This window comes from Flavobacterium solisilvae (assembly GCF_012911605.1).
Classification (GTDB): domain Bacteria; phylum Bacteroidota; class Bacteroidia; order Flavobacteriales; family Flavobacteriaceae; genus Flavobacterium; species Flavobacterium solisilvae.
Genome location: NZ_JAAMPT010000205.1, coordinates 1 through 115,343, shown reverse-complemented (window position 1 = coordinate 115,343; position 115,343 = coordinate 1). Strand labels below are relative to the sequence as shown.

The window sequence follows — 115,343 nt, the reverse complement described above, 5'->3', positions numbered from 1 at the left end:
TTTTATAACCAGCAATAAAATCCGCTCCTAACTCAGTCTTATTGATATATTGCGGATCCAATACTTTTTTACCTGACTTATAGTCATCATAATAATTATTAATCTCATCGTGTCCTGCTGGAATAGTATCAATATATGTAAATGTTGAAGCCATATCACCAATTGATTTTTTTATATTAAAATAATCATCGGCATATACTTCGGTAATCTTACCATTTTTAATATTTTTTACTAAAACGTCAAATAATGATCTTCTATCTTTACCTACAAATGCAGTATCAATAGGATAATATAATGGAAAATTGATTCGCTCATCGATATCGATAAATTCCCATATCGTTTTACCCATCAATACATCTCTATCATGCACATAACCATAAGGCAGTGGTTTGTCATTATCAGAGTTTAACTGCGCCTCTGTTTTCTTACCAATCTCATCAGGAGTTTTGGCATTCAACAGATTTGACTGAGCTGAAACAGTTAAAGAACCAGCTAGTACAAAAGCAACGAATAAAAGATTTTTAATTTTCATGTTTTTAATTATAAGTTATTTAAGTAGGTAATACTAACTCAAATTATTATTGTATTTCATAAATTACTGGTGCAGCGGTTGGAATAGAAATATTTGCTCCAACAAGTTTAGTCTTGATATCAGAAATTGTAACTTGATCACCACGTGTAACTCTTGCCAAAGCTGCTTTACATCTACCGTCTACTCTATCTCCATTAACTACAATTGCAGCTTGTCCTGGAACTTTAAAAGTAAATTGAGTAACTTGGAAATTTAAGTCATATAAAAAGTCTTCTAATTTAGCCGAAACCTGAGAAACTTCTAAACGAGATTTTGCACCTTTTTGCACTCCTGTTCCACCTCCAATTGCACCAGCTGGTGGAGGAATATTTTTAATTCTAAATACTTTCTTATCAGTAACTGTTTTACCGTCAGTCATTTTTCCACTTACAGAAACCGTAACTTCAGTACCACTCTGAGGTTTTAAGTTATATTTACCATTACCACCTGCTTTCACTAAACCTGGAGCAGAAGCGTTAACAAAGTTATCACCAATCCCAGCAAAGGAAATAGTCATTGGATTATCTAAACCTCTATATACTACGTTCATTTTATCAGCAGAAATATTTGCTGAATTTGGACGAGGAACAACTACATATTTTCCTTGGAATTTTAAAGGAATCGTTTTCCCATCTTCCACAAATGTAAATTGACCGTTAATAGATTGCTCTCCGACAGCTCCAGCAGTTAAAGATATAACAGCTTGTCCATTCACTAATTTACCTGGACCTGAGAATGAAGTTGGTTTAGTATTTTCATCATAACGACCTAAAACAACTTTACCAGTTACAGGTTCACCTTGAAAATAAACGTTTTTATCTAAAGCAACAATTGCTTGATAGTTGCTATAAGAAGCAGCTTGAACAGCAGCTTTTCCTAAAGCAGCACTGATTACATCAGACTCTGCTTTTTTAGCATCATTTTGCCAAGCCGATAACTTAGCTAATGAAGCGATTGCCGGGAAACCTTTAAAATGATAATCTAAAAATTTAATTTTAACACCTTCTTTATTTGCTACATCTGCTAAATCAAATTTAGCATTAATTTCATTTAAAATTGGAGCGTATTTTTTATCACTTAATGCTGATTTTAAATCAGATTTATAAGTTTCAATAGCTGCTAAAACTTCTTTTCCTCTTGCAGTATAACCATCACCTGTAAACCAGCTGTGATCAAGATTATCTGCCTTATCCATTGCTTCGTATGGTAATTTACCATCTTCAGCTTCTACTCCTTTAAGAACTTCTTCTTTTAAAGTTCCAACGAAATCGTAGAATTTTTTTGTAGCTGCTTCTACTTTATGAGCTGTAGCTGCTGCCCCAATAAATTCTCCCTTTGCTTCTGCTGCTTTCGCATCTAAAGCCTGAAGCATTTGCTCATTATTAGCTTTAGCTGAATTAGTAGCACCTTCAAATCTTTCGTTCATCAAGCCAAAAGCCGAAAGAACTTCTTTTGACATATTCATTGCCAACATTGCGATGAAAACCAAGTACATCAGGTTAATCATCTTCTGTCTAGGGGTTAATTTTCCTCCTGCCATTTTTTCTTAATTAGTTTATTAGTATTTTGTTAGTAAAATATAGTTAAAAAACTAATTATCTATTACTCATTGCAGACAACATTCCACCATAAACATTGTTCAAAGAAGACAAGTTTGATGTTAGTGATTGCATTTGATCTTTTAATTTTAAATTGTTTTCAGCAACTTCATTGTTGATTGCTGCATTTCTTTCAGCACTTTGCAATTGAACTTGGTATAAACCATTTAAAGTTTCTAATTGTGTAGCTGCTTTAGTCATTTCTTCTGCATATTTTTTAGTAGAAGCAACTGAGTCAACTGTTGGAGAAATAGCTTTTGCTGCTCCTTCAAAGTTTTTGATGCTGTTTCCTAAGCTTTCCATTAATTGACCATCAATTTTAGCTTCTTTCAACATGTTGTCTAATTTTTGAGACAATAAACCTTGAGCATCTGCTGGATCTTCTTTTTTCTTGTCTCTTGGTTTAGCTTCTCCTCCAGCTAATTCTGGATATACTAATGACCAATCGATTTCTTTTGCTGGAGCTTCAAACGCAGAAATTGCGAAAATCAATGCTTCAGTTACTAGTCCTATAGTTAACATCACAGTACCTGTCAACGGTCCAAACTCAAAGTGAGCAATTTTAAATAAAGCTCCGATGATTACAATTGCCGCACCCATACCGTAGGCGAAGTTCATTACTTTTGGTGATAATAATGCCATAATAAAAAAAATTTAGTTAGTTAAGTTAATATAATTAAGTTGGTTAATTTACTATTTTCTAGGAGCTTTTCCTGTTACTTGAGTTCCCATATAATCTTGAACAGTTCTGAATCCGATGTAGCTTCTTGCTGTATCTGCGTATTCAAAATCTCTTGTTGAAACTTGCAAGAAATACGAAACGTCTTTCCAAGAACCACCACGAACCACTTTTCTCATGTTCTTGTTATCCGGAACATTTGGATTCATAGAAGAAACATATTCATAAGCTGCAGCATCATACGACGAATCTGTCCACTCTGCAACGTTTCCTGCCATATTATAAAGATTATATCCGTTTGGATCATACGATTTTGCTTCTACTGTATACAAAGCTTCATCGGCTGCATAATCTCCTCTATTTGGTTTGAAGTTAGCCAAGAAACAACCTCTATCGTTTTTAGTGTAAGGTCCACCCCAAGGATATGCTCCAGATTCTAAACCACCACGAGCAGCATATTCCCATTCTGCTTCTGTTGGTAATCTAAAGGTATTAATTAAATCTTTTTTCTTCTTTTTAGATTTAATGTAAGCATTTTTATTCAAAGTTCTCCAGGCACAAAATGCTTTTGCTTGTTTCCAACTCACTCCAACTACCGGATAATCCCCATAAGCTTGATGCCAGAAATAATCATTATGCATTGGCTCATTATATGAGTAAGCAAAATCTTTAATCCATACTGTTGTATCAGGATATATTTGTGCTTTTTCTGTTTTAATAAATTTACTTCTTTTACCCACTTTTGCTTTTGCAGCAGCTTGAATATCCATGTAAGAATATCTGAATTCCAATTTACGAACATCAATTGTTCTCAAACCATTAAATGATTCTGCTAACGGCAAATACATAGAGTCCATAACTTCTGTATAAAACTCATCTGGATACTTACTTGTATCAGTAATTAATTTTATTTTCTTATTCAATCTTCTACCCGCATATGGATCATCATCTGTTCCAACACTATAGTAGTTTTCATACATATATTTGTCGTAAGGAGTCATTTTAGCAGGATCTGCATCAGCAAATGCAAAATCACCAATACTTCCACCTTTTCCACCTTTACCAGAACCAGCAGTCATACCTTGTTCATCTGCAAAAACAGCTAAACGTACTCTAATAATAGAGTCTTTTACCCATTCCACGAATTGACGATACTCACTGTTTGTAATTTCTGTTTCGTCCATGTAAAATGCACGAACAGTTACAGTCTTGGTTGGCGCATCCTGTATATTAGCTAAATCATCATCTGATTTACCCATAATAAACGCTCCACCAGGAACTAACGTCATTCCATAAGGCTTTTCTGGATGCCATTTCTTTCCTTTAACACCTACTAACTCACCTTTGTCGTTAGAACGTCCACAGCTTGTTAATAAAGCTAAAACAGATGCAAATGCGATGAACTTCTTCATATAAATTGGGGTTATTTGAATACTCAATTTTTAAGGGCGTAAACCTATTTATAATTTTTCAAAAAAACAATTATTAATTAAAAAATAATTAACACGTCAAAACTAAATTTATTTCTTGAAATAAAAAAACTTTTTATCGTTAAAAAGCTAAATTATATCGATTAAATGCATTTTTTCATTTATTTTATAAACTAATTCTTATGAAAATAAATTTAATTTATCTTTATTAGTATTTTTAAAAACTTCATTTTAACACTAAAGAATGTTTTTTCTTTGCGCTTTCCACCATCTTTCTGGTATCTCTTGATTACATGCAACTAAATATTCTTCATGTGAACAAGGTAATAACGTATTTTTTTTCAGTTTATTGTGTGAGACTGAAAAAAAAGGTATTTCAATCCACCAACGTTCTGTTTTATTACTCTTGTAAAACACTAATTCTTCCTCTTCAAGCGGAACTATATATTTAGAATACAATTCTTTACTGCCAAATGGATATTCATTAGAACGAAAATTAAATCCTTCTATAAAATACCATATTATCTGGGCAATTAATACCGATTCTTGTTTTGAATTATCATGGTTAAATACTCCAAAACAACTTACCTTATCACTAATTCCGGCATAACGCGCCAAACTACATATCTCTTTACCATTAAAACCGTTAGGCGTAAAATTAGTAAAATTTCCTGAGTCTGATGTTTTTATTGTTGTTAAATCTATATTTACCAAATCGGCATCTCTCAAAACTGGTTCAGCCAAAGAAATATTACTTGAAATTTCCCCTAATCTATAGGCATCGAAATACAATTTTTCAATCAAATCTATTTCTTCTTGTGAATTAAAATAAGTTTGATAGCCAATATTACAGTAATTGAAAAGATTATTTGGTTCGTCAACAATAATTTTTGACATATATGAATCTGACGAAATGCTTCCGTCTTGTTTACCAAAATCAAACTTTGAATCAATAGAAACTAAATTTACCATTTGTTCCAAATCATCGTAAGCTCTATATAAAGGATAGATTAAATCTTGGCTTCCACCGATAACAATTGGCAAAATTCCTTTTTTCAACAATCTTGAAGCTACTTTTTTCAAAGCAAAAAAAGTATCTTCTAATGAATTACCAGGAAGAATATCTCCTAAATCGGCTATTGAACTCTGCCAATTACCTGGAAATAAACTGTAGAATTCTTTTCTAACGTATTCTAAATTGGATTCCTGATAAGCTTTTTTATCGCCACGATTTTCTGGAACACCAATTATAGCAATCTTAATTTTATCTAAATCGGGAAAATCTTTATCGGTATGAAAAGCCACTTTACTTCCCATGTTTTGAGTTGAAAGCGAACTTACATATTGTATAATTTCATTATCAACAGGTGATAAAAAATCAAATTCCATAGTTTATTTCTTTTTTGCTGGTGCTTTTTTAGCAGTAGTTTTTTTTGCTGCGGTCTTTTTCTCAGGCGTTTTTTTGGCAATCATTTCTTTTACTTGTTCCAATGTTAATGCGGCAGCATCAATATCTTTACTTAATTCGATTTTGATTTTTCCTTTGGTAATTTCCGATCTTCCCCAACGTGCTTTTTGAACCAAAATTCCTTCTTCGCTCCAGTTATGAATTACTTTATCGATGTCTTTTTGTAATTTTTCTTCAATCAATTCAGCAACATCCGATTGTGAAAGATTATCGAAATTGTACTTTTTATTTACATTGATAAACATTCCGTTCCATTTAATAAATGGTCCAAAACGTCCAACACCTTTTTGCACATCCATATTTTTATAGGTAGCAATTGGCGCATCGGCTTTTACTTTTTCGTTAATCAATTCTTGCGCGCGTTCCATGGTTACATCTAATGGTTCTTCGCCTTTTGGTAACGAAATAAATTGTTTGCCGAAACGAACATAAGGTCCAAAACGACCATTGTTCACTTCTACTTCTTCACCTTTATATGTACCCAATTTTTTTGGCAACAAAAATAAATTCAACGCATCTTCTAAACTAATGTTTCCAATGTTTTGCTCCGGACGTAAACTTGCGAATTGCTTATCATCATCTTCAGCATCACCAATTTGAGCCATTGGACCAAATTTTCCTAAACGAACCGAAACTGGTTTGCCTGATTTTGGATCAGTACCTAAAATACGTTCGCCACTTTCGCGGTCAGCATTTTTCTCAACTTCTTGAACATTTGGATGGAATTTATTGTAGAAATCCTGCATCATATTTACCCAATCGATATTTCCTTCGGCAATTTCATCAAAATCTTGTTCTACTTTAGCAGTAAAATTATAATCTAAAATCGCTTCGAAGTTTTTGACCAAAAAGTCATTTACGATGGTACCAATATCGGTTGGAACTAATTTTCCTTTATCGGAACCCGTATTTTCTTTTAGAACTTCGGTTTTCAACTGACCATTTTTCAAAGTCAACTGACCATATTGACGTTCTCTTCCTTCAGATGTTCCTTTTTCTACATAATTTCTATTGATAATTGTAGAAATCGTTGGTGCATAAGTTGACGGACGACCAATTCCTAATTCTTCCAATTTCTTAACCAACGATGCTTCGGTATAACGGCTTGGTGGTTGCGTAAAACGTTCTTTGGCTACAATAAATTGATTGTCTAATTTTTCATTTATTTTTAAAGCTGGTAACATTCCTTCTTGTTCTTCATCGTCATCATCGTTACCTTCAAGATATACTTTTAAAAATCCTTCAAACTTGATTACTTCTCCGGTTGCTTGAAAAATTTCTGAATGTTTATCGGCTTCTATTTTCACATTAGTACGTTCTAATTCTGCATCACTCATTTGAGAAGCTAACGTTCTTTTCCAAATTAAATCATACAGACGAGCTTGATCTCTGTCGATATTTACCGTATGCAAAGACATATCGGTTGGACGAATAGCCTCGTGAGCTTCTTGTGCGCCTTTTGCTTTGGTCACAAAACTTCTCGGCTTGCTATATGCTGCACCATATGATTTTGTGATTTCGGCTTGAGCCGCAGCAGTTGCTTCTTGAGAAAGATTCACACTATCGGTTCTCATATATGTAATCAATCCGGCTTCGTACAAGCGTTGTGCCAACTGCATTGTGATTCCTACTGGAAGATATAATTTACGCGCTGCTTCTTGTTGCAACGTAGAAGTTGTAAATGGTGCTGCCGGCGATTTTTTTGTTGGCTTGGTTTCTAAATCGGCTACTTTATAATTTGCTCCGATGCTTTTATTTAGGAAATCTTCGGCTTCTTTTTTAGTAGCGAAGTTTTTTGGTAATTTGGCTTTAACGATTTTTCCAGCTTCGTTAGTAAATTCGGCTGAAACTGCATAAGAACCAACGGCTTTGAAATCTTGAATTTCTCTTTCGCGTTCTACTATTAAACGAACCGAAACCGATTGCACACGACCTGCCGAAAGTCCGCCTTTTACTTTTTTCCACAAAACTGGCGATAATTCATAACCTACCAATCGATCCAAAACTCTTCGAGCTTGTTGTGCATTTACTAGATTGTAATCTATTCCACGAGGATTTTCGATTGCTTTTTGAATAGCGGTTTTGGTGATTTCGTGAAAAACGATACGCTTTGTTTTGCTTTTGTCTAATTTTAGTTCTTCCGCTAAGTGCCAAGAAATGGCTTCTCCTTCGCGGTCTTCATCGGAAGCTAACCAAACCATTTCGGCTGATTTTGAAAGGTCTTTTAGTTTTTTTACGAGTGCTTTTTTATCGGGAGAAACTTCATATTTTGGTTTGAAACCATTGGCTACATCTACTCCTATTTCTTTTGAAGGCAAGTCGGCAATATGCCCATAACTTGATTCTACTTGGTATTCTTTTCCTAAAAATTTCTCGATTGTTTTTGCCTTTGCAGGCGACTCGACGATAACTAAATTCTTTGCCATATCCCGATTGTTTGTGCGGACAAATGTAATTGTTTTTTTTAAATTACCGATTTATTGCTGTTTTTTAACGGTGAAATGGAATTTATAACAAAAAAATTAACAATGAATTTTCTTTGTCTAAAAATTATTATATTCGAAAAAAAATAAATAAATGAAAAAATTATTTTACTTATTACTTTTCATCCCTTTACTAGGATATTCAACCTTTTATAAAGGTACAATTACTTTTAATGATGATACTATAAAAGAAGGTTTTATAGAAATACCCGAATACTATTCTCAAAAAATTAAATTTAAAATTGATAATAATTCCAAATCTGAAAAATTTGAAATAGACATCGTAAAAAAATTTGAAATTGTAAATTCTAAAAATGACACTGTTTTTTTTGAAACGATTATATTAGCTACACCAAATGTATTTAACTCAGAAAAATTAAATATTGATAAAAAGAAGTCTTGGGCTAGAGTAATTAAAAAAAGTAAAATAAGCTTGTATTCCATTTCAGAAGGTTGGAGTAATGGAGTTGGAGTTTCGCCTGGAGCAACTTCAAGCACACCATATTCAAAATACTACATTAAAAAGCCAAATACAGAATACGCTATTTATTTCCACATGATTTTAGGAAGTTCAGGACTAACTATAGCTGTAAATAATTTCAATTCTATAGTTAAAACCAGCAAGATAATATTTAACGATGATTGTCCTAAAATTCTTGAAAGAATAAATAAAGAAGAATTTAAAACTAAAGGATTAGTCACTATTGTTGATTTATATGATGAAACTTGTGGTGATTAATCTTTTTAAAAAACAAACACAAAAGACATTCACTTTTTAGCCCCGATTGAAGTGGAAATCCTGTCATTGCATTTTTAAATATTGAGATGAGATTAGCTTACGCTCAGTTCGCTTCGCTCGTGTGTCTTCGTTCCTCGCAATGACAGATTGAAACGGAAAGCGGGAAAATGGTTTCCAAGAAAGCCAAAACGGTTCGCTTCAAAAACTTTTGTTAAACCATTTCTGCCATCTTGTCATATTTTATAATTTAGTATTATCTTTGCTTCCCGATTTAGCGAAGAATATTTTATGGAAAAAGAAATTGACGAGAAAAAACAAGGTACATCACTTGTTTTAGAACACAAGGAAGAAAATACAAAAAAGCTTTTTATAGAGAGTTATGGTTGTGCGATGAATTTTTCGGACAGTGAGATTGTAGCTTCTATCTTGACGGAGCAAGGTTATAACACGACACAAAATTTAGAAGAAGCCGATTTGGTTTTGGTTAATACTTGTTCTATCCGCGACAAGGCGGAAATGACGGTGAGAAAGCGTTTGGAGAAATATAATGCCGTGAAACGCAGTATTAATCCAGGGATGAAAGTAGGTGTTTTGGGCTGTATGGCGGAACGCTTGAAAAGTCAATTCTTGGAGGAAGAAAAAATCGTTGATATGGTTGTTGGTCCTGATGCCTACAAGGATTTACCAAATCTTTTGAAAGAAGTTGAAGAAGGTCGCGATGCCATAAATGTTATTCTTTCTAAAGATGAAACCTATGGCGATATTGCTCCGGTTCGTTTGAATAGTAACGGCGTGAATGCATTTGTTTCTATTACTCGTGGTTGTGATAATATGTGTACGTTTTGTGTGGTTCCGTTTACTCGCGGACGTGAACGAAGTCGTGAACCGCAAAGTATTATAGAAGAAATTCAGGATTTGTGGAATAGAGGTTTCAAAGAAGTTTGTCTTTTGGGTCAAAACGTGGACAGTTACCTTTGGTATGGCGGCGGTTTGAAAAAAGATTTTGATAAAGCTACCGATATGCAAAAAGCTACGGCTACTGATTTTGCTCAACTATTGGAACAATGTGCTGTTGCTTTTCCTAAAATGCGTTTTCGTTTTTCGACATCTAATCCGCAGGATATGCATGAAGAAGTGCTTCATGTAATTGCTAAATATGATAATGTTTGTAATTACATTCACTTACCGGTTCAAAGCGGAAGCACGAGAATTTTGAAGGAAATGAATCGTCAACATACGCGTGAAGAATATATGGAATTGGTGGATAAAATCAAACGTATTATTCCAGAATGTTCGATTTCGCAAGATATGATTACTGGTTTCCCAACAGAAACTGAAGAAGATCATCAAGATACTTTGAGTTTGATGGAATATGTTGAATATGACTTTGGTTATATGTTTGCGTATTCTGAACGACCAGGAACTTTGGCAGCCAGAAAAATGAAAGATGATGTTCCAGAAGAAGTGAAGAAAAGACGTTTGCAAGAAGTAGTTGATTTACAACAAATTTTAAGCGAAAAGAGAACAAAACGTTTCTTAGGTCAAACAGTGGAAATTTTGATTGAAAAAGAATCGAAGAAGTCAGACAAACATTGGAGCGGAAGAAATTCTGAGAATGTAGTTACCGTTTTCCCAAAAGAACATTATAAAGAAGGAGATTTTGTGTTGGTAAAAGTTACTGATTGCACCACAGCAACATTGATTGGTGAAGCGGTTGGGTATGGTCCAATGCAAACTAATTGATTATAAATACTGAAATAAATTCAAAAAGAGATTGCTTCGTGCCTCGCAATGACATATGGAATCAGTTCAAAATATAAAACAGCGGTTTGAAATTATTGGGAATGACCCAAAATTGAATCGTGCTATCGAGAAAGCTATTCAGGTTGCGCCAACCGATATTTCGGTATTGGTTGTTGGAGAAAGTGGTGTTGGAAAAGAAAGCATTCCTAGAATTATTCATTCGCTTTCGCACAGAAAACACGGAAAATACATAGCTGTAAACTGCGGTGCAATTCCCGAAGGAACAATTGACAGTGAACTTTTTGGTCACGAAAAAGGCGCTTTTACCGGAGCAACAAATACTCGTGAAGGTTATTTTGAAGTTGCCGATGGCGGAACGATTTTCTTGGATGAAGTTGGCGAACTACCGTTGACAACCCAAGTTCGTTTGCTTCGTGTATTGGAAAACGGCGAATTTATTAAAGTTGGTTCATCACAGGTTCAAAAAACAAATGTTCGCATTGTTGCTGCAACTAACGTGAATATGTTTGATGCGATTGAAAAAGGCAAATTCCGTGAAGATTTATATTATCGATTGAGTACGGTTGATATTCCATTACCACCATTGCGCGACAGAAAAGACGATATTCATTTATTGTTTAGAAAATTTGCCGCCGATTTTGCTCATAAATACAAAATGCCACCAATTAAATTGAGTGACGATGCTATTCAATTTTTGCAAAAATACCGTTGGAGCGGAAATATTCGTCAGTTGCGAAACGTAGCCGAACAGATTTCAGTTTTGGAAACCAACCGAGACGTTACTTTGGCAACGTTACAATCTTATCTTCCTGTGGAAGGAAGCAATTTACCTTCGGTTATTGGCGGAAAAAAATCAGATAGTGATTTTGCTACCGAAAGAGATATTCTGTACAAAGTCCTTTTTGATATGAAAAGTGACTTGAACGATTTAAAAAAATTGACTTTGGAATTGATGAAAAACGGTGCCAAAACACAAGACATCAATCCAAGTTTAATTCAAAAAGTATATGGCTCAACAGCAACCGACAGTCCGATTGTTTTTGAAGAAGAACCACGACTGAATGCTGTTCCAAAACATAACGAACCACATCAAGAAGAATTTGACGATGAAGATGATAACGCCAACTATTTAATGGCTGAAACCGTTGAAGAAGAAGAAGTTTTAAAATTGGAACAAAAAGAAATCGAGTTGATAAAGAAATCTCTCGAACGCCACAAAGGAAAACGAAAAGCTGCTGCCGATGAATTGGGAATTTCCGAAAGAACACTTTATCGAAAAATTAAGCAATTTGATTTATAAAAGCTATTATATTTGACTTTTGAAAAATAACAAATGAAATTTACAAAATACATATTGGTTTTATTGGTTGCTTTTGCACTAAATGGTTGTGGTGTTTACAATTTCACTGGTGCTCAACCTATCAATGCCAAAACTTTTCAAGTGAATTATTTTCAAAATAATGCCGACTTGGTTGAACCCGGAATTGAAAGAACATTTACATTGCGTTTGCAAGATTTAATTCAAAATCAAACCAATTTGAATTTGACTAATTCCAATGGTGATTTGGTTTATGAAGGCGAAATTACTCGTTACAGCGTTACACCAATGACCGCTACGGCTGATATTAGAGCAGCACAAAACCGTTTATCGATTACTGTAAACGTTCGATTTACCAATAAAAACAAAGAAGAAGATAACTTTGAAAAAAGTTTTTCATTCTTTGATGATTTTCCAGCAGATACACAATTAACAGGCGCACAATTAACGAGTTCATTAGATGTTATTTTTGAACGAATTACACAAGATATTTTCAACGAATCATTAGCAAAATGGTAAAAATTTGTTGATTTGGTTATTCGTTAATTCAATTTTTACGCACATAACCAAATAAACGAATAAACAAATAAACGAATAAACAACTTGAACCTAACCGATTATACTTTTTTACTCAACAAACCCGAAGCTATCAATGAAAGATATGCGGAAACTCTAGAAAATGTTCTAGAAGAATTTCCCTATTTTCAAAGTGCGCGCGTTTTGCGATTAAAACATCTGTACAATCAGGATAGTTACAAATACAATTATGCGCTAAAAGTTGCCGCAGCCTATACAACCGATAGAAGTATGCTGTTTGATTTCATCACTTCCGATGATTTTGTGGCGGTTCAAAAAGGTTTATACGAAAAGAAATTAGAAGAATTACTCAACATCAACGTAGTAGAAAGCGAAATTGTTGTCGTGCAAAATCATTCTTCAACCACCAATTTAGTAGAACAATCCATTCGTTCTTCCATCAAAGAATCAACAACCGAAGAAGAAAAAGTTGCCGAAAAACTAGAAATAGGAAAACCACTTGAATTTTCTAAAAACGAAAAACACTCCTTTGAAGAATGGTTACAATTGGCTCGCTTCAAACCCATCATCAGAGAAGAAATCAAGAAAGAAGAAACACATCCTGTTGACGAAGAACGCAAGAAAAAGTTGGATTTAATTGATAAATTCATCGAAAATAATCCAAAAATACCAACCGTTTCAAAAGACGCGCCAGTACCAGAAATCAAGCCGTTTTCCGAAGAAACAACCTATCTAATGACCGAAACATTAGCCCGAGTTTATTTGGAACAAAAAAAATATCCCAAAGCAATTCAAGCTTATGAAATATTAATTTTGAAATATCCAGAAAAAAGTAGTTTCTTTGCAGACCGAATTTTAGATATAAAGACTTTACAACAAAATAATAATTAGTAATGAGTACATTTTCAATCTTTTTAGTATTAATCACAATCGTTTGTTTTTTACTAATCATCGTTATCATGGTTCAAAACCCAAAAGGTGGCGGACTTTCATCAACACTTGGTGGTTCAACCCAGTTAGGTGGTGTTCAAAAAACAACCGACTTTTTAGACAAAAGTACATGGACATTAGCAGGAGTTTTAATCCTATTAATCCTTTTATCAAGTCTAAGTTTTACTGGAACATTAAACGATTCTAGTTCAAAAGTAATCGACGAATCATCCATTTCAACTTCAAAACCGGCAGAAACTCCAGCAGCAACAACTCCGGCAAAACCAGTTGAAGAAAAAAAATAAGAATTACATAAATTCATACAGAAAGTCTCGACCAAAATCGGGACTTTTTTTTTGAATATTTGGAGCGAATCGCTTGGGGATTTTTGCAAACCTTTTTCCTTGCTTACATTCTATCTTTTTCTTTCCAAGAAAAAGGATGCCATTTCAGCAAGGGCTAAAGAACATTCGTCTTACCATTTTGTCAACTTTGTCTATCTTCGCTGAAAAATTGTCAGTTTTAACCAAATGGCACAATTTCTGACTAATCAAAAGCAACAATAAAATTTTAATAAAACATAAAATATAAACATTATGGCATTAAACATTAAACCGCTTTCAGACCGCGTAATTGTGGAACCAGCAGCAGCCGAAACACAAACTGCTTCTGGAATTATCATTCCCGATACAGCAAAAGAAAAACCACAAAAAGGAACTGTTCTTGCTGTAGGAAATGGCAAAAAAGACGAACCAATGACAGTAAAAGTTGGCGACACTGTTCTTTATGGCAAATATGCTGGAACCGATTTAAAATTGGATGGAAAAGATTATCTAATCATGAGAGAAGACGATATTCTTGCAATCATCTAAAGTTAGAATTTAGAAATTAGAATTCAGAAAATGAATTTTAATTTTCTAAGCACAAAATTCTAAATTCAAAAATCTAAATTCAAAAATTAATTAAAAAATGGCAAAAGATATAAAATTCGATATTGAAGCACGTGACGGATTAAAACGTGGTGTTGATGCATTAGCAAATGCAGTAAAAGTAACTCTTGGACCAAAAGGAAGAAATGTAATTATTTCAAAATCATTTGGCGGACCAACAGTGACTAAAGATGGTGTTTCTGTGGCTAAAGAAGTAGAATTAAAAGATCCATTAGAAAATATGGGTGCGCAAATGGTTAAAGAAGTAGCGTCAAAAACTAATGATTTAGCTGGAGACGGAACAACAACTGCAACCGTTTTGGCACAAGCCATTGTAAAAGAAGGATTGAAAAACGTTGCCGCTGGAGCAAATCCAATGGATTTAAAACGAGGAATTGACAAAGCCGTTGAAGCAATTGTTGCTGACCTTGGAAAACAAGCACAAGAAGTTGGTTCTTCTTCTGAAAAAATAAAACAAGTTGCTTCAATTTCAGCAAATAACGACGAAGTTATTGGTGATTTAATTGCAACCGCTTTTGGAAAAGTTGGAAAAGAAGGTGTAATCACAGTTGAAGAAGCAAAAGGAACAGATACTTATGTAGATGTTGTTGAAGGAATGCAATTTGACAGAGGTTATTTATCTCCTTATTTTGTTACCAATCCTGAAAAAATGAATGTTGAATTGGAAAATCCATACATTCTATTATACGACAAAAAAGTATCTTCATTAAAAGAGTTACTTCCTGTTCTTGAACCAGTGGCACAATCTGGAAAACCATTATTAATCATTGCAGAAGATGTTGACGGTGAAGCTCTATCAACATTGGTTGTAAATAAATTGCGTGGTGCATTAAAAATTGCTGCTGTAAAAGCTCCAGGATTTGGTGACAGAAGAAAAGCAATGTTAGAAGACATCGCTATCTTAACTGGCGGAACTGTAATTTCAGAAGAAAGTGGTTACACTTTAGAAAACGCAACTTTAGAAATGCTTGGAACAGCAGAAAAAATCGCTATCGACAAAGACAATACTACCATTGTAAACGGTGCTGGAAATGCTGATTTAATTAAAAACAGAGTAAACCAAATCAAAGGTCAGATGGAAACTACGACTTCTGATTATGATAAAGAAAAACTACAAGAGCGTTTGGCTAAATTAGCTGGCGGAGTTGCCGTTCTTTATGTTGGTGCTGCTTCTGAAGTAGAAATGAAAGAGAAAAAAGACCGTGTTGACGATGCTCTACACGCAACTCGTGCCGCAGTTGAAGAAGGAATTGTTGCTGGTGGTGGCGTTGCTTTATTAAGAGCAAAAGCTACATTAACTTCAATAAAAGCTGACAACGCTGACGAAGCAACTGGAATTCAAATTGTATCTCGTGCGGTAGAATCTCCATTGAGAACAATTGTTGAAAATGCAGGTTTAGAAGGTTCTGTTGTAGTTGCAAAAGTATCAGAAGGAAAAGAAAACTTTGGTTACAATGCAAAAACAGACGAATATGTTGATATGCTAAAAGCTGGAATTATCGATCCTAAAAAAGTAACTCGTGTAGCTTTAGAAAATGCTGCTTCAGTTTCAGGAATGATTTTAACAACCGAATGTGCTTTAATCGAAATTAAAGAAGAAAACGCAGCCGGAATGCCAATGGGTGGAGGAATGCCAGGTATGATGTAATTCTGAAACAAGTTTGAAATAACAACTTCCAAAAATAAAAAGCCAAAATCCAATTTGGCACAACTAAAAAAATCCGTCAAGTTTTGCAACGTGACGGATTTTTTTATTGCTTCATATTTTATAATTATTCTGTTGCTTTTGGTTTCTTTATCAACTTCATAATTACAGGGAAAGTTGAAATCAAAATAATCAAAATAATGATTTTTTCTATGTGATGTTTTAAATCGATGTCAAATTTTTCTAAGAACAAACCATATAAATAGTGTCCAGCAAAAATCAAGGTAAATGCCCAAAGGAACGAACTCAAAATGTTATAAAACATAAATTTCTTTTTGTCCATAAAAACAATTCCGGCAACGATTGGTGCAAATGTTCTGAAAACCGGCAGGAAACGAGCAAAAATAATTGCTTTTCCACCATATCTTTCGAAGAAATCTTTTGACTGAATTAAATATTTTTTCTTGAACCAAAAGCTATCTTCTTTTTTATACAAATAGTAACCACTTTTACTTCCAAACCAGTATCCAACCATATTTCCGATAATTCCAGATATAGCGACTAACGTGGAAAGTAAAAACACATTACTAAAATCATTTTCTATATAAACAAAATTCTCAACTAAACTTCTGCTGTAAATTCCGGCTAAAAAAAGTAAACTATCACCAGGTAAAAAGAAGCCTGCAAAAAGACCTGTTTCGGCAAATACTATAAACAATACAATCCATAAACCAATTTTTACACCACCAACTGTCATGGTTATGTAAAACTCAGGATTTAACAATTGCATCCAATCAAATTCACTCATCAATGTTAATTTTAAGGGTAAAAAATTCGAGCGTGAAAGTAGTGATATTTTTTGGGATAACTACACGCTTTAACGTAATTCTAAGGATTTATTATTTCATAAAATTCAAATTATGTAATAACGAAACTGATACAGTGTGACGCATCAAATTATTAGACGAACTTGAAGTAATAAAATGGTTCATGTAGCCCAATTCAAATCTAGTTTTGTTCTCAAAATTTAATCCTAAACCAACCAAAAATCGGTTTTGATCAAAGAATTTTGAGTTCACTTTATTGTTGCCAAGATTAAGAAAAACTTCACTTTGTAAAATACCATAAATCTCACTTTCATTTTTATGCAAAGGCAAAATTTGAAACAAATTTCTATTCAAATAGCGTAATCTATTTTGATAATTTGTTGCTAGATTTACCACTTCATCATCAACCAAACCAAGCTGTTCAACCCAACGTTGTTCCAATCGAAAACGATGTGTCATCGTATTTTTATTTGAATGCCATTTTTTATTTATTTGATATTGTTGCCAAATTCGGTTCTCAGAAAAATAATCATCAACCGAAGGTTTTAATGTTTTTACCAAAGCATATCCAGCTGTAATACTTTGATTTTTTGGCAAATAATAAATTACTCCAACTCGATATAAATTTTGCAAACTTTGTTCCAATTCATTATCCAATCGAAACTGTGCTTCGGCATGATAACCCCATTTTTGAGCTATTTTATATTGACCTGCATAAGCAAACCAAACCGATTGATCTTGTACCGTTTTTTGAGCAAAACTTTTACCTAATACAACTAAAAACAATAAAACTATCTTTTTAAACATCATCATTTCTTTAAAAAAACTCCTCAAAATACGCTTTCAAGGAGTTTTTAAAATTAATAAAAAATTATTTCCTTTCATACATACAACATCCATGAAGCTTTTCATAATCTTCATCGGTTGCTTTTACTTCATCAGTATCGTGACCAACTTTTGCAATTGCTTTTTTTACATCAATTGGTGAACACTTTTCTTCATTGATTATCAAATGTAAAATGTGGTCATCGATATGCCAATCGGCACTTTTTACACCTTTCACCGAAAAAGCAGCTTGCTCAATTCGTTTTTTACACATTTCGCAATTGCCATTAACTTCGATGTTGTACTTAGCATTTTTTTTCTTTTTTTCTTGTGCTTGTGTTGAAAGTGTTACAAACAGTAACATCATTCCTAAAATTATATTTTTCATATTGTCATTGATTTTTGAAATTAATTTTTGAGATTGAAATTGTAATTATTTAATTTTAAATCGTAATCCTGCGTAATACATTTGCCCAAAAACTGGCGCATACACAATTGATGTATCAAAATTTGGTCCAAATGGATTATCGCTACCCAAAACCGCTTTGCTTTGACGATAATTTCCGATATTTTCGCCTCCAACATACATTTCGAATGTACTAGAAAATGTTCGGGTAATTTGTGCATTCATCACGCCAAATGAAGGTGAAAAATTAGGTAATCTGTCTTGTTCTGGATTGGTTGCTGTGTTGGGCAATTGCTGTTTTCCTAACCAATTGAATGTATAATCAAATTTCCATTGCTGACCTTTATCTTTGATATGCGTTTCATATTCCAAATTAGCAAAAAAACGATGTTTTGCCTGCAAAGGTCTTTGATAACTTCCCGATAAATAATCGGTTGAAATATCAAAATATTTATAAGCGGTTCTTACATTCAAATGCTTAATAAGTTCCACATTGAAATCAACTTGCAAACTATTGGCAAATGATTTTCCTTGCAAATCATAAAACAACAATTCCTGTGGACTTTGCATTACGTCAACCACAACTTGATTTTGAAAATCGGTACGGTAAAAATCAACCGTTACATCAGCACTTTTTGAAAACAATTTGAATTTTTGAGTAAAACTTACACCATAATTCCATGCAATTTCTGGACTTAAACCATAAACTTCTCCTTTTGTACCAAGAATTGAAATGGTTCTTGAACTGGCAAAAAGATTTTGATTTTCTGCAAAAATATTCGCAGCACGTTTTCCTCTTCCGGCTGAAATTCTAAAGACTGAATTTTCAAAAGCGTTATATTTTAGATGAAATCTTGGTGTGAAAAATGCTCCTAACCTATTGTGATAATCCATTCGCCCGCCAAGAACATAACTCAACTTATCGTTGTTATCATACGTATATTCAAAGAATGCTCCAACCGAATTATCAATTCTGCTTACATCGAATGTATTGACAAATTCTGAATATTTATCGTACACAAAATTCAAACCCGTAGAAAATTTATGCATCGTATTACCGATAATCGAGTTAAAAATCAAGTTCGAATAATAACTTTGCTGCTTGATATCGTATTGATTTAAACCAAAATACGATTGTTGATTGTGATTGGTAAATGCGTTTTGAAAACCTATACTTTGAAACGGCATTTCTTTCCATACGTAACCTACTTTTGATGTAAAATCAAAGCGTTCCGAATTAATCTCAGAACCCCAAAAAGTGGTTGTTAATTTGTGTTTATCAGGATCAAAATCAAGTTCGCCCGTTTGTTTTTCATCTTTCATAAATCGGAAATTAAAAAACGAAACCCAACCTGTTTCTGAATTAGTATATTGCCAACGATTAGCAACATTGATTTGTTTTCCTAACGGATTATCTAGAAATCCATCATTGTTCATATCGTTTTTTGAAACTCGTGCATTTCCGTGAACAAACAAACTTGTTGCCCATTTGTCATTAATCTTTTTATTGAAATGTGTGTTTAATTCGAAACGTGAATCGGTTGAACCATAAGCATTCAAGAAAAACGGAATATCGTTCATTGGTTTCAATAATTCGGTATTGATTTGTCCCGAAATACTTTCGTAACCGTTCACAACACTTCCTGCGCCTTTGGTAATTTGAATATTATCAACCCAAGTTCCAGGTGTAAACGACAATCCAAAAGCTTGTGAAGCACCACGAACCGAAGGCACATTTTCTTCCGTAATCATAATGTAAGGCGAAGTTAATCCTAGCATTTTTATTTGCTTCGTTCCTGTCAAAGCATCAGAAAAATTAACATCGATTGATGGATTGGTTTCAAAGCTTTCGGCAAGATTACAACATGCCGCTTTAAGTAATTCTTTGCTGGTAACCAATGTTGTATTGGCTGTACCTTTTAGTGATTTTTTTAGTCCTTTTTGTGTTGTTTTTACTTTAACTTCTTCAAGCTCTTCTTGCCCAAAAACATTTGCAGAAAACAATACTAACAAGAACAATAAAGTGTTTTTCATTAGTTTATAATTTAATTATTAAAAATTCAAAAAATATTGAAAATCAAATAATTAAATCAAGCGTAGTAAATAAATTGGCTGTATAACTTGTATAATGGCGGCGCATTGGCATCGCAATAATAAGCTACAATTGGAGTTTGAAATTGGTCTTGATAAAAACCAAATTGAAGTGTTTTGTATTCGTTGAAATAAAGAACAGTATTCATATCAAAAGCAATTGTTTTGATAATGATTTTTTCTGTTTTATTTTTTAGATTAACTTCCTTGTCAGAGCAACATTTTTCATGTGTTGATTCAGCTTTTGCACAACAGGTTTTTTCAACTTCAATTGGCATTGCGCAAACTTCAGCATCAGAAAAAACAGATGATATAGAAGCAATTTTCCCTTCACAAAAATGCACATTAAATGCCAATCCCGAATTGGAAACCAAAACGAAAAACGCAATTAAAATACTTAGTTGTTTCTTGAAAATCATAGCGCAAAGGTAATAAAAGTTAAGAATACAAACTCTTAAGATTTTCTTATTTGTTTTTGATAATAAAATGCTGGAATAAAAAGCAAAATAAATATCGGTTGAATAATAAATCTCCGGATGTAGAATAAGGTCATTTTACTTTCTTCGCCAAAAAAATTGAGCACAAAAAAGAAGCTAATCATCAATATTGAACCTAAAATCATGTACAACAATATGGAAAACTTAACCATTTTTCCATCATTAAATATTACGTACAAAAGAAATAATGAAATTACCGAATTTAGATAAAACCGAAATCCTAAACTCAAAAACAGCTTGACTACGCTTATTTCAGGAAAAGGCAAATTGGCATATTCGCTTTTAAAATAATTTAAAAACGGATCATAAAAAATAGTGTTTTCAAAAGCTCTAATTAAAATTAATAGGAGAATTAAAAAAGAAATTTGAGCTACTTTTTTTTTATTTTGAAGGAGTTGTTGAAGCATAAGACGAATATTTATTAACCCAAATTACCCAAAGAAAAAACACAACACCATAAATAAATAATGGAAAAACTACGCCATGAAGTAGATGTTCTGATTTTGGGAAATGATATAAAGCAATACTTAAAAGCGCAATTCTAAAAATGTTCAAAATATGGATCACAATAAGTCCAAAAAGAATAAAAAGAATAGTATTTTTTAATTTTCCGGTAAAAGCAACCACAAAAGCAATAAACAAAATCATCACGCTAACGGCGTTGCAACCTTCAACAATTCTGGCGATATATTTTCCGTGATAAATCAATTTCACGCTTGGTTCTTGCAAATGTGGCATTGTATAAGAATTGTCGTCAACCAATTGCAAAAGAAACTCCGTTTGACTGGCTACAATTTTAGTAAAACCATCTGTTTCCGCTTTTTTTACATCAAACTGACCTAAATAACTTTGGTACATAAAAGTAAGAAGCAAATAAGTAAAAGCAAATTTTCCTAAAAACAGTAGAAATGGTTTGTATTGCTGAATGGTATTTTTCAAAAGATAATTTTTAACAAATTTATATAAAATAAAAAAAGCACAGTCATTACTTTTGCATAAAAAAATTGAAAATGAATTTTGAAAATCTAAAACCTCAAGTAATCGCTATACTTTCTGAAACCAATTTAGAAAGAGATTTGAAACTGAAAAATCTTTGTCAATTCCTATCAGACAATGTGGATTATTATAATTGGGTTGGTTTTTATTTTGCCAATCACGAAGCTAAAACCTTGCATCTTGGACCTTATGTTGGCGCCGAAACCGATCATACTGTAATTCCATTTGGAAAAGGAATTTGTGGACAAGTAGCTGAATCGAATGCCAATTTTGTTGTTCCCGATGTTGCTGCACAAGACAATTATATCGCATGCAGCTTTACCGTAAAGTCGGAAATTGTAGTTCCGCTTTTTGTTAATGGAAAAAACATTGGTCAAATCGACATTGACAGTCATGTCCTTGATCCTTTCACTGAAGCTGATGAGCGATTTTTAGAGTTTATAAATCAAGAAGTTGCAAAATTATTTTAAAAATAATTTAGAATTTATAATTCACAATTCACAATTATTTTTACCTTTGCACTCGAATTGAGAAAATCTCCATTCATACATAATAATCATTTAAATAAATATTGGAATGTATTTAAGTAAAGAAACAAAAGCAGAAATCTTCGCTAAACACGGAGGAAAAGCAGAAAACACTGGTTCGGCAGAAGGTCAAATCGCGTTGTTTACATTCAGAATCTCTCACCTTACTGAGCACTTGAAAAGAAATCGTCACGATTACAACACTGAGCGTTCATTAGTTCTTTTGGTAGGTAAAAGAAGAAGTCTTCTTGACTATTTAAAGAAAAAAGATATCAACAGATATCGTGAGATTATCAAAGAATTAGGTATTAGAAAATAATACATATAAAGAGGTGCTTTCGCGCCTCTTTTTGTTTTAAAAATAAAGAAGAAAGTTTCGGTTTTTCATTGGGTTACAAACAACTACTAGCACACACAACAACAACACAACTAACCTAATAGTTTAAACGAATTAATTTTTATGATTCCAAAAGTAACCCAAGAAACAATCGATTTAGGTGATGGAAGAAGCATCACAATCGAGACAGGTAAATTAGCAAAACAAGCCGATGGTTCTGTAGTAGTACGTTGTGGCGACACAATGTTATTAGCAACAGCAGTATCAGCAAGAACATCAAATCCTGGTGTTGATTTTTTACCTTTAACGGTAGATTACCGTGAAAAATTTGCAGCTGCAGGACGTTTTCCTGGAGGATTTTTCAAAAGAGAAGCGCGTCCAAGCGACAGCGAAGTACTAACTATGCGATTAGTTGACCGTGTTTTGCGTCCGCTTTTCCCAGATGATTACCATGCAGAAACGCAAGTGATGATTCAATTAATGTCTCATGACGAAAACGTTATGCCAGATGCATTAGCAGGTTTAGCAGCATCGGCAGCATTAGCTGTTTCAGACATTCCTTTTTACAATTTAATTTCAGAAGTTCGTGTTGCACGTATCGACGGAAAATTTGTAATCAATCCAAGCAGAACAGAGTTAGAACAATCTGACATCGACATGATGATTGGAGCTTCAATGGATTCTGTTGCAATGGTTGAAGGAGAAATGAAAGAAATCTCAGAAGCAGAAATGGTTGAAGCCATTAAATTTGCTCACGAAGCTATCAAAGTTCAAATCCAAGCGCAAGAAAGATTAAGAGCTGCGATTGGTTCGCCAGCTTACAGAGAATATGAAGGCGAAAAAGAAGACGAAGCTGTTTATGCAAAAGTAAAAGCAGCATCTTATGAAAAATATTATGCTATTGCACAAGAAGCTTCTGCGAAAAGCGAAAGAGGTGAAAAATTTGCAGCAGTAAAAGAAGAAGTAAAAACTTTATTTACTGAAGAAGAATATGCTGAAAACGCTGATTTAGCTGAATTAGTCGGTAAATACAACTACAAAACACAAAAAGAAGCCGTTAGAAACGTAATCCTTGAAAAAGGAATTCGCCTTGATGGTAGAAAAACTACCGAAATCAGACCAATTTGGTGTGAAACAGATTATTTACCAAGAGTTCACGGTTCATCATTATTTACTCGTGGAGAAACTCAAGCTTTGGCAACCGTAACTTTAGGAACAACTAGAGAAGCAAATCAAATTGACTCGCCTAGCGAACAAGGAGAAGAAAAATTCTACTTACATTATAATTTCCCACCATTTTCAACTGGTGAAGCAAAACCTTTAAGAGGAACTTCACGTAGAGAAGTTGGTCACGGAAACTTGGCACAACGCGCTTTGAAAAACATGATTCCTGCTGATTGTCCTTATACAATTCGTGTAGTTTCTGAAGTATTAGAATCGAATGGTTCATCTTCTATGGCAACGGTTTGCGCTGGAACAATGGCGTTGATGGATGCTGGAGTTCAAATGACAAAACCAGTTTCTGGAATTGCTATGGGATTAATTACTGATGGTCAAAAATTTGCAGTTCTATCCGATATTTTAGGAGATGAAGATCATTTAGGTGATATGGATTTCAAAGTAACTGGAACTGCTGATGGAATTACTGCTTGTCAAATGGACATCAAAATTGATGGTTTACGTTATGACATTATGGAACAAGCATTAGACCAAGCTCGTGATGGAAGAATGCACATTTTAGGAAAAATCACTGAAACCATTGCAACTCCAAGAGAAGAAGTTAAAGCTCACGCTCCAAAAATCATCATGAGAACAATTCCTGGTCAATATATTGGCGCGTTAATTGGTCCAGGTGGAAAAGTAATTCAAGAATTACAAAAAGCTACAGGAACAACAATTGTAATCAACGAAGTTGATGAGCAAGGTGTTGTTGAAATCCTTGGAACAAGTCCAGAAGGAATTGCAACTGTTTTAGCTAAAATTGATTCTATCATTTTCAAACCAGAAGTTGGCGAAGCTTATGAAGTAAAAGTAATTAAAATGCTTGATTTTGGTGCTGTTGTAGAATATACAAAAGCTCCAGGAAATGAAGTTTTATTACACGTTTCTGAACTAGCTTGGGAAAGAACTGAAAATGTGGCTGATGTTGTAAAAATGGGCGATGTGTTTATGGTAAAATATTTAGGTATTGATCCAAAAACCAGAAAAGAAAAAGTTTCTAAAAAAGCCCTTTTACCTCGTCCACCAAGAGAAGAGAAAAAAGAAGCTCCAAAAGGTTAATACTCAAAAATATTAATTCATAAAAAACCCCAACTTGAGAAATTAAGTTGGGGTTTTTGGTATTATCTATTTTTTAGTACTTGTAATAATTTTTCATTTATAAAATAATTACTTTTTCCTATTTTGACTTTGGTTAAAAATTTATTCTCATCATCAGCCAAAGCATTTAAATAAGCTCTTGCAGTATGACGATGAATTTTAAGTTCTCGTTCCAAAAATTCATATTTAGTATATGGATGTTTAAAAATTGTATTTATTAAGTCATGGCTATAAAATTTATGATTACTTCTAATTTTTATTTTATAATCATCCATTAAATTTTTAATGTTATTTACAACTACAATAGTATCCTTTGCTGTCAATTCAACTCCTTTCAACATCCATAAAATCCATTCTTCCCATTTGTTTTCAGTTCGAACTTCTTGTAATAATCTGTAGTAATCAGCTTTATTTTTGATAATATAACTACTCAAATAAAGAACAGGAATATCTAATAATTTTTGATGAACTAAAAACAACATATTTAATATTCTACCTGTTCTTCCATTTCCATCATAAAACGGATGAATGCTTTCAAACTGATAATGCACAATAGGCATTTTAATTAAACCATCTATTTCATGAAACTCATCGTTGTTAATGTAAATTTCCAAATTAGAAAGCAACTCAACAATCTCTCTATAATTTTGTGGTGGTGTAAAAACAACTTCTTGAGTTTTTGGGTTTTTCAAAACCGTACCTGGCACTTTTCTTACTGGATGATTAGGCGAAACAATTTCTTGTATTTTCTTGATGTCATTAATAGTCAAAACCCCTTTCTCTTTAACCATCGCGAATCCTAACTTTAATGCTTTTGCATAATTTTGAGCTTCTTTGGCTGCTTGTGAAACATTCTCATACTCTATTGAAGATTGATACAACTCATCATCTGTAGTCACAATGTTTTCAACTTCATTACTATCTTTTGCTTCTTGCAACGAAATTGTATCAATCAATATTTGTGAATTAGGTATTTTTTTTATTTCTCCTCTCAACTCACCCAAAGCTCTACTTGCAACATTTAATGCTTTTAAAATTTTTACATTTTCTACATCATAAATTGGCGGTAATGGAAATACAACAAAATCAGTATTCATATTTATTAACTTTAATCCGTGTATAAAAAAACTACCTTTCTTATACAGGTTACTATTTCATGTATAAAAATACGACTTATTTATACATGTTTTCTATTTCGAGTATAAAAAAACCAATTTATTATACACGTTATAGGTTTCAAATATAAAAAACACCACATTCGTATATGTATTTTCCTTTACGAGAATCGATATACTCATAATAATTTAAAAAAATAGCTTGAGAAATTAAGTTGGAGTTTTTAAGTTTCAATTCTTAACAATTGTTATTGATGCTTTCTCCCCTTTTTTCAAATTAGAAGTCAAATCAAAATTCCTATCACCATCAATTATCCTTATCATTGCAGTATTCAAAACTCTTTCACCTTCATTAATTGCCTCAATTCTAAATTGATTTTTATCTTCGACAAGCTTAACCTTTAATGTTTTTTTCTTGTTTACAACCACATAATTATCAAGTATTCTTCTACCATTATGAAATAAATCAATTCTATCTCCATCTTCAATTTTCGCATCCCAAACTTGAATTTCGATCTCGTCAGACTGAATAAATACATTCAAATTTTGATTTTTTGTCAAACTATTAACCTTTAAACTATCTAATAAAGCAACTGGATTTACTTTCTCCTTAATGTTTTTATCAATATTTTTAGATTTTTGAACTTTATTACTTAACTTAAAGAGCTTTTTTTCAATTTTAGCAACTCCAACTAAAACTAATGTACCATCAATGCAGTTAGTCTTATTTTTAAAAAAACCCTTAAAACTTCCTTCGATTTTATTATTACTATCTACCAACTTTACTTTTCCAGAAAAATTCACAAAACAAAAAACATTATCACTCAATGCTGACTTCGTATAAAGAATATCTTCTTCTTTGAATTTTATTTCTTTAGTCTTTTTATTATAACTTCCAGCAATTTTATTTTTCGTCTCATGATTTCCCCCTAAATCAGTAATAGAAAATCCATTTATATTACCATTAATTTCTGTAAAAACTATTCTATATGTTATTACCTCTTTTACATTTCCATTTAATTTTAAAGCACCGAAAAACTCATAATTTTGCTGAGAATTACAGATATTACTTATTATTAAAAATAAAAAAAATATTTTTTTCATAAATAAATTTATATATATTTGAGCAAATATAAAACATATAATTTATGAAATTAAAATTATTCTTATCGCTACTAACACTGTTTGTGTTATCTTTTTCTCCTGCTTATGCTTCTTTTCCTGTTGAAAAAACAGTTGTAATCAACAATTCTGTTTCAAAAGAAGTTAAACAAAAAGAAACCATGTCATCACCAGCAGCAGCTTCAGGTGGTAAAAGTCAACTTGCAGCTTTATTAATTTGCTTTTTTGTTGGAATTATTGGAATTCACAGATTTTACTTAGGTTATACGTGGCAAGGAATTGTTCAAATTTTAACATTAGGTGGTTTAGGAATTTGGACTTTAATTGATTTTATAAGAATTATAACTGGCGACCTAAAACCAAAAGATGGAGAATATGCGAAAACTCTCTAAGTAATCAAATCTCTTATCCATAAAAAACCCCAACTCAATTTCTTAAGTTGGGGTTTTGAGTTTTAAAAACTTTTTTTATTAAATTGTAACTTTTTTGAAACCTAACACGTATAACAACCTGAACACTTTAAGTAAAGGAGAAAATATACATGAGACAGCTTAAAATCACCAAGCAGGTTACCAATCGTGAAACCGCATCTTTAGATAAATACCTTCAAGAAATTGGAAAAGTTGACCTTATTACTGCCGATGAAGAAGTAGAATTGGCGCAACGAATCAAAGCTGGAGATCAACGCGCTTTGGAAAAATTAACAAAAGCTAATTTACGTTTCGTAGTTTCGGTAGCAAAACAATACCAAAATCAAGGTTTAACACTTCCCGATTTGATTAATGAAGGAAACTTAGGTTTGATTAAAGCAGCTCAACGTTTTGACGAAACTCGTGGTTTTAAATTTATTTCGTATGCTGTTTGGTGGATTCGTCAATCGATTTTGCAAGCTTTGGCAGAACAATCCCGTATCGTTCGTTTACCATTAAACAAAATTGGTTCTATTAATAAAATCAACAAGATGTACGCTTTATTAGAGCAATCTAACGAACGTCCACCAAGTGCTGAAGAAATTGCAAAAGAACTTGACATGACGGTTAATGACGTAAAAGAATCTATGAAAAATTCTGGTCGTCATTTATCAATGGATGCACCACTTGTTGAAGGAGAAGATTCTAACCTTTATGACGTTTTACGTTCTGGCGAATCGCCAAATCCTGACAGAGAATTGATTCACGAATCATTACGTACAGAAATTGAGCGTTCATTAGAAACTCTTACACCAAGAGAAGCTGACGTAGTTCGTTTGTACTTTGGTTTAGGTGATCAACATCCAATGACATTAGAAGAAATTGGAGAAACTTTTGACTTAACTCGCGAACGTGTTCGTCAAATTAAAGAAAAAGCAATCCGCAGATTAAAACATACTTCAAGAAGTAAAATCTTGAAAACTTATTTAGGCTAAGCCTATAAACGCAACAACAGTCTGATTAACTGTTCGTTTTTTGATTGATGATTGAAACTCCGGCTGATTACCGGAGTTTTTTTTTATTAACACATTATTAACACATACCAATATTCAATAACAAAAAAGTAAATCTATAGTAATTAAACGGTAACATATAAGAAGAAATTATCATATAGTATTGCGGTTTAAAATCTAAACCAAAAGAAAATGAAAAAATTTGTATTATTAATAATTCTTGTTTTTGCATCTAACCAGATTGCTAATGCACAAAAAACAGGAATTATATCAGGAAAAATTACTGAAGCTGAAACTAACTTTTCACTACCTGGAGCTACAATTAAATTAGAGGGCATAAATAAATACACATATTCAAATCAAAATGGTGAATTTGAATTTTTAAATATTCCTGAGGGTAACTACCAAGTTGAGATTACTTATATTGGTTATGAAAAACAAACCCAAGAAGTAAAAGTGGGAGCAGGCAAAAACACAAACATAAAATTTGTGTTAATTACGGCTTCAAATGAACTTGAAAATGTAGTTGTTATTGGAGACCGTATAAGAGGGCAAGCAAAAGCTTTAAATAAACAAAAAAGCAATCAAAATATTACAAATGTTATTTCATCTGACCAAACTGGTCGTTTCCCAGACGCAAATATTGGAGATGCACTTAAAAGAGTTCAAGGTATCACCATGCAGAATGATCAAGGTGAAGCTAGAAATATAATCATAAGAGGTTTAGCTCCTAACTTAAACTCTGTTACCTTGAATGGAGATAGAATTCCATCTGCTGAAGGAGACAATAGAAATGTTCAAATGGATTTAATTCCAGCAGATATGATTTCAACAATTGAAGTAAATAAAACTTTAACTTCAGATATGGATGCAGATGCAATTGGTGGATCTGTAAATTTAATAACAAGAGCAACTCCAAATGGCGAAAGAATTTCTGCTACACTTGCGGGTGGTTATGGACCAATTCGTGAAAAAGGAAATTATACTGCAGGTTTTGTATATGGAAATAGATATTTGGAAAACAAATTAGGAGTTGTATTTAGTGCTTCATACTTTAATAATATTTTCGGATCTGACAATGTAGAAGCTATTTGGGTTAAAGATGATTTTGATAACGTGTATATCGAAGAATATGATGTTAGAAAATATGATGTACAAAGAATTCGAAATTCATTTGCATTTGCAACAGATTACAAGTTTAACAATAACAATAGCATTTATTTTAATGCAATGTACAACATAAGAGATGACAGAGAAAATCGTTATCGCGCAAGATACAGAGGCATAGATCCAATTTATGATGTAAATGATAACATTATTGGGTTTGAGGGAGACGTAAGAAGACAAACAAAAGGAGGTATTGATAACAAAAAAAATAAAAACGCGCGTTTAGAAAGACAAAAAGTTCAAAATTATTCTATTGGAGGCGAACATTTATTAAGTCCTAAATTAGATATGGATTGGTCTGTAAACTATGCAGAAGCTAGTGAAGATAGACCAAATGAACGTTATATCGAGTTTCAAAATAGAGATCTTGATTTAGACATGAATTTAAATAACCCAAGATTTCCATTAATAACTGGAATAGGAGATAATTCAGCAGAAGACTTTGAATTTAGAACATTATCCGAAAACAATGATTATACTGAAGAAAGTGAATTTGGTGCGAAAATTAATTTTAGAGTTCCTTTTTCAATTATTGAAAATCAAAAAGGTAGAATTCGTTTTGGGGCAAGATTAAGAATAAAAGATAAATTTAGAAACAATAATTTTTTCGAATATGAGCCAATTGTAGATTTTGGAAATCTTAATACGTTACAAACTTCATTTTATAGTGGAGAAAATTGGCAAGCAGGTTCTCAATATGTACCGGGAACTTTCGCAAGTAATTCTTTTTTAGGTAACTTAGATCTTAATAACGCAGCACTTTTTAATAAAGAGGATATTCCATCTGAATATTTAGCATTAAATTACAAAGCAAAAGAAAATATATATGCTGGATATGTTAGATTTGATCAGGATTTTAATGATAAACTTTCTATGATTGCAGGTTTAAGATTAGAAAATACTTTTATTGATTACACAGCTAATTATATTGAAGATGAAGAAGACTTAGTAGGAGAAATAAATAACACGAACTCTTATACTAATGTTTTACCAAGTATTGCATTTAAATACAATAGTGAAAAAGATTGGGTTTATAGAGCTGCATTTACCACATCTATAGCAAGACCAAACTACTATGCCTTATCTCCATTCTTAAGTGTTATTCCTGATGATGATTCTGCAATTGAAGCTGGTAATCCAAACTTAAAAGCTACTTATGCATACAATTTTGATTTAATGCTAGAAAAATATTACAAATCAGTTGGCTTATTATCTGGTGGTGTGTTTTATAAAAAATTGAATGACTTCATTTACACTTACCGTGATAATCAATATACAAATGCAAAGTTTAGTCAAGATTTCCCTAACTTAGCGAATCCAATACCTGCAGTGAATCCAGGTAACTGGTCTTTAACACAAGAACGAAATGGAGAAAATGTTAGTGTATATGGATTTGAAGTTGCGGTGCAAAGACAACTAGATTTTATACCTGGAAAATTCTTTAAAGGATTAGGTGTATACTTAAATTATACTTTTACAGATTCTGAAGCAAAAGGAATTACAAATGCAGATGGAGAAGAAAGAAAGGATGTAACTTTACCAGGAACAGCTCCTCACATGTTTAACAGTTCGCTTTCGTGGGAAAATAAAAAATTCTCTGCTCGTATTTCATTAAATTATGCTGCAGACTATTTAGATGAACTTGGTGGTGATTCTTTTGATGATAGATTTTATGACAAACAAACTTTTATAGACGCAAATGCATCCTATAAATTCACGTCTAAATTAAGAGTGTTTGCCGAAGCAAATAATTTAACAAACCAACCTTTACGCTATTATCAAGGGGTTGCGGCAAGAACAATGCAAATGGAGTATTATCAAGCTCGCTTTAATCTTGGATTAAAATTTGATTTTTAATTTATAACTAATTTATACCTATATAAAAAATAATTTTCAATCATGAAACATTTCATATACCTATTTGTACTATTACTAAACATACAAATTACAAATGCACAAAAAAACTCTCAAAAAACACTAAAGGACAGTGAAAACTTTATTGTCTTAGGAGATTTTGGAAGGTTTGGAGAATACAACCAAAAAGAAGTTGCAAACCAAATGGCTAAAACCGCTATTGAAATAGATTTAGATTTTGTAATTTCAGTTGGAGATAATTTCTATCCATACGGAGTCCAAAGCACTCAAGATCCGCATTTTGAAAAATCATTTGAGAATGTATATCATCATTTTGATTTGCAATGTGATTGGTATTTAGGACTAGGAAATCATGATTATTCAGGAAATATACAAGCGCAAATTGACTATTCTAATGTTAGTAGAAGATGGCACATGCCGAGTCAATATTTTGAACAAATAATTGAATTAAAAGGAGGTAAAAAACTACAGTTAATTTTTATTGATACAAATCCTTTTATAAAGAGTTATTATGAAAATAATGACGAAAAAGGACAAAACGTAAAAAAACAAGACACTATAGCCCAAAAGAAATGGCTTATAGAAACTTTAAGTAAAAAAGACGAAGCTATAACATGGAAGATAGTTGTAGGACATCATCCTATGTATTCAGGCGGAAAAAGACTTAAAAGTCAAGATACTAAAGACATAGAAAACTTGTTAACACCTATATTTAATGAATATAAAGTAGATGCCTATTTGTGTGGACACGAACACGATTTACAAATCATAAAATCGAAAAATTGTTACACTACTCAATTTCTATCAGGAGCTGGAAGTGAAGTTAGACCAACAGGGAACAGAGAAGGTACAATTTATGCCATTTCAATTCCAGGATTTATGACTTTTTCTGTAAACACAGAAAAAATGTTAGTTCATCTGATTAATGAATCAGGAACTGTTTTATACGCACATGAAATTAATAAAAAATAATGAATAATGAATAAATTAAAAGTAGTTCTGTTTTCAATAGTTATTTTAGTTAGCTGTAAAGATAAATTAGCACCAATAGCTAAAAATGCCATACAACCAAAAATAATTACTGAAAAAACACCGCACGATACTGATGATCCCGCTATTTGGATTCATCCAACTAATGCTTCAAATAGTTTAATTATTGGAACTGACAAAGATTCTAACGGTGGTCTTTATTTGTATGATTTAAACGGTAAAATCATAAAGAAATCGATTCCATTAAAAAGACCAAACAATGTAGATGTCGCTTATAAATTAAAAGTAGGTAACACAACTCTTGATATTGCTGTAACTACGGAAAGAGAAACAAATAAAATCAGGATATTTTCTTTACCAAACTTAGAACCAATTGACAATGGTGGAATTGAAGTATTTGTTGGAGAAACAGAAAGAAACCCTATGGGAATTGCCCTTTATACTAGACCTTCTGATGGCGAAATATTTGCAATAGTAGGAAGAAAAAATGGCCCATCTGGAAGTTATTTATGGCAATACCAATTGGAATCTAAAAACGGAGTGATACAAGCAAAAATCATTAGGAAATTTGGAAATTACAGTGGTAAAAAAGAAATAGAAGCAATAGCTGTTGATAATGAATTAGGATTCGTTTATTATTCAGACGAACAAACAGGAATTCGTAAGTATTTTGCTGACCCTTCAAAGAATGACAATAATGAAATAGCAATTTTTGGACAAAATGATTTCAAATCCGACAACGAGGGAATAGCTATTTATAAAAAAACTGAATCTACTGGATATATTTTAGTTTCCAACCAACAAGCCAATACGTTTGTTGTATATACTAGAGAAGAAAATTCAAACCAAAAAAACAAACATATAAAAATTGCAGAAATACCAGTATCTACAATTGAATGCGATGGAGCTGATGCCACATCAATCAACCTTAATAAAGACTTTTCAAAGGGTATGTTAGTTGCCATGAGTAACGGTATGACCTTTCATTATTATGATTGGAACTTAATCCAAAAAGAAATAGACAAGCAGAAAGACTAATTTAGATGAATATTTAGAATAAAACCTCCAATAATATTGGAGGTTTTGCTTTTTACACTAGCAGCCCAACTTTTATCCCGAAGTTTCGAGACTTAAATTTTTAAACTTTTAAACTAAAAACTATCTTTGTGCCAACAACACACTTAACACAATGAAAAATATTTTAATTGCTCCTTCGGTACTTGCTGCTGATTTTGCTAACTTACAACGCGACATCGAAATGATTAATGCTAGTGAAGCTGATTGGTTTCACATTGATATTATGGATGGTGTTTTTGTTCCAAACATCTCTTTTGGAATGCCTGTTTTAGACGCTATCAACAAACACGCAAAAAAAACAATTGATGTACATTTGATGATTGTTGATCCAGACCGATATATTTCAACTTTCAAAAAATTAGGTGCTGATGTATTGACCGTTCACTATGAAGCTTGCACACATCTTCATAGAACATTGCAAGCCATCAAAGCCGAAGGAATGAAAGCAGGTGTTGCACTAAATCCACACACAAACATCGATTTACTTGAAGATGTAATTCAAGATATTGATTTGGTTTGTATCATGAGTGTAAATCCCGGTTTTGGAGGACAATCGTTTATAGAAAATACATATGCTAAAGTTGAAAAACTAAAAGCATTAATCAATAGAAAAAATGCCTCTACACTAATCGAAATTGATGGTGGCGTTACTAATAAAAATGCAAAACAATTAGTTGATGCTGGCGCAGATGTTTTAGTTGCTGGAAGTTTTGTTTTTGGTGCAAATAACCCAATTGCTACCATTGCTAATTTGAAAGAAATTACGAAATAAAACAAATATAAGCCTGACAAGTTTTGAAACCTGTCAGGTTTTTTTATTAATACTGCTCAATCAGATATTTTATCAAATCGGTTGTGGTTACAATTCCAACCAAAAGTTCGCCTTCACAAACAGGAAGTGCATGAAATTCTTTGGAAGCTAATATTTCGGCTACTTCTTTGATGGCCGTTTCAGGAGAAACCGTTACTAAATTTCTTGCCATCACTTGTTCTACCGAAAACATATTGTAAACCGTTACATCAACACTTGTTTCTTCTTCGTCAACAGCATCAGCAAACGAAATTCGAAGTAAATCGGTGTAACTTAACATCCCAATTATTTTATTTCCGCTAACTACAGGAATATGTCGGATGTGGTGTTTTTTAAACAAACCTTCTGCCTTAGTTAAATCATCAGTAACATTAAGTTTAACTACATTTTTGGTCATTATAGTTGCGACCGGAACACGTTGTTTCATGATTAAAAGTATTTGAATTATACTTTAAATTTACCGCTATTAATCAAGAAAAAATATGATAAAAATCAGGCTACTCTTTTTATAAAAATGCATTACATTCTTCTTTTTTGTAAATTAGCTTAATCTCTTTAGAACAAAAAAATGGCAATACAACAGAAATACAATACTATCCAAAACAAACAATATCAGAATACTATAATGGTCAGCTGTTTATTCTTTTTAATAGTTGCGACTATTATTTTGGATTTTATTTACTCGCTGTTTCAAAATTCATCCTTCTTTATATCAGAATCATTACTTTTTAGTTCGTTCTGGCTGTTATTTTTTCCTCTGACAAAACTGTTGCTAAAACTAATCCAGCCAAATAAGCTATGGCAAAATATTTGTTTTACAGCCATAATTACTTGTTTCCATTTATCTATTTATCCAGCTCTAATTTGGTTTTTATCAAAAACATTTTACTATCATACTTTCCCATATTGGCAAACCTTTAATTTTGGAATAACAGAATATGCAGTTAAATCCATTCTTATTTATGGTTTCGTAGTCACATTTTTTGTTTACATAAACAAGTCGCAAAGAAGAACAATACTTCCTCAAGAAAAACAGACTTTGAAACAAAGCTTCATTTCATCCATTATTACTTCTGACAGAAACAAAAAAAAAATAATCATAGACGTAAACGAGATATTATATTTTTCGGCTAATTCACCATACGTAAACATTTTTCATCTTTCCAAAAAATATTTACACACAGAAACCCTAAAATCTTTAGAAACCCAATTAGATGACAAGCAATTTATCCGTATTCACAAATCACACATTGTAAATAGCGATAAAATCATTTCTATTCAGTCACGAAAAAATGGAGATTACGATGTTACGCTGATAGACAATACTAATTTAAGAATGAGCCGAAATTATGTTGCCAAATTCAAATCTAATTTTGGAAAGCAACATCATCTTGCCATAAAATAAACTCGCCTTACCTTATTTTATTTGACAATCAGCTATTTCTAAAACATATTTACAGAAAAATCTAGAATATGAAAAAACTAATTCTCTGTAAAACAATTTTATACCTGTTATTAATAAGCTGTAACGAACAAACGAACCACAAACCAAAAAATGAAAGTAACAAAATTGTGTGTAACGGTTGCGACGGATGTGAACTAATGTACATTGGAATGCCAAAAAATATTTCCTCTATTGACACAAGTTCTGGCTGGAAGGAAAAAGGGCAAAAACTAATTATTACAGGAACGACTTTTCAGTTGGACGGAAAAACACCAGCTCCGAATGTCGTTATTTATTACTGGCAAACCGACAATAATGGCTATTATTCGCCCAAAGCAGAAATGGACGAAAAAGCTAAAAAACACGGACATATTCGCGGTTGGGTAAAAACGGATGCAAATGGAAAATACACTATTAAAACCATTCGTCCTGCACCTTATCCTAATGATATTTTACCTGCACATATTCATTTATCTATTAAAGAACCTGATATTGAAAACGAATACCATACAGATGAAATTAACTTTGATGATGATAAATTACTTATTCCACATCTAAAAAAATACCGCCAAGAAAATCGAGGTGGAAGCGGAATTACAAGAATCTTACTCAAAGATAGCTTACAAATTGCCGAACACGATATTATTCTCGGGTTAAATATTCCAAATTATCCAAAGAAAAGAACTTTAGGAAAGCAATCAGGATTGAATATAGGCGAAGATCAACCATCGTTTCTACCATTTCACGCTTTTGGACCAGATAAAGCAACACAAGTTTGTCCTGTGTGTAAATATGGTCGCTATCATGGTATAATTTATTATGTTGGAAACAATCCTAATTGGAAAGAAATAAAACTTTGGCTTACTTTTCTAGAAACAGAAACCGTAAAAAGAAAAAATCATTTGAAAGTTTACTTTGTATATGGAAATGAAAACTCTTATGACAAACAAAAAAGACAGAAACAATTGGAAAAATTAGGAATAGAACTCAATATTAAAAATACAGCTTTAACATTTGTTCCATCATTTTCTGATCAAAAAACCGAAGCCAATTTAAATAAAATCAATCCAAGTGCAGAAAACACATTTATTATATATAAACACAGAAGCATTGTAGGCAAATACGTTGATATAAAACCAACTACCCAAAATTTTAATTCCTTATCAAAAACATTAGACAGAACTAAAGGAGATTATTTTGATTTACCAGAACCAAAACACGAATAAAATCAATGTCTATGATTTAACATTCTACTAACGTGTTTAAATAATACTGGAAACTCCTGCTTGAATTGGTTAGGCGTTTCAAAATAATGCTCAATTGCTACCGAAACAAACTCAAACGAATTGGTAAAAGCGTAAACTCTAAAATACTCAGATTCGATTAATTTTTGTCTGGCTTGAGGATTTTCGATTATCATTAAAACTCGTTGAAAATGTTTTTTGAATGTAAGTGAACTGGCATCTTGACTATACAAACTGTGATGATGAACTACGTGAGTAAACTCATGAATACCTAAATTCAAATTGTCATTACTAGTTTCAAATCCTTCGTAGAAATGTTTCCAAGAAAAGACAACGGCTTTCATTCTTGGATTGTATTCGCCTTTGTGATATTGTTCGCTAAAAGTTGAATAATATTCTTCAGGGTAAATAATGATTTTATCAAAAGCAGTCAATAAAAAATGTCGCATACCAAAAGTGAGCATTACATAAGTTGCTGCAATTATCGTTTGAACTTCTTCGTTTATTACAATATTATCTCGAGGAATGAATTCATATTTTTCTAAAAAAAGCGTTACACGATGGTTGAAATACTTTTTTCGTTTAGTGGATAACTTGTTGTAAAACTCAAATTTTTCGGTTAGTAACTTTTCTTGCTCTGCAGAAATTTCTAGGAAATTGGTATATAAATGAATGTAAATTGGACGGTGAAATGCTGCAATGTGCAATTCATCAACAAGTGCGAACAAAAAATTAAACACTAAACCAATTGTTATTGCTAAAGGAATTCCGATGATAAAAAAGAGTGGCCAATTTTCCATTGCCTAAAAATAAAAAATTCCCAAAACATTAAACTATGCTTTGGGAATTTATTTTTGTGACCTCGGCAGGGTTCGAACCTGCAACCTTCGGAGCCGAAATCCGAAATTCTATCCAGTTGAACTACGAAGCCATTTTTATTAGTGAATAGTGAAAAGTAAAGAGTAATTAGCTATTTACTAGTCACTGTTCACTTTTCACTAAACCAACAACTTTTTTACGATAGCCGAAATGGTTTTTCCTTCTGCTTGTCCGCCGATTTGTGCTGTTGCTAATCCCATAACTTTTCCCATTGATGCTATTCCTGATGCGCCAGTTTCTGCAATGATTTTTGATACGATTGCTTCTACTTCTGTTTCTGAAAGTTGTGCTGGAAGGAATTGCTCGATTACAGCGATTTGTGCCAATTCTGGTTCGGCTAAATCGGGACGGTTTTGTGTTGTAAAAATTTCGGCGCTGTCTTTACGCATTTTTACTAATCGTTGTAGAATTTTTATTTCGTCAACTTCTGAGATTTCTTCTTTTGAACCTGTTGCGGTTTGTGCTAACAATAGTTCTGATTTAATTGCTCGTAGTGCTTCAAGTGCTACAGTATCTTTTGAACGCATGGCTTCTTTCATTACGTCCATTATTTTTGTTTGTAAGCTCATTTTTTTAGATTTTAAATATTAAATATTTGATATTAAATATCTTTTTTATGGTTTGCTTTTTAGCCCCGATTGAAGCAAGTATCCTTTTTTATTTGAAAAAAACGCACCTCGACTGCGCTCGGTGTGACAAAAAAGATACTGCGAATAGCGGGAATATGGTTTATTAAAATGCCCGAACGATTCGCTCCTAACTATTTTATTGAGATTGCTTCGTTCCTCGCAATGACGTTGCGAAGTTAAAAAAATAAACCCGAAAATCTCTATGAAATTTTCGGGTTATTATTATTGTTTTTTCTTGGTTAATCTACGTTGTCGTGCAAGAACGAGTTGTTTGAACGCAATTGTGCGTCGTCATTGCTATCGGTTCCGAGCGACATTCTAGAATTGTTGTTTTGAGTTTGTGTATTCAAATCAACTCCAAGTCTTTTGTAGGCTGGTTCTTTTTCCATTTCGTCTATTCTTGACGGATTGTTATGGAATTTGTAATTGAACTCTTTTAATTTTCTTCTTCTTTCGTCGGCTCTGTGTTTTAGAGTTTCTTCGATGGTCATTTCCATTGGTGAAACGTCTTCAAATGTTGGAGCAAATGTTGCAGCTGGTTTTTCAACTTCTGGCTGTTTCATAACGATGTTTAGTTCTTCGGCTACTGGTTCTTCTACGATTTTTGCGGCTGGTTTTGAGCCTAATAAATCGTTTTCTAGTTCCATGTATTCTTCTAATGAGTATTTGATTACACCTTGTTCGTTTAGTTCGGTCATTGGAACTACTTGGACTGGTTCTTTTACGATGATGTTTTTTGTTTCGTCGTTTAGTTCAAATACTAATTTGTTTTCTTCTTTTGTTTCGGTTGAAGCTACTGGCATATCGAATGAAAAGGTAATTTGCTCTTCTTCGGTTATGTTTTTTGCTTCTACTACGTTAATCTCTTTAACCTCAGGAGTTGTTACTTTGAAGTCGATATCTTTTATTGGCGAAACGATTTCGAAGGTTACGTCTAGGTTTTTTATGAATTGATTCATAGCAATCAATTCGTTTTCGTCGATAGCTGAAACTGCTTTTGGAGTTTCTACTACTGTTTCTTCTTCGATTAGTTCAAAAACGATTTTTTCTTCTTTAACTTCTGTTGGCGTTTCGGTTATTGATTGAAATACTTCAACTGGTTTTTGAGTTAAATCACGCACTACTTTTTGTTCGTCTTCAAGTGTGTGGATTATTTTTGTTGATTCAGTATTTACAATTCCGTTTTGTTGTTCTACGTTAAATCCTGTTGCAATAATAGTAACTGCAACTGCATCGCCAAGTGTTTCGTCTTCACCAACTCCCATAATGATGTTGGCATTGAAACCAGCTTCGGTTTGGATATGATCGTTGATTTCTCCGATTTCATCAATAGTAATTTCATTGGTTCCAGAAACGATAAGCAACAATACGTTTTTGGCACCTGTAATTTTATTGTCGTTTAATAATGGCGAGTCTAATGCTGAAATGATAGCATCTTTTGCACGATTATCACCATTGGCAATAGCTGAACCCATAATGGCAGTTCCGCTATTTGCTAAAACGGTTTTTGCATCTTTTAAATCGATATTTTGCGTGTAATGGTGTGTAATTACTTCCGCAATTCCGCGTGATGCTGTAGCTAAAACTTCATCAGCTTTAGAGAAACCTGCTTTGAAACCAAGGTTTCCATAAACTTCTCTAAGTTTGTTATTATTGATGACGATAAGCGAATCGACTTGTTTTCTTAAACGTTCAACTCCTTGTAATGCTTGTTCTTGGCGAACTTTACCTTCGAATTGAAATGGAATTGTAACGATTCCAACGGTTAAAATATCTCTTTCTTTTGCTAATTGAGCGATTACTGGCGCAGCACCTGTTCCAGTTCCGCCGCCCATTCCAGCCGTAATGAAAACCATTTTGGTATTGGTATCCAACATTTTTTCTATATCGGCAATACTTTCAATTGCTGATTGTTGACCAACATCTGGATTTGCTCCGGCGCCAAGTCCTTCGGTTAAGTTTACACCTAACTGAATTTTATTTGGCACTGGACTGTTTTGCAATGCTTGAGAATCAGTATTACAAACAATGAAATCTACACCTTTGATTCCTTGTTTAAACATGTGGTTGATTGCGTTGCTTCCGCCACCACCAACGCCTATTACTTTTATCACATTTGATTGATTTTTTGGTAAATCAAATGAGATGTTTCCAAATTCTGAGTTGCTTATCATACTATTTTGGTTTTGCTTGATTTTATTCTGTATTCTTTCTGTTTTTTTGTTTCTTCTTTACTGTAAACTCAGTATTGAAAGCTACTAAATTTTACTCGGCGTTGTCTAAGAAATCTTTGATTTTATCAACATATTTATCAAAAAACGAACGCTTAATTTTTTCACCCGTTGTTTCAGGTTGTTCTACCGCTTTTGGCTGTTCAACTTGCTCTTCTACAACTTCTTCTTTTACTTCAACTACTTGTTGAATAGTTTCTTTTGGTGCTACTTGTTGTACTTCTTTCAGTTCAATTTTATATGCACTGTTAGAATTATTAGCTATGCTATTCATCAATAATCCAACTGCTGTTGCATATAACGGATTAGAAATTTCTTCGCTAGAATTACCTGCCAAATGCTCGTTTGGGTAACCAATTCTTGTGTCCATTCCTGTGATGTATTCCACAATTTGTTTGATGTGATTTAATTGAGAACCACCGCCAGTTAATACAATTCCAGCTATTAATTTTTTTCTTGGATCTTCGTGTCCGTAAGCTTTTATTTCGTTGAAAACTTGCTCAATAATTTCAACTACTCGCGCATGGATAATTTTTGACAAATTTTTCAAAGAAATTTCTTTTGGATCTCTTCCTCGTAATCCAGGAATTGACACAATTTCGTTGTCTTTATTTTCTCCTGGCCAAGCCGAACCAAATTTTGTTTTTAATAATTCTGCTTGTTTTTCTATAATCGAACAACCTTCTTTGATATCATCTGTAATTACGTTTCCACCAAATGGCACAACGGCTGTATGACGAATAATTCCATCTTTAAAAATAGCCAAATCGGTTGTTCCACCACCAATATCGATTAGTGCAACACCAGCTTCTTTTTCTTCTTGACTTAAAACTGCATCTGCCGAAGCTAATGGTTCCAAGGTTAATCCTGAAAGCTCAATTCCTGAACTTTGAATACACCTTCCAACGTTTCTGATTGATGAAGCTTGACCAACAACTACGTGAAAACTGGCTTCTAATCTTCCGCCGTACATTCCGATTGGTTCTTTGATTTCTGCTTGTCCATCGATTTTAAATTCTTGTGGCAAAACATGGATAATTTCTTCTCCAGGTAACATTGCCAATTTATTTACTTGATCGATTAAAAGTTGAATATCTTTTCCACTAATCACTTCGTCTGGATTGGTTCTAATCACATAATCAGTATGTTGAATACTACGAATGTGTTGACCTGCAATTCCAACCACAACATCGTTGATTTTATATCCTGAATTGGCTTCCGCTTCGATTACAGCTTGCTGAATAGATTGTATCGTTTGAGTAATGTTATTTACAACACCACGAGCAACACCAAGACTTTTGGATTTTCCAACTCCAAGAATTTCAAGTTTTCCATACTCGTTTTTCTTACCAATCATGGCAACGATTTTGGTTGTTCCAATGTCTAATCCAACGGCAATATTCTCTTTTTCCATAATCATCTATTTTATACAAACCACTTGTTGTGTAAACTTCAGGTTAATCTTTTTGTAATTGTTCAAAGTGCTATCTGAAACTGCTTTTTGAAAAAATGCTTTATAGTTTTTAAATTTTCTATCAATGTTAATAATTTTACCAAAATCGATGGTGTAATCGTAATTTCTATTCTGCATAATCAAGTTTCCGTTAGGCACAACTTGCACTCCAATAATATTTTTTTTCAAAAAATCATCTTCATAAATCATCTTCAATACTTCAGATAATTTTTCGTTTTCAACAGCATCAATTTTGCCAGAAACTAGCGGAACTCTAGCCGAATAATTCTCAGACAACGGCATCCTATTTCCTTCATAATCAACATAAAAAGAACCCGTTTCTAAAACCACTCTTCCAACTGGTGTTTTTTGTTTAACAACCGCTTTTAAAACCCCATCAACACTGACAAACACCTCTGACTTTTGTACAAAATCATTATTGTTGACAGACTTCTCCAATTTCTTCAAATCTAAACCTTCTTTGGTAATAGTTTTTGAGTGCTCATTTTTTTCTATTAACAATTTATTAACCATTGTTGGTAATAAAAAAGGTGTGTCTTCGTCGATGATTTCCACATCAATTTTGGCTATTTTTCTATTCTCATTTCGCATGGAAGCAAAAGAAAAAAGAAATAGAACTAACATAATCATTAGTACTAATCTGATATTTGTCCAAGTGAAAATTTTCATTTTTTTATTTTATTTCAAATGCAAAACATTTGATAATTCTTACTTTAAATTTTTATTTTTTATTTATTTGCCAAAAGCAATTCCGATTTAATTTCAGGAACCATTTCACCGATATCGCCTGCACCAATTGTAACTATAATCGTAGCAGTTGAATTTAAAATTTCGTCAATTAGTTCGCTTTTTCTTACCAATTTTTTATTGTCATTTTTAACCATTGACAACAACCATTCCGAAGTTATTCCTTCCATTGGTAATTCTCTTGCTGGATAAATATCCATTAACAATAATTCGTCAAATTGAGCCAAACTTTCGGCAAAACCATCGGCAAAATCTTTAGTTCTACTGAACAAATGGGGTTGAAAAATTGCCAATACTTTTTGATTTGGATATAATTCTCTAACCGCTTGATGAACTGCATTAATTTCGGTTGGATGATGTGCATAATCATCGATATAAACTAAATTTTCAGATTTAATTTGATACGAAAATCGTCGTTGCACACCTTTAAATGAAGCCAAAGCGTTAGCAATGTCAATGGTTGGGGTGCCAAAAGTTTTTGCCATCGCTAACGCCATCAAGGCATTCATTAAATTGTGATGTCCAGGTAAACCGAACGCTATATTTTTAATCGTTTCTGAAGGTGTTTCCACATCAAAAACATAACTACTATTTTCAACTCTAATGTTTTTTGCCGTGTAAGTTGCGCCGTTATTTATTCCAACGGTTAATCCTTCAAGCGGCAAACCTTTGGGAACAAATAATTTAGTTTTATCCGACACTTTATCAGCAAATTCGCGAAACGAATCTTCAATAGCTGATGTATCGCCATAAATATCCAAATGATCAGCATCCATTGAGGTTACACAAGCGATATCTGGATGAAGATGTAAAAACGAACGATCAAATTCATCGGCTTCTACAACTGAAATTGTTTTTCCTTTTCCGATTAAGTTGGAATGATAATTTTCGACAATTCCGCCAAGAAAAGCTGTAACATCTGCACCGCTTTCATAAAGAATATGACCAAGAATACTTGATGTTGTCGTCTTTCCGTGTGTTCCAGCAACGGCGAAACAAAATGTATCTTTGGTAATTAATCCTAAAACTTCGGCACGTTTTTTAATCGTAAAACCTTTATTTTTTAAGTAATTCCACTCCGAATGATCTTTTGGAACTGCTGGAGTTACAACTACTAAAGTATTTTCAACAGTATAACTTTCAGAAATAAAACTGACATTATCTTCAAAATGAATTTGCATTCCGCCGGCAATCAATTCGTCAGTCAACATAGTTGGTGTTTTGTCGTAACCCGAAACATTTTTTCCAATATTTTGAAAATAACGAGCCAAAGCACTCATTCCGATGCCTCCAATTCCTATGAAATAGACGTTATGTATTTGGTTTAGATTCATTTTCAATTTCAAAATTCAATTACAACTTCAAAAATCAATGTCAATATTAACTTCAACTACAAAATTCAAATTTTATCATTGATTTTTGAGATTGATTTTTGCCTTTGCTATTTTATTAATTTAATTATTTCTTCTACTATATCTTTTGTTGCATTTGGTTTTGCCAAGCTTTTTATGTTTTGGCTTAATTCTTTTTGTAAACTTTCGTCCGAAATTAAATTGGAAAAAGTTGTTTCAAATTTTTCCTCTAATTCATTTTCTTTTAAAAGAATAGCACCATTTTTATCGACTATCGCTTTTGCATTTTTGGTTTGATGATCTTCGGCTACATTTGGTGATGGAATAAAAATCGTTGGTTTTCCTACCAAACATAACTCGGAAACTGATGATGCTCCAGCACGAGAAATTACAAAATCGGCTGCGGCATAAACCAAATCCATTCTGTCAATAAAATCTAAAACCTGAACATTTTTTCCATCGGAAAAATGCTTATACTCATTGATATAAAACTTTCCGCATTGCCAAATCACTTGAATATCCTTAGAAACTATATTGTAAATTTCTTTTTCAATCAATTGGTTAATTCTTCTTGCGCCTAAACTTCCGCCGAGAACCAAAAGCGTTTTTTTGTTTGCATCCAAATTAAAATGAGTGATTGCTTCATTCCTTTTTGCATCAATGTTTAGCAAATCTTCACGAACCGGATTTCCTGTTAGAACAATCTTTTCTTTTGGAAAAAATCGTTCCAAATTTTCATAGGCAACACAAATTTTATTTGCCTTTTTACTCAACAACTTATTAGTTATTCCTGGATATGAATTTTGCTCTTGAACTACAGTTGGAATATTTCTGCTATTTGCCACTTGCAATAATGGTCCAGAAGCAAAACCGCCAGTTCCAATTACAACATCGGGTTTGAACTTGTTTATAATTTGACGCGATTTCCACAAACTGCTTATCAATTTGAATGGAAACATCATATTTTGAACTGTCAATTTTCGTTGTAATCCAGCAATCCACAAACCTTCAATTTTGTAACCCGCTTGTGGCACTTTTTGCATTTCCATTTTGTCTTTGGCACCAACAAAAAGAAATTCCGCATCAGGGAAACGCGATTTTAATTCATTCGCAATAGCAATTGCCGGATAAATATGTCCGCCTGTTCCGCCACCACTTACTATGAATTTTAATTTTTTCATGCTAATTTTTTTTCAAAATTGGTTCCAATGGATTTGCCTTGTCTTCAATAGAGAAATCCTCATTTTCATTTATCTTTTCCTCTTCTTCGTCTTCTTGTAATTGTTTGTCAATTAACTTTTGTAATGCAATTTCACGTTTTTCTTTTTCGGCTTCTTCGTGAGCGATTTCTTCTTCTTTTCTGGTTACCGAAAGTATGATTCCTAAAGCGATACACGTCATCCAAATGGAACTTCCTCCAGAACTTATCAATGGCAATGTTTGTCCTGTTACTGGAAATAATTCTACGGCAACTGCCATATTGGTCATTGCTTGGAATATTATAGGAAATCCAAGTCCAACAACGACGAGTTTAGCAAAAAGTGTTGGCGATTTATGAGCCGCAATTACAAATCGAAATAACAACAAAAGATACATTCCGAGTACAGTTAATGCGCCAATCAACCCATATTCTTCTACAATAATGGCATAAATAAAATCGGAAGACGATTGAGGCAAGAAGTTTTTTTGCACACTTTTTCCTGGTCCAAGTCCGTAAATTCCACCTGATGCAATGGCAATTTTTGCTTTTTCTATTTGATATACATCTTCATCGGGTTTATCGGAAGCGAAGTTATCGATACGTTTCATCCAAGTATCAACACGGTTTGGAAATGCATCTGGAAAAGCTTTGGCAACCAATATGAAAAAGGTCAAACCTGCTATTCCTGCTGCGAGAATAACTCCAATGTATTTTAGCGGATATTTTCCAATGAATGTTATCATGATTACCATTGAAAAAATCAACGCTGCTGTTGAGAAATTGGCTGGTAATATTAGTATTAGCGTAATGAAAACTGGCAACCAAAGCTCTATGAGCGATGACTGAAAAGTGACTGGTGTTTCGCGTTTTTTGGATAAATATCTCGCTACGTAAACATATAATACAATTGATGCTAAGGTTGATGTTTGGAACGTAATACCAACGAACGGAATTTGTATCCATCGGCTGGCGTTTGCTCCATCGATTATTGTTCCTTTCATCAACGTGTAAACCAAAAGTATCCAAACCACTGGAAGCATTATCCATGAAATGGTTTTGAAATAATGATAGGGAATTTTGTGGATTTTGTAAATGATGAAAAATCCAACGAAAATTTGTATTCCGTGTTTTAACAAATAGGTAAATGCGTTTCCAGAACCGTGACGCATATAAGCCAAATTACTACTCGCGCTAAAAACAGGCATAAACGAAAACAACGCCAATAGCGCAACGAATGCCCAAATGACTTTATCTCCTTTTAAATTTGTAATTAACTCTTTCATTTTTTTTTAGTTTATGATGTTTATGAGGTTAAGAGGTTATTTATAAACTCATAAACCTTATAACCTTTATAAATTTCTCACCGCTGCTTTGAACTGATTTCCTCTGTCTTCGTAGTTTTGAAATAAATCAAAACTGGCGCAAGCTGGTGAAAGCAATACGTTATCGCCTTTTTCGGCAATGTGTTTTGCGGTGTTTACGGCATCGCGCATGTTGTCAACTTCGACCATCATATCAACCACATCGGCAAATGCATCGATGATTTTTCTGTTATCAATTCCGAGACAAATAATGGCTTTTACTTTTTCGCGAACTAACGACATCAACTCGGAATAATCGTTTCCTTTGTCAACTCCACCAACAATCCAAACGGTTGGAACGGTCATACTATCAAGTGCAAAAAAGGTTGCATTTACATTGGTCGCTTTGCTATCATTGATGTATTGCACGTTTTGGATTTTCAACACTTTTTCTAAACGATGTTCTACACCTTGGAAATTTGACAAGCTTTCGCGAATGGTTTCTTTTCTGATTTTCATCAATTGAGCCACAGAAGTTGCTGCCATTGCGTTTTTCATGTTGTGTTTTCCTTCCAATGAAATTTCGGTTGTTTTCATTGCAAATTCTTCGTTGTTGATTGTAATTTCCATAGTGTCGTTATTTATAAATGCTCCGTTTTTCATCTTTTCCAACAATGAAAAAGGAATTAATTTGGCTTTTGTTTTATTGTTTTGTAACCAGTTTGAAATGGCTTCATCGTCATTGTCGTAAATCAGATAATCGTTTTCATCTTGGTTCATTGTTATTCTAAATTTTGATGCGATATAATTTTCATATTTATAATCGTATCGGTCTAAATGGTCTGGACTGATGTTGGTTATTACAGCAATGTTTGGCTTATAAGTAATAATTCCATCGAGCTGAAAACTACTTAGTTCTAAAACATAAACGTCAAAATTTTCTTCGGCTACTTGCCATGCAAAACTTTTTCCGATGTTTCCTGCTAAACCGACATTTAATCCTGCTTGTTTAAGCAAATGATAGGTTAACATTGTCGTAGTTGTCTTTCCGTTGCTTCCTGTAATCCCAATGGTTTTGGCACTGGTAAACTGAACTGTAAACTCAATTTCGGAAATAACTGGAATTCTTTTTTCTACCAACTTTTTTACGATTGGCGCTTTTTCTGGAATTCCTGGACTTTTCATTACGACATCAGCATTTAGAATTAATTCTTCTGTATGCTTTTCGTCTTCCCATTTAATCTCATTAATTTTAAGAACTTCTCTGTAATTGTCTTTTATTCTTCCGAAGTCGGAAACAAAAACTTCGTAACCTTCTTTTTTTCCAAGAATTGCTGTCCCAACTCCGCTTTCGCCACCGCCTAAAACCACTAATCTTTTCATCTTTCTCTTTTTAAACCATTAAGAAAATTAAGTTTTTTAAGATTTCTTATCGTAATTTCAAGGTTACTATTGATACGATTGCTAGTAATATTGTGACAATCCAAAAACGGGTAACAATTTTACTTTCGTGATAACCTTTCTTTTGATAATGATGATGTAATGGCGACATGAGAAAAACTCTTCGACCTTCGCCAAAACGTTTTTTAGTGTATTTGAAATAGGTAACTTGAATGATTACGGAAGCACTTTCGGCAAAGAAAATGGCACATAAAACTGGCAACAACATTTCTTTTCTAACCGAAATTGCCAAAACCGCTATAATTCCACCAATAGTTAAACTTCCTGTATCGCCCATAAATACTGATGCTGGATAGGAATTGTACCAAAGAAATCCTATTAAAGCTCCAACAAAAGCAGCAATGAAAACTGTCATTTCTCCCGAATTGGGTATGTACATCACGTTGAGATAACTCGACAAAATGATATTACCCGAAATGAAGGTAAAAATTCCCAACGCGAGAACCGAGATTGCTGATGTTCCAGCGGCTAAACCATCAATTCCATCGGTTAAGTTAGCTCCATTTGAAACTGCTGTGATAATAAAAATTACGATTGGAATGAATACTAACCAAGCCCAATTTTGGTAATCATCTGTAAAGGGTTTTAAAATTTGAGCATAATCTAATTCGTTGTTTTTTGTAAACGGAATTGTGGTTGTGGTTGATCTATGTTCTACTGGAATTTGAGAAATCACGTTTTCTGTTTGGTTGAAAGTGACTGGTTTAGTTGATTTTTCTCTAACGGTAACGCCAGGATGAAAATACAAAACCGAACCTACGATTAACCCCAAACCAACTTGACCTATTACTTTAAAAATTCCTTTTAAACCTTGTTTGTCTTTTTTGAATATTTTTATGTAATCGTCAATAAATCCAATTGTTCCCATCCAAAGCGTGGTTACAATCAACAATAAAATGTAAATATTGTTTAGTTTCGTTAATAAAACCACTGGAATTAACGTAGCGATTATGATGATTAATCCACCCATTGTTGGCGTTCCAGCTTTTTGAGTTTGACCTTCCAAACCTAATTCGCGAACGGTTTCTCCAACTTGCTGATTTCTTAAAAAAGTGATGATTTTTTTTCCATAAATAGTTGAAATCATCAACGAAAGTATCAAAGCCAACGCCGAACGAAACGTAATATATTGAAACACTCCAGTTCCAGGAATGTCTAATGTTTTGTCTAAATATTCAAATAAGTAGTATAACATAATGGTTGGTTATTTGTTATTTATATTATGAGATTCTTCCTTCGTCAGAATGACAAACATGCCGTTGAATCTATTTTACTTGTTTAATTGTTCTAAAAATTCTTTTACTATTTTCATATCATCAAAATCATAGCGAACGCCTTGAATTTCCTGATACGTTTCGTGTCCTTTGCCAGCAATTAGGATAATATCATTTGTATTGGCTAATTGACAAGCGGTTTTTATGGCTTGTTTTCTATCTTCAATAGAAAGTGATTTTTTGAAATTTTGTGGTTCAACTCCAGCTTCCATTTCGGCGATAATCGTTGCCGGATTTTCAGTTCGAGGATTATCTGAAGTAATAATAACTTTATCACTCATTTGCGTTGCGATGTTTGCCATTATTGGTCGTTTGGCTTTATCTCTATCGCCACCACAACCAACAACCGTAATCAATTGTTCGTTTTTAGTTCGGATATCGTTGATGGTTTTCAATACATTTTCCAAAGCATCAGGCGTATGTGCGTAATCGACAATTGCCGTAATTTTTTCATTGGAAACAATAAATTGAAAACGTCCTGAAACACTTTCTAGTTCTGATAATAATCTCAACACTTCCAGATTTTCTAATCCTAATTGAACTGCTGTTCCATAAATTGCCAATAAATTATAAGCGTTAAACGTTCCAATTAATCGAACCCAAACTTCATTTTCATTAATTTTTAACAACAATCCTGACAATTGATTTTCCAGAATTTGCGCTTTATAATCGGCATAGGATTTTAATGCATAGGTTAATTTCTTTGCATTGGTATTTTGCAACATTACCGAACCGTTTTTGTCATCAACATTGGTCAATGCAAAAGCTGTTTTTGGCAAATGGTCGAAGAATGATTTTTTTACATCGCGATATTCTGCGAAAGTTGGATGATAATCTAAATGATCGTGTGACAGATTAGTAAAAACGCCACCTTCAAAGTGTAAACCTTCGGTACGTTTTTGATGAACACCATGCGAACTCACTTCCATAAAGCAAAATTCGCAACCGATTTCAACCATTTCATTCAAATAATGATTGATTGTCAATGAATCTGGCGTTGTATGTGTTGCTTTATGTTCAGTTTCATCAACCATAATTTTTACAGTCGAAAGCAAACCTACTTTATAACCTGCTTTTTTGAATAATTGGTATAAAAGTGAAGCAATTGTCGTTTTACCATTTGTTCCAGTAATACCAACCAAACGAATTTTTGACGATGGATTATCGTAATAATTGGAAGCCATAAAAGCCAAAGCCGAATTCGTGTCTTTTACTTGAACATAGGTTATTCCCGTAACGATAATTTCAGGTAAAGTATCACAAACAATAACTGTTGCGCCAAGATTAATCGCTTTTTCAATAAAATCATGGCCATTAGAAACCGTTCCACGAATTGCCACAAAAACATCGTTCTCTTGAATTTTTCGAGAATCGAATTCAATTTTGTTCACAGCCATTTCAGTCGAACCTTTTACGACTTCGATAGCAACTTTATATAATATGTCTTTTAAAATAATCACGACAATTCGAGTGTAATAGTTTTTATTTTTTCTAAAGCTTCACCAGGTTGAATGGATTGTTTCTTTACTTTTCCGGTTCCGATGATTTTTACTTTTATTTTTAAATTTTCTAGCAAGGCTATCGCATCCATTCCAGCCATTCCTTTTAAATTTGGTAATACTTTTTTCTCGCTATTGATTTTATCGTTATAAACCGAATAAGCTACTTCTTGTTTATCGATTTTCTTATTCAGGTTTTTAATTTCATTGGTTGATGGCGCATCGGTGAAAATTTTTTGGGCAATTCGTTTAAAAACTGGTCCAGCAACATCGGCACCATAATAATTATTCTTAGCTGTATTAGGTTTATGAACAACTACAATGCAAGAATATTTTGGTTTATCGGAGGGAAAAAATCCAACAAAAGACGATGCATAATACATATTGTCTTTTCCCTTATTATAATTTACTTGAGCTGTTCCTGTTTTTCCTGCCATAGAAAAATCTTGAGAATACAACTTTGAACCCGTTCCTTTTTTAACCACATTTTCCAAAACAGCCTTTACTTTTTTTACCGTTTCTTGCGAACAGATTTTAGGATTGATAACTTGTTTGTTGTATTTTTTTATGGTTTTATTCCATTCTTTTATTTCCGAAACAAAAATTGGCTTTACCATTTCGCCGTTATTGGCAATGGCATTATACAAAGCCAATGTTTGCAATGGTGTTACCGAAACGCCATAACCATAAGCCATCCAAGGCAATGCCAATCCGCTCCAACCTTTTTCTCCTGGTTGTGGAATGAATGGTTTTCCTTCGCCTTGAAACGGTAATCCAAGTGGTTCGTTTAAACCCATTCTGTCGATTCTATCCACAAATTCTTTTGGATTATTTTTATAATTTTCATAAACGGCTTGTACCAAAACCGTATTCGATGAAACTTCAAAACCACGTGCTAACGAAATTTTACCATAACCACCTTTGTGAGAATCGCGAACTTTTCTACCATAATAAGTGATTTCTCCACCACGAGAATCATACACTTGACTTGTATCAACTTTATTATCATCAAGCAACGCAATCAAATCCACCAATTTGAATGTTGAACCTGGTTCGTGCGATTCGGCTACTGCATAATTTACCGTTTCATAGTATGAACCGTCATTTGCTCTACCTAAATTAGAAATTGCTTTCACATGACCCGTTTGAGTTTCCATTACCACAACACAACCATGATCAGCTTCATATAATTCTAATTGTTTCAACAAAGCATGATGCGCAATGTCTTGGATATAAACATCAATCGTAGAAATTACGTCATAACCATCAAGAGGATCAACTTCATTTACATCACGAATAGGTTTCCATTGACCTTTGGCAATTTTTTGTTTGGAAACTTTTCCGTCTTTTCCATTCAAATATTTTCTAAACGACCATTCGATTCCTTTTCCGTCTAATTCGCCATTTGGTTTTACGCGTTCGTAACCAATAGTTCTTTCAGCAATTTTCCCGATTGGATGTTCGCGAACCGTTTTTTGCTCGGTAATCATTCCACCTTTATAAGTTCCGAGATTGAACAACGGAAAGGTTTTCAATCGCATGTATTCGGTGTAACTTAATCCTTTTGCCAATAAATAGTAACGATTTTTATTAGCATGCGCTTTTCTCAATTCCGAGTGATAATACGAACTTGGTTTTCCTAACATTACAGATAATGAATCGGCTAAACCTTTTATATTTTTATCAAAATCTTCTTGTTTTGGCGCAACTGCATCAAAACGGATAGTATAATTAGGAATAGATGTTGCCAACAAACTTCCGTCAGACGAATAAATATTTCCTTTATTGGCTGGAATTACAAAATCTTTTACGGTTTGTTCTGCCGCCAATTTTCTGTAATGTTCGCCTTCAACCCATTGAATTCTGGACAGTTTGAATACCACAGCCATTGCCATCAAAAAGATGCCAAACGCAACTAGGTAAATTCGATAAGACATTTGTTTATCTTCTACTGCCATAACTTTTGGAAAAAAGTTTTTTCAACTGGTTTTTTTACTTTTATTTTTTTTGGTGGAACCGATGAAGGAAAAATTTTTCGTTCTTCCATTTTTTTTGAAACGGTCGATTCCATTTTTAATTTCATCAATTCTGAACGTTTATCTACAAACTCCGAACGCAATTCTTTTACTTCGCTTGTCAATTCGGCAATCCTGAATACTTTTTGTTCGTATCGATGCGTATTAGCAATCATCAGAATCGCAATCAGGATAAGAAACAAAATGAAACGCCAGTTTTTGGTAGCATCTTCGTTCAAAAGAAATCTTGCTTTCAATATGCTATAAACACCTTTTTTCATTTTATTCTAAATTTTTTCTGCAATTCTTAATTTTGCGCTTCTCGCTCTATTATTTATTTTGATTTCTTCGTCGGTTGGAACAATTAATTTTCCCACTAATTTGAACGGAACGGAAAAATTTCCAAAAAAATCTCGTTCCGGTTCGCCTTCAAACATTCCGTTTTTCATAAATCGTTTCACCAATCTATCTTCCAGCGAATGATAGGAAATGACGCTTAATCTTCCTTCGGGTTTCAATATTTCAAGTGATTGTTCTAAAAACTCTTTTAAAACTTCCATTTCTTGATTGACTTCAATTCTAATGGCTTGATATATTTGGGCTAAGACTTTATTTTTTACTTTTTCAGGCAAATATTTTGACAAAACTGTTTTTAATTCTTCTGATGTTTTGATGTCTTTTTTTTCTCTGGCATCGACAATCGTTCTTGCTAAAGCAGGCGCGACTTTCAACTCGCCATAATCCAAAAAAACGCGTTTCAAGTTAGCTTCATCATATTCGTTTACCACTTTATAAGCATCGAGTTCATTTCTTTTGCTCATTCTCATATCCAAATCGGCTTCAAAACGAGTAGAAAAACCTCTTTCTGGAACATCAAACTGATGCGATGAAACACCTAAATCTGCCAAAATTCCGTCAACACTTTTTACACCATGAAATCTCAAAAAACGCTTAATATATCTGAAATTTTCATGAATTAACGTAAATCTCTCATCAGGCAAAGCATTAGCAATCGCATCTTCATCTTGATCAAAAGCAAACAATTTTCCATTTGGACCAAGACGTTTCAAAATCTCTTTGGAATGTCCGCCACCGCCAAAAGTAACATCAACATAAACGCCATCTGGTTTAATATTCAAACCATCGACTGTTTCGTGCAACAAAACCGGATTATGATATTCCATTGTCATCATCATTTATATTTCCCATTACATCTTCTGCCAAATCAGCAAAATCAATATCATCACCAGCAATTGATTTTTCATACAAATCTTTATCCCAAATCTCCACGATATTCACTGCCGACGAAAGCACGATGTCTTTTGATATTTGCGAAAAAGTCATCAAATCTTTTGGAACCAATAATCTTCCTAACGCATCAATTTCAACAATTTTTACTCCAGCTGTAAAACGACGGATAAAATCGTTGTTTTTCTTCACAAAGCGATTCAGTTTATTGATTTTTTGCATCATTAAATTCCATTCGCTCATTGGATACAATTCCAAACACGGTTGAAACACCGAACGCTTCAAGACAAAGCCATCTTGCAGCGAACCAGCCAATTGCTTCTTCAATGCAGCAGGAATCATCAATCTTCCTTTTGCATCAATCTTGCATTCGTATGTTCCAATTATTGAATTCAACCTGATATCATTTGATTATGAGCAAAAATATAAAATATATTACCACATTTTACCACTATCTACCACTTTGTTAATAAGTTTTACCACTTTTTAACCATATAAAAGAGTTTCAAGAGAAAGCCTTTTATTAGAATTGTTAAAAAATTCACAAGAAAATAAAGGCAATGCTCCGAAAATGGAAGTAAAAATTTGAGAAATGTCTAAATTTTTGAGAAAAATTCAAGGAAATAAAAAAATAAAAATCAAATAAAAATGTTGACAACTAGGGTTTTAAGAATTCTAAAAAAACAATAAGCGACAACATCCATTTTTTTTTAAATAATCGCATTTGTAAACCAATTTTATCAAGAAAATTATATATTTGTGGACATACGGAAACGGAAATTTTAGATGGAAAAAAACTATAAAAAAGAGGGAAAATACAGTTATTATGAAGTTGGCGAAGGAACTCCAATTCTAGTTTTGCATGGATTAATGGGCGGATTGAGTAATTTTGGCGGTGTAGCCGATTATTTTTCTACTATTGGTTATAAAGTTGTCATTCCAGAATTGCCGCTTTATACCCAAAATATCCTCAAAACTAACGTCAAAGCTTTTGCAAAATATGTAAAAGATTTTATCACATTTAAAGGTTTTGACAGAGTAATTTTATTAGGAAATTCGCTTGGCGGACATATTGCTTTGTATCATTCTAAAATGTATCCCGAAAAAGTTGCTGGATTAGTAATTACCGGAAGTTCAGGTCTTTATGAAAGCGCAATGGGCGACAGTTATCCAAAACGCGGTGATTATGAATATATAAAAAAGAAAGCTGAAGGCGTTTTTTATGATCCAAAAGTGGCTACCAAAGAAATTGTTGATGAAGTTTTTGCTGTGGTTAATGATAGAATAAAAGTCATCAAAACTTTGACTATTGCCAAAAGTGCTATTCGTCATAATATGGCAAAAGATTTACCAAAAATGCATGTAAAAACGTGTATTATTTGGGGAAAAAACGATACGGTTACTCCACCAGATGTTGCCGAAGAATTTCATAAACTGATGCCAAATTCTTCTTTATATTGGATTGACAAATGTGGTCACGCTGCCATGATGGAACATCCAGATGAGTTTAACCGATTGTTACACGAATGGTTGAAAGAAGTTCATTTATAAATAACAGAAAGTCCTTTTTGGACTTTTTTGTTTTAAATCAAAAATTATGAAAATTAATACTGCCGAATTTATCATTAGCAATTCTGAAGTAAGCAAATGTCCGAAAGAACCTTTGCCAGAATATGCTTTTATTGGTCGTTCCAATGTTGGGAAATCATCTTTAATTAATATGATAACCAATCATAAAAATTTGGCAAAAACCTCAGCACGACCAGGAAAAACTCAACTTATCAATCATTTTAAAATCAATCAAAATTGGTTTTTGGTCGATTTGCCAGGTTATGGTTATGCTCGAGTTTCTAAAAAAACAAAAGAAGTTTTTCAAAAATTCATCACCGATTATTTTGAAAAAAGAGAACAACTCGTTTGTGCTTTTGTTTTGATTGACATTCGTCATGAAGCTCAAAAAATTGATTTAGAATTCATTACTTATTTAGGAGAAACAGGCGTTCCGTTTTGTATTATTTTTACCAAAGCCGATAAAATTAGCCGAACCAAAATCGACTCACATGTTGCTGCTTATCGCAAGGCTTTGTTAGCCAACAACTGGGAAGAAATGCCACAATACTTTGTCACTTCATCACTTGAAAATACTGGAAGAGATGAATTATTAACTTTTATTGACAATGTAAACCAAGATATATTTAAGAATAATGATTTCTAAAAAACTAACAACTGCATTACTTATTTTATTCTCTTCTTTTTCATTTGCACAAGAAAAACCAAGCGTTGAAAAATCAATTTTTGGAATTCAAACAGGTATTTTAGGCGTTTGGGCTCACAATGAAGCTAGATTAACCAATAGTATTGCACTAAGAACCGAAATTGGTCTTGATTTTGGAATAAATGGAAATGATAACACAACCACTACTGCTTTGATACCAAGCATCAGAGTTGAACCACGTTGGTATTACAATTTGGAAAAAAGAATAACCAAAAACAGAAAAATCGCCAATAATAGTGGCAATTTTTTGGCTTTGAACGTTGCTTACAATCCTGATTGGTTTTATATTTCCAACAGAGAAAACATCAACGTTATCAGTACTGTTGCTTTTATTCCAAAATGGGGAATTAAACGAACGGTTGGCAATCATTTTACCTACGAAGCTGGAATTGGTCTTGGTGGATTTATTGTTTTAGAAGATTATGAAACTGATACTAATGTTGCGCTTGATTTACATCTTCGGATAGGTTATACATTTTAAAAAAAAAGGTTCGTCATTGCTGACGAACCTTTTTTTTTTATTTCTTCAACTCCATTTTTTCAGCAAAATAATCACAGAAATCTCGCATCGTATCCGCCATTTTTTCATCATCTGTTGCACGTTGAAACGTATCTGCCATAGCGACTAACGTTTGATGGAAAAACTTTTTCATTTCATCAACTGGCATATCTTTTGTCCACAAATCAATTCGCAAGGTTTCTTGTGCATTGCTATCCCAAATGGAAAGCAACAACGCTTTTGCTTCTTCGTTATCAATTCCGCCGTCTTGTGCTGACCATGTTAATTTTTCGGGAACACGATTTTCATCAAGTTCTACATTGAATTTTATTTCGGATTTAATTGTATTACTCATTTTTCTTAGGTTTGTATTTTGATTTTTCAAATAATTCTCTGGCATCCATTTTAAATAAATCGGCTACTGTCGTTTTTGGATTATTTTCCATATACGAACGAACGATTTGCCAACCTATCCATTGCCCAATTCTTCCCGGTGATTCGTTATCGATTTCGAGATAAAATTTAGAAAATGGAGCTAAATTTATAAATCGGTTTGCCAATTTAGAATCTGAACTGTACAACAGGTTTTCATCTACAAAAAAGCGCCAAATGTAACTTTCATTTTCTTGACACCAAGTAATTTGTTCTGGCAAATAACCAATTCTTTCGGCATCCGTATAATTAGGTAACAAAATATCTTTTAAGTATAATTCTTTACCATAATATATCATTTCAGACAACAGCGATTTTTCGGTTGGCGCAGGAATTGTTCTCATGGCAAAACTCGAAACTACATCTGGCATCATTTGTCGTTCTTCGAAATTTTGTTCAATATATTCAGGAAAAGTATAAAATTCGTGTCCTTTACCTAAATATAATTCCAAAGCAATAATCAATTTGTCATTAGCATAAATCGCTTTGTTGTTATAATCCATTTCACCTATTACAGTATAAATTGTTGGTGTAATAACCGTTGGAAAATAGTATTTTATATGCTTGAATAAATCTTCAATTTCAGTAGTTTGCTTACTAAAATTGCCGTATTTTTTTTGGACTTCACTATATAAAGCTTGCCAATCTTTGTTTTGCATTTTTTCAATCCAAACTTTATCATCATTTCCATCGGGAAAGAAAAAAGGATATTCGGCTTTTAAACTGGCTAATTCTTCGGGTTTAGATTCAAAAAAAGCTTTGTCAAATCGAACCACTTTAACTTCAACTGGAATTTCTTCTACGGCTTTTTCAACCTTTGATTTTTTTTCGCAAGAAACGATTGCAAACATCAAAGTAAAAAGAACTAAAAATTTCTTCATTATATTTAATTTAAAAAGTCATAAACAGTATAAAAAACTTCTGATTTTTTAACTTTGCAAATATACATTTCAGTTTCTAAAAACTTTCATAACAAATGGCTAAAAAAAGCACTATCAATGTTGAAAAGGTAAATCAACATATTGTAAATTGGTTAAAAGACTATGCAACCAATGCAAAAGTAAATGGTTTTGTGGTTGGAATTTCCGGCGGAATAGACTCAGCAGTTACCTCAACGCTTTGTGCTCAAACAGGTTTTACTACTTTATGTATTGAAATGCCAATTCATCAAGACCAAAATCAGGTAAATCGCGGCAAAGAACATATTGAGCAATTGATGAAGCGTTTTCCAAATGTAAATCATGCTATCACTGATTTGACTACAGTATTTGAGACCTTTAAAACTGAAGTTCCTGTTAGCGATAACGAAGCAAAATACAATTTATCTCTTGCCAATACACGAGCGCGACTTAGAATGACAACGTTGTACTATCATGCTGGAATTCATGGTTTATTGGTTGCTGGAACTGGGAATAAAGTAGAAGATTTTGGCGTAGGTTTTTACACAAAATATGGTGATGGCGGAGTTGATCTTAGCCCGATTGCCGATTTAATGAAAAGTGACGTTTATGCACTAGCCGAATATTTGAATGTTCCTAACTCTATTCAAAACGCTGCTCCAACCGATGGACTATTTGGCGATTCAAGAACCGACGAAGATCAACTCGGCGCAAGTTATGACGAACTCGAATGGGCAATGCTTGCGGTAGAAAAAAATCTCGATACTACAAATTTTACTGAAAGAGAAAAGGAAGTTTATCAAATATACAAACGCTTAAACACTGTAAATCAACACAAAATGAAACCAATTCCTGTGTGTATAATCCCAAATAAATAAAATGTTTTTAGTTTTTTTTAACAGTATATTATTTATTTTTTAATACTTTTACGTCACAAAATTCTAAATAATTAATCAAAAAAACCACAAATTATGATTAACGTATGTATCGCTGATAACTTTCCAGTTGTACACTTTGGAATGAAAGCTTATTTTAAAGACCACAGCGAAATAAGCATAGTATCCAATGTAGGTAATTTTTTTATGATTCCTGACGCATTAAGAAACAAAGAAATTGACATCTTAATAATGGACTTAGAACTTGACGGATTAAACAGTATTTATGAAGTAAAGTCAATCATCAAAAATTTTCCAAAAACCAAAGTTATTATTTTCAGCAGTTTGTCTGAACAAATTTATGCACCAAATGCTATCAAAGCAGGTTGTGCAGGATATGTTCACAAGACATCAAAACTTGAAAATTTAGGAGTAACTATTGTAAGAGTAAATAATGGTCAAATCATCCTAAATGACGAAATCAAGAAAAATTTAGCATTAATTGCTAAACAAAACAAATCTGAACGATTATACAGAAAACTTTCAAATCGAGAAATTGAGGTGTTACGTTTTCTTAGCGACGGCAAGAAAAACAACGAAATAGCTAAAATATTAGGTCTTAACGAAAAAACCATCAGTACATACAAACTTCGTTTGTTAACGAAATTAAACGTTACTAATTTGGTTGACTTAGTAAATAAAGCTAAAACATTAGAAATCGTTTAAAACTATTGATTGGTGTTTTTATTATAACGATACCTTCAATTTTCTAATAATCATTTATGTCTTGATTTTTTTAAGATGTAAATGATTATTTTTTTGTATTTGTGCATTTACTCAACTTCTGGTTTCCAAAAATGCTTTTCAAAATCCACAATTTGATTATCAACTACTTCAACTCCTTCGTTTTCCAACAATTGTTGCATTAAATTGGTTCCGTCAAAATGATGTTTGCCCGAAAGTAATCCTTTTCTATTGACAACACGATGCGCTGGAACATCGTCTATAGTATGTGAAGCATTCATTGCCCAACCAACCATTCTAGCTGAACGAGCTGTTCCCAAAGCTTTGGCAATTGCACCATACGACGTGACTTTTCCTTCGGGAATTTGGCGAACGATTTCATAAACTCGTTCAAAAAAATTATCGTTCTCTGATGTTTTTTTCATAGTTACACAACTTACTTAATGATTCTTAAATTTTAAACCACATTGAAACATAGTTTTAATAAATTTTCAAAAGGCGTTTCACTAAATTTCAGAAAATCATATTGCTTATTTGCCACAGATTCACTGATTTTGGCTTTGATTTTTGAAGTTGAAATTGAAATTGATTTTTGAAATAACTTAATTAAAATAGTAATTCAAAATATTAATCAACGTTAAAATTGCCACAAAACCTGTAACCAAACCAATAATAGTATTCATGTTTTTAACAAAATAATCGGTTTTAGTTTTTAGTTTTTCAAAGAAAACAACATAACAGTAAAACACCGAGAACGAACCAACAACTACGCCAAAAACCAAACTATAAATGGAAACCGCATCAAAAGTGAAGATTTTATATGATGCTAACGTTATACTTACCAAAACATAATATGGAATTGGGAAAAAATTAATTGCTGAAATCAGCATTCCCATAAAAAAACGGCTTCGTTTACTCTTCAATTGGATATTTTCTTTGTCAATTTGCTTTTTTGGAGTTTTGGCAAAAAACAAAAAGTAAATCGAAATTACCGTAAAAATTCCTAAGCCAATTTCGCGAAGCAGTACAACAACTTCTTCATTTTTATTAATATATCGGGCAAAAATTACTGAAATATACGTTTGAACCAGAATAACTAACAAAGCTCCGAGAACAAAAATCATTGCGCGTCGTCGTCCGTCAGTAACACTAACTTTTGCTGCTGTCATATTGATTAATCCTGGCGGAAAAATCCCGATAACAGCTGCCAAAAATCCCGATAAAAATGGAAGAATAACACTCATAAATTCCAATTTTTCAAATCCCAAATTCCAAAACTCGGAACTTGAAACTTGGAACAAAACTATTTAATCTTAAAACGAATAAACGTAATTGCTTTATTAATTTCCAAATATTGATTTTCGTAAAACGTTTGAATTTCAGTTACTTCTTTTGGCGAACCTTCATTTTTATACACATTATGATTGGCATACAAAACCTCGTGACCTTCGCCATGAAGCAATCCAAGTGTATAACCATGCATAAATTCGCTATCAGTTTTTAAATTCACAACTCCATCAGGTTTTAGAATTCGTTTGTACATTTTCAAAAACTCCGAATTGGTCATTCTGTGCTTTGTTCGCTTATATTTAATTTGCGGATCGGGAAACGTAATCCAAATCTCGGCAACTTCATGTGCTGCAAAAATATCTTCAATCAACTCAATTTGTGTGCGAACAAACGCCGTATTGTTCATTCCACTTTCAACCGCCGTTTTTGCACCACGCCAAAAACGCGCACCTTTTACATCAATTCCAATATAATTTGCATTTGGATTTCGTTGTGCCAAACCAATCGTATATTCACCTTTTCCACAGCCTAATTCCACAATAATCGGATTATCATTCTTGAAAAATTCTGAATTCCATTTTCCTTTATACTGAAAATTTCCACTAACAACTTCTTCTCTAGTTGGTTGCAACACATTTCCAAACGTATCGTTTTCTTTAAATCGCTTTAATTTATTCTTACTTCCCACAAACTTAAATTTTTGGTAAAAATAAGGAAATATAGAGTAAACCAAACAGTTTTATCTTTACATTTGATTAGGAACGAATCGGTAGTTTGTTTCAGTAATTGTAATTCCTGCTTTTCGCTACAATTCCCGAAAAAAAATCGGGAAATTTTCGCTTCAAACGAAGTTCATCGAACTCCGAAGAAAATGAAAGTTAAGTGAGATAATCAGGGTTAAAACTGTAAACCATTTGATTCCTAGTAAACGAATAGAAAAAAATTAGCCCCGATTGAAGTGAAAATCCTTTTATAATCACAGAAGTAATTATAAAAGATTGAAACGGAAAGCGGGAAAACGGAAAGCAAAAATGCCCGAACCATTCGCTCAAAATAAAAAAAATATTTTAGTTGCTCCATTAAATTGGGGTTTAGGTCATGCTACGCGTTGTATTCCCATAATTCGAGAATTGCAACAAAATGGCTTTACGCCAATCATTGCTTCCGATGGAAATGCTTTGGCATTGCTCAAAAAAGAATTTCCAAACTTGGTTCATCTCGAATTGCCTTCGTATCAAATTGAATATGCCAAAAAAGCCGAAAATTTTAAGTGGAAATTGATAAAAAATAGTCCAAAAACCATTCACGCTATTTTGGAAGAGAAAAAAATGACGAAAAAATGGGTGAAGGAATTTGATTTATGCGGTATTATTTCGGACAACAGACTTGGTGTTTACAGCAAAAAAATTCCGAGTGTTTTTATTACACATCAACTCACGGTTTTGTCAGGAAAAACAACTTGGATTTCGAGCAAAATGCATCAGTTTTTTATTAAAAATTTTACCGAATGTTGGGTTCCCGATTTTGATAAAAATGTGAATTTTTCAGGAAAATTAGGTCATTTAAAAGACGGTTCGCTAAACTTAAAATACATTGGAATTCTCAGCCGATTGGAGAAAAAAGAATTGCCCAAAAAATATGATTTGATGGTTTTGCTTTCTGGTCCAGAACCGCAACGAACGATTTTGGAAGAAAAACTGATTGACGAAATTGAAAATTATAGTGGCAACATTCTTTTCATCAAAGGAAAAGTGGAAGAAACGCAAAAAATGGAGCAAAAAAATCACGTCACTTTTTGCAATTTTATGACTTCAACCGAACTGGAAACCGCTTTTAATGAAAGTGAAACTGTTCTTTGTCGTTCGGGTTATACGACGATTATGGATTTAGTAAAACTGGAGAAAAAAGGGTTTTTTATCCCAACTCCGGGACAATTTGAACAGGAATATCTCGCCAAACGATTGAAGAAAAAAGGCATTATTCCTTTTGCAAATCAGGATGATTTTAGAATTGAAAAATTACAAGAAATTCAGTTATATAGCGGTTTTCCAAAGATTAGCGAAGAAATACATTGGAAACAATTATTTATCCTTTTCGATAGTGAATGAAAACTCTGAACCTTTGCCAAACTCGCTTTCTACATAAATCGATTCACCGTGTGCTTCAATAATATGCTTTACGATGGAAAGTCCAAGTCCAGAACCACCTTCGCTTCGCGCACCACTTTTATCCACACGAAAAAAGCGTTCAAAAATTCTTGAAAGATATTGTTTTGCAATTCCTTCGCCGTTATCACGAATACGAACAATCAATTTACTATCGACTAAATCTTCAATGGTAACTTCTGTCGTGCCGTTTTCTTTACCATATTTTATGGAATTCATCACTAAATTAGTGACAACTTGTTGGATTTTATCCTTGTCAGCAAAAACGTTGATGGCTTTGTTATACTTTCGGTCAAACATCAAAATAATGTTCTTTTTGTCGGCGTTCATTTCGAGCAAATCGAAAACATTTTGAATAACTTCCACAATATTAAATTTAGACAAATCGAGGTTCATTTCGCCCATTTCAAATTTGGCAATCATGTCTAAATCTTCCACAATGTAAACCAATCGTTCGACACCTTTTTCGGCTCGTTCGAGGTATTTTTTTCTCACTTTTTTATCGTCCATTGCACCTTCAAGCAGTGTTGATATATAACCTTGAACGGTAAAAAGTGGTGTTTTCAATTCGTGAGAAACATTTCCCATAAATTCTCTACGGTATTCTTCACGGACTTTTAGGGTTTCGATTTCGAGTTTTTTATCGGTAGCAAACTTTTTAACCTGTTTGGTTAGCGTTGCCATATCGGTAGTAATGGGTTGATTGATAAAGGAAGTCGATTCGAGAAAGGAAACATCGTCGTAGATTTTTTTTACTCTTCGATAAATAAATTTTTCTACTCGATATTGTATCACAAAGAAGGAAAATGTTGCCATCGAAACGGCAAAAAGCAAACAAATTGAGAATGAAAATTTGCCAAAAAACCACAATAATAATCCAAGAAAACCAGTTGAAAAAAGGGTAATATAAGTGGTTGAAACTAGTGCAAACCGGTATGTTTTCTTGAATTTTATTGCCATTATTATCCTTCTAATTTGTATCCAACACCTTTGATGGTTTTGAATAAATCTTCGTCGATTTTTTCGCGCAATTTACGAATATGTACGTCAATTGTTCGTCCGCCAACGATAACTTCATTACCCCAAACTTTGTCTAAAATTTCTTCACGTTTAAATACTTTTCCAGGTTTTGAAGCTAAAAGATAGAATAGTTCAAATTCTTTTCTTGGCAATACGATTTCTTTTCCGTCTTTAATAATTTTATATTCTTCGCGATTGATTTCTATTCCGGCAACGTTTAAAGTTTCGGTAGATTTTTCGTCTTCTTTTAATCTTCGTAGTAATGCTTTTACTTTACTAACCAATAATTTTGGTTTTATAGGTTTAGTTATGTAATCATCGGCACCAGCATCAAAACCTGCTACTTGGGAATAATCTTCGCTTCGAGCCGTTAAGAAAGTAATGATTACATTGCTAAGTTCAGGAAGTTTCCTAATGTTTTCGCAAGCTTCCATTCCATCCATTTCGGGCATCATTACGTCCATGATGATCAATTGTGGCAAATGTTTTTTGGCTTTAGCAATCGCTTCTTTTCCATCAGAAGCCGTGATGATTTGATAACCTTCTTGCTCAAGATTATAGCCAACAATTTCGAGAATATCTTGCTCGTCATCGACTAATAAAATGGTAATGTCCTTTTTTTTCATGTGTTGCAATCATTTTAGAATAGCAATGCAAAAGTAAAGATAATACAAAATGATATGTAAATGAAATACTGAGTTAACCATTATTTAATATGGTAACAATTTGGTAATATTTTCAAAACAAAATGCTAATAATCGAGTAACACGGTCTTTACATTGTGATAGTTTCTTTGCGCCAAAATAAAACACAACAAAAATGAAATTTAAATTAATTGTTATCACTTTGTTATTTACGGTTTTAGGATTTGCTCAAACCAAAGGAACAATAAAAGGTGTTGTTACTGATAAAGATTTGAATAACGAACCGTTACCGTTTGCAAATGTAGTGGTAAAAGGACAAAATATTGCGGTTAATACTGATGAAAATGGAAGTTTCAGTATTGCTATCGTTCCTGGAGAATATATTTTGGAATTTAGCTTTTTAGGTTATGAAAATGCCACCGAAAAAGTAATTGTAAAAGAAAACGAAACCATTATTGTAAATAAATCGATTGGTTCTGGAAGTTATACGCTTCAAGATGTTGTGATACAAAACACCACTAGTCGCGAGAAGGAAACAGCTCTTTTATTAGAACAAAAAAAGGCTGTAGAAATTAAACAAAGTATTGGAGCACAAGAAATGTCGAGAAAAGGAATTAATAGTGTTGAAGAAGGCTTAACAAAAATTACTGGAATTAGTAAAGTTGAATCTAAAGGTTTATTCATCCGCGGACTTGAAGACAGATATAATAATTTATTGGTAAATGGATTAGCTGTTCCATCAAACAGTCCGTTTAAAAAAATAATTCCACTAGATCAATTCCCAACTGATGTTGTTGGCTATATGGATGTTTACAAAACGTTTAATCCCGATATTTATGGAGATTTTGCTGGTGCAACGATTGATGTTACCACAACACAACCATCTGACAGTAAAACAAAAATAAGTTATGGTGTTGGTTATACAACTAACAATAATTTGAATGATTTTTTACTTTCATCAGATGCTGACAATACTAAAAGTTTCTTTGGTTTTGGCGGTCAAGAAAGAAATCTTCCTTCTTCTTATGGTGCAATTCCAAACGGAAAAATCGCTAATGACTACAAGTCAACTTGGAATGTAGAAAAAATCAAAGCTCCATTGAATACAAGTTTTGGTGTTTCACACGCTGGCAAATTTTACATTGGCAAAAATCAAAATAAATTGAACTATATTATTGCTACAAATTTTGACAATACGTATCAGTTTAGAGAAGGTGTTGATAGAACTTTTTCGCAAGGACAAGGAATTTATGATAACAATCTAGTTAAACAATCCTACCGATTTAAAACTCAAGCCTCAACGCTTGCTGGATTGAATTACAAAACCGATAGAGTTAAATTATTTTACAATGCTTTTTATCTAAAATCGACTGATAATCTTATCCAAGACCAAGTTGGTTACACAAGAACTGCGGTTGACAATCCAAATGAATTCATCCGATTAAACCAATATGAACAATCCGATTATTTTGCCAATCAGTTTTTTGGAAATTATAAAATCACTGCGGATGACAAACATTCTATAAAGGCTGGAATTTCATACACTAGAACAAAATACAATCAACCAGATAGAAAGTTTATCACTGGTACAAAAATCAATGATACGGAAATCAATACTCAATACGGAAGTAACAATTTATTACGTCAGTTTTTCAACATTGACAATAATTTCCATATGTCAGGAAACATTGAATATAACTTCAAATTCGGCAAAAAAGAAGATGCAAAAAACAAAATCTCCTTTGGATATAACGGTTTTGCAGAATATATGGTTTCTAAGTTCCGTTTTACTTTTGGTGTTCCAAATGCTGGCGCAACTCCTTATGATGTAGCTGTAAACCAAATTGATGCAGCAATCCAAAACGATATCGCTAACAACTTTGTATCTTTTACAGAACAATCTACTGCTGAATGGAAAACCAAAGTATTCCAAAGAGCCGATGGATTTTACACTAAATTCTTATTCAATGCATCAGAAAAATTAGAATTCAACATCGGAATTAGAGCTGAAAACACCATTAGAGAATACAAATATAAATCGATTGTTGATCCAATTTCTAATCCTTACAGAAGCATAAACAACGAAAACCTATACATTCTTCCATCGATAAATGTAAAATATATAACATCGGAAACAAGTAATTTACGTTTTGCTGCTTCAAAAACTTACACAAAACCAGTGCTTTTTGAAAGCTTAAATATTAATTTAATTAATGCCGATGGAACCACCGAATTAGGAAATCCATTACTAGAAAACAGTGAAAATTACAACGCTGATTTAAAATTTGAAGTATTCCCAACCAAAAACGAACTATTTGCTGCAACAGTTTTTGCAAAATACATTGACAATCCTATTGAAAGAACTATCCAAGCAAGTGCTACAGGAAGTGGACAAACCATTACTTATTTCAATAATGATAGTGCAACATTGTTTGGTGCAGAATTTGAAGTTTTACTACAATTAAGTAGAATTAATCAACGTTTAGAAGGCTTTTCATTTGGCTTCAATACTTCATTAATGATAACAGAAGCTACCGTTAATAAAAACAGAAATGGTTATTTTGATACTTTTGAAAAAAGAAATTTACAAGGTGCATCTAATTGGTTAATCAACTCTGACCTTAAGTATGAATTTGATTTAAATCCTAATTGGAAAAACACAACCTCATTAGTTTATGGCGTTTACGGTGAAAGAATTTATGCCGTTGGTGTTGCAGGAAACGATCACATCTATGAAAAACCTTTCCACAAACTTGACTTTGTTTGGGGAAGCAACATAAATAAAAAATGGGATATTAAACTTTCTATCGATAATATTTTAAATCCACTTTACAAAAGAGAACTTGGCGAAGACAGTAAAATCAATATAGACGAACCATCCTTATTACTTGAAAGTTATAAACGAGGCGTTGGATTTTCGACAAGTTTATCCTATACATTCTAAAAAAACAAAAAAAGAGTTCATTTTGAACTCTTTTTTTATTCATGATTTCGAAACATTGAATTTACAATTAAATGAACTTAGACTAACTTTTAAATAATAATTACCCAACAATAAAAAAACATTGCCAAAGTACATTTGTCAAAACATTAAAACACAATTAAAAATGAAAAAATTACTATTTAGCTTAACGATTTTATCAACAATTTTTGTTGGATGTTCAACCGATGATGATGAAACAACAATCCAACCAATTGAAGGAGAACTTACAGGTTCAATAACTACAAACAGAACAATTGCTTTTGGAAATTATACATTAAACGGAATTGTGACTATCGAAAGTGGCGTTACCGTAACTTTTGATGCTGGCTCAACTATCACCGCAAACGCAACTAATGGTGTTGATGCTATAGTGGTTAAAAATGGCGGCAAACTAATCATGAATGGAACAGCTTCACAACCAATCGTTTTGACTGAACCATCGGCAACTCCAGGTTCTTGGGGAGGAATTATTATGTATGGTGATGCTCCAATCAATGGTGCTGGTGGCGTAACTACAAAAACATCAGAAGATGGATTAAATTTACCTTATGGCGGAACAAATGCAGCTCACAATGGCGGAACTTTACGTTACGTTAGAGTAGAATATGCTGGTAAAAAAATTACTGACGGAACAAGCGAAATGAATGGTTTTTCATTCTATTCTGTTGGCTCAGGAACAACTCTAGACCATTTAGTTTCATACAAAGGTGCTGATGATGGATTTGAATTCTATGGTGGAACTGTAAGTGCTACCAACTTAATTTCTTATGGTAATTTTGATGACTCTTTTGACTGGCAAGATGGATGGAAAGGTCAAAACAATTCAAACTGGTATGCTTACCAAGTTGGAACTGGAAACTTTGGAATGGAAATCGAAGCATCTAACAACAATAATGCTTATTGGCCAGTGATCACAAATATTACATTAAAAAGAGCAACTGGAACAGTTACTGAAGGTGGTTCTTCTGCCGCAGAATATGATGCAATTCAATTCAAGAAACAAGGAAATGGTGATTTCTCAAACGTGTTAATCTCAGGTTACACAACCGCAGGTTCAACAGCAGTAAGAATTCAAGATGCAGGAACAAACACAGACCAAGTTAATGCAAACAAAATTAAATTAACTACAGTTAAAATTTTAGATGGAACATCACAATATCTTGGAGCTGGAGCATTAACTGTTAGTTTCCCGGCAGGCCAATACACAACTAGCGATGCTGCAACAGGCGCAAGTATTACAAGCGGAACTTGGGCTACAGTAAACGGAACCAACTTAATACAATAATTACATCAGAATTTCCTAAAAATTTCACAAAAAATGCCTTCCTAACACGAAGGCGTTTTTTTTGGTACAATATTTGAAATATATTTTATACATTTGTAATAACCAAATTATGACAATGGCTAAAAACTACTTTTATTTTACACTTTTACTTTGCTTGTTTTCTTTTTCGGGATTTGCCCAAGATGGAAAAACACAAGCTAGCGAAGCGTTAGGTTTTTATCCAAACCCTGTTAACAACGGTAAAATCTACATCACATCCAAAAATACTCTCGAAAGAGAAATACTAATTTTTGATGTTTTAGGCAAAAAAGTATTCCAAACCACAACTGCCACTAAAGAGATAAATATCAGTTCAATTCCACCAGGAGTTTATCTGATTAAAATAAAGGAAGCAGAAACTACTGCCACTAGAAAATTAATTGTCAGATAGTTAATTTTAAAAATTTAACTATTTTTTTACTTTGATAATTTTTATTATAAGAATTTGTCACTAACTTTGTACTCTAATTAATATTGAAATTTATGAAAAAACTTTACACTTTATTAGCATCTGTTGTCATTTCAGCATCAATAAACGCTCAAGTCAATTTAATACCAAACGATGGTTTTGAAAATTGGACTGATGGCACTCCAGATTCATGGTTCGTAACTGGATCAACTGTTGCGCAAAGTACTACAATTTTTCACGGTGGAACTAGTTCTTTGGGTTTTACTGCTCCAGCTACCGGAAACAAAACCATTAGTCCAACTACTGACATTCCTGTAACACAAGGCGTAACTTATGTTTTTTCTGGTTGGTATTTAGACAATGATACAACTGCAAGATTTAGATTTTGGAATCAATTTAGAACAGCTAGTGCTGACACAGGAACAAACCCTTTGCAAGGTGCCGATTACTCTACAGATTCTCCTTCTTGGCAATTCTTTACTGCTGAAGCTACTCCACATGTAAATGCTGTTGTAGCTAGAGCTGGATTAAGAATTTATCCTGAAGCTTCTACAACTGGTGGTGGTGTAATTTATTTTGATGATATTAAATTTTATGACAAATCTACTTTATCTTTAGAAGATGTGAAAAATTTTGACAATCAAGTGAAAATGGCTACTGTTGTATCTGATATTTTAACTATCCAAATGCCTACAAGAGCAACTGTAAATATTTATTCAATGGACGGTAAACTATTTAGCTCAAACAGAGTAGATAGCGAAGAAGCAATTAACACTCAATCTTTATCTGCTGGAGTTTATATTGTAACAATCCAAAATGATTATGCTAAAACTAGCAGAAAAATTGTAAAAAAATAAAACAATTAAAAACATATTGAAAAGCTCTGATGAAAGTCAGAGCTTTTTTATTTTTACTACTTTTGCATTTATTCTGAATTTATTTCAGAGTCTCAAGCAATGATTTCAATTCAAGACATATTCACTATTTCTTCTCAAAAGCAATTTGAAAAAATAGCTTTAAAAGTTTTTCGTTACCAATATGAAAACAACAGAGTCTATCGTGAGTTTTGTGATTTTTTAAACACCGATGTTCAAAAAGTAAAATCGCTGGAGAAAATTCCGTTTTTGCCAATACAATTTTTTAAAAGTCATGATGTGGTTTCAAACGCTGAAGCCATCCAAGAAACTTTCACTAGTAGCGGAACAACAGGAATGATTACCAGCAAACATCTCGTTACCGATGTTTCGCTCTACGAACAAAGTTATCAATTAGCTTTTTCAGAATTTTATGGAAATATCGAAGATTATGCCGTTTTGGCTTTGCTTCCATCCTATTTAGAACGCAACGGATCATCGTTGATATATATGGTTAAAGATTTAATTGAATTGTCAAACAACGAACACAGTGGTTTTTATCTTCACAATTATGATGAATTAATTACTAAACTAATTGAACTCGATTCGTCTGGTCAAAACGTAATTTTAATTGGTGTAACTTATGCATTATTGGATTTAATTGAAAAGCAAAATTTTCAGTTAAAGAACACCATTATCATGGAAACTGGCGGAATGAAAGGCAAACGAAAAGAAATCATCCGTGAAGAATTGCATTCTATTTTAGGCAAAAGTTTTGGCGTTCCCAATATCCATTCTGAATATGGTATGACCGAATTATTATCACAAGCGTATTCATTGGGCAACGGAATTTTTGAATGTCCAGCTTGGATGCAAATCCTAGTTCGCGACACCGAAGATTCATTATCTTATGTCGATTTCGGGAAAACTGGTGGTGTAAATATCATCGATTTAGCCAATATCAATTCGTGTTCGTTTATTGCTACGCAAGATTTAGGCAAAAAACACAGCAATAATTCTTTTGAAATATTAGGACGATTTGACAATTCCGATATTCGAGGATGCAATTTGATGGTTATGTAATAAAATCCATATTTTTACGTTATCTGACAATTAACGTTATCGTATGCGAATTTTTCTATTTGTCTTTTTTTGTTACTTTTCTGCTTTCGCCCAAAACCAGTCCATAAAAATAGTTATTAATTCAATAACAAGTTCTGACAGCTTATCTTTTAGAAAATTTTCCATCAATTACAGCCTTAGTAATCTTACAAGCAATAAAATTTCATTTTTCCTAAATCCTGAAATTGTTCACGCTGGTTCTGGTGGCTCAATGAGTACATTTGTTTCTTCAAAATTATATCAAGAAAGCGAAGAATTTCCTTTGCACTCCATTCTATCATCCACATCAAAAAACAGAGAATTACCATTCAACTATGAAAATTTACCAGAAGGAAAGGAAAAAAATGAGATTTTAAAAAAATACTTAAAAGAAGTTTTAGGAATGGATATTGATAAAGAAATCGAAGAATTTTCAAAAAACAAAGACGAAAACTACCGTTTAAGAAAATCCAGTGAAGAACTAATGAATTCAATAATGGCGCTTGAACCAAAAGAAACTAAGCATTACACAAAAATATATTATTGGGATAAAAAAAGGTACCACAAAATTGATGAACTAGAGTATTATATTAGTGAAAATTCTAATTGTTACCTTGAATTATATATTGTTCTACTAAAAGAACATTACAAAGAAAGAATGACAGAAGATGACTTTAAAACTTTATTAAACATCCCTAATTTTATTGAAGGTTGGTTTTCTTCCAACAAAGTCGAAATTAATTTTAGAGAATAAAAAAGGAGCAAAATTTGCTCCTTTTTGTATTAAACCACTTTTATCAAGTAATAATTTTTCTTTCCTTTTTGCAACATCACAAACTGATTGTGAATTAAATCAGCCGAAGTTATTTTGTAATCCGCTGCAATTTTTTCTTTATTCAACGAAATTGAATTTTGTTGCAATTCACGTCTTGCATCGCTATTAGAAGCCAAGAAATTTGTTTTGGCAGAAAGTGCCGCAATCATATCTAAACCTTCGTTCAAATCATCAACCGAAACCTCAGCTTGTGGAACGCCATCAAAAACTTCTAAAAAAGTAGCCACATCCAATTTTTTCAAATCATCCATTGTAGGACTAAAAAAAGCACTCGAAGCAAAAATTGCTTTCTCCAATTCTTCTTTTCCATGAACAAAAGTGGTGATTTCTTCCGCCAAACGCTTTTGTAAAACTCTCAAATGTGGAGCAGTTTGATGCTCAGCAATTATACTATCAATTGTATTTTTATCCAAAAACGTAAAAATCTTAATGTATTTTTCCGCATCAACATCAGTCGTATTCAACCAAAATTGGTAGAATTTATATACCGAAGTTTTATCGGCAGTTAACCAAACATTTCCTCCTTCCGATTTTCCAAATTTTGAACCATCAGCTTTAGTAATCAACGGACAAGTCATGGCATACGCTTTTGCTCCTTCGCCGTTCATTCTACGAACCAATTCCGTTCCAGTCGTAATATTTCCCCATTGATCGCTTCCACCCATTTGCAGCAAACAATTGTATTCTTTATGCAAATGATAAAAATCATAACCTTGAATCAACTGATACGTAAACTCCGTAAAACTCATTCCTGGTCCATCGCCAGCAAAACGCTTCTTCACAGAATCCTTTGCCATCATATAGTTAACCGTAATTCGTTTACCAACATCGCGCGCAAAAGCAATAAACGAAAACTCCTTCATCCAATCATAATTATTCACCAAAATTGGTGCATTTGGCGCAGTAGAATTAAAATCCAAAAAGCGAGATAAAACCGCTTTAATTCCAGCCACATTTTTCTCCAAAGCAACTTCATCAAGCAAATTTCTCTCGTCACTTTTCCCAGATGGATCGCCAATCATTCCCGTTGCGCCACCAACCAAAGCAATAGGTTTATGACCAAATTTTTCCAAATGAACTAAAAGAATTATCGGAACCAAACTTCCAATATGCAACGAATCACTCGTAGGATCAAACCCAATATAAGTTGTCGTCATTTCCTTCAAAAGTTGTTCTTCCGTTCCCGGCATAATATCGTGAACCAAACCACGCCACTGCAATTCTTCTACTAAATTCTTCATTTTTTCAAAATTTTGACAAAGATAACAATTCAAAAACCAATGACAATAGCAATTTCAATATCAAAAATTAATTATGCTGAGCGAATCGCTTGGTCTTTAACTGTTGTCCATTTTCCTGCTTTCCGTTTCAATCTGTCATTGCGAGGAACGAAGACACACGAGCGAAGCGAACTGAGCGTAAGCTAATCTCATCAAACTTTTTTAGCGCAATGACAGGATTTCCACTTCAAATGAAATTCATCGAACTCCTATGAAAATTATTAACAGAGTGAGATAATCAGGGCTAAAAGAAATACAAAAGGCATACATTTAATCTAAAAAATCATAATTCATAACTCATAATTCATAAATTAGCAACATGATTTTAGTTACAGGCGGAACCGGTTTAGTTGGCGCACATTTACTGCTTCATTTAGCAGAAAATGAAACTGCTATTCGTGCTATTTATCGAAACGAACAAAAAACTGAAAAGACAAAAAAACTGTTTTTACTGCATAACAAAGAACATCTTTTCGCCAAAATCCAATGGATAAAAGCTGATATTCTCGACATTCCATCACTAGAAATCGCTTTTGAAAACATAGAATACGTTTACCATTGTGCCGCACAAATCTCTTTCAATCCAAAAGACGAAAATCTACTTCGAAAAGTAAATATTGAAGGCACAGCTAATATTGTCAATTTTTGCATCGACAAAAACATAAAAAAACTTTGCCACGTTAGTTCCATTGCAGCTCTTGGCGATTTAAAAGAAAATGAAACCATTTTATCCGAAGAAATAGAATGGAATCCCGAAGCTTTTCACAGCGACTATGCCATCACAAAATATGGTGCCGAAATGGAAGTTTGGCGCGGACAACAAGAAGGTTTAAACGTAATAATTGTAAATCCCGGAGTTATTTTTGGCACAACACTTTGGAAAGATGGGAGTGGCGAATTTTTTACCAAAATCAAAAAAGGATTTCCCTTTTACACCAAAGGTTCAACAGGTTACATCGGAGTTTTTGATGTTGTAAAAGTGATGCATTTGTTGATGAAAAGTACCGTTTCAGGAGAACGATTTTCACTAATTACAGAAAATCTATCTTTTGAAGAAATCATTTTTAAAATTGCTGACAAATTAAATGTCAAAAAACCAACTTTTGAAGTAAAACCTTGGATGACTTCAATTGCGTGGCGATTGGATTGGTTTGTTTCAACTGTTTTTAGAAACAAGCGAAAAATCACAAAATATGGTGCAAACTCATTGCATTCCAAAGAAATTATTTCCAACGAGAAAATAAAAAATCCCGAAATCTCGGGATTGAATTATGAGTTTCAAAGTATCGATTCTGTTTTGGACGAAATTATACTTTTGGACAAAAAAATTAATACACTTTAGGTGCATCCGAATTCTCGGTACTGTTTTTCTCTTCAGCTGTTTTTCCTGTTACCTTTTTATCGTCTTCATCTAATTTTGCTTTTACTTTTTCAAACATTTTTTTATACTCTTCAGCATCTGAAGCATAATATTTATTGCTCGAAACCAGTTGAAGACTATCAATTTTATATTTTTTTAAAATATATTGATTGATTTCTTCTTGAGTAAAACCTCGTTTTATTCCTTGTGTTTTAACCGTTTCTAGCAAAGAAATATCATATAAAATGTCAACCATTTTATCTTTTTCAATCAAATTGGATGGTTTTTCAATTACTGAATTGTTACAACCAATGGCAAAAATTGCTAAGCAAAAAAAGATTATTTTTTTCATATTTGTAAAATTATAACTCTCTTTCAAAAAGCAATCGCTTTCCAACTTTTTTATCTTTTACTTTAAAATTTTGGTAAACCAATTCTCCGTTTACAAAAGTATGCGATATTCTCGATTTGAAATTATAACCTTCAAACGGCGACCAACCACATTTTGCCAAAATATTTTCCTTCTTCACATTCCAAGGCAAACCAGCATTTACAATCACTAAATCGGCATAAAATCCTTCTTTGATAAAACCTCTTTTTTCGATTTTAAAAATCTTTGCCGGATTGTGACACATTTTTTCAACGATTTTCTCTACCGAAATTTTTCCTTGATGAAATGTTTCAAACATCGCAACAACAGCATGCTGAACTAATGGTCCGCCAGATGGTGCTTTTAAATACGATTGCTGTTTTTCTTCCAAAGTATGTGGTGCATGATCGGTTGCAATAACGTCAATTCTATCATCAAGCAATGCTTCCCAAAGTGCTTTTCTGTCATTTGCCGTTTTTACAGCAGGATTCCATTTGATAAAATTACCTTTGGTTTTATAATCTTCATCGGTAAACCAAAGATGATGAATGCAAACTTCGGCAGTGATTTGTTTTTCTTCCAACGGAATTTTATTAGTAAAAAGTTCCATTTCTTTTGCTGTAGAAAGATGAAAAACATGTAATCTTGCTCCCGTTTTTTTAGCCAATTCAATCGCTTTTGATGAAGAAAGATAACATGCTTCTTCGCTTCTAATCAAATGATGTGCTGTAACTGGAATATCTTCACCATATTCGGCTTTGTACTTTTCGAGATTATTTTTAATCGTCGCTTCGTCTTCACAGTGAACGGCAATCAACATTTTGGTAGAAGAAAAAATCTTTTCCAACGTTTCTTGATTATCAACCAACATATTTCCAGTTGATGAACCTAAAAATAATTTTATTCCAGCTACATTTCGTGGATTGGTTTTTAAAACTTCTTCGAGATTATCGTTTGTTCCGCCCATCATAAACGAATAATTCGCATAGGAAGTTTGAGCTGCAATTTGATATTTTTCTTCCAAAAGCTCTTGCGTAACCGCATTTGGAACGGTGTTTGGTTGCTCGATAAACGAGGTTATTCCGCCAGCAACTGCAGCACGACTTTCGGTTTCGATTGTTCCTTTATGGGTTAAACCTGGTTCACGAAAATGCACTTGATCATCAATTGCACCTGGAATTAAATAATTTCCTTCGGCATCAATAATTTTACAGTTAGCAGATTTCGGACTGATACTTTCGGCAATTTCGACTATGAATTCATTTTCAATCAAAACGTCGCCTTCTACTATCTTACCTTCATTTACAATTTTGGCATTTTTAATTAAAACGGTATTCATTTTATATTATAATCGGTTAAAAAACTTTTTTATTCGCAGTGACAAAACGCCAAAAACGGCTTCTTTAATAATGGCACCACTCATTTTGGATTGTCCTTTTGTTCTATCAGTAAAAATTACTGGAACTTCTTGTATGTTGAATTTTTTTGCAAAAGCACGGTATTTCATTTCGATTTGAAACGCATAGCCAATAAATTTTATTTTATCCAAATTGATGGTTTCTAAAACGTGTTTTTTGTAGCAAATAAATCCTGCCGTTGCGTCCATGATTTTCATTCCAGTTATCATTCGAACATAAACCGAAGCAAAATAAGACAGTAAAACTCTACTCAATGGCCAGTTTACAACGTTAACTCCAATAACATATCGAGAACCAACTGCTAAATCTGCACCATTTAAACATGCTTCATGAAGTCGTTCTAAATCTTTGGGATTATGTGAGAAATCGGCATCCATTTCAAAGATGAATTCGTAATTTCTTTGCAAAGCCCATTTGAAACCGTGAACATAAGCAGTTCCTAAACCAGATTTCTTTTTTCTTACTTCTAAAAATAATTTTTCAGAAAATTCAGTTTGTAATTCAACCACTTTTTGAGCAGTTCCATCGGGAGAATTATCATCAACAATTAGAATATGAAACGTTTTTTCAAGTGAAAACACAGCACGAACAATACTTTCGATATTTTCAATTTCATTATATGTTGGAATAATTACTATGCCTGAACTCATTTTATAAGGACAATTTTTCAGGGCAAAAATACTGTTTTTATCAGTGTGGTTTCTTAATAATTTTATAATAATTTAGAAAATAAAAAAATCGTAATTTTGCATCGATGATAGAAACCATTTTAAGTCCAAGAGTTATTGAACCCAAAGATTGGGCAACGTGTTTATTTATACTTTCCTTTGCTTTAATTGCTATTACAAAAACAGCTTTTGAAACACGTTTTAATGATTTTATGAGAATTTTGGTTTCAGATAAATACATCAAAGTTTACAAAGACAGTTCTTATTTGATGAGCGGTTTTACGGTACTTTTATTTGTTGTACAAGTTATTTCGTTTTCGTTTTTTATTCAAATTGTACTTGATTATTTTGGATTTAGTTCAAAATATGATTGGATAAACTTTATTAGAATATTTGTTTTTTTTGGTGTTTTTGTGCTTTCAAAGTTTTTAATCGAAAAAATTATTGGCACTATTTTTAACATTGAAGAGTTTACAGAGCAGTTTAATTTACAAAAAGTTAGCTACAGAACTTTTATCTCTATTTTGTTGCTTCCTATAAACATCTACTTATTTTACAATAATTCATCAGATTTATTGATTTATTGTGTTATTGGTGCGATTTTAATAATAAACCTACTTACATACTTAGTTTCATTGAGAATTTATCAAAATTTAGTAATAGGTAACTTGTTTTATTTTATTTTGTATCTTTGCGCACTTGAAATAGCACCGTATTATTTCATATATTATTTGATTACAAAACTATAGTCCATAACAATGTCAAATTTAAAAGTGAAAACAATTTTGGTATCTCAGCCAGAACCAAAAGTAGAAAATTCACCTTATTTTGAATTACAACAAAAACATAAGGTAAAGGTTGATTTCCGCTCGTTTATTCATGTAGAAGGAGTAAGTGCAAAAGACATTAGGGCTCAAAAAATAGACCTTAACAATTTTAGCGCTATTATTTTAACCAGCCGAAATTCTGTCGATCATTTTTTTAGAGTAGCTGAAGAAATGCGCTATAAAGTTCCAGAAGATTTAAAATATTTCTGTCAATCGGAAGCGATTGCTTTCTACCTACAGAAGTATGTTGTTTACAGAAAACGTAAAATATATGTTGGTCAGAAGGATTTTGCTGATATGAGTTCTTTATTTAAAAAATACAAAGACGAGAAGTTTTTACTTCCTGCTTCGGATCAATTGAATTTTGATGTTCCTCAAACCTTAAACAACTTGAAAGTAAATTGGACACAAGCTACTTTTTACAAAACGGTAATGAGTGATTTATCTGATTTAGCAGATGTTTACTATGATGTTTTAGCGTTTTTTAGTCCAACGGGAATTAAATCATTGTTTAAAAACTTCCCTGATTTTAAACAAAACGACACTCGAATTGCTGTTTTTGGAAGTACTACTCAAAAAGAAGCTTTGGAACACGGATTGAGAATTGATATTCTTGCTCCAACTCCTGAAACTCCATCGATGACAATGGCTTTGGAAAAATATGTAGCCGAAGCTAATAAAGGAAAATAGATTATAAAAATCCAAATACTGAAATTCCAAATTCCATTCCGAAGTATCGGAAGAATTTGGAATTTTTTTGTTCAATACATTTCTCTATTAGCCCTGATTGCAGTGGAAATCCTTTTATCTCGTTTTACAAAAACGAGATGAAAGATTGTAACGAAAAGCAGGAAAATGGAAACCAAAAATTCGCAAGCGGTTCGCTTCAAATAAAAAAACCCAATCTTGTTTTTTACAACGAGATTGAGCTTTTCTAAGTTTGGTTTAGTTTGTTTGTTGTTTTATAATTGTGGACCAGCTTTTACTAAATTCTGACCTTCTGAATTATCGGTGTATTGAACGAAATTTTTAATGAATAATCCAGCTAAATTTGTAGCTTTTTCATTCCATTCTGAAGCATTTGAATACGTATCTCTTGGATCTAAAATCGCAGAATTTACATCGTGTAAAGCGGTTGGAACTTCAAAATTGAATATTGGAATTGTTTTAGTTTCTGCTTTTTCTATCGAACCATCAAGAATAGCATCGATGATTGCTCGTGTATCTTTTATCGAAATGCGTTTTCCTGTTCCGTTCCAACCTGTATTAACCATATAAGCAGTTGCGTTGTGTTGTTCCATCTTTTTCACCAATTCTTCTCCGTATTTTGTAGGATGAAGTGATAAAAATGCTTTTCCGAAACAAGCCGAAAACGTTGGTGTTGGCTCGGTTACACCGCGTTCTGTACCAGCTAATTTAGCCGTGAAACCTGAAAGGAAATAGTATTTTGTTTGTTCTGGTGTTAATTTAGAAACTGGCGGCATTACTCCAAATGCATCTGCCGTTAAGAAAATAACTTTTGTAGCGTGACCAGCTTTTGAAACGGGTTTTACAATATTTTGAATGTGATTTATCGGGTAAGAAACACGCGTGTTTTGAGTAACTGAACCGTCTTTGAAATCGATTTTTCCATTAGCGTCAACTGTTACGTTTTCTAACAAAGCGTCTTTTTTGATTGCCCCAAAAATATCGGGTTCGTTTTCCGCACTTAAATCGATAGTTTTTGCATAACATCCGCCTTCAAAATTGAAGACACCGTCATTGTCCCAACCGTGTTCGTCATCACCAATCAATTCACGCTTCGGATCAGTTGACAAAGTGGTTTTTCCTGTTCCAGATAACCCGAAGAAAACAGCAACATCGCCATCTTTTCCTCTATTTGCAGAACAATGCATTGAGGCAATTCCTTGTAATGGCAAGTAATAGTTCATCATAGAGAACAACCCTTTTTTCATTTCGCCACCATACCAAGTTCCACCGATTAATTGCACTTTTTCAGTTAGATTGAAAGCCACATAAACTTCAGAATTTAATCCGTGAGCTGCATAATCTTTGAAACTAGTTTTAGAACCGTTCATAACTACAAAATCTGGTTCGCCAAAATTTTCTAGTTCGGCTTCTGTTGGACGAATGAACATATTTTTTACGAAATGCGCTTGCCACGCAACTTCCATAATGAAACGCACTTTTAATCTAGTGTTTTCATTGGCACCACAAAAAGCATCAACTACAAACAATCTTTTACCCGAAAGCTGATTTACAGTTGTTTCTTTTAAGGCATTCCAAGTAGTTTGTGAGATTGGCTTATTATCGTTAACCGCTTTGTCAGAATTCCACCAAATGGTATTTTCTGTGATGCTATCTTTAACAATGTATTTGTCTTTTGGCGATCGACCGGTAAATTCACCTGTCATTACATTTACTGCTCCAAGTTCTGATAATTGGCCTTTTTCAAAACCTTGTAAACTTGGACTTAACTCTTCATTATATAAAAAATCATAAGATGGATTGTATATAATTTCTTGGACATTTTTAATTCCATATTTTTCTAACGAAATCGATTTCGTAAATTGAGCAGTATTCTCCATAAAATTGTATTGTGTTGCAATTATTAAATTGACTGCAAAGGTAAAAATATTTAATTACAACGTTGTAGTTCTATAAAAAATTATGATTTTTTGTTTAAAACTTTAACAAATAAAATCCCCCAAGCAACAATTAGTAGCGTTCCACCTATTGGAGTTATTGGTCCCAAAAATTTAAAATCTATTCCTGTGACATTTTTGGTTGTTAACAAATAAATCGATCCCGAAAAAAAAGCAACTCCTAGAACAACCAACCAATACATGAGTTTTTTGGTTTTATCTGTCAAGAAAACAGCACTTAACCCCAAAAAAAGCAAAAACAATGCATGATACATTTGATATTTTACTCCAGTTTCAAAACTTATTAATTGTTCTGGAGTTAAATAGTTTTTTAAAGCATGAGCTCCAAAAGCTCCTAAAATAATTGCTGTTAAACCTAGAAATGCAGCTGTGGCGATAATTTTTCTTTCCATGATAAAAATAAAACGCAAATTTATTCGTTATAGAGCGAGAAAACACAAAATTTGGCTTAATTTTTGAACTTTAACATTTTCTAAATTTTATATTTGCACCTCAATTAAATTTTTTATGAAAAAAATATTTTTTACCATCTGTTCACTACTTTTATTGTGTTCATTTTCAACAGAAAATAGCGTTAACATAAAAGCCGGAGAAAAATTAGTCTATGCTGGTTCGTACAACATGAGCGGATTAATGACACAGTTAGCTCAAGTAACAATGACAACCGAAAATGTTGCTACCGCAAAAAATAATTATCTTCACTTGAGCTGCGAACTTTCTACCTACAGCAAATGGGATTCGTTTTTTAAAATCCGAGATATTTATGAATCGTATGTTCATCCTACAACCTTAAAACCAAGTCTTTACAAAAGAAGTATTGACGAAGGTGGTTATACCAAAAAGGAAAAATATGTATTCAAAGACAACAAAGTAACCAGTACGGTTAAAAAAAGAAAATATCCAGAGTCAACCAAAACATTCAGTATCAAACCAACAAGTATTGATGCCGTTTCGATCTTATATCAATTAAGATTAGTCGATTTTTCAAAAATGCAAACTGGACAAACTAAATCATACACTATTGTTTTTGACGAAAAAGAAATTCCGGTTACGTTAAAATATATGGGAAAAGAAACGGTGAAAGCAGGAAATCTTGGCAGCAAAGAATGTTATAAAATTTCTATCGGAGCAAAAACAGATGCTTTAAAAGGAAAAGACAAAAACCTAATTTGGCTTACTGCCGATGCTAAAAAAGTTCCGGCATTAATCAAATTCAGCATTCCTGTTGGAACGGGACAATTGGCACTAACCTCAGCTAGCGGATTATAATTATGAGAAAATTATTAATTGGATTAGCCATTCTCTTTACGCTATTAGCCATTGCTTTAAGCGTTTTGCCGTTTGATACATTGGCATTTTTACCTATTGGATTAGCAATAGCTTTTGGTTTATTACTGATGCAAAAATCAAATGAAAATCAAAAAAAATTACCTAAAATTCTTTTGACGATTACTGCAATTTGTTCGGCTTTTGTTTTAGGCAAAACTCTTTTGGTAAAAGACGAAGTAGTGGTTGATCAAACCTTTGAACAACAAAAAATTGAAACCAAACAAGAAGCTAAAAAAGAGCTTGAAGAATTAGAACAATTAGAAAATGATTTAGAATAATTTCAAAACCCATTCGTACTGAATGGGTTTTTTATTTCCGCAAATTCATACATTTGCCACAACAACAAACAAACGAATGAGAAATATACTTATTATCGGTGCAGGTCGTTCTGCATCATCGCTTATAAAATACCTTCTTGAAAAATCTACTCAGGAAAATCTACATATAACCATTGGTGATTTGTCTTTGGAATTGGCACAACGCAAAACCGAAAATCATCCAAACGCAAAACCAATTGCCTTAGATATCAATAACGTGGAACAACGCCAATCAGAAATTCAAAAGGCAGACATTGTTATTTCGATGCTTCCAGCACACATGCACATTGACGTAGCAAAAGACTGCGTGAGGTTCAAGAAAAACATGGTTACCGCTTCTTATATTTCTGATGCGATGCAAGCTTTAGACGAAGAAGTAAAAGCAAACGGTTTGGTTTTTATGAACGAAATTGGGCTTGATCCTGGAATTGACCACATGAGTGCGATGAAAGTCATTGACGAAATTCGTTCCAAAGGCGGAAAAATGATTTTATTTGAATCGTTTTGCGGCGGATTAGTTGCTCCAGAAAGCGACAATAATCTTTGGAATTACAAATTCACTTGGGCACCGAGAAACGTAGTTTTAGCAGGTCAAGGTGGCGCAGCCAAGTTCATTCAAGAAGGAAAATACAAATACATTCCGTATCATAAATTATTCCGAAGAACCGAATTCCTTGAAGTAGAAGGTTATGGAAAATTTGAAGGTTACGCCAATCGCGATTCACTAAAATACCGAAGCGTTTACGGACTTGACGACATCCTAACTTTATACCGCGGAACCATTCGCCGTGTTGGGTATTCCAAAGCTTGGAACATGTTTGTACAACTCGGAATGACGGATGATACGTATCCAATGGAAAACTCCGAAACCATGAGTTACCGCGACTTCATCAATTCGTTTTTACCCTATCATCCAACCGATTCGGTAGAAATCAAAACCCGTTTGCAACTTGGCATTGAGCAAGACGACATTATGTGGGATAAACTCTTAGAACTCGATTTATTCAACGCCAATAAAATCGTAGGATTGAAAAATGCAACTCCGGCACAAATATTGGAACACATTCTTTCACAAAGTTGGAGTTTACAACCCGAAGACAAAGACATGATTGTCATGTATCACAAATTTGGCTACGAAATCAACGGCGAGAAAAAACAAATCGATTCCAAAATGGTTTGCATTGGCGACGACCAAACTTATACCGCAATGGCAAAAACCGTAGGTTTACCTGTAGCAATGGCAACCATTCAAATCTTGAACGGAAAAATTAAAACTCCTGGCGTTCAATTACCAATTCATAAAGAAGTTTACGAACCTATCCTAAAAGAACTTGAGGAATTTGGCGTAATTTTCAAAGAAACTGAAATGCCTTATGTTGGTTATAATCCGGATAGATTATTGGGGAATTAAATTTATAATTAGAAGCGAAAGATTTGGGAATTATCAGGAATGGTAATTCCTGCCTTTCATTCTATCTTTTTCTTTTCAAGAAAAAGGATGCCATTTCAGTCAGGGCTAAAAGATTTTCCTTTTTTATTTTTGTCAACTTTCTTAACGAAACTTAACATCTTAATGGTTTTTAAAACTAAAAAAATCACAACCGATTTTGATTTTTTTTATTTCCAATTCAAACAAAAAACCTATTTTTACTTTCAAATTAATTGAAAATGAAAATAAATCAGTTACAAATAGAAATTGATGGTATCGACAAAGAAATTCTTCGGGATTTAATGGAAGATGCGCGAAAACCTATTCTACAAATTGCCAATAAAATCGGGATTTCTGGTGCGGCAATTCATCAACGGCTACGAAAACTAGAAGATGCTGGCGTTATTGCCGGTTCAAAAGTTGTGATTGACAGCAAAGTTTTAGGTTATAAAACGATGGCATTTATTGGTATTTATCTCGACAAAGCTTCCAGCAATGCCGATGCTGTTCGGGAGTTGAAAAAAATCCCTGAAGTATTGGAATGTCATTATACTACGGGAAATTGGTCTATTCTTATCAAAATTATTTGCAAAGACAACGAACATTTGATGCAATTACTCAATAAAAAAATCCAACCGATTGATGGTGTTTCGAGAACGGAAACGTTTATTTCGCTGGAACAACAAATAGAAAGACAAATTCATTTGTAGTTGGAAGTAAGGAGTTTCCAGTCGCAGTTTTCAGTTTGCAATTATTTTCAACATCACGTTTGTCATGCTTCCCGAAACTTCGGGAGAAGGAAGCATCTCATTTTAGTAATACAATCAAATGGTTGTAAAAAGTTAACTTTTTTAGCCCCGATTGAAGTGGAAATCCTTGCCTTTTTTTTAGGCAAGATTGAAACGAAAAGCGGGAATTACCATTCCTGAAACTACCCGAACGATTCGCTCCAAAATAAAAAAACCCAAATTCTTTGATTGGAATTTGGATTTCATTTTTTGAGTTTTTATTCTTAATCTCTTCTTCCGAAGACTTGGAATGCCCAATAAATTAGCGATGCTAATGCTCCGATAGCGGCAACTACATAGGTTCGAGCTGCCCATTTTAAAGCATCTTCGGCTCCGGCAAATTCTTGCTGACTTACCATATTTTTATTTTTCAGCCAAGCCAAAGCGCGATTACTTGCATCGTATTCTACTGGCAACGTAATGAAACTGAACGCTGTGGCAACCGACATTAAAACCAATCCTGCGATGGCAACGTAGTAACCAAATCCTAGTCCGGAAGCGGCGCCAAGTATTAATCCACCGATGATTAACCATTGTGATAACATGGATGAAACGTTTACAATTGGCACCAACTGCGAACGCAATTGTAACATATTGTAAGCCGTAGCGTGTTGTACTGCATGTCCAACTTCGTGAGCCGCAACTGCCGCAGCAGCAGCATTTCGTTGATTATAAACGGCTTCAGAAAGGTTTACGGTTTTATCTGCGGGATTGTAATGATCGGTTAATCTTCCCGGTGTTGAGATTACTTTCACATCATAAATTCCGTGGTCTTGAAGCATTTGCGATGCAATTTCGGCTCCAGACATACCATTTCGAAGATGAATTTGTGAATATTCTTCAAACTTGCTTTTCAGTTTTGAACTTACTAACCAACTTACTAAAGCGATTGCTCCTAGCAAAATATAATATCCTATCATGTTTTTATTTTTAAATATACTTAATAATCATCAAATTATACGCCAAACTTTATAAATGACAAATTGACATTTACTCATTATACGTAAAAAATAAAATTTGTTACAAAAAAATCCAAACTCTAATTTAATAGAATTTGGATTTTATTTTTTTTACTGCTTTGTCATTCGTCACATGATATTATGAATTACTTGATGAGATTCCTCGTTCCTCGGAATGACAAATGTTGTGGGTATTTTCTAAATCTATCCCACAATATTGATGATTTTCCCTGGAACGATGATAATGTTCTTTGGTGTATTTCCAGCCAATTGTGCAACGGTTCTTTCGTCTGCCATAACGATTTCTTGGATTTGGTCTTTGGTTAAATCCAATGGCAATTTGATGGTAAAACGCATTTTTCCATTAAACGAAACTGGATATTCTTTTTCGCTTTCTACCAAATACTTTTCTTCAAAAATTGGAAAAGCTACTGTAGAAATAGAACCTTCGTGACCTAACTGAGACCAAAGTTCTTCAGCGATATGTGGCGCATAAGGTGAAACTACAATTGCTAATGGTTCTAAAATCTTTCTGTGGTTGCATTTTAGTTGTGATAATTCATTGACACAAATCATAAACTGTGAAACCGAAGTATTAAACGAGAAATTCTCGATGTCTTCGGTTACTTTTTTGATGGTTTTATGTAACGATTTGTACATTTCTGCTGTTGGTTCGTCGTTGGTTACAATCAAACCATTATCATCAAAATACAAACGCCATAGTTTTTTAAGGAAACCATAAACACCTGTAATTCCAGCAGTATTCCATGGTTTTGCTTGTTCCAATGGACCTAAAAACATTTCATATAAACGCAACGTATCGGCGCCATAATCATTACAAATATCATCTGGATTGACCACATTGTATTTTGATTTTGACATTTTTTCTACTTCACGAGAAACTTTAAACTTACCATCATTTTCATAGAAAAAATGACCAGAAGAAAATTCATCTCTCCATGATTTTAATTTATCTACATCTACCTCATTTTCATTTTTCAAAGTAGAAATATCAACATGAATTGCTCTAAAAGTAACTTTACCAGCATCCTCTTTTGTCAATCCATGTTTTAAAAATAATTCATCTTTCTTAGTATACCAATCACTCTCAATATTATCTTTATGTAAAAGTCCTTCAGACAAATAAATTATGGGTGCATTTTTGTTTTCATGAATAGATTGATAAACAAACGCACTCATTCCCAAAATCATTCCTTGATTAATCAATTTTTTGAATGGTTCTTCTGTTGGTACGTAACCTCTATCTTTTAAGAATTTATTCCAAAAACGAGAGTACAATAAATGTCCGGTGGCGTGTTCGCTTCCGCCAATGTATAAATCTACGTTTTCCCAATATTTTAGTGCATCGGCTGAGGCAAATTCGTTTTCGTTGTGTGCATCCATATAACGCATCCAATACCACGAACTTCCAGCCCAACCTGGCATCGTGTTTAATTCTAAAGGGAAAACGGTAACATTATCTATATTTTCATTAAAATCAACTTCATTAGTAACGGTATTCCAAGCCCATTTTGAAGAATTTCCTAATGGCGGTTGTCCGTCTTCAGTTGGTAGATATTTTTCTACTTCTGGAAGAACTATTGGTAGATGTTTAACATCAATCATTTGCGGCAATCCATTCACATAATACACCGGAAATGGTTCGCCCCAATATCTTTGGCGAGAGAAAACAGCATCACGCAAACGGTAATTGGTTTTACCTTTTCCTTGTCCGATTTTCTCTAATTCTTCGATTACTTTTTTGGTTCCTACTTTGTAATCCAAACCATTTAAGAAATCAGAATTTACTAATTCGAAACCACTTTTTTCTGCAAAAGCTGCTTCAGAAATATCTTGATTGAAAATATTTTTAATTTCAGGCATTCCGTTTTGACCTTTGAAGAAATTAGCGAAAGCATAATCTCTTTCGTCGCCACATGGAACTGCCATAACCGCGCCAGTTCCGTAACCAGCCAAAACGTAATCGCCAATCCAAACCGGAATTGGTTCTTTAGTAAATGGATGTTCGGCGTACGCACCGGTGAAAACACCTGAAATGGTTTTTACATCTGCCATTCTTTCACGTTCTGAACGTTTTGCTGTTGCTTCAATGTATGCATCAACCGCTGCTTTTTGTTCTGGAGTTGTAATTTCTGAAACCAATTCGTGTTCTGGTGCCAAAGTCATGAATGTTACTCCAAAAATGGTATCAGGTCGCGTTGTGAAGACAGGAATTCTGAATTCTGAATTCTGAATTCTGAATTCTACATGTGCTCCAACTGATTTTCCAATCCAATTGCGTTGACTTTCTTTTAAACTTTCTGTCCAATCGATGGTGTCAAGACCTTGCAATAATCTTTCAGCATACGCAGAAATTCGCATCGACCATTGTGTCATTTTTTTACGAATTACTGGATGTCCGCCACGTTCTGAAACACCGTTTACAATTTCGTCATTCGCTAAAACTGTTCCTAAAGCTGGACACCAGTTTACTTCGGTTTCCGCCAAATAAGTTAATCTGTATTGTAATAGGATTTTCTGTTGTTCATCTGATGAAAAAGCATTCCATTCGTCAGCAGAAAATGAAATGATATTATCATCACAAACGGCATTCACTTTTGCATTTCCTTCTTTTGAAAAAATGGAAATTAAGGTCGAAATATCTTCGGCTTTATCCGTATCGTTATTGTACCAAGAATTGAATAATTGAATGAAAATCCATTGAGTCCATTTGTAATAATCAGGATTTGAAGTACGTACTTCTCTACTCCAATCAAACGAAAAACCAATTTTATCCAATTGTTCACGGTAACGCGCAATGTTTTCTCGTGTCGTTTTTTCAGGATGTTGACCGGTTTGAATCGCATATTGTTCTGCTGGAAGTCCAAACGAATCATAACCTTGTGGATGCAACACATTGAAACCTTTATGACGTTTATAACGCGCTACAATATCGGAAGCAATGTAACCCAGCGGATGACCAACGTGTAATCCTGCACCAGATGGATAAGGAAACATATCTAAAACATAATATTTTGGTTTTTCGCTGTTATTTGATGCCGCAAAAGTTTGATTTTTTGCCCAATATTCTTGCCATTTGGCTTCGATTTGTTCGTGGAAATACTTCATTCGTTCCTAAAATTACTTTATGTTTTTGTAGTAAATTACATTATTAAAATTCTGGATTTCCTTCTAGGAGTTAATCGGAAGTTAATGTCTATACTAATTGGTGCCAAATTTACGTTTTAAGTAGTAATTTCAAAACTTTAAACGGGATAAACATTTGAATAAACAAATTCTTTATTAATTTTACGGCTTAAATTATTTTTTATGGCATCTTCTTTTGAAAAATTTCAAAAACGCAGAGTAATCACTTCTTATTTTTCGGTTGTATTGAGCGTATTTCTTGTACTTTTTTTACTCGGAACTTTGGGATTATTTGTGATTAATTCCAAACGAATTTCGGATAATTTCAAGGAAGACATCGTGATGACCATTTTCATGAAAAATGAAGCTAACGATTCTATCATCAAAGCTTTTGACGAAGAATTGCGTTTGGCAAGTTTTGCAAAAGACTATGTATACGTGAGTAAAGAAAAAGCAGCCGAACAACATAAAAAAGTAATTGGCGAGGATTTTATGCAGTTTTTAGGTGTAAATCCATTGCAAAACTCCTTTGATGTTCACGTAAAAGCCGATTATGTAACGAACGATAGTTTTAAGAAAATTGAAACTCGTTTGCGCAAAAACCCAATGATTGCCGATGTAATTTATGACCAGCAATTGGTAACTTTAGTCAATGACAATGTAAAAACTATTACGTTTTGGATATTAATTGTAAGTGCAATTTTTGCAGTAGTTTCGGTTTTACTGATTAATAGCTCGATGCGATTATCCATTTTCTCTAACCGATTTATCATCAAAACGATGCAATTGGTTGGTGCTACAAAATCATTCATCAGAAAACCATTCATCAAAAGAAGTATTATGCTTGGAATGATTGGAGCTGTTTTGGCAGTAATTGCTTTGATAGGAATTTTGATTTATGTAGATGTGAATTTCCCAACATTGGAGATTTTTAAAGACGAAATTCTGATTGGTGCTGTTTTACTTGGCGTTTTATTGCTTGGCGCATTAATTCCGTGGTTGAGCACTTATTTTGCAACACAACGTTTCTTGAATTTAAGAACAGACGATTTGTATTAGACAAATAGATGACAGACTGATAGATAATAGACAATTATACACTATGAAAAACAACGAACACAAACCTGATTTTCTTTTTGAGAAAGTAAATTATACCGTACTTTTAATTGGTATTGCTGTTATTGCTTTAGGTTTTATACTAATGGCTGGCGGCGGAAGCGATGATCCAAAAGTTTTTAACGAAGATGTATTTAGTTTTAGAAGAATTCGATTGGCGCCAACGGTTGTACTTATCGGTTTTGGAATTACAATTTACTCGATTTTTAAGAAAAGTAAATAGCGATTAGTAACTAGTGATTAGCAAAAAAATCACTATTGACTTTTCACTTTTCACTAATTACTATTCACTAAACACATGGATTACATTCAAGCTATTATTTTAGCAGTCATTGAAGGAATTACGGAATTTTTACCGGTTTCTTCAACAGGACATATGATTATTGCTTCCTCTTTTTTTGGGATTGCTCACGATGATTTTACCAAACTTTTTACGATTGTAATTCAGTTGGGAACGATTTTATCGGTAGTCATTTTATACTTCAAACGCTTTTTTCAAACGATAGATTTCTATTTTAAACTTTTAGTTGGATTTATTCCAGCGGTAGTTTTAGGTTTATTATTAAGTGATTTTATCGATGGATTGCTTGAAAACCCAATCACGGTAGCCATTTCACTAATTATTGGTGGCGTTATTTTACTAAAAGTTGACGAATGGTTTACACCAAAAGAAGAAACCGAAATTGTTAAAGAAATTAATTATGTAACGGCTTTCAAGATAGGTTTGTTCCAATGTTTAGCAATGATTCCTGGTGTTTCGCGAAGCGGTGCAAGTATCGTTGGTGGAATGTCGCAAAAATTACCAAGAACAACTGCCGCTGAATTTTCGTTTTTCTTGGCTGTTCCAACGATGCTTGGCGCAACGGTTAAGAAATGTTATGACTATTACAAAGCTGGATTTGTTTTATCTGACGAACAAGTTAATTTATTGATTATTGGTAATGTTGTTGGCTTTATTGTAGCAATGATTGCAATTAAATCGTTTATTGGATTTTTGTCTAAAAACGGATTTAAACTATTTGGTTATTACCGAATTGTTGCTGGAATTGCCGTGTTGCTAATTCACTTTTTTGTTCAAAAGTTAACCATTATTTAATGAAAGCCGAAGATTTTCTTGAAGGTCAAATCCTTTTGATAGACAAACCTTTAACTTGGTCATCGTTTCAAGCGGTGAACAAATTGAAATATGTTTTAAAGCGAAAATACGATTTGCCAAAGAAATTCAAAATTGGTCATGCAGGAACTTTAGATCCGTTAGCGACAGGTTTACTTATTATTTGCACAGGAAAATTTACCAAAAAAATAACCGAAATTCAGGCGCAAACTAAAGAATATACTGGAACAATCGTTCTTGGAGCAACAACACCAAGTTATGATTTAGAAACTGAAGTTGACGCCACTTTTCCAACCGAACATATCAACGATGCATTAATTCTTGAAACCTTGAAACAGTTTCTTGGTGAAATCGACCAAAAACCACCTGTTTTTTCGGCTATCAAAAAAGATGGAAAACGCTTGTATGAACATGCTCGTGCTGGCGAAGAAGTTGAAATTGCTTCACGAAAAACAACCATTTTCGAATTTGAAATCACCCGAATTGCTTTGCCAGAAGTAGATTTCAGAGTGCAATGCAGCAAAGGAACATACATTCGTTCGCTAGCTTTTGACTTTGGAAAAGCATTACAATCTGGTGGTTATTTATCCGTTTTACGCCGAACAAAAATTGGCGATTATTCCGTTGAAAACGGAATTACTCCTGAAGCGTTTGAGAAGAAAATCTTGGAATAAATTTTCTAAGAAATTATATTTTCATTCCTTAATTTCTTACCTTTACTATTCTTTCAAATTCGTTACTTATGAAAACGTCTAATAAAAAATCTAAAAATCTAGCAACTCCAGGCAAACCAATGTCGCAAGATGAGTTTGCTTCTTTAATAAAAGAAGCAGAAGAAGGAGCTTTCAATACTTTAAAAGAATCGAAAAGAATTTTTAAAGAATGGAGATCAAAGTTAGAGAAATAATAACTTCTGAAATTTTCGATAACGTTGATATTCCTTCTATTTTCTATTATGGTATGGATACGTTTGGAATTAAACTTGCTGATAGTTTTATCGAAGAAATTTACTTTAGAATTGAAAATCTTGAAACCCAATATCTTCTTCATCCCGAATGTCGTCATTTAGAAACAAAAACTAAAATCTATAGAAATATTATTCTTGGTTCTTATTTAATTATCTATAGAATTAGAGCAAATCGAATTGAGGTTTTAAGAGCTTTTCACGGCAGTCGATCTCCGAAAGTAATTAAGCAAGTTAGAAAAGTAAAAGTCTAAATCTTACTTTACTAACTCCAAAATTTCTCTCTGCGTACTCAATCCTTTATCGTGCAAATACCATTTTTGTAATTCGGTTTTTGCTGTTTCATCTACAACACCATGCGTTGCTTTATAATCCAAAATCAATTGCTTTGCTTCTGTTGGTCTTGGTCCAAAATCGCCTAAAACTTCCAATGTATTTTTATCTAAAACAATCAATTTAGGAATTGATTTTGTTCCATTGGTCAAAAATAAATTCATCAACTCTTCGTTTTCATCACGAAAAACAATTTTTAAATCTATTTTTTCTGATTGTTCCGCCATTTTATTGATAATCGGAAGAATTTGCGCTGCATCGCCACACCAACCTTCGGAAATAACTAACCAAATCATTTCGGAATTAATTTCTTGTAATCGTTTTATATTTTCTTCGGGAACAACCATTGTTTTATCTAAACGATTCATTCGAACTTCGTTTAATTCACTGTAATGCGTTAAATCTGCTGATTGTTCGTTTCCTGTTGATTTTCCTTCTTTTAAAAGTGTTGAAACTTGATTTCTATATTCTTGATACGTGTAACTTTTAGCTAAACTTTGTTTAATAATGGTTTTCATTTTATGCGTTTGTTTGTGACTGCAAAGGTAATAAACCCATTTTTTTTATTTTGTAATAATTGTTACGAAACATTCTTTTTTCAAATGGATTACAAAAAGAGAATATGTTTATATTTGCATCACAAAAATAAAAACTCAACACAACTAATGGCTTGAGCGTTAGCAACAGCATAACTTTTAAAACAATACAAAACAGACAATGAAATACAAAAGAATTCTTCTAAAACTGAGTGGCGAAGCTTTAATGGGCGAAAGACAATATGGAATTGACCCAAAACGTCTTGCTGAATATGCTGATGAAATCAAAGAAATTCATGACAAAGGCATAGAAATTGCTATCGTGATTGGTGGCGGAAACATTTTTAGAGGAATTGCTGGCGCAAGCAACGGAATGGACAGAGTTCAAGGCGATTATATGGGAATGTTGGCAACGGTTATCAACGGAATGGCTTTGCAAGGCGCGTTAGAAGACAAAGGAATGCTAACTCGTTTACAAACGGCACTAAAAATTGAAGCGATTGCTGAACCGTATATCAAAAGAAGAGCAGTTCGTCACCTTGAAAAAGGGAGAATTGTAATCTTTGGTGCTGGAACTGGAAACCCTTATTTTACAACAGATACTGCGGCGGTTTTACGTGGTGTTGAAGTAAATGCAGACGTAATTTTAAAAGGAACACGAGTTGATGGAATTTATGATTCTGATCCAGAAAAAAATGCAAACGCAGTAAAATTTGAAAACATTACTTTTGACGAAGTTTTGAAAAAAGGATTGAATGTAATGGATACAACTGCTTTTACATTAAGTCAGGAAAATGAATTGCCAATTGTAGTTTTTGATATGAATACCAAAGGTAATTTATTGAAAATTTGTGAAGGACAAAATATTGGAACAACAGTAAAAATATAAAAAATAGACTTTTGGATTTTCAGACTAAAAGACTTTCTTAAAATCTAAAAATCCAGCAATCTAAAAATCTAAATTATAATGGAAGAAATTGAATTTATTTTAGACAGTACAAAAGAATCAATGAACGGTTCGATTGCGCATTTAGAAAAAGAATTTTTAAATATTCGTGCCGGAAAAGCAACACCTCAAATGCTTGGCGGTGTTTTTGTTGACTATTATGGTTCGCAAACACCACTTTCGCAAGTAGCAAACATTAACGTTCCCGATGCTCGAACTATAACCGTTACACCTTGGGAAAAAGGCATGCTGCATCCAATTGAAAAAGCAATTATGATTGCTAATCTTGGGTTTAACCCAATGAACAATGGTGACAACATCATTATCAGCGTTCCACCATTAACCGAAGAAAGAAGACGCGACTTGGTAAAACAAGCAAAAGCCGAAGCTGAAGACGCAAAAATTGGTATCAGAAATGCTAGAAAAGATGCCAATACCGACATCAAAAAACTAGAAAAAGATGGAACTTCGGAAGACGTTTGTAAAAAAGCTGAAGAAGATGTTCAAAAACTAACTGATGCCTATATCAAAAAAATAGAAGAACACTTGGTTATCAAAGAAGCCGAGATTATGAAAGTGTAACTTGTTAATTCAATATTAAAATCCGTCACGATTTATCCTGACGGATTTTTTTATTACTACTTTTGCGTAAATCATCTTTAATGAACAGGTATTTATTTGGCTTTTTATTTCTATTTTCTGCTATGCTTCACGCACAAACAGCATTAAATGGAATTGTCAAAGATGCTTCGACCAATAAATCGCTTCCTTTTGCCAACATCGAACTCGATAATGGAACCAAAATAGTTTCGGATGTGGATGGAAAGTTTCATTTTGTTTCCAAAGAAAATTTCACCTCGTTTACTGTTTCATTTCTTGGTTACGAAAAGAAAATCATTGCTTTTAATAATAATTATCAAACGGTTTTACTCTCAAAAAAAACAGATGATTTAAAGGAAGTTGTCGTTTTTAACGAAAACAAAGCCAATGACATTATCAAAAAAGTCATTGCCAATAAAGATAAAAACAATCCCCAAAAAAAGCTTAACTCATTTCAGTTTAATACTTACAACAAACTTTTGGTTAGCGCAAATCCCGATTCTATTTCGGGGAAAATAGACAGCATTTTTGTAACTACTTCGCTTGGAAAAATATTTCAAAAAATTGATTCATCAGATTATAAATTCAAAAAAATAATCGACAAGCAACATTTGTTTTTAGCCGAAAAATTATCGCGCTTTCAATTTGCAAAACCATCGCTAAAAGAAACAGTTATTGGTTCAAAAATGGCAGGTTTTAACGAACCCATTTATGAATATTTTGGATTTGAATTGCAATCGTTTTCTATCTATGACGAACGCTATGAACTTTTCGAAACCAAATATAAAAGTCCAATTGCTGATAACTCGCTAGCCGAATATTCGTTTAAAATCAACGATACCATTTCTATTGACAATAGACAAACATTCGTCATTCATTTTAAAAACAAATTGAAGCGAAAAGGTCTCGAAGGATTACTTTACATTGACAGTCAAAATTTTGCGGTTGCCAAAGCCGTGATGCGTGTTCGAGGTGTTTTGAATATCACTGGAATTCACGAATTTAGTTATTATCCTGAAAATGACCTTTGGTTTCAAACGAAGCGAAATTTTAAAATCGTAAAAGGAAAAAGTAAAGAAGCAACATCTATTCTTGGTGGAAGAATTTACTTTGAAGCCGATAACGACAAAGAAACTAATCGTATAAAACAAGGTTCAGATTTTACATTTCTTGCATCAGAAACCGAAACTTATAATGTACAATTCAACACGGCTGTAAAAATTAAAAAATCCTTCATTGCTGTTGATGTTAAGGAAGATGCTATTCATAGAAACGAGAGTTTTTGGCAACAAAATAGAAATGGAAAACTCGATTTACGAAGTAGTAACACCTACATTGTTCTCGACAGCATTGCTACGGCAAATCAATTGGAGAAAAAAATTCGTTTTGGTCGAAAAATTATTAATGGATATTTACCTTTTGGTTTTTTTGACTTTGATTTGAGATATCTTTTGAGTTATAATAATTTTGAAGGATTTCGCTTTGGACTTGGCGGAGTAACCAACGAGCAATTTTCAAAAAAATACAAAATCGATGCTTATACTGCTTATGGTTTAAAGGACGAAACAATAAAATATCATTTGGGTTTTTCTGCGCGAATTGGTAATTTTTCCAACACTTGGATAGGCGCTTCTTATACCGATGATATTCGCGAGATTGCAAGTACCAATTTTGCTATCGACAAACGCGTTTTTAAACTGTATGATCCGCGACCAATCAATATTAGTACATTTTACAATCATAAAACTTGGCGTTCATTTATTGAAACGAAAATTATTCCCAAAACCGAAAGCATTTGGCAATTAACTCATAGCGAAATCACCCCTTTGTTTGGCTATCAATTTGATTACGACGGAAAAGTTTACGACAATTTCAATATTACTTCGGCAATGGTTTCTTTGCAATGGAACCCGTTTAGCGATTATATGCAAACGCCAAATGGAAAACTCGAAATTGAAAAACGCTTCCCAAAATTTACGTTTCAATTTACTAAATCATTACCTAATATTCTAGAAAACGACTTTGATTTTGGTAAAATTGATTTCAGAATTGACTATGAAAAAAAATACCTCAACGGACAAAAATCGACTGTTTTGGCACAATTTGGTTATGCTTTTGGAGCAATTCCGTTAACTCATTTATACAACACTTCTCCGAATAATTTAACCAAAGACAATTTACTACAACGTATTACCATTGCTGGTAAAAACAGTTTTGAAACCATGTTTTTTAACGAATTTTTCTCCAGCGAATTTGCGATGTTGCAACTAAAACACGGTTTTAAACGCATCGAAATTTTCAAAAAAGTAAAACCTCAACTCGTTATGGTTACCCGAATGGCTTGGGGAAATCTTGAAAATAGTCAACGTCATCTTGGTATTGACTACAAAACTCTTGAACGCGGTTTTTTTGAATCAGGAATTGAACTAAATAAAATCTACAAAGGTTTTGGGCTTTCGGGATTTTATAGATATGGTCCAAATCAACTTAGCCGTTTAGAAGACAATATCGCCATAAAGTTAAATTTTGTGTTGGATTTGGGATTGGATTGATTGCCTCAAAATCAATTATTTGTCAAACCTTCTTAATAACATAAGTCACAATTCCCCAAATGACAAGTTGGTTATCTTCTTTGATTTTTATGGGTTGAAAATCACTATTTTCGGGCATTAACAATAATTCTTCTTTGGTTTTTTTTATGCGTTTTACGGTAAATTCGCCATCAATAAGACAAACCGCAATTTTATTGTTTCTAGGTTCAATACTTCTATCGATAACCATGATATCACCATCGTCAATTCCAGCACCTTTCATTGATTGACCATTAGCTTTGGCATAAAAAGTAGTATCGGGATTTTTTACCAATGCTTTGTCCAGACTAATTCGGGTTTCGTCAAAATCGGCTGCTGGTGAAGGAAAACCAGCTTTAATTCCCGAAGTTATAAAAGGTAACTCGCGACTGTTTTCGAAATTTGGAATAAAAAATTCAATGTTTTTGTTTATCGGCATGGTATTTCAACTATTTCTTCAAAGCGTGTGGTATATTTTGGCGAAAGATGATTTTGTTTCATCGTCCAGGTTTTTTGCAAATTTTGAATACCGAGTTTTATTTTTCGGTCGCCCGTTTTTTTCTGATAATCATCCATTACTTTCATCAGAATTTGATGTTTTGGATTTTCTTCTTCAAAAAGATGAAATTGCTTTTCGTTTTCGGGAATTAATTGTGTTACGATAACACCAGCTTTTTTATAAATTTCGCCTTCTTCAAAAATACTTTTAAGCATTTTGATGGCAACATTACTAATCGTTATTGCCGAATTACTAGCATAAGGAAGAGTTTCCATTTTGTAGAAACTATATCGGTCTTTTTGAACTTTGAAATTGTCTTTTCTAAGGTATAAAATCACACCATAACAACAAGATTTTTGCTTCCTTAATTTTTCGGAACAAACGGTTGCAAAGGTAGAAATGCGTTCTTTCATTTCGTTCAAAGTGGTTATGCTTTGTGCAAAACTTCGGGTAATTGCTATGTTTTTTTTGGTTTTTGGTTCTTCGAGTTCCAAGACTGATTTTCCTTCAAGTTCATATTTTAACCGAATGCCAACAATTCCCATTGTCGATTTGATGAATGCTTCATGTTGTGGCAATGTAAAATCATAAGCCGTATGAATATTATGCGCTTTCATTTTCTTAGAAAGTCGATAACCAATTCCCCAAACATCTTCAATTTTTGTCCATTTCAAGGCTTTGATGCGTTTTTCATCAGTATCGATAACATAAACACCTTGCGTTCGTTCTTGATATTTTTTGGCGATTTTATTCGCCACTTTTGAAAGTGCTTTACTGGAACCAAACCCAATGCAAACAGGCAAACTCAACCATTTTAAAATACTCATCCTGATTTGGTTTCCATATTGATTATAATCGTCAATAGTCAATCCATCAAAATTCAAAAAAGCTTCATCGATACTGTACATTTCAATATGTGGAGTGAATTTATGCAAAAGATTGTGCACTCGATTACTCAAATCGCCGTACAACGCATAATTGGACGAAAAAACATGAATGTCGTGTTGCTTAATTTGATTACGGATTTTGAATTCGGGTTCGCCCATCGGAATGCCTAAATCTTTAGCTTCATAGCTTCGAGAAATGACGCAACCATCGTTGTTAGACAAAACAACAACAGGTTTTCCGTTGAGTTTTGGCTGAAAAACCCGCTCACACGAAACATAAAAATTATTACAATCAACTAAAGCATACATGTCGTAAAATTACGCAATAGCTTGTAATTTTTAATTGGAACAAATGTTAATTTTAGGGATTTAATCTAAGACTTCACTATCAACGCCGAAGGAATATCACTAAGCCAAGTTTCTTCTTCGTTTACTAGATTTTTCCAACTTTCTAAGCTAACCAATACTAGATCTTGTTTCTCCAAAAACGGTTTATAGAGTTTTTCGTAATCTACCAATTGAAGATTATTGGCATATTTCAATTTCAATCCTGCAACAGCATTTTCGATAATGAAATTATTTTTTCGCTGATTGCTGTTTTCAACAATTGTGACTTTGGTATTGTTATTAAAAATCAATCGTTCGGCATAATCAAAAAGAAAAGCATCGCCAATACTCATAATCGGAATGGTTACGTTTTCTACTTTCTTCAAATCTTTATCAATCAAAATTCCAAGTGGTGTTTTGGTTTTTGAAATAATCAATCGGGTTCGTTCATCAAAAGGTGAATTTTCAAAAAGACCTTCTTTTCCAGTAAATTTATCCAACAATCGGTCAGGATTTATAAATCGGGAAGTGAAACCTAAAACCTTTCCTAAAATCGTTCCTTCAAAAATAGATTTTCCTAAACCAACCAACAATAAATCATATTCACCTTTGGCAGATACATCGGCAATATCGGTTTCGATATCATTTGTTGCTTTAAAAATTGTGGTAATTTCTTGGTTTAATGCTTTTGACTCTCGAACAATTGGTTCAAATGCTTTGGTTTCATATTCGTCTAAATCATAGGCATGCAATTCATCACTTGAGGTAAAATGCATCGCTGTAACCACAGTCGTTTCGGTTTGTTTTTTGACTAAACTATTGGCTAATCGCAATAATGATTTTCCTTTTTCGTTGTTTCCAAAAGAAATCAGCACTTTATAATCGGAGTTGTTTTTAATTTCTGCTGGAATGAAAACGTCTTTTGATTTGAATATATAATTGATAATATCCAAAGCTGGTCCAGTCATAAAAGTTGTAACCAATGCCATGATAACCATCATCGTAAAAACTTTTGGCGAAAGCACTCCAAGTTCGTAACCAATATTCAATACGACTAATTCCATCAATCCGCGCGTGTTCATCAACGCACCAATGGTTAAACTATCGCGCCAATTTTGCCCAACAAATCGCGCTGCCAAAGCACTTCCGAGAAACTTTCCAATAACGGCAACCAAAATAATGTAACCTGTTATTTTCCAAAGATAAGGTTCATTAATTAGTCCGATTTCGGTTCGCAATCCTGTAAAAACAAAGAAAAGCGGCAGCAATAAAATCACCGCAACATCTTCTACTTTTTCGATAAAAATATTTCTAAACTTTGCACTTTCGGGCATAATTGCTCCAGCCATAAACGCTCCAAACAACGCATGAATTCCAATAACTTCGGTAGAATAAGCCGAAACTATTACCGTTAAAAAGAAAATAGCAACAACAGGTTTGTTCAAATTTCCTTTGTTGGCATACAAATCGCCAATGCGTTTTAAAAATGGTTTCACTACAAAAAGCATTGCCAAAACATATACAACTGCCAACGCAATAATGTATAACGAACTCACAAAAGTTCCTGCTTTTACAATGGCAATTACTGCGGCAAGTAAACACCAAGCCGTAATATCATCGGCAGCAGCACACGTAATTACAATTGTTCCCAATCTCGTTTTATGAATGCCTCGTTCTTGTACAATTCTAGCTAAAACTGGAAACGCTGTAATACTCATAGCAATTCCCATAAATAATGCAAAAGACAGAAATTCAACGCCTTGTGGTGCAAATTCGTGATAAATAAAATAGGATAATCCAATTCCAAGTGCAAACGGAATAACAATACTAGCATGACTGATTACAACGGCATCATTGGCTTTATTTTTCAATACTTTTAAATCCAATTCCATCCCGATAACATACATGAAAAGTATCAAACCAACTTGACTTAAAACCTGAAGATTTCCAAGTGATTCTACTGGAAACAGCGAATGATTTAAATCAGGGAAATACAATCCAAAAAGCGATGGTCCAAGTGCAATTCCGGCAATAATTTCTCCAATAACTGTGGGTTGACCAATTTTTCTAAAAATCCATCCAAAAATTCGGGCAACCAAAACAATGGTTATAATTTGCATTAAAAGCAACGCTACCGGATGTTGCAAATTATGAAAAAGAGACGATAAAAATTGTGTAAATAAAGTATCTGTAGATGAAGGTGAAACAATTTTTCGACCAACTTCAAGCAGTTTTCCTTGTTCTACAATCCAATACATCAAAGCCGTAAAACCGCCAGTTACTAAGATATAGAACAATGTGTTTTTTAAATTTCTCATCCATTCAAAATTGCTATACAAATATGAGAAAAAGGAATGTTATTTTCTAAAAAAATAAGTGAAATAACTTTAACTTAATTTTTGCCTAAAACAAATTAAAATTAGGTCAATTTCTTTCAGAAAAAGAAGTGTTTTTTACTGTTTTGATTACCTTTGCAACCCATTAGAATTCTATGAAAAAATTGTTAGGTATTGGTTTTTGGGAATTTGTTGCAAGAATAATTCTTAGAAACCGAATTGTCATCCTTGTTTGTATCGTTTTAGTTACTGTTTTGCTGGCTTTGCAGTGGAAATCAACTCGATTTACACAAACCGAAGCTAATCTAATTCCGTTAGACGATAAAGTAAATGTAGATTATCAAAAATTTCTTGATCGTTTTGGCGAAGAAGGAAATCTGATTGTTATTGCTACAAAAGATAAAAAGCTTTTTACCCCAAAAGTATATCAAGCTTGGAGCGAATTGATGCAAACCATTCAGTCTAGCAAAGAAGTTAGCTTGGTCGTTTCGGTGGATAATTTGCAGAAATTGGTTAAAAACGATTCGCTGGAAACCTTTGAATTAAAACCTTTGGTTGACAAAAATAAAATTCAAGACGAAGCCTACTTAACTCAAATTCAAAAAGATTTATTCAGCAAAATGCCTTTTTATGAAGGATTGTTGTTCAATAAAAAATCGGGTGCTATTCGTTCGGCAATATATTTGGACAAAAAAATCGTCAATACTAAAATCAGGAAAGATTATGTACTGCAAAAGTTAATTCCTGCTATTGAAAACTTTACCGAAAAGACTAACATTGAGCTTCATACTTCTGGAATGCCATACATCAGAACGTTGAATGCCAAAACGATAATTGATGAAATTGGACTGTTCATTGGCGCCGCTTTATTGATTACGTCGTTGATATTTTTCTACTTTTTTAGATCGTTCAGAGCAACATTAATTTCGTTAATTATTGTAATTATTGGCGTAATGTGGTCGTTTGGAATAATCGCTGGTTTGGGTTATGAAATAAACGTACTTACGGCTTTAGTGCCAACATTGGTTATCGTAATTGGAATCCCAAATTGTATTTTCTTTATCAATAAATACCATCAAGAATATCATAAACATGCGAATAAAGCCAAAGCATTGCAACGCGTTATCACGAAGACAGGAACAGCAACTTTAATGACTAACATCACGACAGCTGTTGGATTTGCTACATTTATTGCTACTAATAATGACTTGTTGAGAGAGTTTGGAATTGTAACAACCATCAATATTTTGGCAATTTACACACTTTGTTTATTGATTGTTCCGATATTTTTTAGTTACATTCCACCGCCAATTCCACGTCATCTTGGTCATTTGGAACGAGAATCATTGACTTCTTTTTTAAAATGGATTGTCAATACGGTAAAATACAATCGACTTGGCGTTTATATCACTTCAATTTGTTTGTTGATTTTCGGAATTATTGGAATTTATAAAATAAAAGTTTCAGGAAGTATTATCGAAGATATGCCAAAAAACACTGGATTTTTTGAAGATATTCGTTTCTTCGAAAGAGAATTTGACGGTGTAATGCCTTTAGAAATCATGATTGACACCAAGCGAAAAAATGGTGCGATGAAACTTACCAATCTGCGAAGAATGGAAGATTTAGAAGAAACCATTATGGATATTCCTGAACTTTCAAAACCATTATCGATTGTAAATATTGCCAAAAGTTTTAACCAAGCTTACTACAACGGAAATCCAGAATATTATAGCTTGCCTTCATCACAAGAAGAAATATTTTTGTTGCCGTATATTAAAAATTCACTGAAAAATTCGAAAGATAATCAGTTGAAAAGCTACATTACTTCAGATGGAAGCGTAGCCAGAATGACTACTTTCATCAAAGATGAAAATGGTGAAAAAATGGAAGCCATTGAAGCGCATATTCGCAATAAAGTCAATAAATTGTTTCCATCACCACGATATGAAGTCATCATCACAGGAAAACCTTCGGTATTTCAAAAAGGAACTAAATATCTGTTAGACAATTTATTATCATCATTATTATTTGCTTTTGCCTTGACTGGTGGATTGGTTGCTATTATGTTTCGTTCGCTAAAAATGGTATTGGTTTCTATCATTCCAAATTTATTGCCATTAATTATGACTGCAGGTTTGATGGGCTTTTTAGGCATTCCGCTAAAACCGTCAACGTTATTAGTTTTTGGAATTGCTTTTGGAATGTCAGTGGATGATACACTTCGATTTTTAGCACAATACCGATTGGAATTGGCTAGAAACGACTGGAAAATCAAAAAATCAGTTTTTGCTACGTTCAACGATGCGGGAATTAGTATGTTTTACACGTCAATCGTGCTGTTTTTTGGGTTTTCGGTATTCATGCTTTCTAGTTTTGGCGGAACAGTTGCGCTTGGCGGATTGGTTGCATTAACCTTATCCTTTGGAATGTTGTCCAATTTGGTTTTATTACCGTCATTGGTATTGACTTTGAATAAAACGTTGGCAAACCAGCAAGAATTACCAGAACCAATAATTGATATTTTAGAACAAACCGATGAAGCAGTCGATGCTTTAGAAAAGAAAAATAAATAATTTATATTTGCGATAGATTTTAAAATCTAATATCTAATATCTGAAATCTAATATTTAAAATGAAACATACAAAAGTTAAAGCGCTTTTAAGCGGCTCGAAGGTGAACACAGAAGTAAATGCAAAAGGTTGGGTTAGAACTTTTAGAAATAATCAATTTATAGCGTTGAACGATGGTTCAACGATTCATAATATCCAATGTGTTGTTGATTTTGAAAACACACCAGAAGAAACCTTAAAAAGAATTACAACAGGTGCTGCGATTTCGGTAATTGGAAATTTAGTTGAAAGTCAAGGTGCTGGACAAAAATTTGAAATTCAGGTTACTAAACTTGAAATTCTTGGCGATTCTGATGCAGAAAAATTCCCAATGCAACCGAAAAAACATTCGCTTGAATTTTTACGAGAAAATGCTCATTTGCGTGTAAGAACAAACGCTTTTGGCGCAATTATGAGAGTTCGTTCAGTTTTGGCGCATGCGGTTCATACGTATTTCCAAGAAAAAGGATTTGTTTATGTAAATACGCCAGTAATTACTGGTGCTGATGCTGAAGGCGCAGGCGAAATGTTTCAAGTAACTTCATTACCTTTAGACAATCCGCCAAGAACAGAAGACGGAAACATCGATTACAAAAAAGATTTCTTCGGAAAACACACCAATCTTACAGTTTCTGGACAGTTGGAAGGCGAAACTTTTGCAATGGCATTAGGTCAAATTTATACTTTTGGACCAACTTTTAGAGCTGAAAACTCAAATACTTCTCGTCATTTGGCGGAATTTTGGATGATTGAACCAGAAGTTGCTTTCAATGATTTGGATGACAACATGGATTTGGCAGAAGATTTTATTCAGTATGTCATTAAATATACGATGGAGAAATGCCAAGACGATTTGAAGTTTTTGGAAGGTCGTTTATTGGAAGAAGAAAAATCAAAACCACAAGCTGAACGTAGCGAAATGAGTTTATTAGAAAAATTGAATTTCGTTTTAGAAAACAACTTCAAACGTGTTTCTTATACCGAAGCGATTGATATTCTTAGAGATTCAACACCAAACAAAAAGAAGAAATTTCAATACATCATCAACGAATGGGGTGCAGATTTACAAAGTGAGCACGAACGTTATTTGGTAGAAAAACACTTCAAATGTCCGGTGATTTTGTTTGATTATCCAGCCAATATCAAAGCGTTTTACATGCGATTGAATGAAGACGGAAAAACGGTTCGCGCGATGGATATTCTTTTTCCAGGTATTGGAGAAATTGTTGGTGGTTCGCAACGTGAAGAACGTTATGATGTTTTGGTGGAAAAAATGAAAGCGTTAGGAATTGACCAAGAAGAACTTTGGTGGTATTTAGACACAAGAAGATTCGGTTCGGCAGTTCACTCAGGTTTTGGATTAGGTTTTGAAAGATTAGTATTGTTCGTTACTGGAATGACCAACATTCGTGACGTAATTCCGTTTCCAAGAACACCACAAAACGCAGAATTTTAAAAGAATTAAGAATTAATGCAATGTGAAATTTTTAATTCTAAATTTTTTAAGTTTAAAATAAAAAATCCCTTTTTCAAAAGTAAAAGGGATTTTTCATTTTTAAAAATGTTTAAGTGAACCTAATCCCGCTTTAATTCTCATTTCATTCCTAATTCGATCTACTCTTTTTGCAAAGGAAAATCCTTTATGTTCAATTGCTTCCAATATCATTCGCATCATAGCATATTCCTTTTTTAGTTCAAGATGAACAAGAAATTCAGCTAATTCAAAGACATCTTCATTAACAATTAACTCCTTAACATTTTCAGGAATTGACAAAAAACTTGACCAATTTTTTTCTTCTCTACGCTTTAAAAAAGGCTTAACAATAAAAAAGTAAACCAATATTCCAACAATAATTAACTCTACCATACCTAGTCTGCCCATTTTAATAAATTAAAAAATTAAATATTCTTTGGCAACATAAACTTTGTTCCACATGATGGACACATTGGTCTATCAAATTTTTTACCTATATAATCTTTACCAAAAATCCCACCTAAAATAGCTCCAGGAATTGTTCCTGCAATTGCTCCCAAAGGTCCGCCAGCTATACCAAATTTAGCTCCAATAATTGCTCCTGCCGCAACACCACCTAAACCACCTTTTATTTCACCTGAATTATTTTTTTTATGTAAAAATTTATAACCACATGAAGGACAATGTATGTTAACTGTGTTTAAATCCAAATCTTCTCTCATATTTCTGTCTCTTTTAAATTTTTAAAATGATTATACTGATACTTGAAAAAATGAAGCTTTTCACTTATTATATAAGTCAAGTAAAACGAAACTATATTTAATACAAGTAATAGAAAAAAATAAGTATCTAACTCCAATTTATAATTATTACTATAAAAATGTAAAAAAGAAAGAACCAACAAAGCAATGTTGACAAACCAAATCAAGATATTAAATCTTTCAAACATTTTTTTCTTTCTATGTATATTGCTTAAATCTTTCAAAATAAAACTTTTATATAAAATCATTTTTTACAAATATATAAAATGCAGTAATATAAGGTTACAAAAATGCAGTATTTTTTGGTTCTTTTTGTGTGTGCAGATTTCAGAAAACAAAATAAATTACTACACAAAAAAAGTTCCTCTTCTAGTCGGAGAACAAATTAGGAAGTACCGAAAAATGAGGAAATTAACCCAAACCGAATTGGCGAATTTGGTTTGGAAAGACAGACAATATCTCTATAAAATCGAAAAAGGAAAAGTAAACCCAAGTATTTTTACATTAGCGTTGATTGCTTTGGCATTAGAAATTTCTCTGTCAGAACTACTAAAAGATGTTGTTTTAGAACACGACCAAAACTACCTTTAAAAAAATCAAATTTATACTTAACTTTGCTCCACAAAATGCAGAGTTTTAATTGTTGTCTGTTATCCGTTGTCAGTTAGTAACCGACAACTCATAACCGACAACTGACAACAACTATAAAATGTTAAAACAGTTTTTAAATCTTAAATTATCTCAAAAATTATCTCCTCAACAAATTCAGTTGATGAAGTTAATTCAATTGCCTACGCAAGCTTTTGAACAACGACTGAAAGAAGAGTTGATTGAAAATCCGGCATTGGAAAGTGGCAAAGATGAAGATGAAATTTATGATAAAGATGAATTTGACAACAATGATGATTATGACGAATTTGATGATAACGAAAGCATTGATGCCGACGAAATCAACATTGATGAATATTTAAGCGACGACGAAACACCTGACTATAAGTTACAAGCTAACAATTATAGTGACGATGATGATGACCGCGAAACACCGTTTGTAGCACAAACTAGTTTTCATCAGGATTTAATCAATCAGTTGAACACTTTTATTCTTAGCGATAATGACAGAGAAATTGCCGAGTTTTTGGTTGGAAGCATTGACGACGACGGTTATCTTCGAAGAAGTATTCAGGATATTGTTGATGATATGGCATTTACTCAAGGAATTTACACTGATGAAAAAGCGGTTGAAAGAATCCTAAACATCATTCACGACCTTGAACCTGCCGGAGTTGGCGCACGCGATTTACAAGAATGTTTGCTTCTGCAACTGAAACATAAAACACCAACAGAATATGTTGATTTGGCGATTACGGTAATCGAAAATCACTTCGAACAATTTACCAAAAAACACTACGAAAAGCTGTTAACTTCTTGTAATGTTTCTCAAGAGCAACTTAAAAAAGCGATTGAAGAAATTGAAAAATTAAATCCAAAACCTGGAGGTTCTTTTGACAGCAGCAATCGTGTAGTTGAACAAATTGTTCCCGATTTTACCATTAGAATTGTTGATGGTGAACTTGAGTTGACACTTAACGGACGAAATGCACCATCGCTTCACGTTTCAAAAGATTATCAAGAGATGTTGCAAACCTACAAGGATTCTCGCGATAAATCGGGTTCACAGAAAGATGCCGTTCAGTTTATCAAACAGAAATTAGATTCTGCGAAATGGTTTATCGATGCTATTCGTCAGCGACAAGAAACGCTTTATGTAACGATGAATGCTATCATGTATTTTCAACAGGAATATTTTCTTGATGGCGAAGAAACGAAGCTGAAACCAATGATTTTAAAAGACATTGCCGATATGGTTGGTTTGGATATTTCTACCGTTTCGCGTGTGGCAAATAGCAAATATGTTGACACACCTTATGGAACGAAATTAATTAAAGAATTCTTCTCTGAAGCGATGAAAAACGACCAAGGTGAAGACGTTTCGACATTGGAAATCAAAAAAATATTAAAAACGGTTGTAGAAGACGAAGACAAAAGCAAGCCGTATTCCGACGAACAATTAGTCGATATTTTAAAAGAAAAAGGTTATCCAATTGCCCGAAGAACTATTGCAAAATACCGTGATTTATTAGATATTCCTGTGGCGAGAATGAGGAAGAAGATTTAATAATTTGTTATGAAAAAAATCCTTCCCGTTTTTTCATATCTCTTTCATCCAATTTTCATTCCGCTTTTAGGAACTTTTTTCTATGTTGCTCTGGATGACAATTATTTCACATTGCCACAATATTTGGTTTTATTTATCCAAATTATCATCATTTCTATACTATTGCCATTGGCTTTTTTCTATTTGCTTAGAACTTTTGGAAAAATAGACAGTATTATGCTTTCGGATATTTCCCAACGAAAAATTCCGCTGCTTTTGCAAATTATGCTCATGTCAATTCTCATCGCAAAAAGTATTACTATCAATCGATACTTTGAGCTTTTTTTCTTTTTCTCTGGTGGTTTGTTCAGTACGATTATTGCTTTTATGCTTCTTTTCGCCAAAATAAAAGCAAGCATTCACATGATTGGAATGAGTGCTTTGACTGTTTTTATCATCGGGTTAAGTGTTCATGCCGAAGTAAACATTATTAATACCGTAGTGTTTTTTGTACTGATGAATGGTTTTGTAGCTTCATCTCGACTGGAAATGAATGCTCATACAAAGAAAGAATTAGCAATTGGTTTTGTTTGTGGAATGTTGCCTCAACTATTGCTGTTGTATTTTTGGCTATAAAATATAGAACATCAAGCCTAAATGTAACGCATTCAAATCTAAAGATTTTCCGTCAATTTTTGCGGATGATTTAAAGAAAGAATTCAACCCATAATAACCATACAAATTTACAGTATTCCAACCTACAGAAATGTATGCGCCATATTGAATTTTATTGATGTCATCATTATTTGAAATAGAATAATTTCCTAAAGAAGAACCTAATTTATACTGATTGTAGAACACATAACTTAGTTTTAAACCTGTATAAACTCGCCAAAACTTATAACTTTCGGGAGTTGAATTTCGCCATCTAAATTCAATTGGAACGTCAACGGAATGAAAAGTAAATCGGCTTTTGTCTAACGTTTCATCTTCGGGAATAGGAAAATAGTCATTTCCGTCAACCGTTTGATCTACAACCAAATTCTGATTGTACATGTTAAGTGAATATCCAATTCCTGCTGCAATCGCCAAAGTTCTATTTTTATTGATTGGCATATCTCTCAAAAAACCCAACGAAATGGCTGGAGAAAATTTGCTTTGCTTAAAACCATCTGGCTGATTTTGCATTGTACTATAAGCAACGCTAAAATAAAATTGATCTTCTCTATATAGCGAATCCACAGCATCAAAATCTACCTCTGCTTGCTGTGCAGTTATGCTTGAAGTTATAAAAAAACCTAAAATGTAGAAGTAAACTCGCATAACATTTTATTTTAAAAGCAGAGAGGATGGGATTCGAACCCACGATGCAGTTGCCCACATACAAACTTTCCAGGCTTGCTCCTTCAACCACTCGGACACCTCTCTTTTTGTGTTGCAAAGAACAGCAAATTTTTTCACTAAAAAAAGTGAGAATACCAATTTATTATGACATTTCGCCTCGCAAAGAAGTTTCAAAAATCGTTTTGAAAACCGCTGGCGCCACTTTTTGACCTAAAAGATACATTAGCTTGGTAATAGCCGCTTCGGTAGTAATATCTTTTCCCGAAATTACACCTATTTCTTTCAATTGAGTACTCGTTTCATATTGTCCCATGTTTACACTTCCGCCAGAACATTGCGTAACATTAATGATATACAAACCTTGTTTTGCCGCTTTTTTTAATATCGAAATAAACCAATCTTCAGTTGGTGCATTTCCAGAACCATAAGTTTCTAGAATAATTCCCTTCAAATTAGGAATAGCAATAATCGAAGACAAAATAGTTTCGCTAATTCCTGGAAACATCTTGACAATAATCACGTTATCGTCCATTTCTTTGTGAACCAACAACTTTTTGCTAGATTGATTTTGCAATAAAACCGAAGTCGTAACATTCAAATGAACTCCCGATTCTACTAACGGAGGATAATTTGGCGAAGTAAAAGCATTAAAATGTTCCGCACTTATTTTGGTTGTTCTGTTGCCGCGATATAATTTGTATTCAAAATAAAGACACACTTCCTGAACAACAGGTTTTCCTTTTTGTTGCAACGAAGCAATTTGGATAGCAGTAATTAAATTCTCTTTAGCATCGGTTCGTAAATCGCCTATTGGAAGTTGCGATCCCGTAAAAACAACTGGTTTTCTTAGATTTTCCAACATAAAACTCAACGCCGAAGCCGAATAAGACATCGTATCCGAACCGTGAAGTACAACAAATCCATCAAACTGCGAATAATTTTCTTCAATAATTTCGCTAATAGCAACCCAATGTTCAGGATTCATATTAGAGGAATCGATAGGATTTCTAAACGAAATTGTCTCAATATTACAATCCAATTGCTTCAGTTCAGGAATATTTTGCAATAACTTTTTAAAGTTGAATGACTTCAAAGCGCCAGTTTCAAAATCCTTAACCATACCAATCGTTCCGCCGGTATAAAGCAAAAGTATGTTGGGTTTAGACGGCATTTTCATATTTCATTTTGTTCACCACAGGATTGGCATACATCAGCAAGAAACTTTCCATCATTTGTGGATTATTCTCGTCAATTTTCATTTCTAAACGTCTTTCAAAAAGTGATTTTTCGTTTTCAGTATAAAAATCTTTGTAAATTTCAGATTTATGAAGTAAATCGTATGCAATATAATTGGTTGGCCAAAGTTTGTAGGATTGCAAAATAGAATCATCAATTACCTGTGCCAAAGCTTGTATTTGTTTGTTGCTATTATCAAATTCAGTTGCAATAGCATCTAATTCATCCTTCAAAATATCGCCAACATGAATATGAATGCGTTTTTTTTGTCCAATAATTCCGCTGATTAACGTGATAAAATCTTCGTTTTTGTCTTTGATATATTTTACAGCATTGGCTTCAGCCATCAATTGTGGCATTTTCAACGCATCAGTTGGATCATATTCATACGAAATCGAAACGGGAACGATTTTTATTTTTTTGAAATAATCAATTAAATTCGGCTCATCCGAACCCATTCCTAACATTTTTAAAACGCCAGAATGTGTCGCATCGTTTCCATCTTTTGTTCGTCCTTCGCGTTGAGCAATCCAAACCGAACGATTTTCACGCAACAACAATTGCCCAATATATTCCGACATCAATTTGGAACTTTCCAATAATTCTCTTGGTGGCAAACCTCTTTGAACCAAGAAGTTTCGGTTTAATCGTGACAATGTTTTTAAGAAATCTTTCTTTACTAAATTATCTCCAATTGCCGATGCCGTCATTACTAATCCGTGATCAAAAAGACTGACATTTAGTAACGATGTGTCTAAAATAATATCTCTATGATTGGAAATAAAAAGATAGGAAGTGTTTTTTTCTAGCTTTTCAAAACCCGAAGTGGTTAATCCTTCTGACGATTTTTGCAGTACTTTTTGAACCGATTGATAAATGAAATTACACTGAAAATCTCTTATAGAATGGGTTCTTTTTAGCTGTTCTTTCCAAATAGCATCATCAACATTAGGAAAGGTAAAATCCATTATTGCCTTCATCATCGGATGATTGACAGAATTGCAAATGGCTTCATTTACTTCAGCATCATAAAACGGACGAATAGAATCAAATTTTGACATTGTTTGTTTGGATTTTCAAAAAACAAATGAACAAAAAAAAACGCAATTAGACGTTATAATTCCATTAAATCCCAAAAACTTGTTTGGAATTTTCGGTAGTAATCCGTGCTATTTCTTCAATCGGAAGGTTATAAATTTGGGCTAGTTTTTCTGCAACAAGTTTGGTATAACTGCTTTCATTACGTTTTCCACGAAATGGAACTGGAGCCAAATAAGGCGAATCGGTTTCGAGTACAATATGTTTTAAATCAATTTCGTTCAAAAACTGGTCAATCTTTCCGTTTTTAAACGTGGCAACACCGCCAATTCCCAGTTTCATCCCTAAATCGATAGCGTGTTTTGCTTGCTCAAAATCGCCTGTAAAACAATGAAATATCCCAAATAGTTCAGGTGATTTTTCACTTTCCAAAACCTCAAAAACTTCATCAAAAGCCTCGCGACAATGAATATTAATCGCCAATTTGTGTTTTTTTGCCAATTGAATTTGAAACCTAAAAGCTTCTTGCTGAATTTGCAACGTAGTTTTATCCCAAAACAAATCAATCCCAATTTCGCCAACGGCATAAAACTTTTTTGCTGCCAATGATTTTTCCACATGAGCCAATTCCTGCTGATAACTTTCTGGCTTAACATAACACGGATGCAAACCCATCATCAAGAAAATATTCTCCGGAAATTGCGTTTCCAAATCATACATTTTTTTAGTATAACTGCTATCGATTGACGGAACAAAAAAACGAGAAACACCAGCTTCAATGGCGCGTTCAATCATTTCGGTTCTGTCATTTTGAAATTCTTCAGAATAAAGATGCGTGTGCGTGTCGGTTAAAATCAGTTTCGAGTTCAAAGTCTTGAATTTAAAGTTGCAAAATTACAATTATTAAGTGATAAGTAAAATTTAAAAACTTTGCGTACTTTGCGACAAACTTTGTGATACATTGTGCGCCAACTATGAAAAACCTAGACGACGTTCTAAAAAAAGAAAAATACAAGAAACTCAATTTTAAAGTTTCCAAAACGCAACATCTATTGATTAAGGCCAAAATAAACGGTGTAACTGGAAATTTTATTCTCGATACTGGAGCTTCAAACAGTTGCGTAGGTTTTGAAAGTATAGAACTATTTAATTTAAAAGCAGGAAAATCAAAAACCAAAGCCGCTGGTGCTGGCGCAACGGGAATGTTTACGCAAATTGCCAAAAACAATTCCTTAAAAATTGGTCGCTGGAAAACAGAAGATTTTCACCTGATTATTTTTGACATGTCACACGTCAACGATGCGCTAAAACAGTACAAAGCCAAACCCGTTCAAGGTATAATCGGTGCCGATGTTCTGCTAGAAGGCAAAGCTATTATTGACTATGCCAATCACTGTTTTTATTTGAAGTAAAAAAATCAGGAGCGAATCAGTAGGCTTATTTCTAAACCATTTTCCCGCTTTCCTCTCGTTAAAAAAACGAGATTCAATCGGGGCTAAAGAATATTCGTCTTTTGCAAAGTTGACATTCTTTTAACAGCATAAAAAGCTATAACTGTACTCAACAACATCAAAAATCCGCCTAAAACAAACGGCGAACCCGGAAATAAAAATGGCGCTTCATCATGCGTAAAAAAGTAAAAAGTATTCGTCATCATTGGCGGACCAACAATAGCCGAAGCACTCATTAAACTTGCCAAAGTTCCTTGAATTTCGCCTTGTTCATTTGGTGGAACTTTCCCCGAAACCATCGATTGCAATGCTGGACCAGCAATTCCACCTAAACAATACGGAATTAAAAACACAAACATCATCCAGCTTTCGCTTGCAAAAGCAAAAAGCAACATTCCAATAGTATAAAGCGATAAACCAATATAAATACTTTTTTCATCGCCAAGTCTTGGGCTTGTCCATCGGATTAAACCACCTTGAACAATTCCAACCAAAAGTCCAACAACACCAAGCGAAATGCCAACCATTTTTTCATCCCAATTAAATCGATACATCGTAAAAAAACTCCAATTACTATGAACCGCATGCGAACCTACATATAGAAGAAAAATAGCAAAAATCAACCCAATCAACGATGGATATTTTTTTAATCGAAGCAATGCTCCAATAGGATTGGCTCGTTTCCATTCAAAAGCTCTTCGGTTTTCCTTTGATAACGATTCGGGAAGAATAAAATAACCGTATAAGAAGTTTAAAAAACACAAAATTGCTGCGGCATAAAAAGGAACTCGAGAACCAAATTGTCCTAACAAACCGCCAACAACTGGACCAATAATAAAGCCTAACCCAAATGCTGCACCAATCATCCCAAAGTTTTTCGCTCTATTTTCTGGCGTACTAACATCGGCTATGTAAGCAGAAGCCGTTGTAATACTTGCTCCAGAAACTCCTGCAATAATCCGACCAATGAATAACCACGTTATTGTTGGAGCAAAAGCGAGAAGTAAATAATCTAACGAAAAAGCAAAAAGCGACAATAGAATTATTGGTCTTCTGCCAAATTTGTCACTCAAATTCCCAATTAATGGAGCAAAAACAAACTGAGTTATGGCAAAAGCAAATGTTAACCAACCGCCATATTTTGCAGCTTCGCTAACATCGCCATTAATTAACTCAGAAATCAATTTTGGAATAACCGGGATAATAATTCCCCAACCCGTGATATCGATAAGCATCGTGATAAAAATAAATCCGATGGCTGCTTGTTTTTTGCTTTGCTTCATACTTTGAAAATGTATTACAAAGAAAAGAAAAATCCCAAACTCTAAAAGAATTTGGGATTTATATTGTTTTGTATGACTGTCCTGAAGTTTCGGGATGTCAAAGTTTTATAATTCTAATGCTTTTTTAGCATTTCCATTCATTAAATGTTCTACTGGATTTTCTAATGCTTCTTTTTACAGCAACCAAGAAACCAACAGACTCACGACCGTCGATAATTCTGCTTTTAGCGTGATAATTCCGCTTGCTTCTGCGGGTAATTCTAATGTTGCTTTATCAGAATCAACTTCGGCAATGGCTTGATCTTTTTCTACATAATCGCCATCTTTTACTAACCAT

General features: G+C 33.2%; 111 protein-coding genes, 2 tRNA genes and 1 pseudogene (1 of these 114 running past the window's edge). 54 read left to right on the top strand and 60 right to left on the bottom strand.

Annotated elements, in window-relative coordinates:
- The 6 genes from porN to topA all read right to left on the bottom strand — a co-directional run.
- On the bottom strand, positions 1–532 hold the 5' portion of the coding sequence (gene porN, locus G6042_RS07295; RefSeq protein WP_169523646.1) for a type IX secretion system ring subunit PorN/GldN. It extends 383 nt beyond the left edge of the window; only the first 532 of its 915 coding nucleotides appear in the window; its start codon is at positions 530–532; its stop codon lies beyond the left edge, outside the window.
- A 46-nt stretch (positions 533–578) separates the two neighbouring features.
- On the bottom strand, positions 579–2,111 hold the full coding sequence (gene porM, locus G6042_RS07290; protein ID WP_169523645.1) for a type IX secretion system motor protein PorM/GldM: 1,533 nt from the start codon (positions 2,109–2,111) through the stop codon (positions 579–581).
- A gap of 55 nt (positions 2,112–2,166) precedes the next feature.
- Positions 2,167–2,811 (bottom strand): type IX secretion system motor protein PorL/GldL, encoded by a 645-nt coding sequence (porL, locus tag G6042_RS07285; protein ID WP_169523644.1) that lies wholly within the window; start codon positions 2,809–2,811, stop codon positions 2,167–2,169.
- A gap of 51 nt (positions 2,812–2,862) precedes the next feature.
- Positions 2,863–4,260: a T9SS ring complex lipoprotein PorK/GldK gene (gene porK / locus G6042_RS07280; protein ID WP_169523643.1), complete on the bottom strand. Its 1,398-nt coding sequence runs from the start codon at positions 4,258–4,260 to the stop codon at positions 2,863–2,865.
- A 255-nt stretch (positions 4,261–4,515) separates the two neighbouring features.
- Positions 4,516–5,667: a formimidoylglutamase gene (locus tag G6042_RS07275; RefSeq protein ID WP_169523642.1), complete on the bottom strand. Its 1,152-nt coding sequence runs from the start codon at positions 5,665–5,667 to the stop codon at positions 4,516–4,518.
- A gap of 3 nt (positions 5,668–5,670) precedes the next feature.
- Positions 5,671–8,172, bottom strand: a complete 2,502-nt coding sequence (gene topA / locus G6042_RS07270; RefSeq protein WP_169523641.1) for a type I DNA topoisomerase — start codon at positions 8,170–8,172, stop codon at positions 5,671–5,673.
- A 151-nt stretch (positions 8,173–8,323) separates the two neighbouring features.
- On the opposite strand from topA, the gene G6042_RS07265 reads away from it, so the two are divergent.
- From G6042_RS07265 to groL, 8 genes are all read left to right on the top strand, one after another.
- The gene (locus tag G6042_RS07265) at positions 8,324–8,968 is read left to right on the top strand and encodes a hypothetical protein (RefSeq protein ID WP_169523640.1); all 645 of its coding nucleotides are present in this window, start codon (positions 8,324–8,326) and stop codon (positions 8,966–8,968) included.
- A gap of 288 nt (positions 8,969–9,256) precedes the next feature.
- The gene (gene miaB / locus G6042_RS07260; RefSeq protein ID WP_169523639.1) at positions 9,257–10,711 is read left to right on the top strand and encodes a tRNA (N6-isopentenyl adenosine(37)-C2)-methylthiotransferase MiaB; all 1,455 of its coding nucleotides are present in this window, start codon (positions 9,257–9,259) and stop codon (positions 10,709–10,711) included.
- Positions 10,712–10,766: 55 nt separating this feature from the next.
- On the top strand, positions 10,767–12,032 hold the full coding sequence (locus tag G6042_RS07255) for a sigma-54 interaction domain-containing protein (protein ID WP_169523638.1): 1,266 nt from the start codon (positions 10,767–10,769) through the stop codon (positions 12,030–12,032).
- A gap of 33 nt (positions 12,033–12,065) precedes the next feature.
- Positions 12,066–12,569 carry an LptE family protein gene (locus G6042_RS07250; protein ID WP_169523637.1) on the top strand — a complete coding sequence of 168 codons (504 nt, stop codon included), beginning with the start codon at positions 12,066–12,068 and terminating at the stop codon, positions 12,567–12,569.
- Between the two features lie 84 nt (positions 12,570–12,653).
- A complete protein-coding gene (locus tag G6042_RS07245) occupies positions 12,654–13,478 on the top strand; it encodes a tetratricopeptide repeat protein (protein WP_169523636.1) in 825 nt (274 codons plus the stop codon).
- A gap of 2 nt (positions 13,479–13,480) precedes the next feature.
- Positions 13,481–13,822 carry a preprotein translocase subunit SecG gene (gene secG / locus G6042_RS07240; protein WP_169523635.1) on the top strand — a complete coding sequence of 114 codons (342 nt, stop codon included), beginning with the start codon at positions 13,481–13,483 and terminating at the stop codon, positions 13,820–13,822.
- Positions 13,823–14,113: 291 nt separating this feature from the next.
- Entirely contained in the window at positions 14,114–14,389 is a 276-nt protein-coding gene (locus tag G6042_RS07235; protein ID WP_035125548.1) for a co-chaperone GroES, read from the top strand.
- A gap of 97 nt (positions 14,390–14,486) precedes the next feature.
- Positions 14,487–16,115: a chaperonin GroEL gene (gene groL, locus G6042_RS07230; RefSeq protein ID WP_169523634.1), complete on the top strand. Its 1,629-nt coding sequence runs from the start codon at positions 14,487–14,489 to the stop codon at positions 16,113–16,115.
- Positions 16,116–16,239: 124 nt separating this feature from the next.
- On the opposite strand, the gene G6042_RS07225 is transcribed toward groL, so the two are convergent.
- The 7 genes from G6042_RS07225 to xrtF form a co-directional block, all read right to left on the bottom strand.
- Positions 16,240–16,920, bottom strand: a complete 681-nt coding sequence (locus tag G6042_RS07225; RefSeq protein ID WP_169523633.1) for a DedA family protein — start codon at positions 16,918–16,920, stop codon at positions 16,240–16,242.
- 91 nt (positions 16,921–17,011) lie between these two features.
- Positions 17,012–17,725, bottom strand: a complete 714-nt coding sequence (locus G6042_RS07220) for a DUF2490 domain-containing protein (protein ID WP_169523632.1) — start codon at positions 17,723–17,725, stop codon at positions 17,012–17,014.
- An 85-nt stretch (positions 17,726–17,810) separates the two neighbouring features.
- Positions 17,811–18,152, bottom strand: coding sequence for a heavy-metal-associated domain-containing protein (locus G6042_RS07215; RefSeq protein WP_169523631.1), 342 nt, complete (start codon positions 18,150–18,152; stop codon positions 17,811–17,813).
- A 45-nt stretch (positions 18,153–18,197) separates the two neighbouring features.
- Positions 18,198–20,204 (bottom strand): TonB-dependent receptor plug domain-containing protein, encoded by a 2,007-nt coding sequence (locus G6042_RS07210; RefSeq protein ID WP_169523630.1) that lies wholly within the window; start codon positions 20,202–20,204, stop codon positions 18,198–18,200.
- Between the two features lie 56 nt (positions 20,205–20,260).
- Positions 20,261–20,680, bottom strand: coding sequence for an HYC_CC_PP family protein (locus G6042_RS07205; protein WP_169523629.1), 420 nt, complete (start codon positions 20,678–20,680; stop codon positions 20,261–20,263).
- 35 nt (positions 20,681–20,715) lie between these two features.
- Positions 20,716–21,165 carry an exosortase F system-associated membrane protein gene (locus G6042_RS07200; protein ID WP_169523628.1) on the bottom strand — a complete coding sequence of 150 codons (450 nt, stop codon included), beginning with the start codon at positions 21,163–21,165 and terminating at the stop codon, positions 20,716–20,718.
- Positions 21,140–21,697: an exosortase family protein XrtF gene (gene xrtF / locus G6042_RS07195; protein WP_169523627.1), complete on the bottom strand. Its 558-nt coding sequence runs from the start codon at positions 21,695–21,697 to the stop codon at positions 21,140–21,142. Before xrtF ends, G6042_RS07200 begins: the two co-directional genes overlap by 26 nt.
- A gap of 71 nt (positions 21,698–21,768) precedes the next feature.
- Here xrtF and G6042_RS07190 point away from each other — a divergent pair, with 71 nt between their 5' ends.
- The 3 genes from G6042_RS07190 to G6042_RS07180 all read left to right on the top strand — a co-directional run bounded on the left by G6042_RS07190 (position 21,769) and on the right by G6042_RS07180 (position 24,898).
- A complete protein-coding gene (locus G6042_RS07190) occupies positions 21,769–22,224 on the top strand; it encodes a GAF domain-containing protein (protein WP_169523626.1) in 456 nt (151 codons plus the stop codon).
- Positions 22,225–22,330: 106 nt separating this feature from the next.
- Entirely contained in the window at positions 22,331–22,600 is a 270-nt protein-coding gene (rpsO, locus tag G6042_RS07185; RefSeq protein ID WP_169523625.1) for a 30S ribosomal protein S15, read from the top strand.
- Positions 22,601–22,741: 141 nt separating this feature from the next.
- Positions 22,742–24,898 carry a polyribonucleotide nucleotidyltransferase gene (locus G6042_RS07180; RefSeq protein ID WP_169523624.1) on the top strand — a complete coding sequence of 719 codons (2,157 nt, stop codon included), beginning with the start codon at positions 22,742–22,744 and terminating at the stop codon, positions 24,896–24,898.
- A gap of 62 nt (positions 24,899–24,960) precedes the next feature.
- Here the strand turns inward: G6042_RS07180 and G6042_RS07175 are convergent, their stop codons facing one another.
- Together G6042_RS07175 and G6042_RS07170 are read right to left on the bottom strand one after the other, a co-directional pair.
- Positions 24,961–26,034, bottom strand: coding sequence for a Fic family protein (locus G6042_RS07175; RefSeq protein WP_169523623.1), 1,074 nt, complete (start codon positions 26,032–26,034; stop codon positions 24,961–24,963).
- A 249-nt stretch (positions 26,035–26,283) separates the two neighbouring features.
- On the bottom strand, positions 26,284–27,156 hold the full coding sequence (locus G6042_RS07170) for a hypothetical protein (RefSeq protein WP_169523622.1): 873 nt from the start codon (positions 27,154–27,156) through the stop codon (positions 26,284–26,286).
- Between the two features lie 44 nt (positions 27,157–27,200).
- Between G6042_RS07170 and G6042_RS07165 the strand changes: the two genes are divergently transcribed.
- From G6042_RS07165 to rpe, 6 genes are all read left to right on the top strand, one after another.
- Positions 27,201–27,566, top strand: a complete 366-nt coding sequence (locus tag G6042_RS07165; RefSeq protein WP_169523621.1) for a TM2 domain-containing protein — start codon at positions 27,201–27,203, stop codon at positions 27,564–27,566.
- A gap of 149 nt (positions 27,567–27,715) precedes the next feature.
- Positions 27,716–28,579: a sigma-70 family RNA polymerase sigma factor gene (locus tag G6042_RS07160; RefSeq protein WP_007804760.1), complete on the top strand. Its 864-nt coding sequence runs from the start codon at positions 27,716–27,718 to the stop codon at positions 28,577–28,579.
- 210 nt (positions 28,580–28,789) lie between these two features.
- Positions 28,790–31,621 (top strand): TonB-dependent receptor, encoded by a 2,832-nt coding sequence (locus G6042_RS07155; protein WP_169523620.1) that lies wholly within the window; start codon positions 28,790–28,792, stop codon positions 31,619–31,621.
- Positions 31,622–31,663: 42 nt separating this feature from the next.
- Positions 31,664–32,611, top strand: coding sequence for a metallophosphoesterase (locus G6042_RS07150; RefSeq protein WP_169523619.1), 948 nt, complete (start codon positions 31,664–31,666; stop codon positions 32,609–32,611).
- A 6-nt stretch (positions 32,612–32,617) separates the two neighbouring features.
- Positions 32,618–33,667: a phytase gene (locus tag G6042_RS07145; protein ID WP_169523618.1), complete on the top strand. Its 1,050-nt coding sequence runs from the start codon at positions 32,618–32,620 to the stop codon at positions 33,665–33,667.
- A gap of 151 nt (positions 33,668–33,818) precedes the next feature.
- On the top strand, positions 33,819–34,478 hold the full coding sequence (gene rpe / locus G6042_RS07140) for a ribulose-phosphate 3-epimerase (protein ID WP_169523617.1): 660 nt from the start codon (positions 33,819–33,821) through the stop codon (positions 34,476–34,478).
- A gap of 46 nt (positions 34,479–34,524) precedes the next feature.
- Here the strand turns inward: rpe and G6042_RS07135 are convergent, their stop codons facing one another.
- A complete protein-coding gene (locus tag G6042_RS07135; RefSeq protein ID WP_169523616.1) occupies positions 34,525–34,944 on the bottom strand; it encodes a CBS domain-containing protein in 420 nt (139 codons plus the stop codon).
- Positions 34,945–35,286: 342 nt separating this feature from the next.
- On the opposite strand from G6042_RS07135, the gene G6042_RS07130 reads away from it, so the two are divergent.
- On the top strand, positions 35,287–35,922 hold the full coding sequence (locus tag G6042_RS07130; protein ID WP_235933227.1) for a LytR/AlgR family response regulator transcription factor: 636 nt from the start codon (positions 35,287–35,289) through the stop codon (positions 35,920–35,922).
- A gap of 68 nt (positions 35,923–35,990) precedes the next feature.
- Positions 35,991–37,187, top strand: a complete 1,197-nt coding sequence (locus G6042_RS07125) for a dioxygenase family protein (protein WP_169523615.1) — start codon at positions 35,991–35,993, stop codon at positions 37,185–37,187.
- Positions 37,188–37,189: 2 nt separating this feature from the next.
- On the opposite strand, the gene G6042_RS07120 is transcribed toward G6042_RS07125, so the two are convergent.
- The 16 genes from G6042_RS07120 to mraZ all read right to left on the bottom strand — a co-directional run bounded on the left by G6042_RS07120 (position 37,190) and on the right by mraZ (position 54,912).
- Positions 37,190–38,005 (bottom strand): zinc-dependent peptidase, encoded by an 816-nt coding sequence (locus G6042_RS07120; RefSeq protein ID WP_169523614.1) that lies wholly within the window; start codon positions 38,003–38,005, stop codon positions 37,190–37,192.
- 57 nt (positions 38,006–38,062) lie between these two features.
- Positions 38,063–38,136 (bottom strand) — tRNA-Arg (locus G6042_RS07115).
- Between the two features lie 67 nt (positions 38,137–38,203).
- Positions 38,204–38,653 (bottom strand): GatB/YqeY domain-containing protein, encoded by a 450-nt coding sequence (locus G6042_RS07110; RefSeq protein ID WP_169523613.1) that lies wholly within the window; start codon positions 38,651–38,653, stop codon positions 38,204–38,206.
- 299 nt (positions 38,654–38,952) lie between these two features.
- Positions 38,953–40,887, bottom strand: a complete 1,935-nt coding sequence (gene ftsZ / locus G6042_RS07105) for a cell division protein FtsZ (protein ID WP_169523612.1) — start codon at positions 40,885–40,887, stop codon at positions 38,953–38,955.
- A gap of 91 nt (positions 40,888–40,978) precedes the next feature.
- Complete coding sequence (ftsA, locus tag G6042_RS07100; protein ID WP_169523611.1) at positions 40,979–42,358, bottom strand: cell division protein FtsA; 1,380 nt, start codon at positions 42,356–42,358, stop codon at positions 40,979–40,981.
- Positions 42,359–42,364: 6 nt separating this feature from the next.
- Positions 42,365–43,087, bottom strand: a complete 723-nt coding sequence (locus G6042_RS07095; RefSeq protein WP_169523610.1) for a cell division protein FtsQ/DivIB — start codon at positions 43,085–43,087, stop codon at positions 42,365–42,367.
- Positions 43,088–43,146: 59 nt separating this feature from the next.
- On the bottom strand, positions 43,147–44,499 hold the full coding sequence (murC, locus tag G6042_RS07090; protein ID WP_169523609.1) for a UDP-N-acetylmuramate--L-alanine ligase: 1,353 nt from the start codon (positions 44,497–44,499) through the stop codon (positions 43,147–43,149).
- 107 nt (positions 44,500–44,606) lie between these two features.
- A complete protein-coding gene (gene murG, locus G6042_RS07085; RefSeq protein WP_169523608.1) occupies positions 44,607–45,698 on the bottom strand; it encodes an undecaprenyldiphospho-muramoylpentapeptide beta-N-acetylglucosaminyltransferase in 1,092 nt (363 codons plus the stop codon).
- A gap of 1 nt (position 45,699) precedes the next feature.
- Entirely contained in the window at positions 45,700–47,001 is a 1,302-nt protein-coding gene (locus tag G6042_RS07080) for an FtsW/RodA/SpoVE family cell cycle protein (RefSeq protein ID WP_169523607.1), read from the bottom strand.
- Between the two features lie 66 nt (positions 47,002–47,067).
- Complete coding sequence (gene murD, locus G6042_RS07075; RefSeq protein WP_169523606.1) at positions 47,068–48,402, bottom strand: UDP-N-acetylmuramoyl-L-alanine--D-glutamate ligase; 1,335 nt, start codon at positions 48,400–48,402, stop codon at positions 47,068–47,070.
- Between the two features lie 46 nt (positions 48,403–48,448).
- Positions 48,449–49,675 (bottom strand): phospho-N-acetylmuramoyl-pentapeptide-transferase, encoded by a 1,227-nt coding sequence (gene mraY, locus G6042_RS07070; protein WP_169523605.1) that lies wholly within the window; start codon positions 49,673–49,675, stop codon positions 48,449–48,451.
- Between the two features lie 75 nt (positions 49,676–49,750).
- Positions 49,751–51,214: a UDP-N-acetylmuramoyl-L-alanyl-D-glutamate--2,6-diaminopimelate ligase gene (locus G6042_RS07065; protein WP_169523604.1), complete on the bottom strand. Its 1,464-nt coding sequence runs from the start codon at positions 51,212–51,214 to the stop codon at positions 49,751–49,753.
- The gene (locus G6042_RS07060) at positions 51,211–53,211 is read right to left on the bottom strand and encodes a penicillin-binding protein (RefSeq protein ID WP_169523603.1); all 2,001 of its coding nucleotides are present in this window, start codon (positions 53,209–53,211) and stop codon (positions 51,211–51,213) included. Before G6042_RS07060 ends, G6042_RS07065 begins: the two co-directional genes overlap by 4 nt.
- Positions 53,202–53,549 carry an FtsL-like putative cell division protein gene (locus tag G6042_RS07055; RefSeq protein WP_133533502.1) on the bottom strand — a complete coding sequence of 116 codons (348 nt, stop codon included), beginning with the start codon at positions 53,547–53,549 and terminating at the stop codon, positions 53,202–53,204. Before G6042_RS07055 ends, G6042_RS07060 begins: the two co-directional genes overlap by 10 nt.
- Before the next feature lie 6 nt (positions 53,550–53,555).
- Positions 53,556–54,464, bottom strand: a complete 909-nt coding sequence (gene rsmH / locus G6042_RS07050; protein WP_211161656.1) for a 16S rRNA (cytosine(1402)-N(4))-methyltransferase RsmH — start codon at positions 54,462–54,464, stop codon at positions 53,556–53,558.
- Positions 54,439–54,912 carry a division/cell wall cluster transcriptional repressor MraZ gene (mraZ, locus tag G6042_RS07045; protein WP_169523601.1) on the bottom strand — a complete coding sequence of 158 codons (474 nt, stop codon included), beginning with the start codon at positions 54,910–54,912 and terminating at the stop codon, positions 54,439–54,441. The genes rsmH and mraZ overlap by 26 nt, the downstream gene beginning before the upstream one ends.
- Positions 54,913–55,302: 390 nt before the next feature.
- On the opposite strand from mraZ, the gene G6042_RS07040 reads away from it, so the two are divergent.
- From G6042_RS07040 to G6042_RS07030, 3 genes are read left to right on the top strand one after another with little or no spacing between them, the layout of a single operon-like run.
- Positions 55,303–56,067, top strand: coding sequence for an alpha/beta fold hydrolase (locus tag G6042_RS07040; RefSeq protein WP_169523600.1), 765 nt, complete (start codon positions 55,303–55,305; stop codon positions 56,065–56,067).
- Positions 56,068–56,113: 46 nt separating this feature from the next.
- Complete coding sequence (gene yihA, locus G6042_RS07035; protein WP_169523599.1) at positions 56,114–56,731, top strand: ribosome biogenesis GTP-binding protein YihA/YsxC; 618 nt, start codon at positions 56,114–56,116, stop codon at positions 56,729–56,731.
- Positions 56,721–57,272: a hypothetical protein gene (locus G6042_RS07030; protein WP_169523598.1), complete on the top strand. Its 552-nt coding sequence runs from the start codon at positions 56,721–56,723 to the stop codon at positions 57,270–57,272. The genes yihA and G6042_RS07030 overlap by 11 nt, the downstream gene beginning before the upstream one ends.
- A gap of 37 nt (positions 57,273–57,309) precedes the next feature.
- Here the strand turns inward: G6042_RS07030 and gldC are convergent, their stop codons facing one another.
- Both gldC and gldB read right to left on the bottom strand, forming a co-directional pair.
- Complete coding sequence (gene gldC, locus G6042_RS07025) at positions 57,310–57,645, bottom strand: gliding motility protein GldC (protein WP_169523597.1); 336 nt, start codon at positions 57,643–57,645, stop codon at positions 57,310–57,312.
- Positions 57,638–58,603 (bottom strand): gliding motility lipoprotein GldB, encoded by a 966-nt coding sequence (gene gldB / locus G6042_RS07020; RefSeq protein ID WP_169523596.1) that lies wholly within the window; start codon positions 58,601–58,603, stop codon positions 57,638–57,640. Before gldB ends, gldC begins: the two co-directional genes overlap by 8 nt.
- Before the next feature lie 95 nt (positions 58,604–58,698).
- Here gldB and nadE point away from each other — a divergent pair, with 95 nt between their 5' ends.
- Both nadE and G6042_RS07010 read left to right on the top strand, forming a co-directional pair.
- A complete protein-coding gene (gene nadE, locus G6042_RS07015; protein ID WP_169523595.1) occupies positions 58,699–59,499 on the top strand; it encodes an NAD(+) synthase in 801 nt (266 codons plus the stop codon).
- Between the two features lie 93 nt (positions 59,500–59,592).
- Complete coding sequence (locus G6042_RS07010; RefSeq protein ID WP_169523594.1) at positions 59,593–60,222, top strand: response regulator transcription factor; 630 nt, start codon at positions 59,593–59,595, stop codon at positions 60,220–60,222.
- Between the two features lie 107 nt (positions 60,223–60,329).
- On the opposite strand, the gene G6042_RS07005 is transcribed toward G6042_RS07010, so the two are convergent.
- From G6042_RS07005 to trmB, 3 genes are all read right to left on the bottom strand, one after another.
- Positions 60,330–60,665, bottom strand: coding sequence for an MGMT family protein (locus G6042_RS07005; protein ID WP_169523593.1), 336 nt, complete (start codon positions 60,663–60,665; stop codon positions 60,330–60,332).
- Positions 60,666–60,842: 177 nt separating this feature from the next.
- The gene (locus G6042_RS07000) at positions 60,843–61,484 is read right to left on the bottom strand and encodes a LysE family translocator (RefSeq protein ID WP_169523592.1); all 642 of its coding nucleotides are present in this window, start codon (positions 61,482–61,484) and stop codon (positions 60,843–60,845) included.
- A 59-nt stretch (positions 61,485–61,543) separates the two neighbouring features.
- Entirely contained in the window at positions 61,544–62,218 is a 675-nt protein-coding gene (gene trmB / locus G6042_RS06995; RefSeq protein WP_169523591.1) for a tRNA (guanosine(46)-N7)-methyltransferase TrmB, read from the bottom strand.
- A gap of 343 nt (positions 62,219–62,561) precedes the next feature.
- Here trmB and G6042_RS06990 point away from each other — a divergent pair, with 343 nt between their 5' ends.
- Entirely contained in the window at positions 62,562–63,638 is a 1,077-nt protein-coding gene (locus tag G6042_RS06990; RefSeq protein WP_169523590.1) for a glycosyltransferase, read from the top strand.
- Here G6042_RS06990 and G6042_RS06985 read toward each other — a convergent pair.
- Positions 63,612–64,655, bottom strand: a complete 1,044-nt coding sequence (locus tag G6042_RS06985; protein ID WP_169523589.1) for a sensor histidine kinase — start codon at positions 64,653–64,655, stop codon at positions 63,612–63,614. The two genes, G6042_RS06990 and G6042_RS06985, sit on opposite strands and share 27 nt — an antisense overlap.
- 2 nt (positions 64,656–64,657) lie before the next feature.
- Entirely contained in the window at positions 64,658–65,341 is a 684-nt protein-coding gene (locus tag G6042_RS06980; RefSeq protein ID WP_169523588.1) for a response regulator, read from the bottom strand.
- A gap of 193 nt (positions 65,342–65,534) precedes the next feature.
- On the opposite strand from G6042_RS06980, the gene G6042_RS06975 reads away from it, so the two are divergent.
- From G6042_RS06975 to G6042_RS06950, 6 genes are all read left to right on the top strand, one after another.
- Positions 65,535–68,303, top strand: a complete 2,769-nt coding sequence (locus G6042_RS06975; protein WP_169523587.1) for a TonB-dependent receptor — start codon at positions 65,535–65,537, stop codon at positions 68,301–68,303.
- A 163-nt stretch (positions 68,304–68,466) separates the two neighbouring features.
- Positions 68,467–69,627 carry a hypothetical protein gene (locus G6042_RS06970; RefSeq protein ID WP_169523586.1) on the top strand — a complete coding sequence of 387 codons (1,161 nt, stop codon included), beginning with the start codon at positions 68,467–68,469 and terminating at the stop codon, positions 69,625–69,627.
- 115 nt (positions 69,628–69,742) lie between these two features.
- Positions 69,743–70,057 carry a T9SS type A sorting domain-containing protein gene (locus tag G6042_RS06965; protein WP_169523585.1) on the top strand — a complete coding sequence of 105 codons (315 nt, stop codon included), beginning with the start codon at positions 69,743–69,745 and terminating at the stop codon, positions 70,055–70,057.
- Between the two features lie 92 nt (positions 70,058–70,149).
- Positions 70,150–70,932: a T9SS type A sorting domain-containing protein gene (locus G6042_RS06960; protein ID WP_169523584.1), complete on the top strand. Its 783-nt coding sequence runs from the start codon at positions 70,150–70,152 to the stop codon at positions 70,930–70,932.
- Between the two features lie 99 nt (positions 70,933–71,031).
- Complete coding sequence (locus tag G6042_RS06955) at positions 71,032–72,012, top strand: LuxE/PaaK family acyltransferase (protein ID WP_169523583.1); 981 nt, start codon at positions 71,032–71,034, stop codon at positions 72,010–72,012.
- Between the two features lie 250 nt (positions 72,013–72,262).
- A complete protein-coding gene (locus G6042_RS06950; RefSeq protein WP_169523582.1) occupies positions 72,263–72,784 on the top strand; it encodes a hypothetical protein in 522 nt (173 codons plus the stop codon).
- Positions 72,785–72,813: 29 nt separating this feature from the next.
- Here G6042_RS06950 and tyrS read toward each other — a convergent pair whose 3' ends face one another.
- Positions 72,814–74,106 carry a tyrosine--tRNA ligase gene (gene tyrS / locus G6042_RS06945; RefSeq protein ID WP_169523581.1) on the bottom strand — a complete coding sequence of 431 codons (1,293 nt, stop codon included), beginning with the start codon at positions 74,104–74,106 and terminating at the stop codon, positions 72,814–72,816.
- Between the two features lie 12 nt (positions 74,107–74,118).
- Between tyrS and G6042_RS06940 the strand changes: the two genes are divergently transcribed.
- Together G6042_RS06940 and G6042_RS06935 are read left to right on the top strand one after the other, a co-directional pair.
- Positions 74,119–74,292 carry a hypothetical protein gene (locus G6042_RS06940; RefSeq protein ID WP_169523580.1) on the top strand — a complete coding sequence of 58 codons (174 nt, stop codon included), beginning with the start codon at positions 74,119–74,121 and terminating at the stop codon, positions 74,290–74,292.
- Positions 74,293–74,464: 172 nt separating this feature from the next.
- On the top strand, positions 74,465–75,487 hold the full coding sequence (locus G6042_RS06935) for an NAD-dependent epimerase/dehydratase family protein (RefSeq protein ID WP_169523579.1): 1,023 nt from the start codon (positions 74,465–74,467) through the stop codon (positions 75,485–75,487).
- On the opposite strand, the gene G6042_RS06930 is transcribed toward G6042_RS06935, so the two are convergent.
- The 3 genes from G6042_RS06930 to G6042_RS06920 are packed head-to-tail and all read right to left on the bottom strand — an operon-like array spanning position 75,474 to position 77,943.
- The gene (locus G6042_RS06930; RefSeq protein WP_169523578.1) at positions 75,474–75,857 is read right to left on the bottom strand and encodes a DUF4296 domain-containing protein; all 384 of its coding nucleotides are present in this window, start codon (positions 75,855–75,857) and stop codon (positions 75,474–75,476) included. The genes G6042_RS06935 and G6042_RS06930 overlap by 14 nt on opposite strands.
- A gap of 10 nt (positions 75,858–75,867) precedes the next feature.
- Positions 75,868–77,214, bottom strand: a complete 1,347-nt coding sequence (locus tag G6042_RS06925; RefSeq protein ID WP_169523577.1) for a dihydroorotase — start codon at positions 77,212–77,214, stop codon at positions 75,868–75,870.
- A 6-nt stretch (positions 77,215–77,220) separates the two neighbouring features.
- Positions 77,221–77,943, bottom strand: coding sequence for a polyprenol monophosphomannose synthase (locus G6042_RS06920; RefSeq protein ID WP_169523576.1), 723 nt, complete (start codon positions 77,941–77,943; stop codon positions 77,221–77,223).
- Between the two features lie 104 nt (positions 77,944–78,047).
- Between G6042_RS06920 and G6042_RS06915 the strand changes: the two genes are divergently transcribed.
- Both G6042_RS06915 and G6042_RS06910 read left to right on the top strand, forming a co-directional pair.
- Positions 78,048–78,710, top strand: coding sequence for a DUF4271 domain-containing protein (locus G6042_RS06915; protein ID WP_169523575.1), 663 nt, complete (start codon positions 78,048–78,050; stop codon positions 78,708–78,710).
- Positions 78,711–78,719: 9 nt separating this feature from the next.
- Complete coding sequence (locus tag G6042_RS06910; protein ID WP_169523574.1) at positions 78,720–79,478, top strand: uroporphyrinogen-III synthase; 759 nt, start codon at positions 78,720–78,722, stop codon at positions 79,476–79,478.
- Positions 79,479–79,750: 272 nt separating this feature from the next.
- Here G6042_RS06910 and pckA read toward each other — a convergent pair whose 3' ends face one another.
- Together pckA and G6042_RS06900 are read right to left on the bottom strand one after the other, a co-directional pair.
- Positions 79,751–81,376 carry a phosphoenolpyruvate carboxykinase (ATP) gene (gene pckA / locus G6042_RS06905; RefSeq protein ID WP_169523573.1) on the bottom strand — a complete coding sequence of 542 codons (1,626 nt, stop codon included), beginning with the start codon at positions 81,374–81,376 and terminating at the stop codon, positions 79,751–79,753.
- Positions 81,377–81,456: 80 nt separating this feature from the next.
- Positions 81,457–81,846, bottom strand: a complete 390-nt coding sequence (locus tag G6042_RS06900) for a DUF423 domain-containing protein (RefSeq protein WP_169523572.1) — start codon at positions 81,844–81,846, stop codon at positions 81,457–81,459.
- Positions 81,847–81,961: 115 nt separating this feature from the next.
- Here G6042_RS06900 and G6042_RS06895 point away from each other — a divergent pair, with 115 nt between their 5' ends.
- The 4 genes from G6042_RS06895 (at position 81,962) to G6042_RS06880 (ending at position 85,239) form a co-directional block, all read left to right on the top strand.
- Entirely contained in the window at positions 81,962–82,723 is a 762-nt protein-coding gene (locus G6042_RS06895) for a DUF3108 domain-containing protein (protein ID WP_169523571.1), read from the top strand.
- A 2-nt stretch (positions 82,724–82,725) separates the two neighbouring features.
- Positions 82,726–83,061 carry a hypothetical protein gene (locus tag G6042_RS06890; protein WP_169523570.1) on the top strand — a complete coding sequence of 112 codons (336 nt, stop codon included), beginning with the start codon at positions 82,726–82,728 and terminating at the stop codon, positions 83,059–83,061.
- A 76-nt stretch (positions 83,062–83,137) separates the two neighbouring features.
- Positions 83,138–84,511 (top strand): saccharopine dehydrogenase family protein, encoded by a 1,374-nt coding sequence (locus tag G6042_RS06885; RefSeq protein ID WP_169523569.1) that lies wholly within the window; start codon positions 83,138–83,140, stop codon positions 84,509–84,511.
- Positions 84,512–84,768: 257 nt separating this feature from the next.
- A complete protein-coding gene (locus G6042_RS06880) occupies positions 84,769–85,239 on the top strand; it encodes an Lrp/AsnC family transcriptional regulator (protein WP_169523568.1) in 471 nt (156 codons plus the stop codon).
- Between the two features lie 302 nt (positions 85,240–85,541).
- Here the strand turns inward: G6042_RS06880 and G6042_RS06875 are convergent, their stop codons facing one another.
- Together G6042_RS06875 and G6042_RS06870 are read right to left on the bottom strand one after the other, a co-directional pair.
- A complete protein-coding gene (locus G6042_RS06875; RefSeq protein WP_169523567.1) occupies positions 85,542–86,237 on the bottom strand; it encodes a zinc metallopeptidase in 696 nt (231 codons plus the stop codon).
- 243 nt (positions 86,238–86,480) lie between these two features.
- The gene (locus G6042_RS06870) at positions 86,481–89,405 is read right to left on the bottom strand and encodes a leucine--tRNA ligase (RefSeq protein WP_169523566.1); all 2,925 of its coding nucleotides are present in this window, start codon (positions 89,403–89,405) and stop codon (positions 86,481–86,483) included.
- Positions 89,406–89,606: 201 nt separating this feature from the next.
- On the opposite strand from G6042_RS06870, the gene G6042_RS06865 reads away from it, so the two are divergent.
- From G6042_RS06865 to G6042_RS06840, 6 genes are all read left to right on the top strand, one after another.
- Entirely contained in the window at positions 89,607–90,482 is an 876-nt protein-coding gene (locus G6042_RS06865; protein WP_169523565.1) for a cell division protein FtsX, read from the top strand.
- Between the two features lie 43 nt (positions 90,483–90,525).
- Positions 90,526–90,762 (top strand): DUF3098 domain-containing protein, encoded by a 237-nt coding sequence (locus G6042_RS06860; protein WP_169523564.1) that lies wholly within the window; start codon positions 90,526–90,528, stop codon positions 90,760–90,762.
- Between the two features lie 75 nt (positions 90,763–90,837).
- Complete coding sequence (locus G6042_RS06855) at positions 90,838–91,635, top strand: undecaprenyl-diphosphate phosphatase (RefSeq protein WP_169523563.1); 798 nt, start codon at positions 90,838–90,840, stop codon at positions 91,633–91,635.
- Positions 91,635–92,327, top strand: a complete 693-nt coding sequence (gene truB / locus G6042_RS06850) for a tRNA pseudouridine(55) synthase TruB (protein WP_169523562.1) — start codon at positions 91,635–91,637, stop codon at positions 92,325–92,327. Before G6042_RS06855 ends, truB begins: the two co-directional genes overlap by 1 nt.
- Before the next feature lie 68 nt (positions 92,328–92,395).
- On the top strand, positions 92,396–92,560 hold the full coding sequence (locus G6042_RS06845; protein ID WP_169523561.1) for a hypothetical protein: 165 nt from the start codon (positions 92,396–92,398) through the stop codon (positions 92,558–92,560).
- Positions 92,536–92,871 (top strand): type II toxin-antitoxin system RelE/ParE family toxin, encoded by a 336-nt coding sequence (locus tag G6042_RS06840; RefSeq protein ID WP_169523560.1) that lies wholly within the window; start codon positions 92,536–92,538, stop codon positions 92,869–92,871. Before G6042_RS06845 ends, G6042_RS06840 begins: the two co-directional genes overlap by 25 nt.
- A 3-nt stretch (positions 92,872–92,874) precedes the next feature.
- On the opposite strand, the gene G6042_RS06835 is transcribed toward G6042_RS06840, so the two are convergent.
- Positions 92,875–93,468, bottom strand: coding sequence for a thioredoxin family protein (locus G6042_RS06835; protein WP_169523559.1), 594 nt, complete (start codon positions 93,466–93,468; stop codon positions 92,875–92,877).
- A 199-nt stretch (positions 93,469–93,667) separates the two neighbouring features.
- Here G6042_RS06835 and pyrH point away from each other — a divergent pair, with 199 nt between their 5' ends.
- From pyrH to G6042_RS06820, 3 genes are all read left to right on the top strand, one after another.
- The gene (gene pyrH, locus G6042_RS06830) at positions 93,668–94,375 is read left to right on the top strand and encodes a UMP kinase (RefSeq protein ID WP_169523558.1); all 708 of its coding nucleotides are present in this window, start codon (positions 93,668–93,670) and stop codon (positions 94,373–94,375) included.
- Between the two features lie 75 nt (positions 94,376–94,450).
- Entirely contained in the window at positions 94,451–95,014 is a 564-nt protein-coding gene (gene frr, locus G6042_RS06825; protein ID WP_169523724.1) for a ribosome recycling factor, read from the top strand.
- A gap of 80 nt (positions 95,015–95,094) precedes the next feature.
- Positions 95,095–97,584 carry a DUF5686 family protein gene (locus tag G6042_RS06820; protein WP_169523557.1) on the top strand — a complete coding sequence of 830 codons (2,490 nt, stop codon included), beginning with the start codon at positions 95,095–95,097 and terminating at the stop codon, positions 97,582–97,584.
- 22 nt (positions 97,585–97,606) lie between these two features.
- Here the strand turns inward: G6042_RS06820 and G6042_RS06815 are convergent, their stop codons facing one another.
- From G6042_RS06815 to G6042_RS06805, 3 genes are all read right to left on the bottom strand, one after another.
- The gene (locus tag G6042_RS06815; RefSeq protein WP_169523556.1) at positions 97,607–98,041 is read right to left on the bottom strand and encodes a LexA family protein; all 435 of its coding nucleotides are present in this window, start codon (positions 98,039–98,041) and stop codon (positions 97,607–97,609) included.
- Positions 98,032–99,297: a Y-family DNA polymerase gene (locus G6042_RS06810; protein ID WP_169523555.1), complete on the bottom strand. Its 1,266-nt coding sequence runs from the start codon at positions 99,295–99,297 to the stop codon at positions 98,032–98,034. Before G6042_RS06810 ends, G6042_RS06815 begins: the two co-directional genes overlap by 10 nt.
- Before the next feature lie 65 nt (positions 99,298–99,362).
- The gene (locus G6042_RS06805) at positions 99,363–101,633 is read right to left on the bottom strand and encodes a cation:proton antiporter (RefSeq protein ID WP_169523554.1); all 2,271 of its coding nucleotides are present in this window, start codon (positions 101,631–101,633) and stop codon (positions 99,363–99,365) included.
- A gap of 173 nt (positions 101,634–101,806) precedes the next feature.
- Between G6042_RS06805 and G6042_RS06800 the strand changes: the two genes are divergently transcribed.
- Positions 101,807–104,227, top strand: a complete 2,421-nt coding sequence (locus tag G6042_RS06800; RefSeq protein WP_169523553.1) for an efflux RND transporter permease subunit — start codon at positions 101,807–101,809, stop codon at positions 104,225–104,227.
- A 59-nt stretch (positions 104,228–104,286) separates the two neighbouring features.
- Complete coding sequence (gene asnS, locus G6042_RS06795) at positions 104,287–105,720, top strand: asparagine--tRNA ligase (protein ID WP_169523552.1); 1,434 nt, start codon at positions 104,287–104,289, stop codon at positions 105,718–105,720.
- Between the two features lie 99 nt (positions 105,721–105,819).
- On the opposite strand, the gene G6042_RS06790 is transcribed toward asnS, so the two are convergent.
- A complete protein-coding gene (locus G6042_RS06790) occupies positions 105,820–106,131 on the bottom strand; it encodes a hypothetical protein (RefSeq protein WP_169523551.1) in 312 nt (103 codons plus the stop codon).
- Between the two features lie 32 nt (positions 106,132–106,163).
- The gene (locus tag G6042_RS06785) at positions 106,164–106,460 is read right to left on the bottom strand and encodes a hypothetical protein (RefSeq protein WP_169523550.1); all 297 of its coding nucleotides are present in this window, start codon (positions 106,458–106,460) and stop codon (positions 106,164–106,166) included.
- A gap of 186 nt (positions 106,461–106,646) precedes the next feature.
- Between G6042_RS06785 and G6042_RS14440 the strand changes: the two genes are divergently transcribed.
- The 3 genes from G6042_RS14440 to G6042_RS06770 all read left to right on the top strand — a co-directional run bounded on the left by G6042_RS14440 (position 106,647) and on the right by G6042_RS06770 (position 109,290).
- Positions 106,647–107,090, top strand: a complete 444-nt coding sequence (locus G6042_RS14440) for a helix-turn-helix domain-containing protein (protein ID WP_169523549.1) — start codon at positions 106,647–106,649, stop codon at positions 107,088–107,090.
- Positions 107,091–107,208: 118 nt separating this feature from the next.
- A complete protein-coding gene (gene rpoN, locus G6042_RS06775) occupies positions 107,209–108,675 on the top strand; it encodes an RNA polymerase factor sigma-54 (protein ID WP_169523548.1) in 1,467 nt (488 codons plus the stop codon).
- A 9-nt stretch (positions 108,676–108,684) separates the two neighbouring features.
- On the top strand, positions 108,685–109,290 hold the full coding sequence (locus tag G6042_RS06770; protein WP_169523547.1) for a hypothetical protein: 606 nt from the start codon (positions 108,685–108,687) through the stop codon (positions 109,288–109,290).
- Here the strand turns inward: G6042_RS06770 and G6042_RS06765 are convergent.
- From G6042_RS06765 to G6042_RS06745, 5 genes are all read right to left on the bottom strand, one after another.
- Positions 109,285–109,977: a porin family protein gene (locus G6042_RS06765; protein ID WP_169523546.1), complete on the bottom strand. Its 693-nt coding sequence runs from the start codon at positions 109,975–109,977 to the stop codon at positions 109,285–109,287. The two genes, G6042_RS06770 and G6042_RS06765, sit on opposite strands and share 6 nt — an antisense overlap.
- An 18-nt stretch (positions 109,978–109,995) precedes the next feature.
- A tRNA-Ser gene (locus G6042_RS06760) sits at positions 109,996–110,082 on the bottom strand.
- A 58-nt stretch (positions 110,083–110,140) separates the two neighbouring features.
- Entirely contained in the window at positions 110,141–111,169 is a 1,029-nt protein-coding gene (locus G6042_RS06755) for an asparaginase (RefSeq protein ID WP_169523545.1), read from the bottom strand.
- Complete coding sequence (locus G6042_RS06750; RefSeq protein WP_169523544.1) at positions 111,159–112,295, bottom strand: 1-acyl-sn-glycerol-3-phosphate acyltransferase; 1,137 nt, start codon at positions 112,293–112,295, stop codon at positions 111,159–111,161. Before G6042_RS06750 ends, G6042_RS06755 begins: the two co-directional genes overlap by 11 nt.
- Positions 112,296–112,359: 64 nt before the next feature.
- Complete coding sequence (locus G6042_RS06745) at positions 112,360–113,130, bottom strand: TatD family hydrolase (protein WP_169523723.1); 771 nt, start codon at positions 113,128–113,130, stop codon at positions 112,360–112,362.
- A 116-nt stretch (positions 113,131–113,246) separates the two neighbouring features.
- On the opposite strand from G6042_RS06745, the gene G6042_RS06740 reads away from it, so the two are divergent.
- Entirely contained in the window at positions 113,247–113,684 is a 438-nt protein-coding gene (locus G6042_RS06740) for a retropepsin-like aspartic protease (protein ID WP_169523543.1), read from the top strand.
- Positions 113,685–113,767: 83 nt separating this feature from the next.
- Here G6042_RS06740 and G6042_RS06735 read toward each other — a convergent pair whose 3' ends face one another.
- The gene (locus G6042_RS06735) at positions 113,768–115,006 is read right to left on the bottom strand and encodes a TCR/Tet family MFS transporter (protein ID WP_169523542.1); all 1,239 of its coding nucleotides are present in this window, start codon (positions 115,004–115,006) and stop codon (positions 113,768–113,770) included.
- Between the two features lie 195 nt (positions 115,007–115,201).
- Positions 115,202–115,343: pseudogene (locus G6042_RS06730) on the bottom strand (lipoyl domain-containing protein); the annotation flags it as partial.

Bases quoted from the DNA above. Each gene is read 5' to 3' on its own strand.
- porM (WP_169523645.1), bottom strand. From the start codon at position 2,111: ATGGCAGGAGGAAAATTAACCCCTAGACAGAAGATGATTAACCTGATG.
- porL (WP_169523644.1), bottom strand. From the start codon at position 2,811: ATGGCATTATTATCACCAAAAGTAATGAACTTCGCCTACGGTATGGGT.
- porK (WP_169523643.1), bottom strand. From the start codon at position 4,260: ATGAAGAAGTTCATCGCATTTGCATCTGTTTTAGCTTTATTAACAAGC.
- G6042_RS07275 (WP_169523642.1), bottom strand. From the start codon at position 5,667: ATGGAATTTGATTTTTTATCACCTGTTGATAATGAAATTATACAATAT.
- topA (WP_169523641.1), bottom strand. From the start codon at position 8,172: ATGGCAAAGAATTTAGTTATCGTCGAGTCGCCTGCAAAGGCAAAAACA.
- G6042_RS07265 (WP_169523640.1), top strand. From the start codon at position 8,324: ATGAAAAAATTATTTTACTTATTACTTTTCATCCCTTTACTAGGATAT.
- miaB (WP_169523639.1), top strand. From the start codon at position 9,257: ATGGAAAAAGAAATTGACGAGAAAAAACAAGGTACATCACTTGTTTTA.
- G6042_RS07255 (WP_169523638.1), top strand. From the start codon at position 10,767: ATGGAATCAGTTCAAAATATAAAACAGCGGTTTGAAATTATTGGGAAT.
- G6042_RS07250 (WP_169523637.1), top strand. From the start codon at position 12,066: ATGAAATTTACAAAATACATATTGGTTTTATTGGTTGCTTTTGCACTA.
- secG (WP_169523635.1), top strand. From the start codon at position 13,481: ATGAGTACATTTTCAATCTTTTTAGTATTAATCACAATCGTTTGTTTT.
- G6042_RS07235 (WP_035125548.1), top strand. From the start codon at position 14,114: ATGGCATTAAACATTAAACCGCTTTCAGACCGCGTAATTGTGGAACCA.
- groL (WP_169523634.1), top strand. From the start codon at position 14,487: ATGGCAAAAGATATAAAATTCGATATTGAAGCACGTGACGGATTAAAA.
- G6042_RS07225 (WP_169523633.1), bottom strand. From the start codon at position 16,920: ATGAGTGAATTTGATTGGATGCAATTGTTAAATCCTGAGTTTTACATA.
- G6042_RS07215 (WP_169523631.1), bottom strand. From the start codon at position 18,152: ATGAAAAATATAATTTTAGGAATGATGTTACTGTTTGTAACACTTTCA.
- G6042_RS07210 (WP_169523630.1), bottom strand. From the start codon at position 20,204: ATGAAAAACACTTTATTGTTCTTGTTAGTATTGTTTTCTGCAAATGTT.
- G6042_RS07205 (WP_169523629.1), bottom strand. From the start codon at position 20,680: ATGATTTTCAAGAAACAACTAAGTATTTTAATTGCGTTTTTCGTTTTG.
- G6042_RS07200 (WP_169523628.1), bottom strand. From the start codon at position 21,165: ATGCTTCAACAACTCCTTCAAAATAAAAAAAAAGTAGCTCAAATTTCT.
- G6042_RS07190 (WP_169523626.1), top strand. From the start codon at position 21,769: ATGAATTTTGAAAATCTAAAACCTCAAGTAATCGCTATACTTTCTGAA.
- rpsO (WP_169523625.1), top strand. From the start codon at position 22,331: ATGTATTTAAGTAAAGAAACAAAAGCAGAAATCTTCGCTAAACACGGA.
- G6042_RS07180 (WP_169523624.1), top strand. From the start codon at position 22,742: ATGATTCCAAAAGTAACCCAAGAAACAATCGATTTAGGTGATGGAAGA.
- G6042_RS07175 (WP_169523623.1), bottom strand. From the start codon at position 26,034: ATGAATACTGATTTTGTTGTATTTCCATTACCGCCAATTTATGATGTA.
- G6042_RS07170 (WP_169523622.1), bottom strand. From the start codon at position 27,156: ATGAAAAAAATATTTTTTTTATTTTTAATAATAAGTAATATCTGTAAT.
- G6042_RS07165 (WP_169523621.1), top strand. From the start codon at position 27,201: ATGAAATTAAAATTATTCTTATCGCTACTAACACTGTTTGTGTTATCT.
- G6042_RS07160 (WP_007804760.1), top strand. From the start codon at position 27,716: ATGAGACAGCTTAAAATCACCAAGCAGGTTACCAATCGTGAAACCGCA.
- G6042_RS07155 (WP_169523620.1), top strand. From the start codon at position 28,790: ATGAAAAAATTTGTATTATTAATAATTCTTGTTTTTGCATCTAACCAG.
- G6042_RS07150 (WP_169523619.1), top strand. From the start codon at position 31,664: ATGAAACATTTCATATACCTATTTGTACTATTACTAAACATACAAATT.
- G6042_RS07145 (WP_169523618.1), top strand. From the start codon at position 32,618: ATGAATAAATTAAAAGTAGTTCTGTTTTCAATAGTTATTTTAGTTAGC.
- rpe (WP_169523617.1), top strand. From the start codon at position 33,819: ATGAAAAATATTTTAATTGCTCCTTCGGTACTTGCTGCTGATTTTGCT.
- G6042_RS07135 (WP_169523616.1), bottom strand. From the start codon at position 34,944: ATGAAACAACGTGTTCCGGTCGCAACTATAATGACCAAAAATGTAGTT.
- G6042_RS07125 (WP_169523615.1), top strand. From the start codon at position 35,991: ATGAAAAAACTAATTCTCTGTAAAACAATTTTATACCTGTTATTAATA.
- G6042_RS07120 (WP_169523614.1), bottom strand. From the start codon at position 38,005: ATGGAAAATTGGCCACTCTTTTTTATCATCGGAATTCCTTTAGCAATA.
- G6042_RS07110 (WP_169523613.1), bottom strand. From the start codon at position 38,653: ATGAGCTTACAAACAAAAATAATGGACGTAATGAAAGAAGCCATGCGT.
- ftsZ (WP_169523612.1), bottom strand. From the start codon at position 40,887: ATGATAAGCAACTCAGAATTTGGAAACATCTCATTTGATTTACCAAAA.
- ftsA (WP_169523611.1), bottom strand. From the start codon at position 42,358: ATGGAAAAAGAGAATATTGCCGTTGGATTAGACATTGGAACAACCAAA.
- G6042_RS07095 (WP_169523610.1), bottom strand. From the start codon at position 43,087: ATGAAAATTTTCACTTGGACAAATATCAGATTAGTACTAATGATTATG.
- murC (WP_169523609.1), bottom strand. From the start codon at position 44,499: ATGAATCTAAACCAAATACATAACGTCTATTTCATAGGAATTGGAGGC.
- murG (WP_169523608.1), bottom strand. From the start codon at position 45,698: ATGAAAAAATTAAAATTCATAGTAAGTGGTGGCGGAACAGGCGGACAT.
- G6042_RS07080 (WP_169523607.1), bottom strand. From the start codon at position 47,001: ATGAAAGAGTTAATTACAAATTTAAAAGGAGATAAAGTCATTTGGGCA.
- murD (WP_169523606.1), bottom strand. From the start codon at position 48,402: ATGAAAAGATTAGTGGTTTTAGGCGGTGGCGAAAGCGGAGTTGGGACA.
- mraY (WP_169523605.1), bottom strand. From the start codon at position 49,675: ATGTTATACTACTTATTTGAATATTTAGACAAAACATTAGACATTCCT.
- G6042_RS07060 (WP_169523603.1), bottom strand. From the start codon at position 53,211: ATGGCAGTAGAAGATAAACAAATGTCTTATCGAATTTACCTAGTTGCG.
- G6042_RS07055 (WP_133533502.1), bottom strand. From the start codon at position 53,549: ATGAAAAAAGGTGTTTATAGCATATTGAAAGCAAGATTTCTTTTGAAC.
- rsmH (WP_211161656.1), bottom strand. From the start codon at position 54,464: ATGATGATGACAATGGAATATCATAATCCGGTTTTGTTGCACGAAACA.
- G6042_RS07040 (WP_169523600.1), top strand. From the start codon at position 55,303: ATGGAAAAAAACTATAAAAAAGAGGGAAAATACAGTTATTATGAAGTT.
- yihA (WP_169523599.1), top strand. From the start codon at position 56,114: ATGAAAATTAATACTGCCGAATTTATCATTAGCAATTCTGAAGTAAGC.
- G6042_RS07030 (WP_169523598.1), top strand. From the start codon at position 56,721: ATGATTTCTAAAAAACTAACAACTGCATTACTTATTTTATTCTCTTCT.
- gldC (WP_169523597.1), bottom strand. From the start codon at position 57,645: ATGAGTAATACAATTAAATCCGAAATAAAATTCAATGTAGAACTTGAT.
- gldB (WP_169523596.1), bottom strand. From the start codon at position 58,603: ATGAAGAAATTTTTAGTTCTTTTTACTTTGATGTTTGCAATCGTTTCT.
- nadE (WP_169523595.1), top strand. From the start codon at position 58,699: ATGGCTAAAAAAAGCACTATCAATGTTGAAAAGGTAAATCAACATATT.
- G6042_RS07010 (WP_169523594.1), top strand. From the start codon at position 59,593: ATGATTAACGTATGTATCGCTGATAACTTTCCAGTTGTACACTTTGGA.
- G6042_RS07005 (WP_169523593.1), bottom strand. From the start codon at position 60,665: ATGAAAAAAACATCAGAGAACGATAATTTTTTTGAACGAGTTTATGAA.
- G6042_RS07000 (WP_169523592.1), bottom strand. From the start codon at position 61,484: ATGAGTGTTATTCTTCCATTTTTATCGGGATTTTTGGCAGCTGTTATC.
- G6042_RS06990 (WP_169523590.1), top strand. From the start codon at position 62,562: ATGCCCGAACCATTCGCTCAAAATAAAAAAAATATTTTAGTTGCTCCA.
- G6042_RS06985 (WP_169523589.1), bottom strand. From the start codon at position 64,655: ATGGCAATAAAATTCAAGAAAACATACCGGTTTGCACTAGTTTCAACC.
- G6042_RS06980 (WP_169523588.1), bottom strand. From the start codon at position 65,341: ATGAAAAAAAAGGACATTACCATTTTATTAGTCGATGACGAGCAAGAT.
- G6042_RS06975 (WP_169523587.1), top strand. From the start codon at position 65,535: ATGAAATTTAAATTAATTGTTATCACTTTGTTATTTACGGTTTTAGGA.
- G6042_RS06970 (WP_169523586.1), top strand. From the start codon at position 68,467: ATGAAAAAATTACTATTTAGCTTAACGATTTTATCAACAATTTTTGTT.
- G6042_RS06965 (WP_169523585.1), top strand. From the start codon at position 69,743: ATGGCTAAAAACTACTTTTATTTTACACTTTTACTTTGCTTGTTTTCT.
- G6042_RS06960 (WP_169523584.1), top strand. From the start codon at position 70,150: ATGAAAAAACTTTACACTTTATTAGCATCTGTTGTCATTTCAGCATCA.
- G6042_RS06955 (WP_169523583.1), top strand. From the start codon at position 71,032: ATGATTTCAATTCAAGACATATTCACTATTTCTTCTCAAAAGCAATTT.
- G6042_RS06950 (WP_169523582.1), top strand. From the start codon at position 72,263: ATGAGTACATTTGTTTCTTCAAAATTATATCAAGAAAGCGAAGAATTT.
- tyrS (WP_169523581.1), bottom strand. From the start codon at position 74,106: ATGAAGAATTTAGTAGAAGAATTGCAGTGGCGTGGTTTGGTTCACGAT.
- G6042_RS06935 (WP_169523579.1), top strand. From the start codon at position 74,465: ATGATTTTAGTTACAGGCGGAACCGGTTTAGTTGGCGCACATTTACTG.
- G6042_RS06930 (WP_169523578.1), bottom strand. From the start codon at position 75,857: ATGAAAAAAATAATCTTTTTTTGCTTAGCAATTTTTGCCATTGGTTGT.
- G6042_RS06925 (WP_169523577.1), bottom strand. From the start codon at position 77,214: ATGAATACCGTTTTAATTAAAAATGCCAAAATTGTAAATGAAGGTAAG.
- G6042_RS06920 (WP_169523576.1), bottom strand. From the start codon at position 77,943: ATGAGTTCAGGCATAGTAATTATTCCAACATATAATGAAATTGAAAAT.
- G6042_RS06915 (WP_169523575.1), top strand. From the start codon at position 78,048: ATGATAGAAACCATTTTAAGTCCAAGAGTTATTGAACCCAAAGATTGG.
- G6042_RS06910 (WP_169523574.1), top strand. From the start codon at position 78,720: ATGTCAAATTTAAAAGTGAAAACAATTTTGGTATCTCAGCCAGAACCA.
- pckA (WP_169523573.1), bottom strand. From the start codon at position 81,376: ATGGAGAATACTGCTCAATTTACGAAATCGATTTCGTTAGAAAAATAT.
- G6042_RS06900 (WP_169523572.1), bottom strand. From the start codon at position 81,846: ATGGAAAGAAAAATTATCGCCACAGCTGCATTTCTAGGTTTAACAGCA.
- G6042_RS06895 (WP_169523571.1), top strand. From the start codon at position 81,962: ATGAAAAAAATATTTTTTACCATCTGTTCACTACTTTTATTGTGTTCA.
- G6042_RS06890 (WP_169523570.1), top strand. From the start codon at position 82,726: ATGAGAAAATTATTAATTGGATTAGCCATTCTCTTTACGCTATTAGCC.
- G6042_RS06885 (WP_169523569.1), top strand. From the start codon at position 83,138: ATGAGAAATATACTTATTATCGGTGCAGGTCGTTCTGCATCATCGCTT.
- G6042_RS06880 (WP_169523568.1), top strand. From the start codon at position 84,769: ATGAAAATAAATCAGTTACAAATAGAAATTGATGGTATCGACAAAGAA.
- G6042_RS06875 (WP_169523567.1), bottom strand. From the start codon at position 86,237: ATGATAGGATATTATATTTTGCTAGGAGCAATCGCTTTAGTAAGTTGG.
- G6042_RS06870 (WP_169523566.1), bottom strand. From the start codon at position 89,405: ATGAAGTATTTCCACGAACAAATCGAAGCCAAATGGCAAGAATATTGG.
- G6042_RS06865 (WP_169523565.1), top strand. From the start codon at position 89,607: ATGGCATCTTCTTTTGAAAAATTTCAAAAACGCAGAGTAATCACTTCT.
- G6042_RS06860 (WP_169523564.1), top strand. From the start codon at position 90,526: ATGAAAAACAACGAACACAAACCTGATTTTCTTTTTGAGAAAGTAAAT.
- G6042_RS06855 (WP_169523563.1), top strand. From the start codon at position 90,838: ATGGATTACATTCAAGCTATTATTTTAGCAGTCATTGAAGGAATTACG.
- truB (WP_169523562.1), top strand. From the start codon at position 91,635: ATGAAAGCCGAAGATTTTCTTGAAGGTCAAATCCTTTTGATAGACAAA.
- G6042_RS06845 (WP_169523561.1), top strand. From the start codon at position 92,396: ATGAAAACGTCTAATAAAAAATCTAAAAATCTAGCAACTCCAGGCAAA.
- G6042_RS06840 (WP_169523560.1), top strand. From the start codon at position 92,536: ATGGAGATCAAAGTTAGAGAAATAATAACTTCTGAAATTTTCGATAAC.
- G6042_RS06835 (WP_169523559.1), bottom strand. From the start codon at position 93,468: ATGAAAACCATTATTAAACAAAGTTTAGCTAAAAGTTACACGTATCAA.
- pyrH (WP_169523558.1), top strand. From the start codon at position 93,668: ATGAAATACAAAAGAATTCTTCTAAAACTGAGTGGCGAAGCTTTAATG.
- G6042_RS06820 (WP_169523557.1), top strand. From the start codon at position 95,095: ATGAACAGGTATTTATTTGGCTTTTTATTTCTATTTTCTGCTATGCTT.
- G6042_RS06815 (WP_169523556.1), bottom strand. From the start codon at position 98,041: ATGCCGATAAACAAAAACATTGAATTTTTTATTCCAAATTTCGAAAAC.
- G6042_RS06810 (WP_169523555.1), bottom strand. From the start codon at position 99,297: ATGTATGCTTTAGTTGATTGTAATAATTTTTATGTTTCGTGTGAGCGG.
- G6042_RS06805 (WP_169523554.1), bottom strand. From the start codon at position 101,633: ATGAGAAATTTAAAAAACACATTGTTCTATATCTTAGTAACTGGCGGT.
- G6042_RS06800 (WP_169523553.1), top strand. From the start codon at position 101,807: ATGAAAAAATTGTTAGGTATTGGTTTTTGGGAATTTGTTGCAAGAATA.
- asnS (WP_169523552.1), top strand. From the start codon at position 104,287: ATGAAACATACAAAAGTTAAAGCGCTTTTAAGCGGCTCGAAGGTGAAC.
- G6042_RS06790 (WP_169523551.1), bottom strand. From the start codon at position 106,131: ATGGTAGAGTTAATTATTGTTGGAATATTGGTTTACTTTTTTATTGTT.
- G6042_RS06785 (WP_169523550.1), bottom strand. From the start codon at position 106,460: ATGAGAGAAGATTTGGATTTAAACACAGTTAACATACATTGTCCTTCA.
- G6042_RS14440 (WP_169523549.1), top strand. From the start codon at position 106,647: ATGTTGACAAACCAAATCAAGATATTAAATCTTTCAAACATTTTTTTC.
- rpoN (WP_169523548.1), top strand. From the start codon at position 107,209: ATGTTAAAACAGTTTTTAAATCTTAAATTATCTCAAAAATTATCTCCT.
- G6042_RS06770 (WP_169523547.1), top strand. From the start codon at position 108,685: ATGAAAAAAATCCTTCCCGTTTTTTCATATCTCTTTCATCCAATTTTC.
- G6042_RS06765 (WP_169523546.1), bottom strand. From the start codon at position 109,977: ATGCGAGTTTACTTCTACATTTTAGGTTTTTTTATAACTTCAAGCATA.
- G6042_RS06755 (WP_169523545.1), bottom strand. From the start codon at position 111,169: ATGCCGTCTAAACCCAACATACTTTTGCTTTATACCGGCGGAACGATT.
- G6042_RS06750 (WP_169523544.1), bottom strand. From the start codon at position 112,295: ATGTCAAAATTTGATTCTATTCGTCCGTTTTATGATGCTGAAGTAAAT.
- G6042_RS06740 (WP_169523543.1), top strand. From the start codon at position 113,247: ATGAAAAACCTAGACGACGTTCTAAAAAAAGAAAAATACAAGAAACTC.
- G6042_RS06735 (WP_169523542.1), bottom strand. From the start codon at position 115,006: ATGAAGCAAAGCAAAAAACAAGCAGCCATCGGATTTATTTTTATCACG.